We start from the raw sequence: 111,872 nt of genomic DNA, 5'->3' as shown, positions 1-111,872 counted from the left end.
CCAACGTGGGGGTGCCGATGGTGCTCGGCGGAGTGCCGGTGTTGAGGCGCCGCAGCCGCGCCAAGGAGCTGTTGGAGTCGGTGGGGCTGGGGCACCGCCTGCACTCGCAGCCGCACCAGCTCTCCGGCGGTGAGCAGCAGCGTGTGGCCCTGGCGCGGGCGCTGAGCCGTGAACCCGCGCTGATCCTCGCCGACGAGCCCACGGGCGCCCTGGACGCCGCGAGCAGCACCATGATCATGGACCAGCTGATCGACCAGGCCCGTGTGCGTGACGCGGCGGTGGTCGTGGTGACGCACGACCCGAAGGTGGCCGAGCGGGCCGACCGCGTGGTGGAGCTGGTGGAGGGCCGCACCCGCTGAACCGGGCCCCGGTGCCGTCTCTTCCCCAGTCGGCACCGGGGCCGTCCGCGGTCCCGCCCCTCGGGGACGTCGCGGGATCACGCGCGTACACGAAGAAGCGCCGGGTGGATTTCTCCACCCGGCGCTTTTCCTTGGTAGCGGGGACAGGATTTGAACCTGCGACCTCTGGGTTATGAGCCCAGCGAGCTACCGAACTGCTCCACCCCGCGTCGTTGTGATCTCTACTTTAGGGCCTTTCGCCCCGGGTGGCAAATCGGCTTTTCGTGACACTCAACCGATCGGAGATCCACCCCGTGTCCGCCCTGATCGGTTTCCCGAACCAGACGTGGTCTACTCTACCAGGCGTTCCTCGCGGTCCGCACCGGCATTTCCACCGTGCGCGCACTCGACCGTGAATTCACCGCCGAAATACGCATCCGTTTCCCCCGAACGGGCCGAAGGAGCCGGAAAAGCGCCGGACCCGGGATTTCTCCCGGGTCCGGCCCTGGTAGCGGGGACAGGATTTGAACCTGCGACCTCTGGGTTATGAGCCCAGCGAGCTACCGAACTGCTCCACCCCGCGTCGTTGTGTCTTCAGATTAGCGCGCCCCGGCGCCAAAGCCAAATCGGCCCGCGCGGGGCCCCGTCCGTCCCTCCCCGCCCGGCCCGGGCACGCGGACGGGGCGGGACCCGGCGGGTCCCGCCCCGTGGCACGCGTCGGCCCGAGGGCCTTCCCGGTGGGGTCGCCGGCTAGTTGCCCGCGGCCTCCTCGACGGCCTCCAGAGCCTCACGCAGGCGCTCGTTGGCCTCCTCGTTCGCCTCCTGGGCCTCCTCCCAGGCCTCGACGGCCTCGTTGAGAGCCTCGGTGAGGTCGCTCGGCTCGCTGTCCCCGGAGCCTGCCTCGGAGGTCTCCTCCTCGGAGCCCTCCTCGGCGCCCGGCTCGGGCAGCGGGGTCTCGCCGCTCTCGCCCTCGAACAGGTTGTTCAGGGCGTCCTGGAGGTTGCTGCCGATCGCGACCTCCTCACCGAAGCCGACCATGACCTGCTGGAGCAGCGGGAAGGACGCCGCTCCGCCGCCACCGGCCTGCACGTAGAGGGGCTCCACGTACAGCAGACCGCCCGCGAAGGGCAGGGTCAGCAGGTTGCCCCGGGTCACCTCGGCGTTCGACTGCTCCAGCGGGAGCAGCACCTCACGCACGTCGGCGTCCGAGTCGAACGCGTTCTGCACCTGGCCGGGACCGAAGATCACCGTGCTCCTGGGCAGCTCCAGCAGCTTCAGCCTGCCGTAGTCGTCGGACTCCGGGTTGCTGTCCACCGCCATGAACGCGGCCAGGTTCTCACGGTTGTTCGGCACGAACGTGGTGGTCAGCGAGAAGCTGGGCTCGTCCGAACCGGGGTAGTTGATGGTCTGGCGGTACGGCGGCTCGGAGGTCTCGCCCTCCCGGGTCGGGTCGTTGGGGACCTCCCAGAAGTCCTGACCACCGTAGTAGGACGAGGCGTCCGTCACGTGGTACTCGCGCATGATCTCGCGCTGCACCTTGAACAGGTCGTCCGGGTAGCGCAGGTGCTGGACGAGCTCGTCGCTCATCTCGTCCTTGCTCACCACGGTGCCGGGGAAGGCGCCCTCCCAGGTCTTGAGGACGGGGTCCTCGTCGTCCCAGCCGTACAGGGTGACGCTGCCGTCGTAGGCGTCGACGGTGGCCTTCACCGAGTTGCGGATGTAGTTGACCTCGTTGCCGGGCAGCGCGCCGACCTGCTGCACCGAACCGTCGGTGAAGGTGTCGGACACCGCCTGGGTGAAGTCGATCCGCTTGGCGTACGGGTAACCGTCCGACGTGGTGTACGCGTCGACGATCCAGACCACCTTGCCCTCGACGACCGCCGGGTAGGGGCGGCTGTCGACGGTGAGGAAGGGGGCGACCTTCTCGACGCGGTCCAGCGGGTCGCGCTCGTAGAGAATCCTCGAGTCGCTGGTGATCGCGCTGTTGAGCAGGATGCTCGTTTCCTGGTACTTGATCGCGTACAGGATGCGGTCGAAGAAGTTGTTCAGCGGCACGCCGCCGTCGCCGTCATAGCGGTTGTAGGCCTGCGAACCACCGGCCGGGGTGTCCTCGCCCCCCTCCTCGGTGGCCTCGGCGCCCTCAGCACCCTCGGTGTCCTCGGCAGCCGGGGACTCCTCCGCGCCGTCGCTGGGCGCGCGGGCCTCGTCCGGGCTCGGGCTGGCCTCGACCGCGTCCTCCAGGGTGGGGACGTCCGGCTCCTCCGCGGCCGGGTCGAGGGGGTGGTCGTACTCCTCCTCGGCCTGGACGATGACGTAGTCCGCGCCCTCGCGGCCGTAGTAGATCCGCGGCTCGTACTCGCCGACGACGTCGCTCAGCTCGCCGCGCGGCGGGATGTTGTACTCGGTGAAGACCGGGCGGCCCTCGTCGTCGATCAGGTTGCCCGCGGCGGCGACCATGCCGAAGCCGTGGGTGTAGATCAGGTGGCGGTTGAGCCAGTTGTTCTGGTCGGCGGGCGGGCCGTCCAGCTCGCGCACGGCGACGATCGTGTCGATCAGGTTGCCGTCGGAGTCCGGGTAGCGGTCCACCTCCAGCACGTCCGGGAACTGGTAGAAGCCTCGGACCTGCTGCATCTGCTGGAAGGTCTGCGAGACCACGGCCGGGTCGGCCAGGCGGACGCTGGGAATGGTGTCGGCCTCGGCCGCCAGCTCCTGCGGGGTCAGCTCGGTGGTGGCGTCGTAGGTCTCCACCTCGGCGTCCGCGATCCCGTACGCCTCGCGCGTGCTCTCGATGTTGCGCTCGATGTAGGGGCTCTCCAGGCGCTGCTCGTTCGGGCTGACCTGGAAGCGCTGGACGATCTCGGGGTAGGCCACGCCGACGACCACGCCGGACAGCACCAGCAGCCCGAGGGAGGCCACCGGGATCATCGTGTTCTTGAAGACGATGTTGGCGAAGAACAGGACCGCGCAGATCACCGAGATGACCGTGAGGATGGTCAGGGCGGTCTTGACCGCGTTCACGTCCGTGTACGAGGCGCCGAAGGTGTAGCCGCGGTCGGAGAAGACCAGCCCATAGCGGTCGAGCCAGTAGGAGCCCGCGCGCAGCAGCACGAACAGGCCCAGCAGGACCGACAGGTGCACGCGGGCGGCGGGGGTGGCGCGCTGCCCGGAGTCGTTCTGGAGGCGGACCCCGCCGTACAGGTAGTGCACGATCACGGCGGCGATGAACGCCAGGATCACCGCGGCGTAGAGGTAGCCGAGCAGGATGCGCAGGAACGGGTAGGTGAACGCGAAGAACGCGATGTCCATGCCGAACTCGGGGTCGTTCACCCCGAAGTCGACACCGTTGACGAACTGGAGGTAGGAGCGCCAGTCGCCGCTGGCGGCCGCGCCCGCGAGGAGCGCCAGGGCGCCGACCGCGATCCAGAAGAAGAGCTTGCGGTGCGGGTCGATGGACTGCCGGTAGCGGTCCAGGCCCTGCTGCTCCAGACTCATCGGTCTGTTGCGGGGCCTGGCCCGGTAGGCGAAGAAGATGCTCGCGCCGACGATGATCGCCATCACGAGCGCCGCTACGGCGAAGAGCAGGACCCGGGTCCACAGTTCGGTCAGGAAGACCGACGTGTAACCGATGGAGTTGAACCACTTGTAGTCGGTCCAGAAGTTCGCGGCGAACATCAACACCGCGATGATGACGACCACGGTCGCCGCGACTGGCGCGAGCAACCTTGATCGGCGAGGCATACGCGCAGGTGGTGCGCCGGGCGATCGGAAGCTCACGCCTCCCCCTCGTTCTGGCTTGGTAGGTGCGTTGGGTGCGCGTGTGGCGCCTTCATTACTGAAAACTTAATCGGTGGCCGTCGGGTTCCCGAAATCACCCTCCACCCGGTGACAAGGCTGCATCGTTGGTGTATCGGAGTCGCAACCGGAAGGCACCTTGCGACCCTACTGCCGCCGAACGGGCCCGGCGAGGTTCCCACATCGGCGACCATGGAAACGTGTCGAACATTCGCGAAGCAGTCATGGACCTGGAACGCCACGCCGCCGAGCAGGGGTGGGACCGCCCGTTGGGGCTGTACGCCCTGGTCCCCACCTCGGAGCTGCTGGCGGCGGAGCCCGCTCTGGCGAGCCTGCTGGGGATCGGCTCCCCGGCCGACCCCGACGAGCTGACCCCGGTCGAGCAGGAGGCGCTGTCCCCGGACGTGCCGTTGGAGCAGGCGTTGGGACGCATCCTGTGGCCCGAGGGCGTGGCCGGGTGCGCGCTGGTCATGGAGCGCCTGGTGGTGAAGGGTTCGGACGAGACCCTGGCCGCCGGGGAGGACCCCTCCGCCTCCGGCAAGGAGACCGAGGAGATCCGCATGGTCGCGGGTGTGCTGCGCGACGGTTCGCGCCACTGCGCGATGCGGATGCGCAGTCACGACAGCGAGTCCGAGGTGCTCAACGGTCCGGACCTGATCCCGGCGCTGACCTCCGCGCTCGCCCTCACCCTCGACCTGGACGAGGAGCTCCCCCCGAAGCAGGGCTGACCCCGAACGCACAGACCCCCGGACCACACGGTCCGGGGGTCCTCTCATGCCCAGTCCCTCAACAGGGTGCGAGAACTCCTCGACCCCAGCCATGTGACCCGCCTTGCGACCCCGACAACAGCCGTGTGACCCGCCTGAGTCCCGTCACCACAAGGGGGTGCCCGTTCGAGCGCCGGAGAGGGTTCTGCAAGACGAGTCAAGCCGCCAGCGAGGAACGAGCGTCAGGCGCAGACGAGGATGCTGTGCCTGCCTCAACCCGAATCCCTCTGCAAAGGCGCCGAACACGCACCGAAGCGAAGCGGAGGTGCAAAGAAACACACAACACTCCTACTCACACCGCGGCAGGTCCCCCTCGCCCTCCCGGATGACCTCCAGGGCGTCCATGGCGTCGGTGAGGGTCTCGATCCGTACGACCTCCAGCTGGCCGTAGGCGGCGGACTGGGCGACCTGCGAGCAGCTTTCGGCGGCCACGAAGAAGTACTCCGCGCCGTCGCGCTTGGCGCTGACCATCTTCTGCGGGATACCGCTGATGCCGCCGACCTGGCCGTCGGAGGTGATGGTGCCCGAACCCGCGATCCTGGCGCCGCCGGTGATGCTGTCCTCGCTGAGCCGGTCGATGATCCCGAGGGCGAACATCATTCCGGCGCTGGGGCCGCCGATCTCGCCCACGGAGATGGAGACGTCGACGGGGAAGTCCATGTCGTCGGCGATGAGCACGCCCACGGCGGCGTTGCCCTGGTCGCCCTCCACGGTGTCCATCTCGACCTCCACCTCGTCGCCGTCGCGGTCGAGGACGAGCGCGACCGTGTCGCCGGGGGCACGCTCACCGACCCGCTCGACCACGAAGGAGCTGCCGACGAGCTCCTCGGTGTCGGCTCCCGTGGTGTGGGTGGGTACCTTCTCGTCGTCCACCCGGATGATGCGGTCGCCCGGTTCCACGACCCCGTCCGCGGGCATGTCCGGGACGGTGTCGGCGACCAGCGGGATCGCCTCGTAGTCGATGTTGAGCTGGTTGAGGGCGGCGGCGGTGGCGTCGGTCTGCGAGTCGTTCATCTGGAGGGTCTGCCGTTCGGTGACCTCCTCCTGGGAGCGCCCGGCCGGGAACAGCAGTTCCTCGGGCAGGACCGCCTGGCTCGGCGAGAGCCACGCGGTCACGAGGGTGAAGAGGTTGAGCCTGTGGTCGGGGCCGCCCGCGTACTGGACGGTCACCATCGACAGCGACCCGTCGTGCTCGTAGTCGTCGGCCCCCTCGATACCGATGACGGGCTGGCCGTCCTCCTGCTGCGCCAGGGTGTCGACCGTGACCCCCGGGGCCGCGACGAGGTAGGGCATGGGCAGGTGGAGACTGCCGTACCCGAGCCCGGCAAGCAGGACGAGGGCGGCGACAAGGGTCATGACACGACGAACCATGCTGACACCTTAGGGCCCCCGGCCGACCGGCGGGGATTCGGTCAGGGCGAGCCGACCCACTCCGTGGCGCCGTCCTCGAACGACTGGTTCTTCCAGATGGGCACCTGGGCCTTGAGGTCGTCGATCAGCCTGCGGCAGGCGGCGAAGGCCTCTTCACGGTGGGCGGCGGAGGCGGCGACGACCACGGCGAGATCGCCGATCTCCAGGTCGCCGACGCGGTGTGCGGCGGCCATGCGTACGACGGGGCGCCCCGGGGCGGTGGTGTCGCCGAGGACCTTCTCCATGACGGCCCGCAGCTGGGCCTCCACGCTCGGGTGGGCCGAGTAGGAGAGGGCGGCGACGTCGCGTCCGTGGTCGTGGTCGCGCACGGTGCCGATGAAGACGGCGGTGCCGCCCGCGCGGGGGTCGGCCACGGCGGTGAGGACCTCGTCGACGGACAGGGGCGTGTCGCGTACGGCCGCGAGAGTGATCTGTTCCACGTGGGGAACCGTATCAAGCGCCCGGATCAGGACTTCCCGCGCTTGCGCAGATGGCGGATGGCGGCGGCGGTGCCGATGGCCGCGGCGGCCGCTCCGGCGGCGCCCGCCGCGGTGATGGTGACCTCCTTGCGGCCGAGGCTGCGACCGGCGATGGCGTGCTTGCCGCTCTTGGACTCCAGCAGGGTGGCGAGCGCCGACACGTTGTCGTGCGCGGGCTTCCATCCGGAGTCGCGCAGGGCCGCGCAGTCCACCACGCAGGGGTAGACGAGGAACTTGATCTCCCCGGCGGCGGCCGGAGTGATCCGGGCCTGGTGCAGGCGCCGCACGGCGCCGAAGGCGAGGTTGGCGGGGACCTCGAAGTGCTTCATCCCGGCGATCTCCTCGACCTCCCCCTGGGTGAGCGATCCCTCGCTGGCCACGGCGACCACGCCGTCGGTGCCCGTCACCTCGCGCAGGGCGCAGTGGGCGAGGGCGGAGGCCAGGTCGTCCTCGTGGCAGAACTGCCAGTGCTGTTCGTGGCCCTTCACCGTGAGGAGCCGGGGCGCGGAGAAGTGGCGGCTGAGCAGGGTGTCGAGTTCGGGTCCCACGAGCGGGGCCGGGCGGACCACGGTGACGCTCAGGCCCGGGTGGGCCCTGCGGGCGCGTTCGGCCAGTTCCTCCACCTCGGCGAAGTCGCCCATGAGCCCCTCGCTGTTGTCCGAGACGCGGGTGGAGTTCTCCGGCAGTGGGACCGGGTTGTCGGGGGCGGCGCCGTAGACCATGGTGCTGGTGACGAGCAGGACGCGCGGCACCCCTGCCGCGGCGGCGGCGGTCAGGACGGTCTGGGCGGCGCGGATGTTGTGCGCCCGGCGTTCCGAGGGGCGCGTCTCCAGGGAGCGGTCGTCGGCGGTGTGCACGAGTACGTCGATCCCGTGCAGGCGGGAGACCAGGCCGGGGTCGCGGACGTCGGCGATACGCCACGTCACCCCCCGCAGGTCGGCGAACTCGTCGTCGATCGCCACGACCTCGCGCGCGCGGACGGAACCTTCTGGCGTGGCCAGGCGTTGCACGAGGAGTCGGCCCGTTCCGGAGGCGGCACCGGTGACCGCCACCACCATGCCCGCCCGATCCGGGGGGCTGTGCTGTGGGCGAACCTGGCTGCTTTCGGTATTCACTCCGGGCGACTCCCAGCTAACGTGACAGTGGAGACCAAACCTAATCCTGCCTGAGGTCTGATTGTGAGCGACCTGCCTTTCGGTTTCAGCATGCCGAACGATCCCGATGACGAGTCCGGACGCCGTTCAGGCGACTCCGGCTCGGGTGCCGGCAGCGGCGGCCCGGGCGGGGGGAACTCCGGAATGCCGGACGGCTTCCCGTTCGGCGACCCGCAACAGATGGCCAACATGCTCCGCCAGTTCGCGGACATGATGTCGTCCCAGCCCGCCCCCGGTGCGCCGGAGGCCGGTCGGACGTCCCCGACGTCCGGCATCAACTGGGAGATGGCCAAGAACATCGCGCGGCACACGGTGTCCGAGAAGGGCGACCCGAGTGTGCCGCCCGCCGACTACGCACGGATCGAGGAGGCCCTTCGCCTCGCCGACCTGTGGCTCGACCAGGCTACCGACCTGCCCTCGGGGGTCCAGACCGCCCAGGCCTGGAGCCGGTCGGAGTGGATCGAGAAGACCATGGACTCGTGGGCGCAGCTGTGCGACCCGCTGACCGCCAAGACGGTCCAGGCCATGGGCCAGAACCTCCCTGAGGAGATGGCTTCCATGGCCGGTCCGCTGCTGGGCATGATCCAGCAGATGGGCGGCATGATGGTCGGCCAGCAGGCCGGTCAGGCCGTCGGCGAGCTGGCCCAGGAAGTGATCGGAACCACCGACATCGGTCTTCCGCTCGCGGGTGAGGGCAATGCCGCCCTGCTGCCCTCGGGGGTGGCCCGCTTCAGTGAGGGCCTGGAGATCCCCGACGACGAGGTGCGGCTCTACCTCGCCGCCCGTGAGGCGGCGGTGCACCGGCTGTACGCGCACGTGCCGTGGCTGCGTTCCCACGTGTCCCGGCTCGTCGAGGAGTACGCGGCCGGGATGTCGTTCGACGTCAGCGGTCTGGAGGACCGGCTCGGCGGCATCGACCTGTCCAACCCGGAGGCGCTCCAGGAGGCCATGTCCGGCGGCCTGGGCGGCGAGGGCCTGCTCCAGCCGGAGGACACCCCGCAGCAGAAGGCGGCGCTGGCGCGACTGGAGACCACCCTCGCGCTGATCGAGGGCTGGGTGGCGACCGTGGTGTCGTCGGCCGTGTCCGAGCGGCTGCCGCAGGCCGGGGCCCTGGCCGAGACCACCCGGCGCCGACGCGCCACCGGTGGCCCCGCCGAGCACACCTTCGCGGCGCTGGTCGGCCTCGAGCTGCGGCCCCGCCGCCTGCGCGAGGCCGGGGCCCTGTGGGCGGCGCTGGAGGAGGCCCGGGGCGTGGAGGGGCGGGACGCCGTGTGGCAGCACCCGGACCTGATGCCCACCGGCGCCGACCTGGACGACCCGGACGCCTTCGTGAACGGGCGGAGCGAGTTCGAGGGGACGGACTTCGACATCTCGTCGCTGACCGACCCGGACGGCTCGGAGCGGCCCAGGCCCGGCGACGACCAGGACGAGGACGGCAAGTAGGTGGTCCTGCACGCGAACGCCCGGGCGGTCCTGGGCGCGTGGATCGCGCCCGACGCCGGGCAGGAGGAGCTGCGCCGCTCCTACGTCGACCATCTGGACGCGCACGCCGACGCCATGTGGCGTTCGTGCCTGCCCGGGCACCTGACCGCGAGTTCGGCGATCGTGTCCGCGGACGGTTCCCGGGTGGCGCTGGTGCTGCACCGGGTCCACCGGATGTGGTTGCAGACCGGCGGGCACTGTGAGCCGGAGGACACCACGCTGGGCGGCGCCGCCCTGAGGGAGGCCGCCGAGGAGTCGGGGATCAGGGGGCTGACCCTGCTGCCCGACCCGGTGCGGCTGGACCGGCACGCGGTGCCGTGCGGCGGGGGGAGCTTCCACCTGGACGTGCAGTACGCGGCGCTGGCCCCGGCCGACGCGGTGCTGGTGCGCGACCCGGACGAGTCGGCCGGGCTGGACTGGTTCCCGGCGGGGTCGCTGCCCGAACCCACCGACGACTCGGTGCGGTCGCTGGTGGGGGCCGCCGTGCGTGCGGTCCGCGAGCACCAGGGAAACGCCGCCGCCCGCTGACGCGCGTCGAGGGGGCCCGGTCGGGGAACTCCGGCCGGGCCCCTCGCGTGGAGTGCCAGACTGGGGCGGCGACCGCTGCGAGACGACGGAACGGAACAGGCCATGCACCCACCTCCAGACGTACCGGGGCCCGCGTCATGGGTCTGATCACCGTGGTCGGCATGCTGGGCGGGCTGGTCCTGGTCCTGCTGGCCCGACGGGTCCGCGCCGCCGCCGAGCGGCTCCTGGCCGACGAGCGCTCGGGAGTGGCCGGTCCGCGCGAGGCCGCCCGCGCCCGGGTGGAGCAGAGGCGGCGCTCCCTGCGGTTGTGCCAGGCGGTCTGCGGTTTCATGGGTGTGCTGCTGGTGGCGGTCCTGGGCCGGTCGGCGGTCTCCGGTGAGTGGGGCGGGACCAGCGCCTACTACGCGGCGGTGTTCGGTGTGCTGCTCGTGGTCAGCGCGGTCGTGCTGGTGCGCCTCACCGCCGATCTGAGGGCCTCCGAGCGGGAGCTCGACGCGTCGGGTGAGTAAGCGATCGGGCCCCGCCCACCAGGCCGCCCGGCGAGACGTACAATATCCTGTACAACTCACAGGCGAGATCTTCGCTCTGGCACCCAGGAGGAACCGAGACCAAGTAGCCCTACTCCTCGAAGGCGACCTCGTCGTGTTCGAGAGCCTCGGCGGGGTCCCCGTGGCCGCACTCGGAGCGGGTGCCCGCGCTGAACCCCTCCAGGTAGCCGCGCGCCCGGTCGGCCTTGGGAAAGCGCCGGACCAGTTCCCAGAAGTCCCGGCCGTGGTGCGGGATGCGCAGGTGGGCGAGTTCGTGGACCAGGACGTAGTCCACCACCCAGGAGGGCATCCCGGCTACGCGGCGGGAGATCCGGATGGTGCGGGTGTCCGGCGTGCACGAGCCCCAGCGCGAGTTCTGGTTGTCGACCCAGCGGACGCTGTCGGGCAGGTGCGTGCCGTCCAGGTAGCGTTCGGCGAGTTCCACCGCGCGTTCGTGGAGTTCGCGGTCTCCGGGGTGTCTGCGCTCCTCGCGGGCCTGGAGCTTTCGCAGCATCTGATCCACCCAGCGCCTTTCCTCGGCGCGGGAGAACGTCGCGGGCACGAGGACGACCGTGGTATCCCCGTCCCTGTAGGCCGACACGGTGCGGCGGCGACGAGGACTGCGTCGTACCTCGACTTTGGTGTTCGAGAGCACGAACTTTACGTTATCCGAGGGAAGCCCCCGCGAACAGGTGTGAGTTGTCCGGATATGTGATTTCTTTCGTGCCGTGTCCGCCCAGGGTCTGTGGAGCGGACAACGGGACCGCGTCACGGAATCACCCTGACCAGGGGGCTTCTGGCCTGCGAGGACGGCCCACAACGGGACTCGGTTCGGGCCTCCCCGGCACTTTTGGTTACACAAACGAGACCGGACGGCGCGCCTTCCACGCCCTCCGGTCCCGTCCGTTCACTCACTGGTCAGTCCGCGTCAACACAGCCTCGACCACGCGATTTCCATGATCGCCCGCTCCGCACGGCGCTCCTCGCGCTGCCGGGCCCGCAGCTGCCGGGCACTGAGCCGTCTGACCTGCCGCTCGCGGGGCTCCTCCTCGGTACGCTCCACCATCCGCATGAGTTCCTGCATCATCGTCTTCGTCCTTCGGTGTCGTGGGTGCTTCGGGGTGTCGGGGGGTGATTCAGGCCGCGACGGGCGCGGGGTTCTTGCGGGGACGGCCACGCGGGCGCTTGCGCGCGACGACCTGACCGGAGACGAGCAGCTGCCCGCCCCAGACGCCCCACGGCTCACGCCGTTCGAGCGCGTCCGCCAGGCACTGCTCCCGGATGGGGCAGGCTCCGCAGATCGCCTTGGCCGCCTCGACCTCCGCGGGGGACTCCGCGAAGAACAGGTCCGGCTCCGTACGGCAGGGAATGTCGACCTCGCCCAGCTGGGGCGCTTCCAGGACCGACGCGAGCATCGGTGCCCTCCAAAGATCTTTGATCGTGTACAACGCGGTCGGTGTTCAGTCACCGGAACAGGTCCGGTGTGGGACCTGACTTGCGATGCCGCCGTCTTCTCCCACGTCCCTGGGGGACGGGGAGCCTGCGGAGATACAAAGAAAGCCGCGGCCCCTGATTCGGGGTCCGCGGCCACGGTCGAGGATCTCGGCCTGTGTGCTGCTCTAGGCCGGAATCTTCCGTGGACACTCCCCCGATGCGCCATAGCGCGGGGTTTCCTGCGATGCCTTGTTGATGCCACCGGTGAACCAGCCGCGATCAAGGGCGGGCTCGGACGCGTGGCGCGGGTTGCCGATCACGCCGGTTTCGGACACACCGGTCCCCTGGGACACGGAGCCAGATCCGATGAGCTGGACCATGCCAAGGGCCTGGAGGCCGTTCTCGGCGCTCAGACCGCCGCCGACGGTGCTACCGCTCAGGCCGATGCCCGACACGATTCCGCGCGGGAACAGTCGCAGAGCAGCTTCGAAACCGAGGGTCAACGTGGTCATCTGCTTCGTTTCCGTGGTGGTCATGAGATCGGGCACCTCCTTCGATGTCGGGTACAGGGTCTCGCACCTGTACCGAGAGCGGTTGGTTCGACGAGTACACACTACGGGCCGCCCACAAAGATCGGCAACCCATTTTTGACCTGGGAAAACGTCCGCATCCGGCCAGAACTTCCCGGGAATGCGCGAGGGCCCGGGAGCGTTGCCGCGCACGCTCCCGGGCCCTGTGCCGAGGATCTCTCCGGCCCCGGGAGGAACCCCCCGGTCCGCGTCCCCGACCTCTCAGGTCACCTAGGTCCAGCCCTCCGCGTCCACGACGCGGATCATCCCCTCCTGCACCACGGAGCAGACGAGCTTGCCGTCCCTCGTGTAGACCAGGCCGCGCGCCAGGCCGCGGGCGCCCTGGGCCGTGGGCGACTCCTGCGCGTACAGCAGCCACTCGTCGGCGCGGAACGGGCGGTGGAACCACATGGCGTGGTCGAGGCTGGCCATCGCGATGCCCGCGAACGAGCGGCCGTGCCGGAGCAGCACGGTGTCCAGCAGGGTCATGTCGGAGGCGTAGGTCATCAGGCACACCTGGGTGAGGCGGTCGTCGGGAAGACGGCCGTCGACCTTGAACCACACGGGGTTGGTCGCCGTGCGCAGTTCGGGGTCGCGCTCGGCCTCGAACGACATCGCCCCGACCGGACGCATCTCGATCGGGTGCCACTGCACGAAGTTGGGCACCTTTCCGAACGCCTCGCGCAGACGTTCCCGGGTGCTGAGCAGGTCCTCGGGCGGCGGGACGTCCGGCATGGGGATCTGGTGGTCCAGCCCCGGCTCCTCCTTGTGGAAGGAGGCGGAGAGCGTGAAGATCGGCTTGCCGTGCTGGACGGCCACCACCCGGCGGGTGGTGAACGAGCGCCCGTCCCTGACCCGGTCGACCTCGTAGACGATCGGGACGGTGGGGTCGCCGGGCCGTATGAAGTAGGCGTGCAACGAGTGCACGTACCGTTCGGCGGGCACGGTGCGCCCCGCCGCCACGAGCGCCTGGCCGGCGACCAGCCCGCCGAAGACCCGCTGCGGCCCCTCCGCCGGGCTGCTGCCCCGGAAGATGTTGACCTCGATGCGTTCCAGGTCCAGGACCCTCAGCAGGTCGGCCAGCGACTGGCCCCGGCGTTCGGCGTCGTGTTCACTCATCCTCGTCCTCTCCCTCACCGGTCTCCCCCGCCGGCTCCCTCCCCGCGACCAGTGCGAGCACCGCCTCACCGTAACGGTCGAGCTTGGCCGGTCCGACGCCGGACACCGCCGTGAGCTGGGAGACGCTGGAGGGCTCCTGCTCGGCGATGGCCTGGAGGGTGGCGTCGGTGAAGATGACGTAGGCGGGCACCTTCTGTTCCTGGGAGGTGCTCCTGCGCCAGTCGCGCAGGCGTTCCAGCAGGGCCTCGTCGTAGGTGGAAGGGCAGTCCAGGCAGCGGCCGAGCTTGCGCTCGGTGGTGTCGGAGAGCACGTCGGAGCAGACCCGGCAGCGCACCACCCCTCCCTTGCGGCGGTCGCGGCGGTTGGCGGTGGACGGTGAGGCCGGGCGCAGGCCGTCGAGGAAACGGGAGGGTTTGCGGGTCCTGCGGCCGCCGGGCGAGCGTGCGAGGGACCACGACATGGCCAGGTGCTCTCGGGCGCGGGTGACCCCCACGTAGAAGAGCCGCCGCTCCTCCTCGACCTCGTCGTCGGTCTCCGCGTAAATGATCGGGATCATGCCCTCGGTGAGACCCACGAGGAACACCGCGTCCCACTCCAGGCCCTTGGCGGCGTGCAGGGACGCGATGGTGACGCCCTCGAAACCGGGCGCGTGCTCGGTGGCCATGCGTGTCTCCAGCTCCTCGACGAACGCGCCCATGGTGGCGGGCCCGCCGTCCGGTCCGGGACGGGCCGCCATGTCCTCGGCGAGCTGCGCGAGCGCCGACAGCGACTCCCAACGCTCCCGGGCCTGGCGGCCCTCGGGGGCCGTGTCGGTGAGTCCCATCTGGGCCAGCAGGCTCCGCACGGTGGCGACGAGGGGTTCGGGCGCCTCGTCGGCGGCCCCGTGCCGGGCCCCGCGCAGGGTGTGCACGGCCTGTCTGATCTCGGGCCGCTCGAAGAAGCGGGTGGTACCGCGCACGGTGAAGGGCACGCCCTGGTCGGCCAGCGCCTGTTCGTAGGAGGCCGACTGGGAGTTGGTGCGCACGAGCACGGCGATCTGGCTGGCCGGGGTGCCGTCCTCCAGCAGCACGCTGATCTTGCGGGCGACCCCGGTGGCCTCGGCGGGCTCGTCGTCGTACTCCTGGTACAGGGGGTCCGGACCGTCGGGCCGCTGCGCCCGGAGGGTGAGGTGGTTGGCGGAGGTGGTGTCCCGCGCCTGCGCGATGACGTGGTTGGCCACCCGCACCACCTGGGGCGTGGAGCGGTAGTCGCGCACCAGCCGGACCACGGTGGCGTGCGGGTACCGGGCGCCGAACCCGGTGAGGTAGCTGGGGGTGGCCCCGGCGAAGGAGTAGATGGTCTGGCTGGGGTCGCCCACCACGCACAGGTCGTCGCGGTCGCCGAGCCAGGCGTCGAGGAGGAGCTTCTGGAGCGGGTTGACGTCCTGGAACTCGTCGACGACGAAGTAGCGGTACTGGTCGCGGACCCGTTGGGCGATGGCGGGGTACTCGGTGATCATCCCGGCGGTGAGTTCGAGCATCGACTCGAAGTCGAGGAGGTTGTGCTCGCGGCACAGCTCCTCGTAGGCCTCGAACACCCGGGCGACCTCACCGGCGTTCATCGGTGCCTGCCGCCCGGCCTTGGCCACCGCCTTGTCGTAGTCGCTGGGACGCACCTGGGTGACCTTGGCCCACTCGATCTCGCTGGCGAGGTCGCGGAGCCCGAGCCGGTCCGGCTGCTGGCCCACCGAGTTGGCCGCGCGGGCCACCACCGAGAGCTTGCTCTCGATGAGTGTGGGCTTCTCCCCGCCGATCACCTGTGGCCAGAAGAACCCGAGCTGGCGCAGGGCGGCCGCGTGGAAGGTGCGGGCCTGCACGCGGGGGGCGCCGAGGGAGCGGAGCCGACCGCGCATCTCCCCCGCCGCGCGGGCGGTGAAGGTGACCGCGAGGATCTGTTGTTCGGAGACGACCCCGCTGGCCACGGCGTGCGCGATCCGGTGCGTGATGGCCCTGGTCTTCCCCGTTCCGGCACCGGCCAGGATGCACACGGGGCCGCGCAGGGCGCGCGCCGCCTCGGTCTGTTCCGGGTCCAGTCCCTCCAGGACGCGGTCGGGGTCCATGGTGCTCCTGCATCTGGTCGGGGCGGCTGACTCGCCGTGGGCGCACAGTCTCTCAAGTATCGGTCGTCGCCGGGAGCGGATGGGCCCGCGAGGGCGGTGTCCGTGGCGCGGGTCGCGCGAGCTGCGCGAACGACCCGGCCGACACATTCCAGAACCAGGAGGCCGTGTGAGGCGTCCCACGTTGTGTCGAACGGTCATGGGAAGCGGCGGGACCCCCTTGGTGTTGGAATGGGCGTACTGATCCCCGAACATGACCGTCGACCAGGAAGACGTGAGCGAGATGACGAGTACGGGCACCGAACGATTCACGATGTACAGCACCCCCTGGTGCGGGTACTGCAAGCGCCTCAAGAGCCAGCTCTCCCGTGAGGGGATCGCGGTCCGCGAGGTGAACATCGAGGAGAATCCGGAGGCCGCGGAGTACGTCATGAAGGTCAACAACGGGAATCAGACGGTCCCCACGGTGGTCTTCAGCGACGAGACCGCGATGACCAACCCGTCGCTCGCTCAGGTGAAGAAGAAGCTGGCCGAACTGTCCTGAGGACGTACGGCGCGGGCCGCCCGGTGCGGCCCGCGCGGCGGGACCCCCTCCCCCCAGGGGGCGGACACCCCCGCGTCCCCACGGCTGGGCGGCCGGCTCCATAGCCCGGACGATGACGGGAAGTGTTGAGTTGGGGGACGATATGAGGCCTCATGACGTGGCGGTCAGCGACACGGTGACCGTCGAGGTGGTGCGGCGCACCCCGAACGGGTGGCGCGTGGGCGGCGACCAGCACGGACACGAGGCGCCGGACCTGGTCAGCGCCATGGTGCTGGCGGACCTGCTCACCTCCGAGGCGGGGAGCGCGCGTCCCCGCACACAGGCGCCCGGCCGTGCCCCGGAGGGGGCCACCGAGGTGGAGCGCCTGCGGCACACGATCACGCAGCTGGAGCACGCGCTGCACTCGCGGGTCGTGGTGGAGCAGGCGATCGGTGTCCTGGCGGAGCGGCACACGATGCCGCCGCGCGAGGCGTTCGAGAGACTGCGTTCGTCGGCGAGGTCGCGGGGCCGCAAGGTCGCCGAGCTGGCGCAGGACGTGGTGGACAGCAGCACGAGTCCACTGACCGTCCTGCCGGACGAGCTGACGGGAACCGCCTGAACAACCCTGAGAGCGCCTGACGAGTCGGGCCGCGAGCGTCCCGGTGGAGGGGCGGCGGTCCGTGGTGGCGGTCCGCCCGGGAGAGGCGCCAGCGGTACGGCCGGGCGCGGGCGGACGCCTTGAGGGAGGCGGTGGCGGTTCTGTCCCCGCCGTTCACCAGCCTCCGGGCAGTTCCGCGCCGTACCAGTGTTCGATGAGCGTGCGGGCGATGGACACCCGGCCGGGGAGGACGACCTCCTCGGCGTGCACGGCCTCGGCCAGGGCCGCCCTGGTGAACCAGCGGGTCTCGGCGATCTCGTCGTCGGTGCGTTCGGTCTCGCCCACCGCGCGGGCGGTGTAGCCCATCATGAGGCTGCGCGGGAAGGGCCAGGGCTGCGAGGTCAGGTAGCGGGGCGACTCCACGACCACGCCCGCCTCCTCGGCCACCTCACGGATGACCGCCGCTTCGAGCGACTCCCCCGCGTCGACGAACCCGGCGAGTACGGAGAAGCGGCGCGCGTCCCAGTGGGGGTTGTTGCCGAGCAGGCACTCCTCGCGGCCGTCGCGTTCGCGGTGCACGAGCATGATGACGGCGGGGTCCATCCGCGGGTACTGTTCGGTCCCCTCCTCCTCGCACACCCTGACGTGCCCGGCCTTCTCGATGCGTGTGCGGGAACCGCAGCGGGGGCAGAACCCGTGGCTGGCGTTCCAGTTGGCGAGGGCGATGGCCCGGGTGAACAGACCGGTGTCGTGGTCGCTGAGGATCGCGCCGACCTCGCGCAGGGACGCGGGTTCGGCGACGGGGTTGGCGGCCAGCTCCTGGTGGGAGCGGACCGCGAAGTAGGCGCGTTCGCCGTCGCTGCCGAGGAGGTAGCGCTCTCCCGGGGGCGCGTGGTGGGGGTCGACCAGGACGAGTTCCCGTGTCTGTCCGGTGGTGACCAGCGCGCGTGACTGCTTGGCCATGAGCGCCTGCCAGCCGTAGCTGCCGGGTTCGCCGCCCTCCAGGACGAGGACCCTGGTGGCGGGGTCGGCCCAGGCGGCCGCCAGCCAGTCGTCGTCACCGCGCCGGTGCCCGACGGGGTCGACGGTCGAGCGGGCGAGCAGGGGTGTGGCTTCGGTTTCCATGACACCTTCCGACGTGGTGGTCCTTCCCCAGGTGTAACGCCTTACGGGGCCTGGCGCACTCCCGTTGGGCAAACCCGTGGGGAGGCCGCGCGGCCGCCGCCCGGCGGGGGCGGCCGCGATCGGTACCGTCGGGGTGCCTGCGGGGCCGGGCTCAGCCGTCCTTGGCCGCGCCCAGCTCCTCCCACAGGTAGGCGACGCTCTCCGCGCCCTTGAGCAGGAGCGGGGTCTCCACCTTCTCGTTGGGAGCGTGGATGCGGTCCTCGTTGAGGCCCACGGCGACGAACACCAGCGGCGCGTCGAGGATGTCGGCGATGTCGGCCTCGGGGCCGCTGCCGCCCTCACGGGTGAAGAGGACCTCGGTGCCGAACGCGCGTCCCATGGCGGAGCGCGCGGCCCTGAGCGCGGTGGAGGACAGGTCGGAGGCGCACGCGCGAACGCCGGGGCCGCCGAACTCCAGTTCGGCGGTGACGCCGTCGGGGGTGTTGGCCTCCACGTAGGCGCGGACCCGGTCCTGGATGTCCAGGGGTTCCTGGCCGGGCACGAGGCGGAAGCTGATCTTGGCGTGCGCCGAGCGGGGGACGATGGTCTTGCCGCCCGCGCCGGTGTGGCCGCCCCACATGCCGTTGATCTCGGCGGTGGGCCGCAGCCAGACGCGCTCCAGGGTGCTGTACCCCTTCTCGCCGCGCGCGGCGGTGGAGGCGGCGGTGGCGAGCCACTCCTCCTCGTCGAAGGGCAGGCGGGCGATGAGTTCGCGCTCCTCGGCGCTGGCCTCGACGACGCCGTCGTAGAAGCCGGGGATGGCGACCCGGTCGTCCGCGTCGTGCAGGCCGGAGAGGAGGTCGCTCATGACCTTGAGGGGGTTGGGGACGGCGCCGCCGAAGGAACCGCTGTGCAGGTCGCGCCCGGGACCGCGCAGGCTGATCTCGACGTCGGTGACGCCGCGCATGCCCACGCACATCGAGGGGGTGTCCGCCGCCCACATGGTGGTGTCGGAGATGACGGCGACGTCGCAGTCCAGGCGGTCGCGGTTGGCCTTCATGAGCTCGGCGAAGTGGACGGAGCCGGACTCCTCCTCGCCCTCGACGAGGAGCTTGACGGTGACCGGCGGGGCCTGCTCGCCGGAGGCGGCCAGGGCGGCGCGGACGCCGAGGGCGTGGAAGAGGACCTGTCCCTTGTCGTCGGAGGCGCCCCGGGCGTAGAGGGAGGTGCCGCGCTCGGTGGGCACGAAGGGTTCGGTCTCCCACTCGTCGAGGGGGTCGACGGGCTGGACGTCGTGGTGGCCGTAGACGAGCACGGTGGGCGCGGCCGGGTCGGCGGCGGGCCACTCGGCGTACACGGCGGGCAGGCCCGGGGTCTCCCAGACCTCCACGGTGGGGAACCCGGTCGCGGTGAGGTGGTCGGCGAGCCAGCGGGCCGACCGGCGCACGTCGTCGTGGTGCTCGGGGTCGGCGGAGATCGAGGGGATCGCCAGCCACTCCTTGAGGGAGGCGAGGAACTCGTCCCGGTGGGCCTCGATGTAGGCGCGCGCGTCCATCTGTCGTCCTTGTCGTCCTAGACGTCCTTGTCAGGATCGACCTTAGAACCCGGACAAACCGTCCGTGACCTCGACGGGCCCTTGTCACGGTGTGCGAAACGCGCTAACGTACAACCAAATGGTTGTTCATGATGCGCCCCACGAGGACGAGAGCGTGGACCGGGTGTTCCACGCCCTCTCCGACGCCACCCGTCGCGACATCCTCCACCGCTCGGTGGAGGGCGAACTGTCCGTCTCGCGGTTGGCCGAGGACTACCCGATGAGTTTCGCGGCGGTACAGAAGCACGTCGCCGTGCTGGAACGGGCCGGGCTGGTCAGCAAGGAACGGCGGGGACGGGAGCAGCTGGTGCGCACCGAACCCGCCGCCCTGCGCCGGGCCCGGGCGGCCCTCGACCGGATCGAGGAGCTGTGGATCGGCCGGATGGGCCGCATGGCCCTGCTGGTCGCCGAGGAGCCCGAGACGGACCGCCGCGCGCGGGACGGGGCCCAGGCGCCGGGAGCCTGACCGGCGCCGACGCGGAGCGCACACGGCGGCCGAGGCCGCCGGGCCCGCGCGCATCGGCGCGAGCACCACCGAAAGGATCGACCCGATGACTGTCACCAGCGTCGACAAGGACTTCGAGAACCTGACTCTCACCATCACCTGTGACCTCCCGGCCACGGTCGGACGGGCCTGGGAGCTGTGGTCGGACCCGCGCCAGCTGGAGCGCTGGTGGGGTCCGCCGACCTACCCGGCCACCGTCGTCCGGCACGAGCTCGCTCCGGGCGGCGCCGTCACCTACTACATGACCGGCCCCGAGGGCGACCGTCACCACGGCTGGTGGCAGGTGGAGGGGGTGGACGCGCCGCGCTCACTGGAGTTCACGGACGGTTTCGGCGAGACGCCGGGTGAGGCGGGCGACCTACCGGTCGCCGCCGTCCGTGTGGAGATCGGCGAACGCGGCGACGGCTCCCGCATGGTCACGCGCACCACCTTCGCGTCCACGGAGGCGATGGAGAGGATGTTGGACATGGGCATGGCCGACGGTATGCGGGAGGCCATGGGCCAGATCGAGGCGGTCCTCGCCTCCTGACCCGGCCGACCCGCCCCGACGCGGACGCCCCCGCACCACCAGGAGGTGCGGGGGCGTCCGACGTCCGAAAAGGCAAGGGGGTGTCAGACCCGGACGGACTCGCGCTCGGCGAGCAGCGCGGGCAGGTCGGCGACCGCGCCCGGCACGCGCGTGGCCCCGGAACCGCGCAGGGTGTCGGCGTCGTGAGCGCCGCTCAGGACCCCGGTGACCGCACCGACCCCGGCGGAGCCGCCTCCGACACCAGGTCGCGCAGGGCCCGGCGCACGGTCTCGCGGTCCGTACCGAATCACTCGGAAAGCTCACGCTCGGTGGGCATCGCGCTACCCTCGGACATGCCGTCCGCCAGTTCGGTCAGGCGCAACCGCACCGCGTAGTACTGGGGCACGCGTCCGTGCTCGGGCACGCCCCCGCGTACGGGCGCCCTGCCGTGCTGGGGGGTTCCGGCCGTCGACACGCGCGCCATGGTCCCCCACCCGTGTGAACAGGGAACCTTTCGTACCTCCCGGGACTCTGACGTCACGGGGCGGGACAGGCCGCCCCCACTCTCACAGGAGGCCCGCATGAGCAACCAACCCCAGATCACCGCGAGGTTCGGCGATCTCTTCGACGCCCTCGACACCGATGGCGACCAGACCCTGACCTGGGCGGACTACCAGAGGCTCGTCGACCGGTACGTGTCCGGCTACGGCCTGGACGCGTCGGCGCCCCGGGCCCTGGCCGTCCAGGAGGCGTACGAGTCCCTGTGGGAGATGCTGGTACGCGCCTCCGACGAGGGGCGCCTGGACCGTGAGCGGTTCGTGGGCGCCATGCAGGAGGCCTCGGAGGACCGGAGCCGGTCGAACACGGCCGAGGCCGTCGCGGAGGCCGTCTTCGACCTGTTGGACGGCGACGGCGACGGCACCATCAGCCAGGAGGAGTTCCTGGTGTACGCCAAGGCCCTCGGCGCCGACGAGGACGACGCCCGCACGCGGTTCGCGCACGTGGACACTGACGGCGACGGCATCATGAGCCGCGAGGAGTTCGTGCTGTCCGCCCGCCGGTTCCTGTTCGGGGACGACCTCGACTCCCCCGGCGGCTTCGTCTTCGGCATGGTCTGAGGCGGTCCGGGCGACACCGACGCGTTCCCCGGTCGGACCCGCGTGGGTCCGACCGGGGAACGGGCACCCGGCCGTCAGCCGGGCTCGGGGATGTCGGTGATCAGCGCCGCCAGCCCGTCCGCGTCCAGGAGGTCGGTGGGCCGCACCGTCTCCCCCGCCCGCACGTAGTGGAAAGCTGCGCGCACCTCGCCCAACTCCACACCGGCCAGGTCGGCCCAGGCCAGCCGGTAGGCGGCCAGCTGCACCCCGACGGCCCGGCGCTCCACGTCGTTGCCGGGCGGCCGACCGGTCTTCCAGTCCACGACGTCGTACCGACCGGTGTCGGCGTCGTGGAACACGGCGTCCATCCGCCCCCGGATCAGCCGGTCACCGATGACCGTCTCGAACGGCACCTCCACCTCGACGGGGACACGCGGCCCCCACTCGCTCTCCTCGAACCTGCGCTGGAGCTCGGCGAGGTCCTCGTCCTCCCCCGCCGTCTCGTCGGCCGCCCCGGGAAGCTCGTCCAGCAGGGTCGCGTGCTGCCCGAACCGCTGTTCCAGCCACGTGTGGAAGGCCGTTCCCCGCCGGGTGTGCGGTGCGGGCGGCCTGGGCAGCGGCCGCCGGATCTGCCGGGCCAGCGCCGCTGGGTCGCGCGCCAGCCAGACCATCGACGACACCGACAGGTGGTCGGGCAACTCGACCTGCACCGGACCCTCCCTCGGCCCCGTGACAGCGCGGTCGCGGTGGGCGAGGAGCAGCTCGGTGTCCCGCTCCCAGCCCTGGAGTCTGCGCCGCAGCCCCTCGGGCGGCCTCCTCGGTCCGGCCGGTCTCCCGGCCCGCAGCTCGGCGCGGGCCCGTTCCACCAGCGCGGCCCCGGCCAGGATCTGGGCGCGCCGGGAGTCCGGTGCGGGCCGCTCACGGGCTCCCCCCGCCCCGGGCCCGGGCTCCGGTTCGGGCGGAGGCTCGTACCCGGGCTCCGGTTCGTACGCGTACTCCGGATCACCGTCGAGACCCGGTTCCGGCCCGAACTCGGGGTCGTGTTCCGGCTCGTACTCGAAGTCGGGTTCGGGACCGAACTCGAAGTCCGGTACGGGTTCCGGCACGACCGGCGCCGGAACGGCCTCGGCGGCACCGGCGGCGACCGGGATCTCCTCCGGCGGCCACACCGCCGACGACTCCTCCTCGTCGTGCGGGTTGGTGTCCTCGGGGTCCGGCGGAGGGTCCCAGCGCTCCACGTTCCCGGCCCCCCGCTCACAGGCCTCCCGGATCTCCTCCAGGAACTCCGAGGGCCCGCGCGGCGTGCTGCCCGTGCGCCCCCACCAGTGGCCGGTGCACACCAGCTCGTAGGAGGCACGGGTGACCGCCACGTACGCCAGCCGCCGCTCCTCCATGAGGTGGCGGGCCTCCTCCGCCTCCTTGAAGGCGGTGATGTCCTCCTTCTCCACTCCGCGCAGCGCGGGCAGGCTGGAGCGGTCGCCCCGCAGCGGGTACGGCAGCTGGTGATCGGCCTTCACCCAGGCGTGCGAGTCGCGCGCCTTGGCCGGGAAGAGCGGTGCGCGTGCGCCCGCGCTCACCCCGGGCACGATCACCACGGGCCACTCCAGGCCCTTGGCACCGTGCATGGTCATGAGCTTCACGCTGTCGGAGCCGCCCACGCGCTCCCCCGGGCTGAGGGCGCTCTCGTTCTCCTCGGCCGCGTTGAGGTAGCCGAGGAAGCTCCCGAGGGTGGGGTCCTCGGAGTTGCCGACGAAGCGCACCGCGTGGTCCACGAAGGCGTCCAGGTCGGCGCGGGCCGAGAGGGGGTCGCGGTGCGTGCGCGCGCCCACCTCGATGTCCAGGCCCAGCACGCGCTCGACCTCGGTGACCAGGTCCGGCAGCGGCTGGCCCACGAGCTTACGCAGGGCGCGCAGCTCCTCGGCGAGGCGCCCGAGGCGCTCGTAGGCCGCCTCGGAGTAGTTCTCGGCGTCACCGGGGTCGTCGACGGCGTCCACGAGGCTGCCGCTCTCGGCGGTCAGGTCCAGGACCGTACGGCGCAGCAGGTCGTCAGGCTCCCGCGACTCCCCCTCCTCGGCCGCCGCTCCGGTGAGGTCGCGGCGGGTGTCGCGGGCCAGTTCTGCGGCGCGGGCGCCGAGGGCGGCGAGGTCCCGCGGGCCCATCCGCCAGCGCGGGCCCGTGAGCAGGCGGGCCAGTTCGTTCCCGGCGGAGGCGTCGTGCACCACGCGCAGGGTGGCGATGATGTCGCGGACCTCGGGCACGAGCATGAGCCCGCCCAGGCCGACGACCTCCACCGGGATTCCGTGCGCCTCCAGGGCCTCGCGGAGCGGCGGGAACTGGGAGCGCTTGCGGCACAGGACCGCGACGTCGCCGGGGCTGATCCCGCCGTCCGGCCCACCTCCGGTCTCACCCTCCGGCCAGACCAGCCCGTCCGGGGCGAACACCTGGCCGCCCGGACTCCCGGCGTCCGCCCTGAGCAGGTCCCGCACGTGGTCGGCGATCCACGCGGCCTCCTCCGTCTCCGTAGTGAACAGGCCCGCCCGCGCCGTGCCGCGCCCCTGCCGCACCGGGGCCGGGTGCAGCACGGGGACATCCGCCGCCTCGGCCCGCAGCGGCTCCGAGACGCGCTCGGCCACCCGCAGGACCCGTTCCCCGTTGCGGAAGCTCAACGTGAGGCGGCGCACCGGGGCGGGCCGCCCGGGGGCGACCGGGAAGTCGGTGGGGAAGCTGGTGAGGTTGGCGGCGATCGCCCCGCGCCACCCGTAGATGGACTGGCAGGGGTCGCCCACCGCGGTCACCGCGTGCCCCTCGCCGAACAGCGCGCGCAACAGCACGAGCTGGGCGTGGCTGGTGTCCTGGTACTCGTCGAGGAGCACCACGCGGAACCGGCCGCGCTCGATCAGCCCGACCTCGGCGTGGTTCTGGGCGATGCGGGCCGCCAGCGCCATCTGGTCGCCGAAGTCCATCGCCTCCCGGGTGTGCTTGGCGTGGTTGTAGCGGTCCACCAGGGGCAGCAACTGCTCGCGGCGGCGCTGGGTGTCGACCAGGTCCCTGGTGGGTTGCGTGGGCCTGCGCGTCATCGCGTCCAACCCGGCCTGAATCCAGCGGCCGACGCCCCGCACCTGGTCGGTGGTGGTGAGGTGGTCGGAGATCTGCCCGGACAGGTCCAGGACGCGGCGGGTGACGGTGTCCGCCCCGACGTTCACGCGGTCCATGGGACCGTCGTACTCGCCGACGATCCGGGCGGCCAGCTGCCAGGCCTGACCCTCGCTGAGCAGGCGGGACGTGGGTTCGACCGCCTCCCTCAGCGCGTGGTCGGCGACGATCCGCCCCGCGTAGGAGTTGTACGTGGAAATGGTGGGTTCGCCGTCCAGGAGCTCGTCCGGCAGCTGCTCGGTGGCGCGCAGCTGCTCCAACCGTTTGCGCACGCGCTCGGCCAGCTCGGCGGTGGCCTTGCGGGTGAACGTCAGTCCGAGCACCTGCTCGGGGCGCACGTGGCCGTTGGCGACCAGCCACACCACGCGCGCCGCCATCGTCTCGCTCTTGCCCGACCCGGCACCGGCGATCACCACCCCCGGCTCCAGCGGTGCCGCGATGACCCGGGCCTGCTCGGCCGTGGGTTCGGGGCGCTTGAGCAGCCGGGCCAGTTCGGCCGGGCCGAACCGGGGTCTGTGGACGTCGGAGGTCCCGGAGGCGGCGGTCGCCCCGGGGAAGGGTTCAGACATGTCGGCCCTCGTCCTGGACCGGGCAGCAGGCGCGCACGGCGCACGCGTTGCACCCGGTGTTGCGGGTGGCGGCGAACCGGGACCCGCCCATACCGGTGGCGACCTCGCGCACGAGAGCGTGCGCCCACCCGGGGTCGGGGTCCTCGCCCAGCGGGGGCTGGACCTGTTCGCGGTAGCTCTTGATCTTCTCTCCGACCTGGACGAGGGCGGCGCCGCCGGGCTCGGCCAGGCCGAGCTTGGCGAAGGCGCCCCGGAGCACGGCCATCTGGTAGACCCCGAGCTGCGGGTGGCGGGCCAGGTCGTCGGCCTTGCTGCCGCCGGTCTTGATGTCCACGACCACGGCGCGGCCCTCGCCGTCGCGTTCGAGGCGGTCGACCCGGCCGGTGATCTCGATCCCGCCCACGTCCACCTTGAAGCCCTCCTCCGTGACGACCAGTTCGCGGTCGTTGGCCGCGTCCCAGGAGACGAACTTGCGGACCATCTCGTCGGCGCGCTCGCGCTGTTTGTCGGCCTGCCAGGGGCCGCCGAAGTCGAGGTCCGACCAGATCTCGTCCATGCGCGCGCCCACCTCCTCGGCGCTGCCGCCCTCGGCGACCAGCACGGCGACGGCGTGCACGACGGTGCCGAGCGCGGAGGCGGAGCCGCCGGAGGAGGCCCCCGCGGCGCGTTCCAGCAGCCACCGCAGTTGGCAGTTGGTGAAGCTCTCCACCTGGGAGGGCGACACCCGCACGGTGTCCTCGGGGTCGGCCAGGGGCCGGTCGTCGGTGAAGGGCGTGAGGGCGTACCACTCCGCCGGGTCGGCGCCCCGCACGCCCTCCTCGGCCAGGCGTGCCAGGTGGGCGGCGGCCGCGGTGCGCAGCGGGTCGGGAGCCTCGGGGTCGGTGACCACCGAGCGCAGGTCGGCGACGAGCGCGGGCAGGGAGAGCCAGCGCCGTCCGGTGCTGACCGGTTCCGGGTCGCCCAGGCCCATCTCGTTGAGGAAGCGGGAGGGGCGTTCGTCGGAGTCCTCGCCGCCCACGCAGGTGACGTACAGGGACCGGCGGGCCCGGGTGAGGGCGACGTAGAACAGACGGCGTTCCTCGTCGAGGAGTTTGGAGGCCAGGGCCGCGCCGAAGGAGTCGGCGGCGTGGCTGCCCGCGTCCACGAGCTCCTCCACACCGAGCAGGGAGCCGCGCAGGCGCAGGTCCGGCCACTCCCCCTCCTGGGCTCCGGCCACGACGACCAGACCCCACTCCAGGCCCTTGGAGCGGTGGGCGGTGAGGATGCGCACGGCCTCGCCCTCGGGGGCGCGCTCGGCGAGGCTGTCGCCGGGGATCTCCTGGGCGGCGAGGTCCTCGAGGAAGCCGTCCGGGGTGCCGGGCGGGAGGCGGTCGCAGTAGCGGGCGGCGCTCTCGAAGAGGGCCACGACGGCGTCCAGGTCACGGTCGGCGGCGGCGCCCCGTCGGCCTCCGGCCAGGCTGGCGCGCATGAGGCGGTCGGCGAGGCCGCTCTCACGCCAGAGCTCCCAGAGCACCTGTTCCGCGTCGGCTCCCCGGGCGGTCAGCTCCCGGACGGTGCTCAGCGCCTGGGCGACGCGCACGGCCGGTGCGGCCACGGCGGGGTCGACGAGGGTGAGCTCGCCCGGATCGCGCAGGGCGTCCACGAGCAGCCGGGAGGAGGGCCGGTATCCGGTGTCCGCGGCCTCGTCGTCGGAGGCGTCGGAGGCGTCGGAGGCGTCGGATGACGTCGCGCCGTCGCGAACCCGGTCCAGGTCCAGCCGCCGCAGGGCGCGCACCAGCCGCCGCAGCCGCACCGAGTCCGCCTCCCCGAAGGGGCTCATGAGGAGCTCGCGGGCCGCGTCCTCGTCCAACTCCTGCGGCCGCAGCCCGTAACGGATCAGGCCCAGCAGCGGCCGCACGATCGGTTCGGCGGCCACGGGCAGGTCGTCGGAGCCCACGACCACCGGCACCGACGCGGCCGTGAGCGCGCGGCGCAGCACCGGCAGCTGTCGGCTCGACGAGCGCACCAGCACCGCCATGTCCGACCACGGCACGCCGTCCACCAGGTGGGCGCGGCGCAGGGTGTCGGCGACGACCGCCGCCTCCTGGGTGGTGCTGTCCGCCATCAGCACCTGGACCTCACCGTCGGGTACGCCCTCGGCGGGGACCAGGTCCCGGTGCGCGTTGACCCGGCCGTGCGCCGGCGCGACGGCGGGCAGCCTGCGTGTGACACCGCGCGAGGCGGCCAGCAGCACGGCCCCGCTGCGACGACAGGTGCGCAGGGCCACGACCGGTGCGTCGGTACGGCGCGCTGTGGGGAAGCGGCGCGGGAAGTCGAGGATGTTGTCCACCTCGGCACCGCGGAAGGCGTAGATCGACTGGTCCGGATCGCCCACCGCGACGAGGTCGCGGCCGTCGCCCGCCAGGGCGCGCAGCAGCTCCTCCTGGGCCGGGTCGGTGTCCTGGTACTCGTCGACGAAGACCACCTCGTGTGCGGCCCGCTCGCGTGCTTGCACCTCGGGGTCGGAGAGCATGTTGGCGGCGACGCGCACCAGCTCGGCGTAGTTCAGCGTGGGCACGGGCGCGACGTCGAAGCGCCCGTTCATCCGGGACAGGAACCCGGCGGCGGCCGCCCAGTCGTCGCGGTCGCGCTCGGCGGCGACCCGGGCCAGCTCGGCCGGGCCCAGACCGCGCTCCTGGGCGCGCATCAGGAAGTCGCGCAGCTCCTCGGCGAACCCGCGCGTCTCCAGGGCCGGGCGCAGTCGCTCGGGCCACGCCTCGGCGCCGTCCCCGAACTCCCACCTGAGCAGTTCGCGGACCTCCATGAGCTGTTCGGGGCCGGAGAGCAGGCGCGGGGGGAGGTCGCCCATCCGCTGGAACTCGCGCCGGATCAACGCGTAGGCGTAGCTGTGGAACGTCAGCGCCAGCGGCTCACGGGTGGTGCGCCGCAGTCGCGCGGTGATGCGCTCACGCAGTTCCTGGGCGGCCTTACGGCTGAAGGTGAGCACCAGGACGCGGGAGGGGTCAACGCCGCGGTTGTCGATCCGATCCACCACGGCCTCGACGACGGTGGTGGTCTTGCCGGTCCCGGGGCCCGCCAGGACCAGGAGCGGCCCACCGGGGTGGTCGACCACCCGCTGCTGGTTCTCGTCCAGCACCGGAGGCGGCAGCACCTGGTGGGCGCGCCGCACAAGACGGTACGGGGATGTCTTCACGCCTCCAGTTCACCAGAGGTCGACGACCATCGTGGACGCGACGGCGGCGCTCCGGAGCCCCGTCAGTCCCCGCTCGCCCCGTCCCATCGGGCTTGTCGCATGTCGACGCGATCCGAGCCGGGACGCATCGGGGTGGCCTCCTCGGCGTAGTGCGACCGGGCCCGTACGAGGTGACCCTCGGCGGGTCTGCCGTCCGAGCGCACGACGCGCCACCAGGGCACTCCCCCGCCCCAGCGGGACATCACCGCCCCCACCTGGCGGGGCCCGCCCCTGCCGACGTACTCGGCGACGTCCCCGTAGCTCATCACCCGGCCGGGCGGGATGCGCTCGACCACCGAGAGGACCTCCTCGGTGTACTCGTCGACCGGGTCGTCGTCGACTCGCGGGGCAGGGGGCTCGACCATGCGCCGAGCCTATCCGCCCCCGCCGACACTCGCGCGGTGTCCGGCGCGGGACGGCCTACTCGGACACCACGTTCATGTGCTGCCCCCAGGCCAGCTCGGGGTCGCGCCTGCGCGCCGCCCGGGCCTGGACCAGACCGTTCACGCCCAGGGCGGCGATCACCACGCCACCGACCCACGCCGTCACCGCGGCGGGCAGGACATGGACGTAGTCCAGCACCCAGGGCAGGACGAACAGCAGCACCCCGGCGGCCGTCACGGCGAGCTCGGTCACCAGCGCGCCGGGCCGAGTCAGGGACATCACGCCCATGACGATGACCGCCAGCCCCACCAGGAGGAACGTCGCTCCGGAAAAGCCGTACATCCCGTGCCCGATCCAGCTCAGCCCCACGGCCAGTCCGACGACGACCGTGGCCACGTCCGCCCAGCGTCCCTTCTCACGCATCACGCCACCTCCTCGCGGCGGGGGCCCGCACCGGAGGTCGGTACCGCGCCCCGTGGGTGATGGGTACCCACTGGTCCGCTTCGGTAGGGGTGCGGAACTCGGAAAAACTCCACCACGAGACGCGAGGGGGCGGCGCCGGGTCCGTCCCGGCGCCGCCCCCTCGCGGTAGGCGTAGGCCCTAGTACTCGGGCAGGCTCGGGTCGACCTGGTTGATCCAGGCCAGCACTCCGCCGCCCACGTGCACGGCGTCGGCGAACCCGGCGGCCTTGACCGCGGCCAGGGCCTCCGCCGAGCGCACGCCGGACTTGCAGTGCAGGACCACGCGCCGGTCCTGCGGCAGCTGCTCGAACGCCTTGCCGTTCAGGAACTCGCCCTTGGGGATCAGCGTGGAACCCGGGATGCGGACGATCTCGAACTCGTTCTTCTCGCGCACGTCCACGAGGAAGATCTCGTCGGGCTTGTTGTCCAGCAGGTCCTTGAGCTCCGGCGCGGTGATGGTGGAACCCGCGGCGGCCTCGGTGGCCTCGTCCGACACCACGCCGCAGAAGGCCTCGTAGTCGATGAGCTCCGTGACGGGCTCGGTGTCGGGGTCCTTGCGGACCTTCACCTCGCGCCAGGTCATCTCCAGGGCGTCGAAGATGAGCAGGCGGCCGACCAGCGGGTCACCGATCCCGGTGATCAGCTTGATCGCCTCGTTGACCATCACCGAGCCGATGGACGCGCACAGCACGCCGAGGACGCCGCCCTCGGCGCAGGAGGGCACCATGCCGGGCGGCGGGGGCTCGGGGTAGAGGTCGCGGTACTGCGGCCCGTACTCGTTCCAGAAGACGCTGACCTGGCCGTCGAACCGGTAGATGGAACCCCACACGTAGGGCTTGTTCAGGATGACGGCGGCGTCGTTGACCAGGTACCGGGTGGCGAAGTTGTCGGTGCCGTCCAGGATCAGGTCGTACGGGGCGAAGATCTCCAGCGCGTTGTCGGAGTCCAGCCGGTCCTGGTGCAGGACGACCTCGACGTTGGGGTTCACCTCCTTGATGCTGTCCCGGGCGGACTCGGCCTTGGGGCGGCCGACGTCGCTCTGCCCGTGGATGACCTGGCGCTGGAGGTTGGACTCGTCGACGACGTCGAAGTCGATGATGCCGAGCGTGCCCACACCGGCGGCGGCCAGGTACAGCAGCGCCGGGGAGCCGAGGCCGCCCGCGCCAACGACCAGCACCTTGGCGTTCTTCAGGCGCTTCTGGCCGTCCATACCCACGTCGGGGATGATCAGGTGGCGCGAGTAGCGGCGCACCTCGTCCACGGTCAGCTCGGCGGCTGGTTCGACCAGCGGCGGCAGCGACACGGTGACTCCTCATGACTGTTCGGGTCGCTTCGCATCCACCCGTGCCGAGGGGCCCACGGGACGGGGAGCGGTGCGCGAAGCTGCTTGCACTTATACCCAACCTAACGGGTGGGGTATTGCATTCCCACCCCGGGGAGACGTGGTGCTCGTCGCTCCCCGGCACCGTCCGGCTCTCCCCTGACCTCCCTCAACCGCCGCGCGGCTCGCGCTGTTCCGACGGGCGGCGCGGGTAGTGTCACTCGTACGTTCCGCGACGATGTTGGGAGGACCCGGTGACAACGTCCGACGACAGTGGGAACCGGCGGCGCACCGCCCCCGTGGACGAGGACCCCGCGACGGCCGTGCCGGAGGCGGACGCCGCCGAGCAGCGCGCGCGGGCCGACGGCGACGCCGACGGCCGTGACGACTGGACCGAGGGAGCCGCCCGGGAGAGCTTTGACCAGGCCGACGAGGCGGACGTGATCGAGCAGGCCCGGGAGGTCGGGCAGGACGAGGACGAACGCCGCTGATACGGCGTGACCGGGCACGACGCCGCCCGGCCCGGTGCGAGGGGGCGTCCGCACCGCCCACACCGAACCTACGCCGGAGTAGGATGGGCGAAAAGCTGCGGGCCGCGTCACGGAGCCGAGACCGCGCCCGGCAGCACAAGCCACGCAGATGTCCGGTGAACGGCGCTCATCTGCCATGCCGAGTTCGGAGGGTGTGGGTGTGACAGCTCCATCAGACGCCCGCGCCCGGGGCACTCGTCTGCCCCGGGTCCGGCGCCGCCGCCAACTCCTGGCAGCGGCTCAGGAGGTCTTCGTCGCCCGCGGTTACCACGCCGCGGCGATGGACGAGATCGCGGACCGCGCGGGAGTCAGCAAGCCGGTCCTGTACCAGCACTTCCCCGGGAAGCTGGAGCTCTACCTGGCCCTCCTGGAGGAACACTCCGAGGCGCTGGTCGAGAAGCAGCGGGAGGCCCTGGAGAGCACCGACGACAACCGTCAACGCGTCACCGCGAGCTTCCAGGCCTACTTCGACTTCGTCGCGGGCGACGGCGAGGCGTTCCGTCTGGTCTTCGAGTCCGACCTGCGCAACCTCCCGGCCGTACGGGAGAAGAGCGAGCAGACGTTCCAGCGCTGCGCGGAGCTGATCGGCGAGGTCATCCGCCAGGACACCAGCATCTCCGACGACGAGGCGCACCTGCTGAGCATCGCGCTGGTCGGCATGGCCGAGACCAGCGCCCGGTACTGGTTGAACAACCACGGCGCGATCCCCAAGGACGCCGCCGAACAACTGGTGGCGCGACTGGCCTGGCGCGGGATCAGCGGTTGGGACCTGACCCGGTCCGGCGAAGAGGCGGAGTCCGGCTCGGGGGGCTGACCCCCGCGGCACCTACGAGGGAGGGCTCCGGAACACCGTGGTGTTCCGGAGCCCTCCCTTTTCGCGCGCGATTTGCGGCGGCGTATTGTCGCCTCCTTTCCAATGAAAGAAAACCATAGAACGGCCATTTCTCCCACAAGGCGGGGCAATCAACTCGACACCGGCATTCGGAACGGTTCAATTATCCTGCGCCGGGTATCGCGGAACTGAGAAGTAACGCGCTTCTCTTCGCCGTATCCGTCCGGAACCGACCTCCGGCACCCCGGACGGAACCAGCGATTCGGGGGTGAGGACGTATGGACATCGGTCAGGGCCTGACCAGCGCCTGGCAGGCGATCGCGGGCTTCGTGCCGCTGCTGCTGGGCTTCCTGGTGATCCTGGTGGTGGGCTGGATCATCGCCTGGCTCGTGGGCAAGGGAGTGGCCAAGGGCCTGCACGGCGTCGGCCTGGACCGCGCCCTCCACCGGGGCGGCGTGGGCGAGTACTTCGAGCGCAGCCGCTGGACCGCCAGCGAGCTGTGCGGGAAGATCATCTACTACGTCGCCCTGCTGTTCGTGCTGACGCTCGCGTTCAACGTCTTCGGACCGAACCCGATCAGCACACTGCTCAACGACGTCATCGCCTGGATTCCGCGGGGCATCGTCGCGCTGGTGATCGTCGTGGTCGCGGGCATGATCGCCAAGGCCGTCCGCGACCTCATCACCGGGGCCCTGGGCGGGCTGTCGTACGGCCGCTTCCTGGCCAATGTGGCGGCCGTGGCCGTGATGGCCCTGGGAATCATCGCCGCGCTCAACCAGATCGGCGTGGCCACGACCGTCACCCTGCCGGTGCTGGTCGCCGTGCTCGCCACCGTCGGCGGCATCCTGGTCGTCGGTGTCGGCGGCGGGCTCATCGGGCCGATGCAGTCCCGGTGGGCGCGCTGGCTGGACGTGGCCGAGCGGGAGACCGCGCGCCTGGGCGGAGGCGAGAGCAGCTACCAGGCCGGCCACGAGGCGGCCATGAGCCGCCCGGGTGCCAGGGCCACCGAGGGCGGGGCCGCCAGGGAGGAGGCCTCCAGCCTGCCGGGACAGCGCGGGAGGGGGGAGGAGACCTCCTCGTGACGGAGGGACCGCACGCCCGGGGTGATTCCGGGGACGGGATCACCCGGTAGACACAGGTGAGGGCGGGGCCGGTGGCCTCGCCCTCGTCGTGTGCGCCGTCCGCGCGGCGCCCCCGTCACAGGAACTCGGAGTCCCGCAGTTCCTGCCGGGAGAGGTTCTCGATACGCCGCCACGCCAGGACGCCCGTGGCGATCAACGGCAGGAACGCCAGCCAGAAGACGACGCTTCCGGGCCCGGAGAACACCATCGACGCGAGCGCGACGACGAAGATCAGTGCGAAAAGCGCGAAGTCGACGCGATCCTGCTGGATCAGGACGCCGACCGGTGGGCGCGCCGCCCCATGCCGACCGCTCCTCATTCGCTTTCCTTTCTCGCGGCTGTTTCGGGCCGCTCCGCCGGTCACGGTGCCCGGGAACCGCCTCGACCCTGGAACACCGTGAATACCACGTTGCATTCCGCAGGTCACTGGTTCCGGCTCGGTGAACCGAACCGTGTCGGACCGCCGTGGCCCCACCGGTGTCTTTTCAGCGTACGCGCAGGAGGCGCGTTACGCGGAAGAACCGGCAAGGGCGACGACCGCGAGAGGAATCGCGTCGCAGATCACATCCGCCTGCGGACGTCACCAACCTAGCGGACGAAACCACGGTCCTTCGCCAGTCGGCAGATCGCGAGAATGCGCAGCGTCTCCCAGTCGTAGCTGGAGTCCTCGGAGTCCCAGCCCCGTTCGAGGCAGCCGTCGAGGAACCCGTGGAGGTACGTTCCGAGCGTGCCGGCGGTGAGCTCGGCGCCGCCGGCGCCGATGCCTTCGCACACCTGTGCGGCGTGCTGGTCCAGCTCAGCGCTCATCCAGGGCGGCACAGGACCGTCAAGGGGGCCGATCTTGTGGAAGTCACGGGTGAGTCCGGCCAGCGGATGGCGCACGGAGGTCCCACGGGGCATGGAAGTACCTACTCGCGTGGTCAGGAGACGGGAAACTCCATCGACTCTATGTGCGCCGCGCCAATGGATCGTCACGAATGTGGTGGAAATTACCCGCCCTTGACCAAGAGGGGTCAAGCATCGGCAAACACCCTCGAAGGCCGAAAACGGTACGAGAAGGGCGGGCCGGACTCCTAGTCCGCCAGGCCCATGGCGGAGAGTCGAGCGGCGTGACCCTCGGTGAGGGAGGCGAACATTCGACTGACGGCGGCGAGGTCGCCCAGGCCGGAGTCCCCGGCCCGCTCGGCGTCCGCGTCCCGACCCGGCCGACCGGCGACCCTGGGGTCGCGCGCCAGCAGCGCGGCCAGTTCCGGGCGGTCCACCGCCACCGCCTGCGCCTGGCTCAGCGCCTCGCCCACCAGGCGACGGGCCCACAGGGACAGGCGACCGGCCAGCTTGGGGTCGTCCTCCAGAGCGGCGCGGACCTGGCCGGCCACGAACTCCCCCCGCTCGGTCTCGGCGAGCACGTCCTCCACGAGGGCGCGGGTGTCGCCATCGGCCAGCTCGGCGACCCTGCGGTAGAAGTCACCGGCGATGCCGTCGCCGACGTAGGTCTTGACCAGGCTCTCCAGCCAGCTCTGCGGTTCGGTGCGCGCGTGCCAGCCGTCCAGGGGGCCCACGAACGGGGCCATGGCCTCCTCGGGGTCCGCCCCGAGCTCCGTCAGACGGCGGTGCAGCGCCTGGTAGTGCTGCTGCTCCGTGGCCGCCAGACCGGCGAGCTGCCCCTTGGTCCGCAGCGAGGGCGCCAGACCGGCGTCGTCGGCGAGGCGGAAGAAGGAACCGAGCTCGGCGTAGGCGAGGAGGCCGAGCAGATCGATCACGCCGGGGTCGGCAGAGGAGCCTTGGGTCATGACCGTCAGGGTATCGTCCGGCCGGCCCGGCACCCAATCGGGGACTTTTCGGGGACTAAACGGCCCCGGGGAACGGTTGCACCGGCTGGGAGCGGGTACGGTCTCGGCCGTCGGAGCCCCGTGCCCAGCGGGGTCCACAGGACAGTGACCAGCTATGTGCACCGGGCTCACCAGCGGCTAGACTCAGCGTGATGACCGGCGCGCACATCGCGGCGCCGCGTCCCGCACCCCCGCGACGCGGGCCCTCCCGCGCGCCCTTCCGGCGCCGCGGACGCGGGCGCCCAGCGACGTGCGGACCGGACACCGCGACGTGTCCTCACGAGCAGTGCGGCGTGAGGGAGCGACGGCCCACGCGCCCAGCTACGCACCGCACACGACAACCCAGCGGATGGAACCGAGAACATCGCGACCAGGGAACCCCCCGGCCGCGCGGGTCCAGTCGGCAGCGCCACCGGAGCTCCCTCGCCTCAGCGGGAACCGGTGAGCCGCGCCCTCCGCGGCGGCCCGAAGCCGCCCGCGACCGCACCCCGCCGCGGCCACGAACAACGCTGCGGCCCGCCTAGATGGAGGCTTGAGCCCTGAGCAGCACAGAAGAAGCAACGACAGAAGCAACGACACCCGCGACGACCTTCCGCGACCTGGGCGTCAGCCCGGAGATCGCCGACGCCCTGGAGGCGGAGGGGATCGTCTCCCCGTTCCCGATCCAGGAACTGGCCCTGCCCATCGCGCTCAACGGCAGCGACATCATCGGCCAGGCGCGCACCGGAACCGGCAAGACCCTCGCCTTCGGTCTGCCGCTCCTCCAGCGCGCGCAGGACCAGCCGGGCACGCCCAAGCGACCGCGCGCCCTGGTGGTCGTGCCCACCCGCGAGCTGGCCATCCAGGTGGCCGCCGACCTCACCACCGCCAGCAAGCGCAGTGGCGGCCGTATCCTCACCGTCTACGGCGGGCGCTCCTACGAGCCGCAGATCAACGGGCTCAAGGAGGGCGTCGACGTCGTCGTCGGCACCCCGGGCCGCCTGCTGGACCTGGAGAACCAGAAGCACCTTCGGCTGGACCAGGTCGCCGCCGTGGTCCTGGACGAGGCCGACAAGATGCTCGACCTCGGCTTCCTTCCGGACATCGAGCGCATCCTCAAGAAGATCCCGGCCGAGCGCCAGGTGATGCTCTTCTCGGCCACCATGCCGAGCGAGATCGTCACGCTCTCCCGGAACTACCTGCGCCAGCCCACCCACGTGCGGGCGGGCGACGACAACGAGATCGACGGCTCCGCCATCACCAAGCGGATCGCGCAGCACGCCTTCCGCACGCACCAGATGGACAAGCCCGAGATGCTGGCCCGCCTCCTCCAGTCCGAGGAGCACGGCCAGAGCATGGTGTTCTGCCAGACCAAGCGGGCCTGTGACCGGGTCGCCGGCGAGCTCAAGGACCGGGGCTTCGCGGCCGCGGCGGTCCACGGAGACCTCGGCCAGAGCCAGCGCGAGCGCGCCCTTCGGGCCTTCCGCAACGGCAAGATCAACATCCTGGTCGCCACCGACGTGGCCGCGCGCGGTCTGGACGTCGACGACGTGACCCACGTGGTCAACTACGAGACGCCCGAGGACGAGAAGACCTACACGCACCGCATCGGCCGTACCGGCCGCGCGGGGCGCACAGGCACCGCCGTCACGTTCGTGGACTGGCAGGAGATGCCGCGCTGGAAGCTGATCAACGGCGCGCTCGACCTGGACTTCCACGAGCCGGTGGAGACCTACTCCACCTCGCCGCACTTCTTCGAGGCGCTGCGCATCCCCAAGGGCACCAAGGGCAAGCTGGCCCTGGACAAGCGCGGGGAGCACGCGGGCCTGGAGGCCGAGGAGGTCGAGGACATCGGCGACACCGGGCAGCCGCGCGGCGGTGACCGGGGTGGCCGGGGAGGCGGCCGGGGCGCCCGCAAGGGCCGCGGCGAGCGGAGCGAGGGCGGCGAGCAGGGCGGCCGCAAGAGCTCCGGCGGCCGCAACCGTTCGCGTCGGCGCACGCGCGGCGGGGAGACCTCCGTCCGGGCCGAGGGCGCCGCCGACCAGGGCGCGGTGAAGGCCACCGTCCGGGCCGACGCTCCCACGGGCGGCCCCGAGCGGTCGGCCGAGGGAGACGGGGCCCGCACGGTCCGCCGTCGCCGCCGTACCCGGGGTGCGGTCCGCCGCGACCCCGAGAACACCTGAATCACCTGAGAAGCACCTGATCGAAGAGGACTCGATTCCGCGTCGGGTGCCCCCGGACCGGTGGTCCCATCGTCTAGGGTGGCCCGACGTGAGTACACCTGAGTTCCTCGATCCGCCGCCGGGTGTGCGGCGCACGGACCTGCGTCTTTCGTACGGTCCAGTGGCCGCACTCCGGGCACGGCCCACCTCCGGCGCCACCGTCCTGGCCCCCGCTGTCCTGGTGCACGGATTCACCGGCAGCAAGGAGGACTTCATCGCCCTCCTCCAGAGCCTGGCCCGGCCCGGCCGGGAGGTGGTCGCGATTGACCTGCCCGGCACCCACGGGTCACCGGGCCCCGAGACCCTCACCCCGCCGCCCGGGGTCGAGCTGCCCGACTACCGCCTGTCCTCGTTGGGCGCGGTGGTCGGCGAGGTGCTCGACCTGGTCGGCGACGGCGGCCCCGTGCACCTGGTGGGGCACTCCTTCGGCGGGTTGGTCTCCCAGGAGGCGGCCCTGGCCGAACACACCCCCGTGGCCTCCCTCACCCTGATGTGCTCCGGTCCCGGCGCCCTGAGCGGCCCCGGCGCGGACCGGGCCCGCAACCTCATCGCCGCGCTGTCGATGGACCCCTCCCCGGAGCGGCTGCGGGTGCTGTGGGACGAGCGCTTCGCCGCCGAGGCCCGCGCCCGCACCGCCAAGCCGGAGGTCGTGGACTTCCTGCGGGAGCGGTTCCTGAACACCAGTGCGCTGGCGCTGATCCGGATGGCCGAGGACCTGCTGGGTGCCCGCGACCGGATCGACGAGCTGGCGGAGGTGGACGTCCCCTCCCTGGTCCTGTACGGCGAGAACGACGACGCCTGGCCGCTGGCCGAGCAGGACGCGATGGCCGAGCGTCTGGGCGCGCGCCGACTGGTGGTTCCCGGCGCGGGCCACTCCCCCAACGTGGAGGCCCCGGAGACCACGTCGAGCGCCCTCACCGACTTCTGGAACGAGACCGAGTCCGTGGGGCGCCGCTGAGGCTCCCCCGACGGAGAACGGCCGCGCCCCCGCTCCCATGAGGGGCGGCGGCGCGGCCGTCGTGGGTGTGGGGGTCAGACCCAGGAGTCGAAGTTGCGGCCCTCGGCCTCGACCGTCGTGGACGGTCCGCGGTCCGGGAGGATGCGGGTGTCCGGCGGCAGGGAGAGCAGGTTCTCGCCGATCGAGGCGAGCTGGGTGGTGTAGTCGATGTAGGTGTTGCCGACCATGCCCGGCTCGCCCTTGCGGAGGGTGTCACCGCTGAACACGGCGCCGAGTTCGCTCACGTAGAAGCCCACGGTGCCGTTGGTGGTGCCGGGGAGTGCCAGGACGTCGATGTGGAGGTCGCCGATGTCCAGGGCGCCCTCGCCCTCGACGTCGATCTCGGGGCGGCGCTCCGCCCCGTGCAGGCGGCGCCAGGCCCGCATCTCACGGGGGTGCAGGGCGATGTCGGCCTCGGTCTCCTCGGCGATCTTGAGGGCCGACTCGATGTGGGGGCTGTAGCCGTTGGTGCAGGCCACCAGGTAGACCTCTCGGTCGCCGACGGCCTCCAGGATCGCCTCGGCGTCGTGGGCGGGGTCGATGACGACGACACCGTCCTTGTCGGCCTCGATGATCCAGGTGTTGCTGATGATCTCGTACTTCTCACCGTCGAACTCGAAGGTCCCGGCGGTGCGGACGCGGGTGATGCCATCGGAGTCGGGGCCGGTGACGCCGACCTCCTCCACCTCGTCGTCCTCGTCGGACGTCGCGGCGGGCTCCTCGGCCTTCTCCTCCGCGTCCTTGGCGGTCTCGGCGTCGTCGGCGTCGTCGGAGGTGTCGGAGGTGTCGGTCTCAGCGGCGTCGTCCGGCTCGTCGGACGTCGCGGCGTCGGTCCCGTCGGAGTCGTTCCCGGCCTCGGCGTCGTCCTTCGCCTCCGCCTTCTCACCGGAACCGGCCGCGCCCTCGGTCTCCTCGGTGGTGTCCTCCGCGACCTCCGCAGCGGAATCGGTGGCCTCCTGGCCGTCCTGCTTCTTCGGCTTCCGCTTCCAGAACACGGCTACTGACCTCTCGTCCAGGGGTGGGTACTACAACGCTGCGACCATTGTCGCGTCCCCGCGCAGTGGTCCGTACCGTACCGAACCGCCGCTCGCGGCGACGGGTCACCCCACGATCAGCGGCGCTCCGGTCGCGGGGGCCGTGAGCTCCTCGAAAGCCTCCGGTGCGGTCGTGCGGCAGCCCAGACGGTGGCCGGTGAGCGCGCCGTGGTCGTCACTGGAACCGGTGACCACCACGCCCAGGTCCGCGGCCACGCCCCGCCAGAACTTGCGCTGGGTCCGGTTGTGCGAGGGGTGGTCGGCCTCGATGCCGCCGAGCCCGGCCGCCGCCATGCGCTCGGCGAGCTCCACCGGGACCGACCCGTTGGTGGCTCCCTCCGCCCGCCCGGGGTGCGCCAGCGAGCACACCCCGCCCGCCTGGCGCACCAGCTCGACGGCGCGCACGGGGTCGATCGCGTAGCGGGAGGCGTAGGCCGGGCCGCCCGAGCCGATCCACCGGTCGAAGGCGTCCTGCACGTCGCGGGCCGCCCCCGCCTCCACGATCGCCCGCGCCAGGTGGGGTCGGCCGATGGTGTTGGCGTCGGCGTACTCCGGCTCCCCGGCCCCCGCGATCTCCAGGACCCGCTCCCAGGTCACGTCGACCCCGTGCGCCTGGAGTCTGCCGACCATCTCCTCCGCACGGGACGCCCGGTCCGAGCGGACCCGGCGCAACTCGGCGTCCAGACCCGGGGAGGCCGGATCGAACAGGTAGGAGACCAGGTGGACGCTGGAACCCTGGTAGGCGCAGGACAGTTCCATGCCGGGTACGAGGGTGAACCCGGGGGGCAGGTGCGCCGCCGCCTCCTCGATCCCGCCCACCGTGTCGTGGTCGGTGAGGGCCAGGACGTCGAGCTTCGCGGCGACCGCGTACCCGATGACCTCGGCCGGGGTGTCGGTCCCGTCGGAGACCGAGCTGTGGGAGTGCAGGTCGATTCGTGTCACCGGGCGATTGTACGTAACCGGGTGGGTCCCCGCTCGGGACGCCGGGATCAGTCCTGGTCGGGCCGGGGCGCCAGGACACGCGCCAGGAAGGGGCTGGGCGCCCCGAACGGCGGCGCGAGGGCGACGCCGCCGTCACGGAGGTCGCGCAGGTCCCGGAGGGAGGCGACCTCGCACATCAGTAGACCGGTGTCGGCGGTGGCGAAGGCCAGCCACAGCCAGTGGGAGAGCGCCTCGCCCGCGTAGGCCGCGCGCTCGCGGCCCAGGTCGAGGTTCCACAGCGCGATCTCGTGCCCGTCGAAGCGGACCTTGGCGTCGGGCGCCCCCGTGTCGAACCCCTGACCGGGATCGGGGCCCTTCAGACCGGCGACCCGCGCGCCCAGGCCGATCCCCGGGTCCTCCGCGACGATGACGGCCTCGCCGACGCCGCCGAGTGGGCCGGGACCGGACAGGGCCACGGCCACCGCGAGCGCGCCGCTGCGTTCGTCGCCCACCTCGGCGAACCCGGTGACCACCCAGCCGGTCGGTAGCGGCCACGGTACCCACACGGGTACCTGAGCGCGCGGAAGGAGGGTGTCGAGTGCCGAGGTGCCGGGCGCCCGTACCTCCTGGAGGGGGGCCACCGCCCCGTGGGCGTCACATCGCCACGCGCTGGTCCACAACCCCGGGGGCTGTACCGCGCGCCCGCACCGTGGACACGTGGGCTGGGCTTTCATGTCCTACCGGTGTACCCGAGTGGTGACCTGTGAAAACGCGGAGCGGGCGGGGTGCCCTCGCACTCCGCCCGCTCTTGGTCCGACGGGGCGCGGGGCCCCGTGGGACCTCTACTGCTGCTGGCGCTTACGGTTCGCGGTGATCCGGCCGCGCTCCTTCTGGTCGAGGATGACCTTGCGGATGCGGACGTTCTCCGGCGTCACCTCGACGCACTCGTCCTCACGGCAGAACTCCAGGGCCTGCTCCAGGGAGAGCTTGCGCGGCGGCACCAGGCGGACGAGCTCGTCGCCGGTGGCCGAACGCATGTTGGTGAGCTTCTTCTCCTTGGTGATGTTGACGTCCATGTCGTCGGAGCGCGAGTTCTCGCCGACGATCATGCCCTCGTACACCTCGGTGGTCGGCTCGACGAACAGCGTGCCGCGCTCCTGGAGGTTGAACATCGCGAACGCGACGGCCACGCCGGCGCGGTCCGCGACCAGGGAGCCGTTGGGCCGGGAGCGGATGTCGCCGAACCAGGGCTCGAACTTCTCGAAGACGTGGTTGGCGATACCGGTGCCGCGCGTCTCGGTGAGGAACTCGGTACGGAAGCCGATCAGACCACGGGACGGGACCAGCCAGTCCATGCGCACCCAGCCGGTGCCGTGGTTGACCATGTTCTCCATGCGGCCCTTGCGGACGCTCAGGAGCTGGGTGATGGCGCCCATGTACTCCTCGGGCGCGTCCACGGTGAGGCGCTCGACCGGCTCGTGCACCTTGCCGTCGATGTTCTTGGTGACCACCTGCGGCTTGCCGACGGTCAGCTCGTAGCCCTCACGGCGCATCTGCTCGACCAGGATGGCCAGCGCCAGCTCGCCTCGGCCCTGCACCTCCCAGGCGTCGGGGCGCTCGGTCGGGAGCACCCGCAGGGAGACGTTGCCGACGAGCTCCTTCTCCAGACGGTCCTTGACCAGGCGGGCCGTGACCTTGGCGCCCTTGACCCGGCCGACCAGCGGCGAGGTGTTGGTGCCGATGGTCATGGAGATGGCGGGCTCGTCGACCTTGATGAGCGGCAGCGCCACCGGGTTCTCGGGATCGGCGAGGGTCTCGCCGATCATGATCTCCTCGATACCGGCGATGGCCGCGATGTCACCGGGGCCGGCCTTCTCGGCGGGCTTGCGCTCCAGGCCGTCGGTCATGAGCAGCTCGGTGATCTTGACCTGCTGGGTGGTGCCGTCGGTGCGAATCCACGCGACCTGCTGGCCCTTGCGGAGCTCGCCCTGCTGGACGCGGACCAGGGCCAGGCGGCCGAGGAAGGGGGAGGCGTCCAGGTTGGTGACGTGGGCCTGGAGGGGGGCGTCGGGGACGTACTCGGGGGCCGGGATGGTGTCCAGGATGGTGGAGAACAGCGGGACGAGGTTGTCGTTCTCGGGCACGGTGCCGTTGTCCGGGCGCTCCAGGGAGGCCTTGCCGTCGCGGGCGCACGTGTAGACGATCGGGAACTCGATCTGCGACTCGTCCGCGTCCAGGTCCATGAACAGCTCGTAGGTGTCGTCGACGACCTCGGAGATCCGGCTGTCGGGCCGGTCGACCTTGTTTATCACCAGGATGACGGGGAGCTTGGCCTGGAGGGCCTTGCGGAGCACGAAGCGGGTCTGCGGGAGCGGGCCCTCACTGGCGTCGACGAGCAGGACGACGCCGTCCACCATCGACAGGCCGCGCTCGACCTCACCGCCGAAGTCGGCGTGACCGGGGGTGTCGATGATGTTGATGACCACGTCCTCGCCCTCGGGCGTGGTGTAGTGCACCGCGGTGTTCTTCGCGAGAATGGTGATGCCCTTCTCGCGCTCCAGGTCGTTGGAGTCCATCACGCGGTCGTCGACATCCTGGTTCTCCCGGAAGACTCCGGACTGCCAGAGCATGGCGTCAACGAGGGTCGTCTTGCCGTGGTCGACGTGAGCCACGATGGCGACGTTGCGCAGGTCACTGCGGCGGGCGGAGCCCTCGACGGGCGTAGCGCTGGACATGCTTAAGTCTCGATCTCCTGTACTGGGTAGAGACCGCAGAGTGCCACGGCCCGTCACCAGTTTATGCGGTCACGACGAACTGGTTGGGAATCACCGGGGACGCCCCGGTTAGTTTCGTCACCCGGGGGACCGCCCTCGACCTGGGCCGGAGAGGGCCCGGAATTCCTGGCGGCACGGGCTTTCGCGCGTTCACAGGAGAGGCGTGAGAGCGGCCAGGAAGGGGATGTCGGCGGGCATCCAATCGAGTTCCGCGAGGCCCTCGGCGGCCACCCAGCGGACCTCGGCGTGCTCCAGCGCGCGCGGCTCCCCGTCGAGGAGTTCGGCCCGCAGCAGGCGCAGGACGGCGGGGCGCGTGCGGCCCGCGGAAGGGGCGGGGAAGGGCACGTCGGAGCCGATCTGGGCCCCCGCGCGCACGGTGACGCCCAGTTCCTCCCGGCACTCGCGGACCAGCGCCCGGCCCGGGGTCTCCCCCGGTTCGACCTTGCCTCCGGGGAACTCCCACAGCCCGCGCAGGGATGCGGGTTCGGCGCGTTGGGCGGCCAGGACGCGTCCGTCGCGAATGATGGCCGCGCCCACCACGATCAGTGTCTCTCGCACGGTGCACCAGCCTAGAGCCCGCGCAGCCGGTGGGCGAGTGAGGTGTGCCTGCGACCGGAGGAGGCGTTGGCGACGGCCCGGGCCAGGGCCCGGCGCGAACCCACCAGCACCACCAGTCTCTTGGCGCGGGTGATCCCGGTGTAGAGCAGGTTGCGTTGGAGCATCATCCACGCCGAGGTGGTGACGGGGACGACCACCGCCGGGTACTCGCTGCCCTGGGAGCGGTGCACGGTGACGGCGTAGGCGTGGGCGAGCTCGTCGAGTTCGGTGAAGTCGTAGGCGACCTCCTCGTCCTCGTCCGTGCGCACGGTGAGTTCCTGGGCCACCGGGTCGACCCCGGTGACCACCCCCATCGTTCCGTTGAAGACCCCGTTGGCCCCCTTGTCGTAGTTGTTGCGCACCTGGGTGACCTTGTCCCCCACCCGGTACACCCGGCCGCCCAGTCGGCGTTCGGGGACGTGGTCCGCGGGCGGGGTGAGTTCGGCCTGGAGCGCGGCGTTGAGGTTGACCGCACCGGCCGGGCCGCCCTTCATGGGTGCCAGGACCTGCACGTCGCGACGGGGGTCCAGGCCGAAGCGGCGCGGGATGCGCCGGGCGACCACGTCGACCACCGTCTCCGCGGCCTCCTCCGCCTCCTCGCAGGGGAACAGGAAGAAGTCGGACATGCCCTGGAACTCGGGGGTCTCCCCCCGGTTGATCCGGTGCGCGTTGGTCACCACTCCGGACTGCTGGGCCTGGCGGAACACGTGGGTCAGGCGCACGCTGGGAACGGGTGAGCCCTCCTCCAGCAGGTCGCGTAGGACCTGCCCGGCGCCCACGGACGGCAGCTGGTCCACGTCGCCGACGAACACCAGGTGCGCTCCGGGCGGGACCGCCTTGACCAGCTTGTTGGCCAGCACGAGGTCGAGCATCGAGGCCTCGTCCACCACGACCAGGTCGGCGTCCAGCGGATGGTCGCGGTCGTGCGCGGCCTCGCCGCCGGGGCGGAGTTCGAGGAGCCGGTGGACCGTGGAGGCCTCGTGCCCGGTGAGTTCCGTGAGCCGCTTGGCCGCGCGCCCGGTGGGGGCGGCCAGGACGATCTTCGCGCCCTTGACCGACGCCATCGTGACGATGGCCGACACCGTGTACGACTTGCCGCAGCCCGGGCCGCCGGTGAGGACGCACACCTTCCGGGTGAGGGCCTCCCTGACCGCGTCGCGCTGGGCGTCGGCGAGGGCGGACGCGGAGCGGCGGTCGAGCCAGGCGAAGGCCCGGTCCCAGTCCACACCGACGAAGCCGGGCAGGCGTTCGAGCGGCGACTCCAACAGGGTGCGCAGCCCGGAGGCGAGACCGATCTCGGCCCGGTGGAAGGGCAGCAGGTAGACCGCCCGCACCGGTTCGCCCTCGGGCCCGGGCACGGTCTCGCGGGCCACCCCCTCGGCGGCGACCAGTTCGGCCAGGCATTCGATGACCAGGCCCGTCTCCACCTGGAGGATCTTCACGGCGGCGGAGATGAGCCGTTCCTCGGGCAGGTAGCAGTGGCCGTCGCCGCTGGACTCCGAGAGGGTGAACTGGAGGCCCGCCATCACCCGCTGCGGGCTGTCGTGCGGGATGCCCACCGCCTGGGCGATGGTGTCGGCGGTGCGGAACCCGATCCCCCACACGTCGGCCGCCAGCCGGTAGGGCTCCTCCTGGACCACCCGGATGGAGTCGTCCCCGTACCTCTTGTACACGCGGACCGCCAGTGAGGTGCTCACCTGGACGCCCTGGAGGAAGACCATGACCTCCTTGATGGCCTTCTGCTCCTCCCAGGCGTCGGTGATGAGTCCGGTGCGCTTGGGGCCCAGGCCGGGTACCTCGACGAGCCGGGCGGGGGTCTGTTCGATGACGTCGAGGGCGTCGGTGCCGAAGTGGTCGACGATGCGTTCGGCCATGCGGGGTCCGATGCCCTTGATCAGCCCGGAGCCCAGGTAGCGGCGGATGCCCTGCACCGTGGCGGGGAGCACGGTGGTGACGTCGTCCACGTGGAACTGGCGACCGTACTGCGGGTGCGACCCCCAGCGGCCGTACATGCGCAGTGACTCGCCGGGCTGCACGCCCGGCAGGTTGCCCACCACGGTGAGCAGGTCGTGACCGCCCCGTCCGGTGTCGACCTTGGCGACGGTGTATCCGTTCTCCTCGTTAGCGAAGGTGATCCGTTCCAGGACCCCCTGGACCATCGCGCGTGCGGGTGCTGACACGGCGTTCCTCCGCTCCTCTCAGCTGCCGTCGGTGCCCGGGAGCGGCGGCGCGTCGTCGCCCAGGACGGCGAGCACGCGGTCCCGGTCCGCCCGGCGCAGGCCCTCGGCCACCCGGGTGTAGGAGTGCGTCAGCATCTCCACCAGCTCGTCGTCGGGGACGGTGCCGTCCAGGAGCACCGAGTTCCAGTGCCGCTTGTCCATGTGCCAGCCGGGAGTGACCGCCGGGAACCTCTGGCGCAGCCCCAGGGCGAGCTCGGGGTCGCACTTGAGGTTGACCGTGGCGGGCGCACCGCCGCCGCCCCCGGTGAGCAGCGCGAACATCTTCCGTCCGGCCACCTTGTACACGAGCGCCCCCGGCCCGAAGGGCTCGCTCTCCCCGGCCTCGGGAAACCACAGGGCGGCGTCGATGAACTGCTCCGGTGTCATGCTCTCTCCCCCGTACCGGTCGACCCGGTGTCCGTTCCGAGCCTGCCAGAGGGAAGCGACCTTCGGCAGCCCCTCCCCCCGGCCTGTGGACGACGTGTGGTGGCTCCGGCCGGGACCGCGCGGGGAACCGTACGCGTCGGGGGCCCGCGGGTAAGATCCGCCTCGAAGCTGCCCACGGCCGGTTGGAGTGCCCATGAAGGCGCGCGGTGTACGCAGGCTCGCCCCGCTCGAACCCGGGGACCCCTCCGAGGTGGGCGGACACCGGGTGCGGGGGCGGGTCGGCGCGGGCGGCATGGGCACCGTGTACGCCGTCGACTCCCCCGGCGGCCGCGGGTACCTGGCCGTCAAGGTGGCCCACCCCGGGCTCGTTCGCGACCACCGTGTCCGCGAACGGTTCGCCCACGAGGCCCGCCTGCTGGCCCGGGTCGACAGCCACTGCGTGGCGCGGTTCGTCAGCGCGGACGTGGAGGCCGACCCCCCGTGGCTGATCACCGAGTACGCTCCCGGACCGACCCTGCGGCACCAGGTGGAGCGGTTCGGCCGACTGCGCGGCGGGATGCTGCTGGGTCTGGCCGCGGGGGTGGCCGAGGCGCTGCGCGCGGTGCACGCGGCGGGGGTGGTGCACCGCGACCTCAAACCCGGCAACGTGGTGGTGTCGGTGGCGGGGCCCAAGCTCCTGGACTTCGGGATCGCGCACGCGGCCGAGGAACCCGACCCCACCAAGTGGCGGCGGCTGCGCCGGATGCGGCGGGCCTTCCGAACGCTCGGACTGCCCTCTCCGGAGGCCCTGGCCGACGCGCGGGTGGCCCGTTCACTCGACCGGCGGGGCACCCCGGGATGGATCAGCCCGGAGCAGTACCGCCGCCAGCCCACCACGCACGCGTCGGACGTGTTCCTGTGGGGTGCGACCGTGGCCTTCGCGGCGGCGGGGCACGACCCGTTCGGGACGGCGCCGCCCCGGGAGATGGCCCGACGCGTCACCTCCGAGGAGCCGGACCTGCGGTACCTGCCGCCGGGGTTGGAGAAGCTCGTGGTGGCCGCGATGAGCGTCGAGCCCGCCGACCGGCCCGGCTCCGGCGAACTGCTGCGCGCCGTGCTGGCGCTGGAGGGGCCGGAGGGCGGGGTGCGTACCCCGCCGGAGGCGGGCGAAGGGGGCGTGCGCGGGCTGCTGGAGCGGCACTGGACCAGGGTGGCCGTCCGGCCTCCGCTGCCGCCGCGCGAGGGCGGCGGCCTCCTGGGCCGGCTGCCCTCCCCCCGGCTCCCTCAGGGAGGGGCCGGGGTGGGCGGGGTCCCCGCTCAGAGGAGACCGAAGTAGGCCCGGCTCTCCTTGGACCAGAGGAAGGCGAGCATGGCCGCGGCGAACCCCAGCGGGACGGCGGCGAGGAGCCCGCCGGACAGGAGCGACCACAGCAGGATGCCCCCGGCGGCGCCCTGGAACAGCAGGGCGCTCCAGAAGACGCCCACGGTCCGGCGGCGCAGTCGGCTCGCGATGAGGACCGACAGCGTTCCGTAGACGCCCGTGACCAGGGCCATGAGGCCCATGTAGGAGCGCATGGCCTCGACGTCGATGGACAGCGCCACGCCCTGTTCGGCGGCGATCGCGGCCTGTTCGTCCAGGGCTTCCCGCATCACCGCGTCGGGGGCGGAGAGCCCCATGAGGAAGAGTGTGAGGAGCAGGAGGCCGCTGACACCGCCGACGAACATCAGCGTCCGGACGGTCACCACCTTGCGGGGCATCGGGGCGTCGGGGCGCAGGGCCTCCAGGTGGGGGGCGTCGAAGTCGGGCAGCCCCCGTTGCGAGGGCACGCCACCGCGTCCGGTGTCGGGGTCGTACGGGTCCTGGCCAGAGGGAAACACGGACGTCCTCCGAGGGGTCGAGTCGACTTTCCCCACCATGGTAGGCGGGTACCCCCACGAGGGCGCGGACGGAGCCTCCCCCAGCACCACGAGCTGGGCCGAAACCGGCCACGGAACGCGACCGCAATCGTCCCGAAACGACGGTGAGCGATCGCATAGAGTCGAGAACCCGCACGCACACGGGAGATTCTGCAAATCGTAACCCCCCGGCCCGTGCCCGAACACCCGTCCCCATCTAGGGTGAAAAAACTCCGACCCCTCCCGCCCCCGGGGCGGTACCCCCGCACAGTCCCCCAAAGGAGTCACAGCAGACATGTCCAGACTCGTGCGCGCGACCGGCGCACTGATCCTGACCGGTGCCCTGGTGGTGCCCCTGGCCCCCGCGGCCAGCGCGTACGCGCCCATGGACACCCCCGACGGCGATCCCGCCTTCACCCTCACCCTCCTGCACGGCAACGACCCCGAGTCGGCCCTCCTGCACGCGTCGGGCGAGGCCGGGTACGGCGGAGCCGCGCGCTACGCGACCCTGCTCGACCAGCTGCGCGCGGACGAGAACGCGGGCACCGGCGCCGACGAGGGCGAGGCCGAGCTCCGGGGCGTCGTGGCCGTCAACTCCGGCGACCTGTACCTGCCCGGGCCGGAGTTCGCCGCCTCCCGGGTGGAGGGCGCGCCCTTCTACGACGCGGTCGCCACGTCGATCATCGACTACGACGCGATCTCCATGGGCAACCACGAGTTCGACTTCGGGCCCGACGTGTACGCCGAGTTCATCGGCGCCCTCGAGGACACCCCGGTGGTCGCCGCCAACGTCGACGTGTCCGGTGAGGCCGCCCTGGCCGCGCTGGAGGCACAGGGCCGCATCGCCCCCAGCACGGTCGCGGAGGTCCAGGGCGAGAAGGTCGGCATCGTCGGCGCGCTCTACCCGCCGCTGGCCTCCATCTCCAGCCCGCGCGACGTCGTGGTCGACGAGGTCGTCGGCCCGGTCCAGGCCGAGGTCGACCGCCTCACCGGTGAGGGCGTCGACAAAATCATCCTCATCTCGCACCTCCAGAACATCACCTACGAGGAGCGGGTCGCCAAGGAGCTCACCGGCGTGGACGCCATGGTGGCCGGAGGAGGCCACGAGGTCATGGCCAACCCCGGCGACGCCCTGGTCCCCGGTGACTCCGTCACCGACCACCCGGGCACCGGCGAACCCCTCTCCTACCCCCTGCTGGTGAACAACGCCGACGGCGTCGAGGTACCCATCGTCACCGCGGGCTCCAACTACAAGTACGTGGGCCGCCTGGTCCTCAACTTCGACGCCGACGGCGGTCTCCACTCGGTGGGCGAGCGCTCCGGCCCGGTCCGGGTCTCCGGCACCGGCGCCGACGCCGTGGAGCCCCACCCCGAGGTCGAGGCCCAGGTGACCAAGCCGGTCGCCGACCACGTGGCCGAACTCGCCGAGACCGACGTGGCCAGCAGTGAGGTAGCACTGGACGGCACGCAGAACCCGGGCGTGCGCACCCAGGAGACCAACCTGGGCAGCCTCATGGCCGACGCCCTGCTGGACACCGGCAAGCGCAACGCCGAGGAGTACGGCGTTCCCCAGCCGCAGATCGGCATCCAGAACGGCGGCGGCATCCGCAACGCCTCGGTGATCCCGGCCGGACCGCTGACCGTACTGGACACGTACTCGATCGCGCCCTTCGCCAACCAGGTGGCCGTGGTCCCGGAGATCCCGCGCGCCCAGGTCAAGGAGCTCCTGGAGCGCGGCGTGGCCTCCGCCCCCGCCGCCGACGGCGGGTTCATGCAGGTCGCCGGGGTCAACTTCGCCTACGACCCGGACCGCACCGCCCAGGTCGTGAACGAGGACGGCGACGTACTCACCCCGGGTGAGCGCGTGCGCAACGCGATCCTGCACGACGGCACGGTGATCGTGGAGGACGGCGAGGTCGTGGAGGGCGACGCCATCACGGTCGTCACCAACGACTTCTCCGCCGGCGGCGGCGACATGTACCCGTTCCGGGGCGCCGACTACACCGTGGTGGGTTCCACCTACCAGGCCGCTCTGGAGCGCCACCTCACCGACACCCTCGAGGGTGAGGTGACGGCCGCCGACTACCCCGAGGGCGGCGCCGGTCGCATCGTGGTCGGTGACAAGGCCACCGTTCCTCCCGGCGGCGGTGACGACGACGGCGACGGGAAGCCCCACCCCACGGAGCCGCCCGCGTCGCCGAGCCCCAGCCCGAGCCCCAGCCCGAGCCCGTCGCCGAGCGGCGCTCCCTCGGACGTTCCCGGCACGCCCAAGCCGGGTGCTCCCGACGACAAGAAGGGCGGCTCCCTGCCGGTCACCGGCGGGGCCCTGACCGGCCTGGTCATCGCGGCGCTGGTTGCCGTGGGCGCCGGTGGCGCCGCGATGTACCTGAGCCGCAGGCGCCGACCGGCGGCGGGCACCGGGGAGATCGAGGGCTGATCCCACCCCGGCCGCGCCCCGCGGGGGCGTCCGCGCCGTGAACGCGGGCCCGTCCGAGTACCTACTCGGGCGGGCCCGCGTCGTCGTGGACGGCCGGTCCGCCGGTTCAGCAGCGCGGTAGTCCCTCGATCGGCTGCCAGGGCTGGCTGCCCCGAAGGGCGGTGGCGCTGACGAAGACGTCGCGGTTGCCGGTGTCGTCGTCGGTCAGGACCCACCAGGTGGAGTAGCCGTCCTCCCCGTCGGAGTGCGGTTCGCCCTCCGCCTGGCAGAAGAAGTAGTGGCGTCCGGACCAGAGCCAGCCGCCCGTGGGGTAGCGGCTGTCCTGAGACCAGTAGGTGCGGGCGTCGCGCCAGGTCGTGTAGTAGTGCCGGTGGGAGAAGGCGCTGGCGGCGGTGCCCGTCGACGCCTCCGCCGGTTCGTCGGCCAGGGCCGGGGCCGCCAGCGCGACCGGTAGGGCGACCGCGACGGCCAGGGCCGCCGTCAGCGCCGCCGGTGCGCCCCGGGCCCCCCCGCGTCGTCTCCACTGTCTGGGCCGGGTCGGGCCCTTGGGGCCGCCGGGTCGGGTCCCCGCGCTGTCGTCGCGCCGCACCATCCACACTCCTCGCGTGTCCCGGACCGGGGTCCGGGAGGGGTGAGGGGTCCCGGTGGGGACGCGGGCCCGCCAGGGGCCGTCAATCACCACCAACACCACCATTGCCACCCCTATCATCACTCAGAGTGTCCAAAGGGACGCGTTACGACGCGGCGAAGGCCCGAGGACGACCGCCCCCGGCCACACCTTCCCCTTTTCACCAAGAAAGCACAAAGAAAGCGCTCCAGGCAGCCATTCGCACTATTTGACCGGTATGTGAATAGCGTATTTTCGGCCAACCTTGGGCCATCCGGCGCGCATAATAGGGAAATGCGCCACCCTGGACCTACGATCGGCTCCATGACCTGCGTTTTGCTGGCCGAAGACGATGTCTCGATCTCCGAGCCTCTCGCGCGCGCACTCCGACGCGAGGGTTACACGGTAGACGTGACCGTCAACGGCATTGAGACACTCGACCGCGCCCGTGCGGGAGACATCGACCTCATGGTCCTGGATCTCGGGCTCCCCGAAATGGACGGCCTTGAGGTGGCACGTCGGCTCCGCGCCGAGGGTCACGGAACGCCGATCCTCATCCTGACCGCCCGCGCGGACGAGGTCGACACCGTCGTCGGCCTCGACGCCGGGGCCGACGACTACGTGACCAAGCCGTTCCGGCTCGCCGAACTCCTCGCCCGCGTCCGAGCCCTGCTGCGGCGCGGCGGGGCCGAGGTCCCGGTCGTCCACGGCGTCCGCATCGACAACGACTCGCGCCGCGCCTGGCTCGGCGACCGCGAACTCCAGCTCACCACCAAGGAGTTCGACCTGCTGCGCGTCCTCGTACGCGACGCCGGAAAGGTCGTCACCCGCGAACAGATCATGCGGGAGGTGTGGGACACCAACTGGTGGGGGTCGACCAAGACCCTCGACATGCACATCTCCTGGCTGCGCCGCAAACTCGGCGACGACGCCAACCAGCCTTCCTACATCACGACCGTCCGCGGCGTCGGGTTCCGGTTCGAACGAGACTGACACGGCCCTGGGAACGACGCGCTTGCCCGTCGACCGCCCAGGGGGTCGGACGGACGTGAGGTGACATGCGCAGGCGGATGGTTTTCTCCACCCTGGTGGTGACCGTCATCGCCGTCATGCTGCTCGGACTGCCCCTGGGGGCGCTCACCTACAAACTGGTGCACGACGAGGCCAGCCGGCAGCTTGAGGGCGAGGCCGAACTCATCGGCGTCGAGAGCGACAACATGCTGGAGCTCCACGGCGAACTGGACCTGGCGGAGTTCGATCGGGAACACCCGAACCGGTTCGTCCGCATCACGCCCGCGGACGGACCGACCGCCGTGACCGCGGGAGACCCCGCGCTCAATCCCGACGCCGCGGACTCCCCACGCCTGCTCAAAGCCACCGTCACCACCAACCGCGGCACCAGGGTCGACGTGTGGAGCGACGGCGAGGACGTCCAGGAGAGCGTGGTCCGGGCCTGGCTCGGCATCGCCTCGCTCTCGCTCCTCGCCATCGGCGTCGCGGTCGGCCTGTCCATGTTCCAGGCCCGCCGCCTCACCCTGCCGCTGGTCGACCTCGCCGCCACCGCCGAACGGCTCGGCTCCGGCGTCACCACACCGTGGGGGCACCGCTACGGCATCCCCGAAGCCGACCGCGTCGCCGAGGTACTCGACCGCAGCGCCGAACGCATCGCCGGGCTCATCGCCACCGAACGCCACTTCGCGACCGACGCCTCACACCAGCTCCGCACACCACTGACCGCGCTCACCATGCGGCTCGAGGAGATCATCGCCGAATCCGGCAACCCGCAGGTCGTCCGCGAGGAGGGCGAAGCCGCCCTCGCCCAGACCGAACGCCTCGTCGAGACCGTCGAAAGCCTCCTCGGCCGCGCCCGCAAGAGCCAGAACCCCGAAGTCGAGGCCGTCGAACTCGACCCCGTCCTCAACCACCTCCAAGCCGAGTGGTCGCCCGTCTTCCAGCAGGAGAAACGCCGACTCCTCGTCACCGGCGACCCCGGACTGACCGCCATGACGGTTCCCACCGACCTCGCCCAGATCCTCGCGACCCTGGTGGAGAACGCCTACAAACACGGCGCGGGGACGGTGACCATCCGCCGCCTCGACACCGGCCAGTCCGTCCGCGTCGAGGTCAGCGACGAAGGCGAAGGCGTCCCCGAACACCTCTCCAGCCGCATCTTCGAACGCGAGGTCAGCGGAGGCGGAGGCACCGGTCTCGGACTCGCCCTCGCCCGTCACATCGCCGAATCCGAAGGCGCCAGGGTCGAACTCGTCCAGACCCGACCCACCACCTTCGCGCTCTTCCTCCCCGCGGGGGCCGGAGGGCTGTCGAAGATGTCGGGGCCCTTCTGACCGGGCCGAAGCGAAGCGCAGGCCCCAAAAAGAACACACCCACCCACCTCAGCCACCAGGGGGGTGCTGTCCGTTCGAGCGCCGGAGAGGGTTCTGCAAGACGAGTCAAGCCGCCAGCGAGGAACGAGCGTCAGGCGCAGACGAGGATGAAGAATCCCTCTGCAAAGGCGCCGAACCCGGGCCGAAGCGAAGCGGAGGCCCCAAAAAGAACAGGCCCCAGGACGGGGGTCCTGGGGCCGCGCGGCTACTGGGCGCTGACCTGGGGAGCGGACCCCTGACCGGCGGGGACCTCGCCCCGGACCACCAGGTCGCTCCACAGGGCGCGCACCCGCTCCAGGCCGTAGACCCCGACCACCTCGGCGCGGGCCCGCTCGCTCTCCTCGCCGAACCGGCCCTCGGAGACGGTGGCGTGGATGGACTCGGCCATCGCCACCGGGTCGTCGTGAATCCAGTGCGGGTCGTAGATGGTGTCCGAGCCGGGCCAGGCCAGGAGCGCCGGGACACCGCCGGAGGCCGCGCACTCGGCGGGCGCCAGGTGGAACGACTCGTCGTCGCTGGTGGACAGCACGAACCCCACCCGGCGCAGCCAGGTCGCCACGTCCGGGCCGAAGCCGTCGAAGACCACCCCGGCCGCCAGGCCCTCGTCACGCTGGATACGCCGGTACACCCGCTCGAAGTAGGCGCGTTCCTCCGGCCGGTTCCAGATCCACCAGTACTCCCACGGCTGCTTCGTCTTCACCGACAGCGTGTACCGGGGGTCCATCCTGCGCAGCTCCGAGAGGACGTCCAGCCCCCGGTCCAGGCGCTTGCGGGACGGCGCGATGCCGATCATGCCCAACGAGTACCGCGCTCCCGCCAGCTTGGGGCGGTCCAGCTGGCGGTCGTCCACCCAGTTGGGCAGCACCACGACCTTCTCTGCGGGCCACCCCGTGATCTCCCTGGTGAGGTCGGCGTAGTGCGGGCTCACGCAGACCACCGCGTCGACCTTGGAGACGTCCAGGCGGCGCGGCCACTCCGCGTACAGCTCGAACCGGTGCAGGCGCACGATCAGCCGCTGACCCGGGCGCTTCCACTTGGCGTAGAAGAGCGCGTTGGGGCCGCACCACTCGCAGATCACCACGTCGGCCCAGGCGGCGAGCTCCCGCGACCGGTACTGGTCGTGGGTGCTCAGCCCCTCCCACTCGTCGATGCGCACGTCGAGGCCGGGCAGCGAGTCCAGGTACTCGGCCAGTCGCGTGAAGAACTTGAGGTCGTGCCCGGCGATGACCACCTTGAGCGGACGCTCCGGGTCGGCCCCCTCGGGCGCGGCCGGGATCGCCTCCGCGAGGTAGCCGCGCAGGCGTTCGGCGGCCCGCTCCAGGGTGTGGTCGGCGGCGGCCGCGCGGCAGCGTTCGGCGGCCTCGGCGTACACGGCCCGGTCGTGGTAGGCGCGGGCGATCACCGCGGCCACCGAGGCGGTGTCCTCCCCCGCGAACAGCGGGTAGTCCGCGCCGAGCAGGGCCTCGTGCATGGGGGTGCGGTTGAGGACCACCGGCAGCCCCAGCGCCCCCAGCTCCAGGACCTTGGTCGAGAGCTCCAGGCTGGCGTCCATGTCGGGGTCGCGCCAGGACAGGCCGAAGTCGCACTCGGCGGACTGGCGCAGGGCGTCGGCCCGCGCCATGCCGCCGCGCCAGTCCACGTTCGGGGTGCTCTCCAGGGCCCTGCGCATGCGCTTGGCCCAGTCGGCGGGTTCGGCGTGGACCTTGTCGCCGATCATCACGAGTTCGGAGTCCACCCCGAGGCGCGCCAGCTCCTCGGGGAGCTCGGTCATCTCCAGGGTGTTCCAGCGGGGCGCGAACTTGCCGGTGTAGGCCAGGCGGGTGCGCGCGTGCGTCTGGCCGGTCGCCGCGACCCCCTCGGGGACCGCGGCGACCGGCGGGAACAGGACGGAGCGACCGCAGGCGGCGGGCACCGTGGACTCCAGGAACGCCCGCAGCTCCTCGGTCTGGCAGAGCACGAACCGGGAGGCCAGCGCGATGTCGGTGAGTTCGGCGATCGCGGACGCGGTGAGTTCGGCGACGCCGTGCGGGAAGTCCGTGAGGTAGGTCCACAGCTTCCCGGCCAGGCTCTCCTCCTGGGCGGCCAGCCCGGCGAGTCGGCGCCCCCGGACGACGACCAGGTCGAAGGGCCTGCGGGCGTGCAGACCGCCCATGAGTTCCACGGCCTGCTCGGGCGTGAGGCCGCGCGGCCCGAGGTCGGGCAGCGAGCGGTCCTCGTAGGGGCGGACCAGTCGTACGGCGGGGTTCTCGGTGAGCGGCGCCGTGAGCCGGTCAGTGCGGATCTGGGCCTTGAGCAGCAGGGTGACCTCGCAGCCGGCCGCCGCCAGGGCCTGCGCCATCGACTGCGCCCAGATCGCCGAGCCGTCGATGATGTTCAGGTCCACGTCCCCGTACAAGAGTGCGCGCGGAGGAGCTGTGCTCACGTTCTTCCCTTCGAAAGCTGGTGGGTGGCGGTCTCGCGGACCGCCGCGCCGTGGACGTCCTTCGGGGGCCGAACGGACGGCGGGTGGTCGGGCGGGGCGGCGGTGGTCAACCGACCGCACCCGTCGAGGCGTCGGCGTGGGTGGGGCCCTCATTGTCCCCGTCCGCGCCGGAACCGTGGTCCGGGCCCAGGGCCAGGAGGCGGGTCCCGCGCCGGTTCCACTCCGCCGGGAGCCAGCCCCGGCGCAGGAGGTCGGTCCGGGCCAGTTCCGGGGCGACCGAGGTGACGAACACGTACTGGCGGCCGCCGGTGTCGCGGTCGAAGTAGCCGCGTTCTCCCAGCCCCCGGGTGTGCGGTTCGCCGCTGTCGGGCGTGTCGGGGGTGCCCACGGCGTCGGCTCCCGAGCATTCGGCGGCGCCGACAAGGTCGGCGAGCCGGTGTCGGCCGACCGGGCCGGTCCACAGGTGCGCCCACGGGGCCGTGGCGCGTTCGGCCAGGGCCGCCCAGTGCTCGGGTTCGAACCCGCCGCCCCGGGCGCGGTCGCCCTGGCGGGTGAGTTCCTCCGGTGTGTCGGGGGCGGTGGCCCGGGCGGTGCGGACAGTCACGCCCTCGGCGCGCAGGGTCTGGACTCCGGGCATCCGGGCGGCGGTGTCGGGAACGACCACCTCGGCCGGGCGCAGCCGGGACCCGAGGAGGTCGTCGGCCAGGCGGGCGGCGTCGGCCTCGGTGGCCGGGTCGGCCAGGACCGCGACCCCCCGCCCGCTGAGCGGAAGCTCGGTCGCGGGGGTGCCCGACGCGAAGTCGAGGCCCTCCAGGAGCGCGGCCAGGCGGACCGGGGCCGCCTCGTCGAGGAACACCTGCCGCAGCATGGCCCGTACCTCGCGTGGCGTCGGCGTCTCGGCGCGCAGCCGTGGCACGGTGACGGCGAGGTCCTCGGCGTCCGGTGCGGGTACGGCCGGGTGGCTGATCACGCGAGTGCCGCAGGCCCAGGCCCGGCGGCGCAGGCGCAGGTCGCCGGGGCCGGACTCCGGGATGACGGCGACGTTGGCGGCGCGCAGGGCGTCGGCCAGGCGCGGGGAGTCGGCGTCCACCACTCCCACGCCGAGGTCCACCAGGACGTCGGGGACCTGTTGGTCCGGGCCGGTCCGGACGAAGACCGCCTCGGGGCCGTCGACGAGTTCGGCGGCCACCGGGTTGAACCGGTGCAGCGGCACCCCGGCGTCACCTCTGTGCACGCGGTCGAAGCCGAGCTGGCGCAGGGCGGGCGGGGCGGGCGCGTCGTCGAGCAGGACGGTGGGGATGCCGCGCGCCGACGCGGACTCCAGTACCCAGTGCAGGGCACGGGTACGGTCGACGGCGGCGGGGTCTCCCACGTGCGCCCACGGGGACCCGGGGGCGGCCGCCGAGGCCGACACCAGGAGCAGGTCGACGTCGACGGCGTCCATGACGATCTGGGCGTCGTGCGGGCGCAACGGCACCGAACGCAGGTAGGGGTCGACCGCCTTCTGGACGTCCGGTCCGAGAACGGTGGCGACCACCAGCAGGTCCTCGCGCCCGCCGCTCAGACCGGTGAGGAGGCGGGCCTCCTGGCGGTCGGCGTCGAAGGAGCGGACCGGTTCGACCCGGCGCCGTTCGGCGTGGTTGGTGCTGCCGCTGCGCCGCCACAACCGGTACAGGTCGCGCGGGAGTCTGACCAGGGACCGGCCCGGGCGTTTGGCGGCGGCCGTGAGCGCCCGGCCCACCTGGAGGGAGGTCGAACCCTCCAGCGAGGCCAGGCGGGCCTGCGCCTCCTGAAGCTGGGCCTCGCGCTCGGCCAGGGCTTGCCGAAGCTGTTCGGTCTGGCTCTGTTCACGCCGTTTCACGGTCTGCCACCTTGTGCTCGGTTCGGGAAGCCTCGGGTCGGGACACCGGTGTGCCCGTGGTGCGGTCCGGGTGCCGTGCGCCGCCCGGACGGATGGGGATCACGGCCGTTCACCGCGACCACTGGGTGAGGACAGAGGCGATGCGCTCGCCCGCGTGGCCGTCCCACAGCGGCGGGACGTCGCCGATGCGCTCGACCGCGTGTCCGTCCAGGACCTTGCCGAGCGCCTGGAGCAGGTCGGCCTCGGTGACGAGCTGGTTGGTGCCGTGGGTGAGGGTGATCGGGCGCTCGGTGTTGGGGCGCAGGGTGAGGCAGGGGACGCCGAGGATGGTGGTCTCCTCCTGCACGCCCCCGGAGTCGGTGACGACGGCGTCGGCACCCCGGGTGAGGGCGACGAAGTCGAGGTAGCCGAGGGGTTCGAGCAGGCGCACGCGCGGGTGGTCGCCCAGCCCGGCGCGGTCGAAGGCGGCCTTGCCGCGCGGGTGCACCGGCATGACGACGTCGGTGAGGTCGGCGATCTCGTGGAGCCGCTCGGTGAGGAGCGCGACGTTGGCCGGGTCGTCGACGTTGGCGGGCCGGTGCAGGGTGGCGGCCACGTAGCGTTCGGGAAGGTCGAGACGGGCGCGCAGGGCGTCCGCGTCGAACCGGTCGAGGTTGCCCAGGAGCGTGTCGATCATCGGGTTGCCGACGAGGTGGACGCGGTCCGGGAAGATCCCCTCGGCGGCCAGGTGGCCCACGGCCTCGGGGCTGGTCGCGAAGAGGAGGTCGCTGAGCTGGTCGGTGACCCGCCGGTTGACCTCCTCCGGCATGGTGTTGTCGAAGGAGCGCAGGCCCGCCTCGACGTGCGCGACGGGGATGCCGAGTTTGGCGGCGACCAGCGCGGCGGCGATCGTGGAGTTCACGTCTCCGTACACGACGACCATGCCGGGCGTGTTCGCGGTGAACTCGCGCTCCAGGCCCACCATGAGCGCGGCGGTCTGCGCGGCGTGCGAGCCGGAGCCGACCCCGAGGTCGACGTCGGGTGTGGGCAGGCCGAGGTCGCGGAAGAAGACGGCGGACATGCGGTCGTCGTAGTGCTGACCGGTGTGCAGGACCGTCTGGTGCGCGCCCCGCCCGCGCAGGGCGGAGACGACCGGAGCGGCCTTGACGAAGTTGGGGCGCGCCCCTACCACGTGGACGATCCCGGTGTCCTGGCTGCCAAGAGGGGCACTCGTTGCCACGGCTGTTTCCTTCTGCTTCTGGTGGGGGTGACTGCTGTGCTGGTGTGGGCCGGGGTCCGGCCGGGCCGGACGGTCGGTCCGGTCACGGTCCGGGTGACGGAGTTCTTTGCCCCAGCCGTCCCGTCCGTGTCGCCGTGTTGTCACCATCCGGCCACGTCCACGTGGTTGTGTGACTGACCGTGCATGACTCCCAGATTCCCGAACCCCGTGTTCCGCGTTCGCGCGTCCTCTGGCCGCGGGCGGTGACCTTCACCGCGACGTTGGCGTGGCGGCACCTGCGCTCCGATCCGGCGCGTCTGCCGCTGCTGGCGCTGCGGCTGATGCCCGGCCCGGTGCGGACCTCGGCGCGTGCCGTGTCGGCCCGATCGGGCGCCCTGCCGCGCGCCTACTCCCTGTGGGACCAGGGTCGGCGCGGCGAGGCGCGCGAGGTGGTGTTGGCAGCCGCCACGGACGCCCCGCCCCGCAGGGTGGGCCGCCTGGTCGCGGCCGCGCTGGCCGCCGGGGACGCCGACACCGCTCGTGAGCTGGTCGCACGCATTCCTCCGGGGCCGCATCGGACCTCGGCGGAGTACCGGACGGCGCTGGCCACGGGGCGTGCCGTCCCCGCGTCCCCGTCCGTTTCGCCTGACCGTCACGGGTTCACGTTAACCCGCGGTGCGCCAACGCGGCCCGACGACACGGTGAACGCTCAGCGACCGGACCCCGGCGCGGATGGCCGCGGTTCCTGGCGGGTCGCGGCGGACCCGGGCCGTCCGGGAGCGGGGGTGCGGGTGCTGCACCTGGTCACCAACGCGCTTCCGCACACCAACGCGGGCTACACCCAGCGAACGCACCGGATCGCGGTGGCGCAGCGTGAGGCGGGGATGGACGTGCACGTGGCCACCCGTGCGGGTTACCCGCTGACGAAGGGGGTGCCGGACCCGCGCACGCTGGTCCGCGTGGACGGGGTCGCCTACCACCGTCTGCTTCCGTGGACCGCTCCGCGTGACCACGCCGAGGAGCTGGAGTCCGGGTTGCGTCTGGCCTCCGACCTGGTGGAGGCGGTGCGGCCGGACGTGCTGCACGCGGCCAGCAACCACCACAACGCGCGGTTGGCGTTGGAGCTGGGCCGCCGGTTCGGGCTTCCGGTGGTCTACGAGGTGCGGGGGTTCCTGGAGGAGTCGTGGCTCTCGCGCGACCCCTCTCGCAGCGTGGACGACGCGTTCTACCGGGCGGAGCGGGCGAGTGAGACCGAGTGCATGCTCGCCGCCGACCTGGTGGTGACGCTGGGCGAGGCCATGCGCGCCGACATCGAGGCGCGCGGGGTGCCCCGGGAGCGGCTGTTGGTGGTGCCCAACGCGGTGGACGCGTCGTTCCTGGAGCCGCTGCCGTCGGGGGACGAGGTCCGCCGGCGGTTGGGGATCGGACCGGACGAGTTCGTGGTGGGCACCACGACGAGCTGCTTCGGCTACGAGGGGCTCGACGTGTTGCTGGACGCGGTGGCGTCCATGCGGGAGAGGGGTGAGCGGGCGCACGCCCTGGTGGTCGGGGACGGCCCGGAGTTGGCCACGTTGCGTGACCGTGCGGGGAGGCTGGGGTTGGAGGGGGCCGCGCACTTCCCGGGCCGGGTGCCCGCCGACCGGGTCCGTCACCACCACGCCGCACTGGACGTGTTCGCCGTGCCACGACTTGATGAACGGGTGTGCCGCTTGGTGACACCGTTGAAGCCGGTGGAGGCGATGGCCGGCGGGCTGCCAGTTGTCGCGAGTGATCTTCCCGCGTTGCGAGAGATCGTGGAACCGGGGGTGTCCGGCGAGTTAATTCCGGCGGGCGAATCGGCACGTCTAGCTGATGTCCTCACAAATCTCGCCTACAGTCATCAAAAGCGGACGACCTACGGTCGAGCTGGTCAGGAGCGTGTCGGAGCCAACCGAACGTGGACCGAGGCCGCATACCGCTATAACCAGGCGTATCGGGTTCTTTTGCGGAAAATGTCCGGACCAGGCCAGAACCCGTAACCGAGGACCGCGTCTGCCTACACTCGGACGTCCCGCACTCCGAATGGTGTACCCAGGGCAGTTCTCGACTCTTTGCGCCCGTTCACGAAATGAATGCGAGTGTGACCGCGAAGTGGATGCCGCAGCCTCCAACCCAGCCCATGTCCCCGAGCAGAGCTCCGGTTCGGCCAGCGACCTCGTCGTCCTCGGCCTCGGTTACGTCGGTCTCCCGCTGGCGGCGGAAGCCGTCTCGGCGGGACTGAGAGTGACCGGATTCGACGTCAGCACGCGCGTGGTCGACGGTCTCAACAGATCCGAGTCGCACGTCGACGACCTGTCGGCGGACGACGTCGCCGCGATGCTGTCCCAGGGGTTCCACGCGACCAGCGACCCGGCGTGCCTCTCGGCGGCGCGCACGATCGTCATCTGCGTGCCCACGCCGCTCTCCCCTGAGGGCGGCCCGGATCTGGGCGCGGTCACCTCCGCTTCCAGGGCCATCGCCGAGCACCTGACTCCGGGCACCCTGGTGATCCTGGAGTCCACCACGTACCCGGGGACGACCGAGGAGGTCGTCCGGCCGCTGCTGGAGGAGTCCGGCCTGGTCGCCGGGGCCGACTTCCACCTGGCCTTCTCGCCCGAGCGCATCGACCCCGGCAACCCGGTCTTCGGCGTCGCCAACACCCCGAAGGTCGTCGGCGGCCTCACGGAGGAGTGCGGCGAGGCGGCCGCGGCCTTCTACGGGAACTTCGTGAACACCGTGGTGCGGGCACGGGGTACCCGTGAGGCCGAGATGGCCAAGCTGCTGGAGAACACCTACCGGCACGTGAACATCGCCCTGGTGAACGAGATGGCCGTCTTCTGCCAGGAGCTGGGCATCGACCTGTGGGACTCGATCTCGGCGGCCGCCACCAAGCCCTTCGGCTTCCAGGCGTTCTACCCGGGTCCGGGGGTGGGCGGCCACTGCATCCCGATCGACCCGAACTACCTTTCCTACAAGGTCAAGACCCTCGGCTACCCGTTCCGGTTCGTCGAGCTGGCCCAGGAGATCAACGGCCGGATGCCCGCGTACGTGGCCCAGCGCGCCCAGGAGCTGCTCAACGAGTCCGGGCTCGCGCTGTCCCGGTCCAAGGTGCTCCTGCTCGGCGTCACCTACAAGGCCGACATCGCCGACCAGCGGGAGTCGCCCGCCCGTCCGGTGGCCCGCAAGTTGGCCGCCAAGGGCGCCACACTGACCTACCACGACCCGCACGTGGACTCCTGGCAGGTGGACGGCGTGGACGTCCCGCGCTCCACCGACCTGGAGCGGGCGATGGCCGAGGCCGACCTGACCGTTCTGCTCACCGACCACGCCGCCTACCGGCCCAAGCTGCTCACCGAGTACGCACGGCTGCTGCTGGACACCCGCGGCGTCCTGCGCCGTTCGGAGAACGAGGCCGAGGCGGAGGCCGTGGGCGAGGTCCCCTCGCAGGTGCGCCGCCGCGTGCAGCGCGAGGGAGTCCAGGTCCTCTGAGACCGGCCCGCACGGGACTCACGGGGGCACGTCGTCCCGGACGCCACTCGGCGTTCGACGGCGTGCCCTCGCGCGTTCACGGTGACCCCACCAAGGGTTCACCGGATGCACCCCACGTGTCCACTCGGCTTTCCACAGTGTGTTTCCGCAGGTGACTACCGTGTCGCACAGCTGATACCGCACCTTCACAGCGGATCATCGAACACGGAGCAGTCATACCAAACGGTGACATACGTAGGTGATCTCGATGCACGCGCTTGTGGCCACGATTGTGCACCACCCCGAGGACGCCCGGATTCTGCACCGGCAGATCCGCGCCCTCGTGGACGCCGGACACACCGTGACGTACGTGGCTCCGTTCCGGGAGTGCGGGGTGACACCGTGGGACCGGGTCCGTTCGGTGGACGTCCCCCGCGCCTCGGGCCGCGACCGGCTGCCCTCCCTGAGGGCGGCGCGGTCCGCGCTGGCACGGCTGGCTCCGGAGGCCGACCTCCTCCTCATCCACGACCCCGAGCTGCTGCTGGTCCTGCCGTCCAGGCGCCCGGTGACGGTGTGGGACGTCCACGAGGACACCCCCGCCGCGCTCCTCACCAAGCCGTGGATTCCGGAGCCGCTGCGCCGCCCGCTGGGTGCGGTGGTGCGCGGGTTCGAGCGCCGCGCCGAACGCCGGATGCGGCTGCTGCTGGCCGAGGAGGGGTACCGCCCGCGGTTCAGGGGCGCCCACCCGGTCGTCCCCAACACCACCGAGGTCCCCGACGTCCCGCTGCGTCCGCCCGGTGACGACCGCGTCGTCTACCTGGGGCAGCTCTCCCGGGCCCGGGGCGCCCACGACCTGATCGAGATGGGGCGCCAGCTCCGGGACCACGGCGTGCGCCTGGAGGTCATCGGGGGCGCCGACCACGTGGTGCGGCCACTGCTGCGCGACGCCCACCAGGAGAACGCCCTGCACTGGTACGGGTTCGTGCCCAACGACCGGGCGCTGCGCATGGCGGCCGGGGCGCTGGCCGGGATCAGCCTGCTGCACGACACCGACAACTACCGCCACTCCCTGCCCACCAAGGTCGTGGAGTACATGGCCCACGGGCTCCCGGTGATCACCTCGCCGAACCCGATGGCCGAGGCCCTGGTCACCGGGCGACCGGAGGGCGAGGCGGGCCTCGTCGTGCCGTTCCAGGACCCGACCGCCGCCGCCCGTGCCGTACTCGAGCTCCGCGACGACCGGGCCCTGCGCGAGGAGTACGCGCGCACCGGGCACCGGATCGCCCGGACCTCGTTCCACTGGCCGGTCCAGGCGCGCCTGTTCGTGAAGCAGTTGGAGGAGTGGGTGGCCGAGGCGAACGGACCGCGCCCGTCGATACCCCGCCCGCGCCTGCCCCGCCAGGGCAACCGCCGCCCCGCGCCGCTCCGGGAGTGAGCTCGGCAACAGTTCGCCAGCGAAATATCTTCCCGGCAAGCGATGTTGTGCTCGTTGGTCGCCCCCAGCCGACCAGCCCTGCACTCGCACTAGCCAGCTGAGGTATCGCATGAGTGACGCTCTCGCCCTGACCAAGGACGCACAGGACCTGCTGTTCCGCGCCGCCCGCACCGCCAACTCGTTCACTGACGAGCCGGTGACCGACGAGCAGCTGCGCGCCGTCTACGACCTGGTCAAGTTCGGTCCCACAGCGATGAACAACCAGCCGCTCAGGGTGACCGCGGTCCGCTCCCCCGAGGCCCGTGAGCGCCTGGTCCGGCACATGGCCGGCAACAACGCCCCCAAGACCGCCAAGGCCCCCCTGGCCCTGGTGCTGTCGGCCGACAGCTCCTTCCACGAGCACTTCCCCACGACCTTCCCGGTGCTGCCCACCGCCCGCGAGGACTTCTCCGGGATGCCGGTCGAGGCCCGTGAGGACATGGCGCTGCGCAACGCGTTCCTCCAGGTCGCCTACCTCATCGTGGGCGTGCGCGCCGCCGGTCTGGCCGCTGGTCCGATGACCGGTTTCGACGCCGAGGGCCTGCGCAAGGAGCTCTTCGGTGAGGACTCCACCCAGACCCCGCTCGTCGTGATGAACATCGGCCGTCCGGGCCCCGACGCCTGGTTCGACCGCCTCCCCCGCCTCGACTACGAGTCGGTCGTCACCGAGATCTGATCCCGGACCCGACACGGAAGGGGGCGGGGCGCCAGTACGGCGCCCCGCCCCCTTCGTTCGCCCGCCTCAGGGCCAGGTGAGCCGGGTCCGGTCGCGGCTGGGATCAGTCCCGTTCCCGCCGCAGGGCGGCTTCCAACCGCAGGACGGCTCTGCGCCGCTCCAACGCGACGACGTCCGCCGCCACCACGGCGAAGAACACCACGAACCCGATGATCAGCAAGGCGATGCCCATGGGGGGCCTCCTCGGCGTCAGATGACCGGTGGCCGACCGGCACGCGTCATCCGCCAGGCGGTCCGCCAGCTGATCGGCGTGCGGCGGCCCGCGTCCTCCCGCCATCCCTCACGGAAACCGGAGAACCACGAGCGCAGGGCCTCGCGGTTCCGCTCCCGCAGGACGGTGAGCCCCACCCAGGTGCCCAGGTAGGCGAAGGCCAGGGGCCAGGGCAGGTTGCGTCGGGCCAGCCACACCCGGTTACGGGCGTTGAGCCGGTAGAAGTTCTCGTGCCGGGTCGGAGCCACGGCCGGGTGGTACATCACGGCGTCGGCATCGTACTCGATGGAGTAACCGGCGTCCATGATCCGCCAGGCGAGGTCGGTCTCCTCGTGGGCGTAGAAGAACTCGCCCGGCAGGCCGCCGCCCTCGTCGAAGGCGGTGCGGCGCACGGCGCTGGCCCCGCCCAGGAACGTGGTGACCACGCTCGACCTGCGGGAGTCGCCCACTCTCAGCCGGGGCACGTGGCGGCGCTGGTCGGGGCCGCCGTCCGGGTCGGCGATCCGGAAGGAGAGCGCGCCCAGCGTGGGGTCGGCGGCGAAGCGGTCGCGCACGTGGCGGGCCAGGTCCATGGACCGGTACCAGCCGTCGTCGTCGAGGAACAGCACCACGTCGCCGCTGGTGGCCCGCACGCCCTCGTTGCGTCCGGCGGGGATGCCCACGTTCTCGGGCAGGCGCACCGTGGTGACGCCCTCGGGCAGCTCGGGCAGGTCCGCGCCGTTGCCGACCACGACCACCTCGACGTCGGCGCCCTCCTGCTCGAACACGCTCGTGATCGCACGCCGCAGCTCGGCCGGGCGGTTGCCCATGGTGAGCAGCACGCAGGACAGTGTGGGCTTTCCGGTTGCGGGCACCTGGGAACTGCTCCGTTCCGCTCGGGGCGCACGGTGGTCGTGCGCCGTGGGCGCCTCGGAGCCTGACGAGGGAGGGATCACGGGTGTGGCCATGGTTGCGACCGTTCAGTGGACGACGTGCGGCTGACAGGTGGACACATGTCAACGTTCGCAGAAACAGACTAACGAAAGAATAAAAGCGACGTGTACGGAGCCGTGGACGGGGTAGCGTCCACGGCTCCGCTCGTCGTGTCGGAGCGCCGTCGCCTCGCTACTCCAGGCGACGGGAGGCGAGCACGCTCACGAAGTGCGCGAAGCTCATCAGCACCGCGACCGCGGCGCAGGCCACGACCAGCACCCGGGTGGCCAGCAGGTCCCCGAGGAAGAGGTCGGCCACGGCCGCCACCACCACGATCAGGGACAGCTCGACCGCCTGGATGAGGCGGTGCACCTTCAGCGCCGAGGCCAGACGGCGGGCCAGGCTCAGCCCCGAGGACTTCGGCCGCATGGCCTCCTCGGTGATCTTCTCCGGCAGGCCCGCCTTGGCCCGGGCGACCACCACGTTGTCGGTCTCGGCCTTGATCAGGACGACACCGAGCGCGGCGGCCATGCCCAGGATCACCCAGCCACCCGCCTCGAACTCGCCCTGGGCGCGGATGCCCAGGCCGACGAGCAGGGCCACCTCGGACACGTAGTGCCCGATGCGGTCCAGGTAGATCCCGGCCACGCTGGTGCGGCCGGTGTACCGGGCCACCTCACCGTCGGAGCAGTCCAACAGCAGGTAGACCTGCACGAAGACGGCCGCGAGGATCGCCGACCACAGGCCGCCGAAGGCCACGATCACCCCGGCGAGCACGCCGAACACCATCATCAGGTACGTGATGGGGTTCGGCGGCACGCGGAGCCGCACGAAGACGGTCGACAGGTACGGGGAGAGGTCCCTCATGTAGAGGCGGCCCGCCCAGTGCTCCTCGTTGACGCGCTCCTTGATCCCCGCGGGCTGGCCGCCCGCGCGGACCTCAGCGACCGACGGCTTCGACATAGTCCGCGACACTCCGCCCGATCTCGTCCTCGGAGAGGTTCAGGTGTTCAAGGATGGTGAACCGGCCCGGGCGCGTGCCCGGGGCGTGGGCCACCGCGCGCGCGAACGAGGCCTGGTCGAGACCGACGTCCGCGGGGACGATCGGCAGGTCGTGGCGGAGCAGGCAGGACCGGATCTCCTCCAGGCGCGCCTGCGGCCAGTCCAGGTGCCGCACCCGCAGGAAGGACGCGTACAGCGCGCCCAGACCGGCCAGCTCGCCGTGGTTGCTGGTCCCCGGGTAGAGCTGCGTGACCGCGTGCAGGATCTCGTGGCAGGCACCGCTGGCCGGACGGCTGGAACCGGCGACCACCATGGCCATGCCGGAGAGCACCAGGCCCTCCGCCAGGACCTTGAGGAACCCGTCGGACTCGATCGAGTCGGGGCGGTGCAGGACCGCCTCGGCCGCGACGCGCGCGAAGGTGACGGCCATGCTGTCGACCGGCTCGTCGTTCAGCTTCCCGGCCAGCTCCCAGTCCTCGATGGCCGAGATGTTGCTGACCACGTCGCCGATGCCCGACCGGACCAGGTGCGAGGGCGCCGCCTGGACGTAGTCGACGTCGATCACCACGGCGATGGGCATGGTGACGCCGATCGACGGCTTGCCGCCCTCGTGCTCCAGGGAACTGACGGGGGAGGCGATGCCGTCGTGCGCCAGGTTGGTGGCCACGGCCACCATGGGGATGCCCGCCATGGTCGCGGCGAACTTGGTGACGTCGATGGTCTTGCCACCGCCGATCCCGGCCACGGCCTCGTAGGCGCCGGACCGGAGCTTCTTGCCCAGCTCGGTGGCGGCGTCGACGGTGCCTTCCTCGACCTGGAAGACCTCGCACTGCGGCAGGTCCAGGTCAGCGGCGATCTGCGCGCCCTGACCGGGGCCCACGGCGACGGCGATGCGGCCCTCGGTGGCGATGCGGCGGTCGGCCAGCACCGACCCCAGAGAGGCGATGGCTCCCCGGCGGACGTCGATCGCCAGCGGGGAGGGAAGCATTCGGGCTAGTAGTGGCACGCGATCTCCCTCGCCTTGGCCAGGTCGTCGTGGTTGTCGACCTCGACCCAGTCGACCTTGCCGATGGGGGCGACGGAGATCTTCTCGCCACGGCGGACGAGCTCCTGGTAGCCGTCCTCGTAGTACAGCTGGGGGTCGCGCTCCCAGGTGGCCTTGAGGGCGTCGGCCAGACGCGGGGCCAGCGAACCCTCGATGAGGGTGGCACCGATGTACTCGCCGGCGGCGGTGGCCGGGTCCATGAGCTTGGTGATGGTGCTGAGGTGACCGTCGTCGTCGAGGGTCACCTTCATCTCCTCGTCGGCCAGGTTTTTCACGTTGTCCACCGCGAGGAGCAGTTCCGGACCCCTGGCGGCGAGTAGCGTTTCCTCGACACTGACGGGGTGGACGGTGTCGCCGTTCACGAGGAGGACGCCCTCGGAGAAGAACTCACGCGCGGTCCACAGGGAGTAGGCGTTGTTCCACTCCTCGGCCTTGTCGTTGTAGCTGAGGGTGAGCTTGACGCCGTGGCGCTCCTCCAGCGCCTCCTTGCGCCGCTCCACGGCCTCCGCGCGGTAGCCGACCACGACGACCACGTCGGTGAGCCCGGCGGCGGCCAGGTTGCGCAGCGAGATGTCCATGATGGTCGTCTCGCCGTCGACGGGCACCAGGGCCTTGGGCAGGGTGTCGGTGTAGGGGCGCAGACGGCGCCCCGCGCCTGCGGCGAGAACCATTCCGAGCATGAGGGCGTGTTCCTCCTTGTAGCGAGGAGGCGCTCACGCCTCCCCGTTCGTTCCGGCGGCCGGTTGGCCCCCGTCTCCCTGGCGGGTGATCGGGTGATCCCCCAGGACGTCGGCGCCGTCGCCGTCTTCCGTCTCGGTGCCGACACGCACGTCGGACACCGGTGTGCCGCTCCAGGTGCGCGTGGCCTCGCGGACGAGCAGGACCGCCAGGTATCCGGCGAGTATGCCGTAGGCGGCGGTGGGGGCGGACAACGCGCCCCCCGCGGCGACGACGAGCATCCGTCCGTCCCAGCCGAGCGCGGCGCGCCGTACCCACACCGGTCGGCTCACACCGACCGAGGGACGTGCGACGTCGTCGCGGTGGTGACAGACGACCGTCACCAAGAGTACGAACACCAGGAGACCGGGCACACCGGACGCGAGCCCGACGACCGCCAGGAAGCTGTACTCGGTGACGCGCAGGAGCGGAGGTACGAGCCAGTCGTACCGTCCGTCGTGGGGGTGGCCCGAGGCCAGACCGGACAGTAGCAGGGCAGCGACCGGTGCGAACAGGGTAATGCCTGTGGGCCGTCCCCCGTCCGCCGCGATGAGCACCAGGACGACGACGGCCCCGGCGAACGCCGTGAGCAGCGGCGGGGCCAGTCCCGGCACCAGCCGTCCGAGCAGCAGGCCCATGTGACTGTCATCACGGAGGCGGCGCAGGTCGGGGACGGCGGGGCGGAACCTCGCGCGGGCCTCCCCGGCCCCCGTGCGGGGCGTCTCGTGTTCGGCCCCGCTCATGGACGAGTCTCCCGCGCGGAGGGGTCGACGAGCTCGCCGGTGATCGCCACCGCGCATCCCACAACGAGGCTGAGGAAGGCGATCCGGGCGTCGACGGCGATGGTGGCGACGGCGATCACGAGGAAGCGCGTGGGCTGGCCGAACACCATGACCCTGCGGGCCAGGTGGGCCAGGGACGGGGCGGGGGCGGGTCCGCCGTCGGGCGCCCCGGGGCGCGTGCCCCCGGTCTCGGGGCGCGTCCGCGTGACGGTCTCGGCGGGCGCACCGGCCTCACCCCTCGGCCGCGGCACCCGGGGTTCGGGGAGCCGGAGGCCCTCAGGGCGCCGCTGGGAGGGCGGGGCGGGGCGTTTCGGGTGTGCGGGCGCGACGGGGGCCGAGCGGGCCACCAGGAGCGCGTCACGCAGGGCCAGGGCGATCAGGGCCCCGGCGGCCCACCCCCACGCGCTGGCGAACCCGGCGGCGGCCGCTCCGAAGGCGAGGCCCACGTAGACCACGTACTCGCGGAGCTGCGCCACCATGGACAGGGTCCAGACGGTGAGGGCGTCCCTGCGGTGGGCGCGCATCCGGGAGCGCACGGCGTCGCAGCACAGGGCCAGCCCGAGCAGGGCCGACCCGGCCACCGCGCCGACGAGGTCGGCCCGGCTGAACCAGACCGCCGCGCCGACCGTCACCACGAGGCTGATCCGGGTCACCCCCGATCGGGTGACGTGCCTGCGCTCCAACATGCGCGCGGTTCCCCGCGCCACCGTGCCAGTCATGTCCGTGCCCTCCCAGTTTCAACTGAGAGTCACCGTCACCCACGCTCTGTGCGCAATCAACCACTGACACGCGTATGACGGCGGTCGTCCCTTCTTCGCCCCCGTGGGGGCTTTACGGACAGTTACGGACACGAAAGAGCGCACCACCGGAACAGTCCGAGATGCGCCTTTCGCGGGTGTGCGACCTGGTTCAGGCGGCCTGTCCGCCGTCCTTGCCCTCGCCGCCCTCGGGCTGGTCCGGAGCGGGGTCGGCGGCCTTCTCCTCCGCCTCCACCTTCTTCTCCGCGGCCTCCGCGCGCTTCTTCTTCGCGGCGTCCTTCTTCTTGCGCTCCTCGATCTCCGCCTTGGTGTCCTCGTTGTAGGCGGCCAGCGCGGCGTCGATGTCGGTGTCCAGGGCGAGCGCGCCGCCCTTGATGTACAGGCCCCGGTTGCAGAACCGGCGCAGGTCCTTCTCGTTGTGCGAGACCAGGACCATGGTGCGCTCGTTGGCGAGCATGCGGTCGATGGCCTCGTAGCACTTGCGCTTGAAGGCCTTGTCGCCCACCGCGAGCACCTCGTCCACCAGCATGATGGGGTGCTCCAGCTGCGAGATGAGCGCGAAGCCGAGCCGCACCTTCATGCCGCTGGAGTAGTGGCGCACCGGGGTGTCGATGAACTTGGGCTTGACCTCGGCGAAGTCGACGATGTCGTCGAAACGCTCGTCGATCTCCTTCTCGCTCATGCCGTGCAGGGAACCGACCAGGTACACGTTCTCGCGTCCGGTCAGGTTGTCGTTGAACCCGGCGCGCAGCTCCAGCAGGGGTGCCACCTTGCCGTGCACGCTGACCTTGCCCTCGTCGGGCAGGAGCACCCCGGCGATCATCTTGAGCAGGGTTGACTTGCCGGTGCCGTTCTTGCCGACGATCCCCACGCAGTCGCCCTTGGCGATCTCGAAGGACACCCCGCGCAGCGGCCAGAACTCGTTGCCCTCGGCGTTGGGGTCGCGCTTGTTGCCGTGGATGAACATCTCACGGAGGCTGCGCTTGCGGCGGCGGTTCACGGCGAACTTCACACCGAGGCCCTCGGCCTCGATGACCGGACCGCTCGCGACCGCGGCCTCGTAGGTGGACGCCATCACAACTCCTTCAGTACGGACATCTCCAGGCGCCGGAACGTCCAGTACCCGATGACGAGCATCAGGATCGAACCGACCACCGCGGAGGTCAACGCGAGAGGACTGGGCGTGAGTTCCTCGAATCCGGCGAACCACACCGTACGGTGCATTTGGAAGATACCCATCAGCGGGTTGAGCTGGTAGAGCGTCTTCGCCCATTCGGGGGCGCCCGAGCTCAGGACCATCGTGGCCGGGAACAGGATCGCCGACCCGTAGAACAGAATCCGGGTCAGGATACGCGTGAGTCGTTCCACGTCACGGAGCAACACGTTGACCGCGGACAGGAACAGGGTCACGCCCAGGCCGAACATGAAGGTCAGCACGATGGCGAGGGGCAGCCAGAGGAACATGCCCTCCCAGCTGAAACGCCCGCCCAGGGCGAAGACGAAGACCAGCAGGACCGGCCAGGTCAGCAGGTACTCGACGAACTTGGTGCCCACCGTGGCCATGGGGAAGATCTCACGGGGGACCTTCATCGTGGTGATCAGCTTCGAGTGCGTGATCATCGCGCGGGGGGCCTCGCTGAGGATCGCCCCGAAGGTGGTCCAGGGGAGGATGCCCGCGACCAGGAAGAGGATGTAGCCGCCCTGGCTCTTGGCGTCCTCCGGGATACCGCGGTCGGCCTGGAGCACGTAACCGAAGATGAAGAAGTACACCAACGTCAGTGCGAGGGGTTCCAACATCGTCCAGGCGTATCCCAGCACGGACTGCTGGTACTTGACCTTCAGGTCGCGCCGGACCAGGAGGCCGACGACCTTCCGGTTCTCCCAGACGGCCAGCGTCCTTGACGCCACCGCCACCTCCAAGGTTTGAGATCGTCCGGTCACGATGTGCCGGACTGTCGCGTCTACGAACTCGCCTGCGCGCACCGACCGTCGACACGGCCGGTTCCTCACCGGGCCGGAAGAGGGGGCATCCGGGCGACCGGGGGACGTCGCGCGCCTTGCCCGTCTCCACGACCGAATCAGAGGAGGTATGGACCGGGCACGCCCGACAGGCGTCCATAGGTTACCGCTGCATGGGACAGACCGTGCCAACCACGTGCCGCGTCCGGCCGATCCGGCCACCGGTCGAGTCACCCGCCCGCCTCGGGCACCATGGGTGGGCCTGCCCGCCACCGCGACGAACGCGGGTCGGCGGGCGCGGACGAGGAACCCTCCGTGAGGGCACCGCCCCCGGGCCGCGTCACACCGCGGGCCCGCAGGAACACAGATTGGCATCCATGGACGAGAAGCGCAGGCCCAGAGTGATCGCCGCGGTCCTGGCCGGAGGGGTCGGTTCCCGCATGGGCGCCTCCTCCCCCAAGCAGCTGCTGGAGCTGGAGGGGAGGCCCATCATCGAGCGTTCGATCGCGGCCTTCGACTCCTGTCCCGCCGTGGACGAGGTGGTGGTGCTGATGGTGGAGGAGTACGTGCCCAGGGTCGAGCGGATCGTGGCCGACGCGGGGTTCGCGAAGGTGTCCCGCGTGCTGCCGGGCGGGGCCACGCGGACCGACACCTCGTTCGTGGCGCTCTCCGCGCTGGCGGACGCGGACGACGCGGACCTGGTCCTGCTGCACGACGCCGCCCGCCCCCTGGTGCGCCCGGAGACGATCACGGCCTGCGTGGAGGCGCTCGGTGCGGCCGGTGCCGTGGGGGTGGCCGTCCCGAGCGCCGACACGGTGGTCGAGGTGGCGTCCGGAGACGACGGGAGCGAGGTGGTCCTGCGGACCCCGGACCGTTCCCGGCTGCGCCGGATGCAGACGCCGCAGGGGTTCCGGCTGGGTGTGGCCCGACGCGCCTACGAACGGGCGATGGCCGACCCGGAGCTGGTCGCCACGGACGACTGCGGGGTGGTGTTGCGCTACCTGCCCGAGGTGGGGGTGCGGATCGTGCCCGGCGACGCGTCGAACGTCAAGGTCACCAACCCGGGAGACGTGGAGGTCGCCGAGGCCCTGCTGCGTCGGTCCCGCGCCACCGGGACGGAGGGGGCCGCGTGAGCCGGGTGTTCGAGGCGACCGCGGTGATCGGTCACCGGGGCGCGGGCCGGGGCGTCGTGGAGGGGGCCGTGGAGAACACGCCCGCCTCGTTCGAGCTGGCGGCCCGGACCGGCGCGGACTGGATCGAGATCGACGTGCGCCGCACGGCCGACGACCGGTTGGTGCTGTTCCACAACGCCGCGCTGGACGACGGTCGGGCGGTCGTGGACCTCACAGAGGCGCAGTGCCGGGCGCAGGGCCTGGCCGGTCTCGAGGAGGGGCTGGCCGCCATCCCGTCCGACCTGGGGCTGGACGTGGACGTGAAGACGGTGATGGAGGACGGGGTGGACGCGCCCTCGCGGCGGACGCTCTCCCTGGTGCTGCCGTTCCTGCGCCGGGAGGCCGCGCGTCGCAGGGTGTTCGTGTGCTCGTTCGACCCCGGGCTACTGGCGGGGGTGCGTGAGGGCGCTCCGGGGGTGGCGACGGCGTGGATGCCGTTCGTGCGCAACCCGGCGGACACCGCGATCCCGGGCGCCGTGGGCCTGGGCTGCCCGATCGTCGCGCTGGACGCCCGCGCCCTGGGCGTGGCGGACGACGCGGCTCCGCGTGCGGGGCGACGCCCGTTGGAGTACACGGTGGAGACGGCGCACCGGGCCGGGCTGGAGATGATCTCCTGGTGCCCGGACCCGGCGGACGCGGCGCGGTTCGCGGCCGCCGGGATGGACGCGGTGGTGGTGGACGACGTCCCCGGGGCGGTGGCCGCGCTGCGCCCGTCCGCGGACGGGCCGTCCGGGGGATAGCGCCCGGTACCGGCGCCACCGCCCCGGCCGCCCCGCTGCCACCCGGAGTACTCAGATGCGGCCGAGGAGTTCGGCCTTCTTCTCGCTGAACTCCTCGTCGGTGAGCAGGCCCTTGGCGTGCAGGTCTCCCAGGCGTTCGATCTGCTCGAAGATCCAGGTGGTGTCGGTGCCCCCCGGCTCCCGCGCGTCTCCCCCGGCGCTCGTCGGGGCGGGGGCCCCGGTCTCCGGCGTCGGGGCCGCCCCGGTCGGGAACGGCGGCCCGGCGCCCTCCCCCGGGGCCGCCTCCTGGTCCGTGCCGCCCCAGGGGTTGGCGACCCCGGGGAGGTTCACCGTGAGGTTCGGGCCGCGCACGGCCTCCATGGCGCTGCGGGCGGCGTTCTTCCACCATTCGGGGTCGTCGAATCCGGGTTCGGCGTCCTCCGGTCCGGCCTCCGGGTCGACCTCCGGCGCGGTCTCCCCCGAGCCCAGCGCGCGCCGCCCGGCCCCGCCCCGGGCCCAACGGTGGGCGGTGACGGCGGCGGCGAGCAGGAAGACCTGGTGGATCTCGTTGCCCTCCTCGCCGGCGCGCAGCAGGTTGAGGTCGTTCTTGGGCTTGGCCGACGCCTCCTTGGAGCTTCGATTGGTGACGAACCGGACGAACCCCCAGCCCCAGTCGTCGAGGGGCGCCCACTCCACGCCGGTGATGTCCTTGATGTCGTACTCGCGGCGCTGCTTCTTCTTCTTGTAGCTGCTCGCGTAGGTGCCCGACCAGACCAGGGTGAGACGGCCGTCCTCCAGGCGCGCGGTGCCCTCGCAGGTCATGATGTGCAGGGGAAGGGTGGGGACCAGCCGGGTGGGGGTCGCGGGGTCGGGTGCCCCGGCCTGGCTCGCGGCGAAGCGCATCTGATCGGCCAGGTACTCGGCGACCAGCTCGGTCTTGGCGGGACCGGTGAGCCGGAAGGGCTGGGCCTTCTCGTCGAGCATCGCGCCGACCGCCTGGTAGGGGTCCATGCGCTCGCGCAGTCTCAGCTGCATCACCCAGCTGTTCTTGCGTCCGGCTCCGGGACGGAACTCGACGTCCTGGATCGCCGACACCGGTACCTCCAGGCTCCCGAGGAGCTTGAGCAGAGGGCTCTTGAACCAGCCCTTCGTCTCGTACCGGATGGAGACCGACTCACCGTCGAACACCCAGGCCGCCTGGTCTCCACGCAACTCGTCCATTGCCACCTTCTCCACTTCGCTGCCGCCCTGCTGACCCCTGCCTAGCAGAACGTCCGCCCCCGATCGAGGGCGGACGTCGTCCACTTGTGGCCGTAGGGGCCGGGCCGTGGGGGGTGGGGGCGGTCCGCCCCACGGCCGCTGGCGGCGGTCTGACGGGTCAGGCGCCCCCGGTGCCGCTCGCGGTACCGCTGTTGGCGCGGGCGGTGCGGGAGTCCGCGCCGAGCCCGGGCGGGCTCGTGATGAAGCCGGTGCCCCACGACATGTGCATGGTGGCGAGCGCGACCGGGATGAGCGGCCACGAGGACGCGGGCAGGCCCCGGGTGAGGGGCGCCGACGCGGCGGTGATGAGGGCGAGGTAGGCGGCGGGCACCAGCCACAGCGGCCAGAGGAACACGCCACCGACCAGACCGGCGGCGACTCCGGCCACGGCCACCGGCGGGGCCAGGTAGCGGAGGTTGATGGTGCCCCGGTGCTGGCGGGCGACCACGCGCCGCCAGCGGCCGTAGTGGAAGTACTGCTTGGCGAGCAGCCGGACGTTGCGGCGCGGACGGTAGGACACCCGCATACGGGGCTGGAACCAGACGGTCCCGCCGGTGGTGCGGATGCGGTGGTTCATCTCCCAGTCCTGCGCGCGCAGGAAGGCCTCGTCGTACCCGCCGACCCGTTCCAGCGCCGAGCGGCGGAAGACACCGAGGTAGACGGTGTCGGCGGGGCCGCCCTCGCCGCCGGTGTGGAAGCGCGCGTTGCCCACGCCCACCTTGGAGGTCATCGCGGCCGCCACGGCGCGCTCCCAGGGGGTGGTGCCCTCGGCGGCCATGATGCCGCCGACGTTGTCGGCGCCGGTCTCCTGGAGGGTCTCCACCGCCACCCGGAGGTAGTCGGAGGGCATCATGGCGTGGCCGTCGATCCGGGCCACGACGTCGTGGGTGGAGGCGCCGATGGCGGCGTTGAGCGCGGCGGGCGTCTTCCCCGTGGGGTTGTCCACCACCTTCACGCGCGGGTCGGCCGCGGCGAGGCCGTCGGCGACCTCGCGGGTGCGGTCCGAGGACGGCCCCACTCCCAGAACGACCTCCAGCTCGCCCGGGTACTCCTGGGCGAGGACGTGCTCCACCGCTGCGGCGAGGTGGCGCTCTTCGTTCAGTACGGGCATGACGACGGAGACAGGCGGCCAGGACACGGGCACTTCCCAAGGTCAAGACTGTCGGGACTGCGTGGCACCGTGAGGGCGGGGCGCGGGCCCCGGGCGCGCTCGACGGTGACGCGCGCTCAACGGTACTGCACACCGGCCCGCCGAACATCCGGGCCGATCGGGTGTGCGCGCGCCGACCGGGGGAAGGGGTGACGCGACGTGCGGGCGCCGGGGAACCCGGCCGCCGATCTCGGCGTCCCACCCAAAGGGGCGAACAACACGCCGAGGGCTGACATCCCGCGCCCTTCGGCCGATCGGGTGACAACCTAGATACCCGGGTACCGGATACCAGGGCACCGTGGAACGGGTGGGACGGGGACGTCGATGAGCGACGAGGACGCCGGACGGCGGAGGGCGACGGGCGAGTTCCGACGGGAGCGTTCACAGCCCCAGCCGCCCGCCGGGCGACGTTCTGCCAGGTCGGGACGGTTCACTGTGCCGCACCCGCGTGTGCGGCGCCACCGCAACGGCCTGGTGCTGATGAGTGTGCTCTCGGTGCTGGTGCTGTTGGCCTCCGGCACCTCGTGGGCGATCACCGGCTGGATGTCGGGAGCGCTGAACCGGTTCGACGTGTTCGGCGGGCTCGCCGAGGGCGACCGCCCGGAGGAGACCGGCGGCCTCACCTTCCTCGTCATCGGTTCCGACAGCCGGGACGAGATGAGCCGGGAGGACCAGAACGCGCTCAGTGTGGGGTCCACCCCCGGGCAGCGTTCGGACAGCATGATGCTGGTCCGGCTCAACCACGAACGCGACCACCTCACCGTGGTGGGCCTGCCCCGCGACCTGTGGGTGGACATCCCCGGCGAGGGCGACGACAAGATCAACGCGGCCTACGCCTACGGGGGGCCGCAACTGGCGGTCCAGACCGTGGAGTCGGTCACGGACGTGCGCATCGACCACTACGTCGAGGTGGACTTCACCGGGTTCGTGGACGTGGTCGACGCCCTGGACGGCATCGACGTGTGCCTGCCCGAGGCGATCAACGACCCCAAGGCGCACCTGGACATGCAGGCCGGGACGCACCGGGTGGACGGCACCGAGGCGCTGGCGTTCGCCCGCACCCGCGCCACCGCGCGCGGCGACCTCGACCGCATCGACCGCCAGCAGCAGGTGCTGTCGGCCATGCTCGACCGGGCCATGAGCACCGAGACCCTCTCCGACCCGCGCAAGCTCACCGCGTTCCTGGACAGCGCGCTGTCGTCGGTGACGGTGGACGAGGGGCTGGACACCAGCACCATCAACGACCTCGCGTACCAGATGCGCGACGTCGACATGGAGAACGTCACCTTCGCCCAGGTGCCCATCGCCGACATGGACCACTGGACCCCGCGCGGCGACGTCGCCCTGCTGTGGGACGAGGCCGCCGCCCGCGAGATGTTCGCGGCGATCAACGCCGACCGCCCGCTCACGGAACCCGAGGAGAAGCCCGAGGAGGAGTCCGGTGACGACGCGGAGCCGACGCCCTCCGAGGTCAGCCTGCGGGTGTTCAACGGCACCGCCACCCCGGGGCTGGGCGCGCAGCTGGACTCCCAGCTGGAGACGGCCGGCTTCGACGTCACGGACGTGGCCGAGAACTGGAGCAGCCGCGACGTGCCCACCACGGAGGTCCGCTTCGGTCCCGGCCGGGAGCGCGACGCCGAGTACCTGGCGACGACCCTGCCCGGTGCGCGCACGGTGGAGGACCCCACCCTGGACGACGACCTCCAGGTCGTGATCGGATTCGACTACACGACGTTCGAGGCCCCCCGGGTCGAGGCGACCGCGACGGAACCGGAGGAGTCGCCCTCCACCGGCGCCGAACCGGCCACCACGACCGCGAAGGACAACATCTGCGGGTAGACCCCGCGAAGGAAGGGACACGTGCTCCGCCACCTGCTCGGACTGCTCGCCGGAATCGCCCTCGCCCCCGTCCTCTGGGTGGCGGTGGCGTGGTCGGCCCAGACCCTGCCCGAGCTGATCCGTGGAGACGTGGGCTTCGCCACCGTCTGTTCCGTGGTGGTGCTGTGCGCGGTGGGGGTCGTCGGCGCGTACCTGGTGGCCTCACGGCTCTCGCCGCTCGCCGCCGGGTCCAGCGGTCTCCTCCTGGCGTCGCTGTGCCTGTGGCCGGTGGTCGCCCCCGCCACGGTGGGCCCCGTCCTGTACTGGCTCAACGAGGAGAGCTTCCTCTACCCCAACGGCGCGGGGCTCGGTGTGGGACTGCCCCTGGGGGTGCTGCTGCTGGTCTCCTCGACCCTGCCGACCCGGTGGCGCGCCGCCCACGACCTCGGCCCGACGGGCGGCCTCCCCTCCCGCGAGCGTGTGGTGGCCAGCCACAGCAGGGAGGACTTCCGGCGCGGCGGCGCCGCGCCGGACCCCGCGTTCGACGGCGGGTCGGTGACGCTGGTCGACCCGGACCGCGTCTGGAACGACGGCGGGCCGGTGGGCGACACCGTGCCGGACGTGCCGCCGCCCTCCTCGCCCGTGCGCGGACGTGACGATCCGAACAAGACCACGACACCGTTCCGTCGCGGTGAGACCGGCGCGGTGTGGACCCCGGTGGACGACGAACCCGGTCACGGGCACTCGTTCGACGACGGACGCTACTAGCCCGCCCGACCCGTGCGGGTTCGCGCGTTTGCGCACACTCCTCCCCCGGTGCGAACGCCCTCCCACGCGCCGGTAACCTGACCGCCTGACTGTTCACGTGTTGTTCGGTCACGCGCCAGACCCCGACGCGTAGGGTGATGCACCGTCCCCCCACGGACTACCCGTCGGCCGAACCATGTCCGTTTTCTGCCCTCATGCGGGATGTGGGCCGCCACGAGCGGGCACAACCAGCAGACGAGGCGCGTGCGGAAGCGAGGAAGGAACACCAGTGGTCGAAGCGGAACGTATGCGGGTCTCCGTCATCGGAACCGGCTACCTGGGCGCCACCACGGCCGCCTGTCTGGCCGAGATGGGCTTCGAGGTCATCGGCCTCGACGTCGACGAGGCCAAGATCAGCACGCTCCGCTCCGGCAGGGTGCCCTTCTTCGAGCCCGGTCTCGACGAGCTGCTGACCGCCAACCTCGAGACGGGGCGGCTGCGGTTCACCACTGACGTCGCCGAGGTCGCCGAGTTCGCCGACCTGCACCTGATCTGCGTGGGCACCCCGCAGCGCGACGACTCCGGCGCCGCCGACCTGCGCTACGTGAACTCGGCCGTGGACCAGCTGGCCCCGCACCTGACCCGGCCGACCGTGGTCGTGGGCCGCTCCACCGTGCCGGTGGGCACCGCCGCCACCCTGGCCGCCCGGCTGTCCGCGCTCGCGCCGGTCGGCGCCGAGGCGGAGCTGGGCTGGAGCCCGGAGTTCCTGCGTGAGGGCTTCGGCGTGGAGGACACGCTGCGCCCCAACCGGATCGTGATCGGCACCGACTCCCCGCGCGTGGAGAAGGCGGTGCGCGCGCTCTGGCAGCGGCAGGTGGACGACGGCACCCCGTTCCTGGTGACCGACCTCCAGACCGCCGAGCTGGTCAAGGTGTCGGCCAACGCGTTCCTGGCCACCAAGATCTCCTTCATCAACGCGATGGCGGAGGTGTCGGAGGTCGCGGGCGCCGACGTCATCCAGCTGGCCGAGGCCCTGTCCTACGACGACCGGATCGGCGGCAAGTTCCTCGGGCCCGGTCTGGGCTTCGGCGGCGGTTGCCTGCCCAAGGACATCCGCGCGTTCATGGCCCGCGCCGACGAGCTGGGTGTGGAGCCCGCGCTGTCGTTCCTGCGCGAGGTGGACGCGATCAACCAGCGCCGCCGGGCGCGCACGATCGACATCGCCCGCCAGCTGATCGGCGGGAACTTCGCCGGTCGCACCGTGACGGTGCTGGGTGCGGCGTTCAAGCCGAACTCGGACGACATCCGCGACTCCCCCGCGCTGGACGTGGCCTCCACGATCGCGTCCCTGGGGGCGCGCGTGACGGTGTACGACCCGGCCGCCCTGGAGCGGGCGCGTGAGGCGCACCCGCAGCTGAACTACGCGGACTCGATGCTGGAGGCCGCGCAGGGCGCCGACGTGGTGCTGCTGCTCACCGAGTGGTCGGAGTTCCGGGAGGCCAACCCGGAGGAGCTGGCCTCGGTGGTGGCGCAGAAGCGGATCGTGGACGGGCGCAACGCCCTGGACCCGACCTACTGGCGCGCCTCCGGCTGGACCTACCGGGCGCTGGGCCGCCAGTAACCCCCTGCTTCTCGTCGTCGAACGGCCGCTCCCTCCGGGGTGCGGCCGTTCGTCGTGTGGGGGCCGCCCATGGTTGACTTCGGTCCGTAGTTATCCAGTGACCCTTGGTGTCGCCCGGGGGTCCGGTCGAACGGAGTCCGATGTCGAAGTTCCCCCTGCTGGTCGGTGCGGCCCTCGCCCTGGCCATGACCGCCGCCTCGCCCGCCGCCGCCGAGGTGTCGGGGTGTCCGGTGCTGTCACCGCCGCCCAGCGCCGACGACCTGGACCGCTACCTGTGCGGCGACAGCCGCCTGGGCCCGTCCGAGCTGCCCGAGGACGGCCCCGCGGGAGAACTGGTGGAGGAGTACGACCGGCTCGGGGGGCTGTCGCCGGTCGAGTTCCTGGACCGCTGGTGGACGGTCGACGGCAGCTGGGACTACCCCGAGCACGACGGGTTCGTGGTCGTCGACGGCCAGCCGTTGAAGGAGCTCCAGGAGCTGCCCTCCGGGTGGATGCTGGACCGGTTCGGCTCCCCGTGGGGGTCGTTCCTCGCCCCGGCGGGCGCGCCCTACTCCCAGCGGGCGCTGCCGCCGAACTCGCTCAACACCTGGCCGGACGGGCCCGAGCACAACTACAACTGCTACGAGGTGACCGAGCCGGTCCACGCCTGGGTGGGTCCGATCGCCCCGCACTTCGAGCAGCCCGGCGGCGGCGAGCAACTGTTGGTGCCCGCCGAGGAGGTGCCGGAGGCCGAGGGAGATGGGAACGTGCCCGTCAACGACCTGCTGGAGTGGGGCTACCTGGAGCAGCGCCCCGCCGAGGAGTGCGTCCCCGCCGAGGGGTACGAGCTGAACGCCTAGGACCTATCCACACTGAACGACCCGTCGACGGTGGCTGATCGGTCACCGTCGACGCTGATCCGGTTCGCCAGTCACCTGGTCTCTGTTCTTGACCTCCCTGAACTTGGCGAAGAGCCAGGAGGGAATGTGTTCCCTCTCCCTGGGGAACCGGAAATAGTCATTCGCGAAGCGTTCGGGGTCCAGAGGGTAGGGGAAGGGGGGCTCGTCGTCATAGTTGAAATCGACGTGAAAGCTTCCCGGTCGAGTGATGGTGTAGTGCAACGAGAACCAGGTTCCCCTTGTGGGTTCGTGCATGAGATCTCTGAGATCGCGAAGCTCCCCACTCGCCTGGAGGGACAGTTCACCCGTTGTCCTCTCGCCGTCTTCGGTCACGATCACCACGGAGGCGGCCGACAGCTCGGAGAGGCAGGAGAAGATCACCTCGATTCGCTTCCACCCCTCTGGCGCCTCCGCCAGGACGAGCCTTCCGATATCCACGAGTTTCCGCTGTTGCTCTGAGGATTCCACCCGAGCACCCTACTGCTCGATGCGCCGACATCCGCCGGGGGCATTGGCCGTCGGACAGGGGTCCCACCGGATTTCCTGGGCCTGCCACTGTCGGTTCCGGTCCGACGGGTCGGAACCGGCGTGATCGACGACCAGGAGCCGGACCACGCGCCCACGTCCTCCTGGCACATCTCCACGCGAAGGTCCACGAGCAGGCGTTCGACGCCACACCCCACGATCGCCCTGACTCTCAGCGGGAAGGATTCCAGGTGTCGCTCAGCATCCCGTCAGGAAGCAGCGGCGAACGCACAGAGAACGTGAAGTCCTCGTCCCACTGATCCATGTCCCGGGCCCGACAGGCAAGAGCCATCAACTCCAACGGGAACTCGGGAACACGCGCACCGGGGTCGCCCGCGCGGCGCTTCTCCCGGAAGTCCGTGAATTCGGTCAGCGCCCGCACCAGGTGCTCTTCCACACCTTCGGGGTCGTAGCACTCCAACTCGAACAGCAGGCGCATGACCGAGAGCAGGTTGCCCGCATGGTCGTGCCGCCTCAGCAGGGGGTCGTCTCCCCAAGGGGTCCCGATGAGGAACTCCAGGGATTGGACGAGACCGGGCAGGTCGAGGACGTAGGACTGGAGGGAGTCGATCCAGTTCCGGGTGCGTACGCTGCCGCGTGGGGTGCCGTCCCGGGCCACGTGCGCGACGATTCCGGGGGGGATGTCGCACAGGTCCCGGCACCGGGCTCGGTCCCGCAGGACCATGGTGAGGTAGAAGGCCCTCGACCAGTCCTCGGGAAGGGTTTCGGAGCCGTCGGGTGCGGGGCCCCTCAACCTCACCCGGGCGTCCGGCAGGACGTCGTAGTCCGAACCGATCGCGTCGGCCACACGGCGCACCCCGGCGTAGGAGGCCAGCATCGCCCGCTCCCAGGCCCGCCGTGTCTCCGGCAGGGCCGCTTCCCGGTCCAGGGCCAGCTGTTCCTGTGCTCTCTGGTAGTAGTGTTCGGCCTCGATAGCGCGTACCTCCTGATTCTCCGCGCACCGCGCTCCCGCGAAGGCGGTGCTCCCCCCGACCGGGTCCGGTCGACGGTCTTCGCACGGGCGTCCCATGAGTCACGACGGGGGCGCGACCCGATCCGGCTCGACCCCGGGGAGAGGTCTCGAGCGGGCCACCGCATCGCCTAGAGGGGAAACGCACCGACCCAGTCACGCTCCAGGATGTGTTTCGGCAGGTACCCGGACTCCACCTCGAACCGGAAGTCGGGATCGACGAGAGCGGAGTCGTATCCCCAGCACGCGAGAGCGAAAAGGCTCAGTGGGCCCCCTCCTTCGGTCTTCTCCGACCGTTCGGGAGTCGCGGTGTGGAATGAGCGGAAGAGTTCCAGACCCGAGGCCAGCGACGCGTTGAACCTGTCGCTGTCCCCGCGAACCAGGTGCGCGAAGGTGTCCATCGCGATACACACCTTGGTTTGGAATTTCACACCGGCGAGGGGTCCTCCCGCGTCAAAGGGCGAGTCGACCAGCCATTGGACGAAGAACCTCCGCTCCTCGAGAACCTCGGCGATGAAGTTCACGTAATGTGGATGACCGATATCGTGACGCGCCACCGTGTACGTCAATTCCAGCCCCGCTACGTTGTCGATTCTGTAACCATATTCGGCCCGGATCGACCCCCGATCCGTGTTGCCGGAGACCGTATCGGCCTCATTCCTCAGACGGGTTCGGGCCCCGGATCACCGCAAGTCGAGCCTTTCCCAGGTGCGCGCCAGAATGTGGTCGGGAAGGTAGTCGGAGCGGAATTGCGGCTTGAAGCCGGAGTGCTCGCCACCGAGGTCGAAGGCCATGCACGAGACCGCCAGGAGGCCGAGGGGAAGGACTCCGTCGAGATCCTTGGCGCGCTCCGGAGATTGCGTGTAGTAGGAACGAAAGCCGCGCAGCCCCTTTTCCAGCCCCCGGTTGAACTCCTCCGTGTCCAACTGGGCCGCCCTGAGGAAGACGTTCAGCTGCGGGAACACGATATCGCGCAGGTAGTCGCCGTCCGTGTCGGGGTTCTCGCTGGGGTCCGACAGCTCGAAGGCCCTGAGGAGGTTCTGGGACAAGGTCGAACGATCGAGTGTGTGGTCCTGGAGTGCGTGAATCCAGCTGTAGACGTACTCGTCGAACACGAACCCCCCTACGGACTCCGCGCGCCTGATGCGGTCCACCGGAATCCGGCAGAGGAACTCCAGCCTCTCCGCGTCACGGCGTGTTCGTGCCAGGAAGAACGCGGTCAACCAGTTCTCGGCGTCAGCGAAACTCGCCCCCTCGGCCCCGGGGAGCGATCGTGCTCTTCCACCGATGACGCGCTCGACCGTTTCCCGTACCGGGGTCTCGCTCATGGCGAACAGGGATTCGGCGACTTCCGCGCACACCGACCACGCATCACGGGTACGGGGGTCCCCGGCGCTGGGATCGACGGCGAGATGCGTCAGGAATGCCACCCTGGCCCAGGCCAGGACCGGCCTCGCCAGGGATGACTTCGTCTCCAGCAAGGGAACGACCTGCTCTCGTTCCTCCTCGCTCTCCAGTGCCCGGGAGCGGAAGAACTCCGGGCTCACGTAGTGGCGTTCTACATGTTCGCTCACGATGCCTCTCGGGTTCTGCGGACGCGATGGTGACCGTCGCGTCTCCAGATCGTAGCCCCCGCCTTCGGGCGGAGAATCCGCACCCGGCCGTTCGAGGGAAGGGCACGACCTTCTGGAGTGGGGCTGTCTGGAGCGGCGTCCCGCCGGGGGGGTGCGTCCCCGCCGAGGGGTACGGGCTGAACGCCTGGCGCCCGCCTTTTGGATCATTCCGCCCGCCCGTCGCCCTCCGGGTCCCGGGGCGTCGTGGCACCGAGAACGCCCCCGGGGCTGCGAGGCTGGCTTCGACCGATCGACCGACACACACGAGGAGCATGCTCATGGCGACCACACGCAACGCGACCGCGCACTGGGAGGGGGCACTCCTGGACGGGGCGGGACAGGTGTCCCTGGACTCCTCCGGGCTCGGCACCTTCGACGTCACGTGGGCGTCCCGGGCCAACGACCCCGAGGGGCGCACCAGCCCGGAGGAACTCATCGGCGCCGCGCACGCCACCTGCTACTCGATGGCGTTCTCCCACGCCCTCGCCGGTGAGGACACCCCGCCGCGCAGCGTGGACACCAAGGCGTCGGTGACCTTCCAGCCGGGTGAGGGGATCACCGGCATCCACCTCGACGTGGAGGCCGACATCCCGGGGATCTCCGAGGCGGACTTCCAGCGGATCGCCGAGGACGCCAAGGCCAACTGCCCGGTCAGCCAGGCGCTCAAGGGCACGACCATCACGCTCACCGCCACCCTGCGCTGAGGCCTCGCCGTCCCGGGGTTCGGGGGGCGTACGCGGGAGCCCCGCGGCGACGGCGGATCGTCGCCGCGGGGCTTCGGCGTGTCGGAGGGTGCTGCGGCCCGCTACCGGAGGGCGGTGGTGAGGAAGGACGTCCACTCGGCCTGGGGGAAGGGCAGGTGACCGGCGTCCGGGTGCTTGGAGTCCCGCATCGCCGCACCACACGGCAACGACCCCACCTCCACACAGTCCTGGCCCCGGCCGCTGTGCGTGCTCTTCCGGAAGTCAGAGGGCAAGTGCGCGACCTCCACACAGTTCTGGGCGTGTCCGCTGTAGCTACTCTTACGGAAGGTCATGGGGATGTAAGCGACCTCCACGCAGTTCTGGCCCTGCGCGCTGTAGGTGCTCTTGCGGAACTCCAGGATCATCAGCTACCGCCTTCTGCCGACAGTTCGACTTGCAGGGAGGGCTTCCGGACCCGCTACCCGAGAGCGGTCGAGAGGAACGAGGTCCACTCAGCCCTGGGAAAGGGCAGGTGACCAGCATCGGGGTGCTTGGAGTCCCGCATCGCCGCACCACACGGCAACGACCCCACCTCCACACAATTCTGGTCCTGGGCACTGTGCGTGCTCTTCCGGAAGTCAGAGGGCAAGTGCGCGACCTCGACACAATCCTGGTCCCGGCCGCTGTAGCTACTCTTACGGAACTCAAGCCGGTGACTCATGTCTGCTTCTCCAGTGCTGTGACGGCTTCGTCGAGGAACGTAGCGGACAGGGAGGCGGAAAGCGCCACTCCCTGGATGTTGCTGAAGGCCACGTTATACGAGTCGAGCTCTTCGCTACTTTCCAGGACCAATCCCGTCGTGGCTGTGCCGACGTACACGATGGGAGTGTCCCGAGGCTCGGAGAACTCCAGAATGGTGAAGGCTCCTTCCATCCCCAGGTGCTCACCAGCCGCATAGGGGAGAACCTGGACGTCGATGTTGTGCCGAACTGCGAGATGGCTCAGGTGCACCAGCTGTTCCTTCATCACTTCCCGGCCGCCGACGAGGCGATGGAGCGCTGCTTCGTCGATGACCGCCGTCATACGGGGTGGGTGAATGCGGTTGAGGATCTGCTGGCGGTTCACCCTAGCCTCGACCAGGCGCTCGATGTTCTCGTCCGCCGTGGCCCGCCCACCACGGAAGATCGCCGCCGCGTAGCGCGGAGTCTGGAAGAGCCCCGGGATGAGCTGCGGCTGAAAGGTTCTGATGGCCGAGGCCTCGGCCTCCCATCAGGGAGGGCGCGCTCACCGAAGACATCCTTGTACTTGGACCACCAGCCGCGTTCCTTCGCCTCACGGGCCAGGCCGTGCATTCCCTCACGTGTCTCCGAGCTGACCTGGTAGAAGTCCGCGAGAGCGTTCAGGTCCGAGTTGCGCAGACGACGAGCCTCAGCGGTCTCCATGCGCCCCAGTGTGGAGCGGGGGACCCCGGCCCCCTTGGCCGCCGCGTCGAGTGTGAGCCCGGCTTCTTCCCGCAGGCCACGCAATACGTGACCGAGTCGGCGTCGACGGATGTTCGGGCTCTTCTGTGTCATTTGGGACTCCTCATCGGACATAACGGGAGTCTTGCAAGAACCGCTTGACTCACGGGAATCTCATTCTTAGATGGAATCTAACTGGAGGCTCACTTCCTGATCCACGAGCCGAAGGCTATGTCGAGCCCGTTCCGCGCGTCATGCATTCATGAAACTTCCAACGGGCGACCTTCCCCAACCCCTGTACGTGCTTCGCCATGCCAAGGAGTGTGTTCGTCATGCCCGTGCTCGCCCCCGTACCCCCGATGGCCCAGGTGACCATCGCCCTCAACGAACTGGTCCCGCCCGCCTACCGGCACTACTTCAACGGCCAGGCCGAGTGCTCCTACAAGGTCCGCCGGTACGACTTCGGCCCCTCCGGCGTCTTCCTCCCCCTGGTCCGGGCGTTCCTGGACACCTGCGCGGCGGAGCGGAGCGCCGACTACCGCTACCTCTTCACCCTGATGGGCGGCGAACTGGCCAGCAACGCCCTCAAGCACAGCCGCTCCGGCCTGCCCGGCAACTCCTACTCGCTGCTCTGTGAACGCCGCCGCGACGGACTGCGCCTCCTCTGCCGCGATGACGGCGTGCGCGACCGCCCCTTCAGTTCGCGTGAGCGCGAGTACCTCGCGGCGGACCCGGGCGGGCTGGACCCCAACGCCGAGGCCGGGCGCGGACTGGCCATGATCGACGCCCTGTCCACCCGGTGGGGCGACAACGGCCGCCCGCACTACCGGGGCGTCTGGTTCTTCCTCGCCTACGACCTGAGCGAAAGCCGCTGGAACTCGCTCTAGCGAACCCCGTGCACGCGAAAGGGCTCAGAAGGCGCGCCAACGCCCTCTGAGCCCCCAACACGATCCCTGAATTCCAGACTCGCGAAAGCAAGAAAGCAGGATCAACGATGAATCCTATCTCCATCACCCCGGCCGTACGGGGAAACCGGGTCTCCGGTGCCGCCTGCCCCTCCTGCGAGCACCGTTCCTGCCGCTCCTGCCGGGCGCAGCACCTGCCACGTCTGGGCGGCCACCGGGCGGAGTTCACCGCCGAGCACGCCCGCGCCGCGCTCCTCCAGCAGCGGCACCGGGACCTGGTCATCTACTTCGGTGAGTCCACCCAGTCGTACTGGGTCGCCTCCGCCACCGGCCTGCACGAGGCTGGCGACTGGGACCACCTCCTCGCCCACCTGTGGGGCCGCGACCGGCTCCGCCGCTCCATGAGCTGACCGACGGCCGGGGCTCTCGGGACGGGCCCGCCCCGCACCCCGTGCCGAGCGCCCCGGCCTCCTACTCCTCGTAGGCCCGGGCGAGTTCCTCCCGAAGCCAGGCGGGGACGTGTTCCGGGGTCCGGGGAAACGTCCTGAGATCCTCCGCGAACTCCTGCGGGCCCGGTGGGAGGGTACCGCCGGGCCTCCGGTCGTAGTCGAAGTCGATCCTGAACCTGCCGGGAGGGAGGACGTGCAGGCGCAGGGAGAACCAGGTACCGACCCCCTCCCGGTACATTCCCCGGCGCAGACGGATCACGTCACCGTTCACGCTGTGGGGAAAGGTCTCCCTGGCCGGAGGGGCCCCGTCCCGGGTGACCCGGTTGCCGATCGTCGTGAGCCGGGCCAGGGAGGTCACCTCGAACGTGATCTCGGACCACCCCGGAGGGCACGCGCCGACCAGCGCGCGCACGACGCCGTCGACGAGTTCGCGCTGTTGTACGGGGTCGAGGGTGTCGTCAGGGTCGACGGGGGAGCTGTTCACGGCTGTGACCTTCCGTTGGGTCTGCAAGGGAAACGTCGACGATGACGACACGGGCGGCCGACCCGGGCCGGTTCGGCGACCGTTCCGGGCCGGGTATCTCGGTGCGGGGGCCGGAGCACCCGGAGGGGTCACGCCTCCCCCGCTTCGTAGCGGCGCAGCTTCTCCCGAAGCCACTCGGGAACCCGCTCCGGGTTCCGGGGGAACCGTTCCGCGTCCCTCCAGTAGTCACCGAGGGCGAGCTCGAACCCGAAGTCAGGCTCGGCGTCGTACGCGTAGTCCACGTGGAATCGACGGTCGTGGGTGATCACGTACCGGAGGCCGAACCAGGTTCCGGTCCCCTCCCGGTACATCCCCTCCCGCAGTTCACGCAGGGACGAGACCGCGGAGCCCGGGAGGTCTGGGTACGTGACCGCCCCATCCCCACCCGTCACGACGACGGTGGACACGCTCACCCGGTGACAGGCGTGGAAGTCGACGACGATCTCGTGCCAACCGTGGGGGAGGCGGTCCACCACGGCGCGACCGGTCTCCCGAAGCACGACGTCCTGTTTCTCCGGTTCCATGCGCATAGGTGAGCCGCCCGTGTTCGGTCTTGGCATCGTGTGGGGGGCCGGAGTGCGCCTGGCACGGCCGTGCCGACCGACTCTCTCCGACTCCCGGACATCCTTCCACACGGGTACGACGCCTCCGGAGGCCACCGACGGGCCCACGAGGCCCGGACCGGTCCTCCTACCCGCTCCGAACGAGCTCTCCCCGATCCGGGCGGCGGTCGGTTCAGGTCCGGGCGGCGTCGTGCCCGGTCGCCTCGGTTCCTGCGGGCAGACGCCGGAGCGCGACCAGCGTCAGGAGCGTCACCGCCGCCATCACGGCGGCCCCGGTGAGAGCGGCGGCGGTGACGCCCGAGGAGAAGGCGTCGAAGGCGGCGCCGAGGAGTGCCCCGGCCTCGTCGTCGGGCAGCGCTCCGGCGACCTCCGCCGCGCCCGCGACGGTCTCCCCGGCGGCACCGTCCGCCCCGGGGACCCCGCCCATCCCGGCCTGGTAGACCGATGTGGCGATCGTGCCCAGGGTGGCGATGCCCAGCGCCGCGCCCAGTTCCGTGCTGGTCTCGGACACGCCCGCCGCCGATCCGGCCCGCTCGGGCGGGGCGGTGGCCATGACCAGCGTGTTCGCCAGAGTGCCCACCATCCCCACCCCGAGGGTCACCACGACGTACCCGGCGAGGAAGGCGACGACGCCGTCGCTGAGCCCGACGATGGTGAAGCCGCCCGCGCCGACGGCCAGCCCCGCGCCCATGAGCACGGCGGGGCGCACCCGCTCAGCGAGCAGCCCGGCGGCGGTGGCCCCCGCCACGGCGCCGAGGATGGTCGGCAGGGCGTACAGGGCCGCCATCAGGGGGCTGAGCCCGTGCACGACCTGGAGGTAGGTGAAGGTCAGCACGCCGAGCCCGGCCGCGGCGAAGGAGACCACCGCGTTACCGGTCACCGAGGCGGTGAAGGCGGGACGGGCGAACAGGGAGAGGTCGACGAGTGGGTCGAGGGCCCGGCGCTGACGGGTGACGAAGGCCGCCAGGGCCAGCAGTCCGACGACGAGCGCGACCAGGACGGTGAGGTCGGGTCCGTGGGCGACCACGCGCTTGGCCGCGTGCACCAGGACGAGGATCGCGATCAGGGAGGTGGCCGCCCCGGCCAGGTCGAACGCGGTGCGCGAGGGCTCGCGCGACTCCGGGAGCAGGAACGGCGCGGCCGCGAGCAGCAGTGCCATGAACGGCAGGTTGATCAGGAAGACCGACCCCCAGGGGAAGAACTCCAGCAGCACCCCGCCGATGATCGGGCCGACGACGGCGCCCCCGGTGAACGCGACGGTCCACAGTCCGATGGCGGCCCGGCGCTGCGCGGGGTCGGCGAACATGGCGCGGATCAGCGAGAACGTGGACGGGGCGAGGGTGGCGCCGCCGACGCCGAGCAGGGCGCGCCCGAGGACGAACAGTTCGGGGGTGGGTGCCAGGGCCAGGAGGGCCGAGGCCGCGCCGAAGGCGACGGCCCCGCAGAGCAGGAGCCGCCTGCGGCCGATCCGGTCACCGAGCGCCCCCATCGTGATGAGCAGCCCGGCCAGGACGAACCCGTAGACGTCCATCATCCACAGCCACTGGGTTCCGGTGGGGTCGAGGTCGCGGGCGATGGCGGGTGCGGCGACGAAGAGCACCGAGAGGTCCATGGAGACCAGGAGCGCGGGGACGAGGAGCAGCGCGAGCCCGGCCCAGGTGCGGCGGGTGGCGCGTGTGTTGGTGGGAAGGGTGGTCATGGCGACTGATCGTACGTGCGTTCAAATCGGCCGTCAATATGTACGTACGTCAAAAGTGCTAGGGTCGGGGCATGAGCCAACGTGAGGACCTGCTGGCGGGCGCGAAGAAGTGCCTGGCGGAGAAGGGCTACGCCAAGACCACCGCCCGCGACATCGCCGCCGCCTCCGGTGCGCACCTGGCGTCCATCGGATACCACTTCGGGTCCAAGGACCAGCTCATGAACACCGCCGTCCTCGAAGCCACCGGCGAGTGGGGCGACGTCTTCGAGGCCGCCATCACGAGGGCGCGGCCGGAGACCGCCAAGGACCGGGCCCGCCTGATCGTCAGCACGCTGTTCGAGACCCTCCCCGCCCACCGCGACCTCATGGTCTCCAGCGTGCAGGTCTTCGGACAGGCCCAGTTCGACGCCACCATGCGGGCCCAGCTCGCCGAGGGCGTGGCCGAGGCCCGCCGGGAGTTCAGCGCCCTCGTCCTGGGTGTGCCCCCCGAGGAGGTCGACCCCGGCACCGTCGCGGGCCTGGGGTCGATGGTCTACAACACGGTCACCGGGTACGTGCTCCAGTACCTGGTCGACCCCGAGTCGCTGCCCACGGTCGACCAGGCGATGGCCGGGCTGCGCGCCCTCCTGCCCGAGGAGTGAGGCCGGGCCCCGCGCCACCAGGGCCCGCGCCCCGGGGCCCCACGGGACGGCGGGACCTTCGGGGCCCACTGCTCCGGGGAACGGGGGACCGGGCCCCGGGGCCCCTACAGGCCGAAGCCCATCGTCCGGCCGCCGTCGGCCACCTCGCGGCGCAGCCGCTCCCCCTTGGCGTGCGCCTGCTCCTTCAGCTGCTCCTGGAACGTCGCCATGCGCTCGGCCAGCTCCGGGTCGTGCGCGGCCAGCTGCCGCACGGCCAGCAGACCGGCGTTGCGCGCCGCTCCCACCGCCACCGTCGCCACCGGCACCCCGGCGGGCATCTGCACGATGGACAGCAGCGAGTCCATGCCGTCCAGGTACTTGAGCGGCACCGGGACGCCGATCACCGGCAGCGTGGTCACCGAGGCCAACATGCCCGGCAGGTGGGCGGCGCCACCCGCACCGGCGATGATCGCCTTCAACCCGCGACCGGCCGCCTCCGCCCCGTAGGAGATCATCTCGTGCGGCATCCGGTGCGCCGAGACCACGTCGGCCTCGAAGGGCACGCCGAACTCCGAGAGCGCCTCGGCGGCCTCGCGCATCACCGGCCAGTCGGAGTCGGAGCCCATCACGATGCCCACCACGGGCTTGCTGTCGGTCACTTCTGGTCTCCTCGCAGGTAGGAAGCGGCGTCGCGGGCGCGCTCCAGCAGGTCCTCGTAGTCGTCGCCCATCACGGTGACGTGCCCGATCTTGCGGCCCGGACGCACGTCCTTGCCGTAGAAGTGCACCTTCACCTCGGGGTCCTTGGCCATCACGTGCAGGTAGCGGCGGTACACCTCCGGGTCCTCGCCACCCAGCAGGTTGGCCATGACGGTGTAGGGGGCGTTGGTGCGCGGCGAACCCAGGGGCAGGTTCAGGACCGCGCGCAGGTGCTGCTCGAACTGGGAGGTGCGGGCGCCCTCGATGCTCCAGTGCCCGGAGTTGTGCGGGCGCATGGCCAGCTCGTTGACGACCACGTCGTCAGCGGTCTCGAACAGCTCCACCGCGAGCACCCCGGTGACGTCTAGGGCGTGCGCGATCTCGATCGCCAGCTTCTGGGCGCGCAGGGCCCGGTCCTCGTCGAGCCCCGGAGCGGGAGCGATCACCTCGTGGCAGATACCGCCGCGCTGGACGGTCTCCACGACCGGGTAGACGGCGACCTGCCCGTGCGGGGAGCGGGCCACCTGCACGGCCAGCTCGCGGGAGAAGTCCACCTTCTCCTCCACGAGCAGGGGGACGTCCTCGGCGGCGGCGCGGTCGACGACCTCCCGGGCCTCCTCGGGGCCGTCCACGACCCACACGCCCTTGCCGTCGTAGCCGCCGCGCGCGGCCTTCAACACGACCGGCCAGCCGGTGCCACCGTCCCCGGTGCCCTCGGCGAACCCGGTGACGTGCTCCAGGGTGGTCACCGCCCGCCAGCGCGGGCAGGGCGCGTCCAGCTCCGCCATGCGGGTGCGCATTCGCAGCTTGTCCTGCGCGAACCGGAGGGCGTCGCGGCCGGGCCGCAGCAGCCCGCCCGCCTCCTCCACGGCCCGCAGGACCGGCTCGGGCACGTGCTCGTGGTCGAAGGTGACGACGTCGTGGGCCTTGGCGAAGGCCAGGACGTCGTCCAGACCCTTGTCGTCGCCCAGGGTGACGTCGCCGCAGACCAGGGCCGCGCTGTCGGCGGGGTCGGCGGCCAGGACCGAGAAGTCCACCCCGAGTCCGATGCCCGCCTGGTGGGTCATCCGGGACAGTTGGCCTCCGCCCACCATTCCCACACGGGGGACGATGCGGTTACGCTCGCTCACAGTTCCTCAACTCAATGCTCGTCAACCGCGGATGCGGGGCGGCCCCGCGCACGGCGGAACCTGGCCGATCGGCTCGGAACCCGCGGCCGGGGTGTCTGTCGAAGGCCCCGGATAGAGTCTAGGGCGTGCGGGTACGCCGCCCCAGGGCCCACTCCCCCGCCACCGTGACCCCCACCAGGAGCCGGAGGCAGCTGGCCATGCGCGCGTTCCTCTCCCGCCATCCCCGACTGGCCCGGCTCGCCTCCGAGGTCGGCAAGTTCGGCTCTGTGGGCGCGCTCGCCTACGTCGTCCAGCTGGCCGCCACCAATCTGCTGTGGGCCGCCGGGATGGGCCCGATGACCGGCCAGGTCGCGGGCACCTCGTGCGCCATCGCGGTGGCCTTCGTGGGCAACCGGTACTGGACCTTCGGCGACCGGGCCCGCACCGGCCTGGGCCGGGAGACCCTCCTGTTCCTGGCGATGAACGGCGTGGGCATGCTCATCCAGGTGGGCTGCCAGGCCTTCTCGCTGTACGTACTGGGCCTGGACAGCACCCTGGCGCAGAACGTCTCCGGCAACGTGGTGGGCGTGGGGCTGGGCACGCTGTTCCGCTTCTTCGCCTACCGCACCTGGGTGTTCCCGCCCGTCCCGGAGCCGGAGGCCTCACGGGTGGGTCCCGAAGGGGAACACCGGCCTCACGGAGACGACGCCCCGGGGAGCCCGGCGGGGCGGGGGCACCCAGAGGAGACCGCCGAGGTCGCGCAGGAGCGCTCCACGGAGACGTCCGGGGGCCGCTCCGCCGAGGACGACGGGGCGACGCGGACCCGCCCCTGAACCGCGCCCCGCACCGACCTCAGGCCGGGACGGGAGCGCTGCGGCGCGCCACCCCGTGGCGGCGGGCCAGCGCGCTCACCAGCAGCAGGTACAGACCCACCTGCACCACCGCCAGGACCAGCGTCATCGGGGTGTTGGTGCCCAGGGGAAGACCCCCGCCGAGCACCACACCGCTGCCCACCTCGTCCAGGCGGCCCTCCACGGCGCACACGCCGAACTGGATCAGGCTGTTGACCACGTGCAGACCGATCGCGGCCTCCAGGCCACCGGTGCGCCAGGTCGCCCAGGCCATACCCAGGCCGAGCACGGCCAGCGCCGCTGTGTTCCACGCGTCGCCGGGGTGGGTGGCCGCGTACAGGGCGGCGAACAGGGTGCCACCCGCCAGGATCGCGGGCCACGGCGAGCGCAGCACCCGGGAGAACGCGCTCCTCCCGGTGGGCGACCCCAGCGAACCGACGAGCTGCATGACCATCCCGCGCAGCGTCATCTCCTCGGCCACGGACTGGAGCGGCACCAGCAGCGCGATCACGAGCAGCGCCGCGGCGAGGACCTCCACGCTCCCGTAGCCGACGGTGACCGGCAGGTCCGACGGCCCCTCCCCGGACACCACCAGTACCAGCGCCGCCACGGCAGTGGCCGGGATCGCCCCCGCGCACACGCAGCGGGCCAACCAGCCCCAGCGCACGCGCCCGGTGACCGACAACAGCGAGCCCGGTCTGCGCCACTGCACCACCCGGGCGACGAAGAGTGTGACGGGTGCGAGCAGGGCGATCGCCGCCAGCCCGAAGGCCAGCCCCGCGATCTCCCCCACCCGGACCGAGTCGGGCGCCAGACCGCTGCCGCCGAGGATCGCGACGATCGTCATCACGACCAGCACGCCGACCCACAGGAAGAACAGCAGGACGGCGAAGACCAGGAGCGCCAGCGGCGGGACCCACCAGCGGAACCTCGGGGTTCGGGCGAGTCTGTGATACGACTCACCCCCGGGGATCTCCGCGCACGCGAAGAGACTGGTCCGCACCGGACGCGGGGGCGGCCACGCCCACACCGCCGGGTCGGGTGTCAGGGCGGGGTGCCCGCCGGGCGGGGTCTGCCTCGCGCCACCCGGCGGCCAGGCCCAGGTCTGCTCCTGGGTGTGGCCACCGGAAGCCTGGCCCTCCGGCCCCTCAGGCGCGGCGGGCCAGGACGAACCAGGCGGTGGCGGCACATTTCCCATCGTGCGCTGAGACTACTATCCGGGCATGTATCGCCTGCGTTAAGGCCACGCCGTTATGGCCTGGTCACAGTGCGGAACACCAGCCCCCACCGCCCCTCCCGACGGAATAGCGGACCGCCCCTCCCCTGTTGCACGGGATGGTCCTGCGGACGGTCACGCGAGCGACGCCACAGGCCAACCACCCCGTCCCGCTGACCTACGATTGAGTACATGTCCTCCACAGCAACCACCGAGCAGGTCCACGCAGCCCTGGCCACGGTGCAAGACCCGGAGATCCGCCGCCCCATCACCGACCTCGGCATGGTCAAGAGCGTCGAGATCGGCGACGACGGCGCCGTGCACGTCGGCATCTACCTCACGGTGGCCGGCTGCCCGATGAAGGGTCGCATCGAGAAGGACGTGACCGAAGCGGTGACCAAGGTCGCCGGGGTCACGAAGGTCACGGTCGAGCTCGACGTCATGAACGAGGAGCAGCGCAAGGAGCTCCAGACCAAGCTCCGCGGCGGCCAGGCGGAGAAGGAGATCCCCTTCGCCAAGCCGAACTCCCTCACCAAGGTCTACGCGGTCGCCTCCGGCAAGGGCGGTGTCGGCAAGTCGTCCGTCACCGTGAACCTGGCCGCCGCGCTCGCGGCCCAGGGCCACAAGGTCGGCGTCGTCGACGCCGACATCTACGGCCACTCGGTGCCGCGCATGCTCGGCGCGTCGGGCTTCCCGACCAAGGTCGAGGACATGATCCTCCCGCCGACCGCGCACGACATCAAGGTCATCTCGGTGGGCATGTTCACCGAGGGCAACACCCCGGTGGTGTGGCGCGGACCCATGCTGCACCGCGCCCTCCAGCAGTTCCTCTCCGACGTGTTCTGGGGCGACCTGGACGTCCTGCTGATGGACCTGCCCCCGGGCACCGGCGACATCGCGATCTCCGTCGCCCAGCTCCTCCCGGCCGCCGAGCTGATCGTGGTCACCACGCCGCAGCAGGCCGCCGCCGAGGTCGCCGAGCGCGCGGGCGCGATCACCGCCCAGACGCACCAGCGCATCGCGGGCGTCATCGAGAACATGTCCTACTACCAGCCGGAGGACGGCGGCGAGCCGGTCCACCTCTTCGGCCAGGGCGGCGGCCAGACGGTCGCCGACGCGCTGACCAAGACCCTCGGCGCCGAGATCCCGCTCATGGGCCAGGTGCCGCTCGACACCCGCCTGCGCGAGGGCGGCGACGAGGGCCAGCCGCTCGTGCTGACCCACCCCGACGTCGAGGCCAGCAAGGTGATCACCTCGATCGCCGAGAAGCTGGTGGGCAAGCCGCGCGGCCTGGCCGGGATGCAGCTGGGCATCTCGCCCGCCGGTCGCTGACCTCGGGCCGACGGTTCGGCCGGAGGACACGCGTACGGCCCCCGGGTCCCGCTGGGACCCGGGGGCCGTCGTGTGCCCGGGGGCGGGACGGTCAGTCGCTGGCGCCGAGGGTGACGGTGACGGCCTCGCGGTCGCCGTCGCGCTCGTACTCCAGCTCGACCTCCTCGCCCGGGGAGCGGTCGCGCACCATCGCCTGGAGTTCCCCTGCGGAGTTGACCCTGCGGCCGTCGAAGGAGACGATCACGTCGCCCGGCTCCAGCCCGGCCTCGTCGGCGGGCCCGCCCCGCTCGACCGCCTGGGGGTCGTCGTCGATGGCCGCGCCGATCACCGGGTTCCGGGAGTCGAAGACGACGCCGAGGTCGGCGTAGCTGGTCTCACCGTGGTCGATCATCCGGTTGACGACCTCCTCCGCCTCCGTGGACGGGATGGCGAAGCCCAGGCCGATGCTGCCGCCCGGCTGTTCGCCCATGAAACCGCCGCCCATGGTGACGATCATGGAGTTGACGCCGATGACCCGGCCCTGGACGTCGACGAGCGGGCCGCCCGAGTTGCCGGGGTTGATCGCCGCGTCGGTCTGGAGGGCGAAGAACTGGCTCTCACCCTCGTCGGAGCTGACCGGCCGGTCCTTGGCGCTGATGATGCCCTGGGTGACCGTGCCGTCCAGGCCCAGCGGCGCGCCGATCGCGATGACCTCGTCTCCCACGACCGCCTCGTCGGAGTCACCGAACTCCAGCGGCTCGACCTCGTTGGGGTCCTCCAGTTCGAGGACGGCCAGGTCGGAGCTGGGGTCCGAGCCCACGACGGTGGCCAGGCTGTTGCTGCCGTCGCTGTACTCGATCACGATGCCGTCCTCCTCCAGGGGGGCGGAGACGTGGTCGTTGGTGACGACGTAGTCGTCGGCGATGACGAAGCCGGAGCCGGTCGCTCCGACCCGTCCGCCCGCGCTGCGCAGCGAGACGACGCTCGGGCTGACCCTCTGCGCCACTCCCGCGATGGTGTCGGCCGCGCGTTCGGGCGCCTCGGGCGGGGGCTCGTTGATGGTGGGCCCCGTCTTGTTCTCGGGGGCCGCCTGCTGGTCGGGGCCGAGGAGCCCTCCGGCGAGCCCGCCCGCGCCACCCGCGATGAGGCCGATCACCAGCATGCCGCTCAGGGCCGCCCAGAGGGGGACTCCGCGCTTGCCGCGACGCGGCGGCTGCTCGGGAGCGGTCGGGGGGTGGGAGGCCGTGGCTCCGGGCGGGGCGGCGAAATGCCCGTGCGTGGCCGCGCCCTGGGAGGACTGCGCGAAGGGGTTCTGCTGCGTCTGGCGGGCGTAGGCCTGCTGGGCGGTGTACGCCTGCTGCGTGGCCTGGGCCTGCTGGGACGCGTTGGGCTGGAGCCACTGAGCGTTGTGCGCCTGCTGGGACGCGTGCGCCTGCTGGGCGGCCAGGGACTGCTGGGACGTCTGTGCCTGCTGCGCCGCGTGTGACTGGGGTTGCTGCGCGCCGTGCGCCTGCTGGGCCCCCGTGGACTGCTGATTCTGCTGCGCACCGAAGGATGCCGGAGTCTGCTGCCCCGCCTGCCCCTGTTGGGCCGCCCGGGCCTGCTGGGCGGCGCGCTCCTGCTGGCCTTCGTGAGGCTGCTGGGCGCCCTGAGACTGCTGTGACACCGGGGCCTGCGGGTACTCGTGCGACTGCGGCTGCCCGAGAGCCTGACCATCATGGGGCCGCTGTGCTCCCGAGGCCTGCTGGGGCTGGAGCGGCTGCTGCGGGTCCTCGGTCCCTCCCGCCTGGGGGCGGTCTCCGTGAGGGGGCTGGTGGGGGTGCATGGGGCCTCCGCCGCCGGGAGTCGGCGAGGTCGGGGGAGGCTGGGCTCCCTGCGGATGGGGCGGGGCGGTCCACGCACCGGCGGACCCCTGCCCCGGGTCTGGCGCGTCCGACGCTCCCGGATGTGGCGCGCCGCCGTTCGGCGAGGGCCGGGTACGCCCCTCGACGGGTTCCGAACGGTCGTTGTCCTGGCTCAAGACCTGCTCCGTTGCTCGCTCGGCTTCGGTCCCGGCACGCGCCCCGTGCCGGGCGGCGGGGCCCTAGAGCAGGCCCAGCCGGGACAGACCTCGCAGCACCCTGGCCCAGAAGCCGGAGTCCTCGGGTCCTGGCAACGCGGCCACCGCCGAGGAGGCCAGGTCCGCGGGGGCGTCGGCCAGCACCGTGTAGACGAATCCGTTCGCCTGCCACACGCTCTGGTACTGACCCACGTCCCCGCCGAAGATCGTGTCGTTTCCTGGTGTGACGCCACCACCCCCCGTCCCGGTTCCGGCGTATCCGTTACCAAGTGTGGAGGGATGTTCCGTTCCCAGCTTCCCGCGCTGGGCGAAGACCGACACCTGGGAGAGTCCGTCCGAGTAGACGGCGTGCACGACCCGTTCCCCCGCGTAGCGCTTGGAGCGGGTGTCGACCAACCGCAGGTCCCAGGTCAGGTGCTCGGGCAGCACCCAGCCCGCCTCGCGTAGCCGCTGCCGTTCCCCGTGGCCGAGGGCGTCGCCCCAGGGGGAGTCGCCCGGGACCCCGTCCGGCCAGGCGCCCTCCCCCGGGCTGAGGTCGGTGAGGTGGCTGCTGAACGCCTCTGCGCCCGAGCGGTCGTAGACGGTGTGGCCCAGCAGGAGGTGGGTCTCGGTGTCCACCCAGAACCGCCCCGCCACCGTGGAGTCCGCCCGCAGCGCCTCCACCAGCCGCGCGGACCTCCCGTCGAGGGTGTCCGGGCCCGCGTCCACCACCCGGTAGGTCTCCTCCAGCACCACCAGCAGACGCTCGTCGAGGGACTCCAGGGCCGAGGAGGCCAGCACGACGAAGGCCGACTGCGCGTCCTCCTCCCCCAGCGGCGACATGGCCAGCCCCGAACCGGGCCGGTGGACCACACGCACGTCGACCCCGTCCCGTGGGGTTCCCTCGGGTCCGCGCACCTCGCGCACGGCCGTGTAGGGCACGCGGCCGTGGGCCTCCGAGGCGCGTTCCAGTACGGCCATGCCGTGGTCCTCCCCCTCGGCCGGGACCGCTGTCGCGTCCGGATGCACCGCACCGGTGAGCACCAGGGCGCACAGGAGCGCGGCGGCCACCACTGGGCCGGGGGCGGGGTTCGGGCCGGAAGAGGGTCTGCCAGACCTCACCGGGTCGTTTCGGTCGAGCCCGAGGGGGCGCCCTCCGCCGCGACGGGCAGCGGCTCGAACGGCGGCTGGTCGGCGGGCAGCGGCTCCACCACCGGGATCTGGCGGCTCGTCACCGCGTGCTCGACCGCGAAGTCGGCGAGGCGGGGCTCGACCACTGGCGCGTCGTCACCCTCACCACCCGCCACGAACGCGCTCCCCAGCAGGGCCGTCGCCACCGCCAGACCGGCGACGGCGTAGCGTCCGCCGGAGAAGTGCGGCAGCAGGTGGGAGAACCGGTCTCCGCCACCCCGGGGTTCGGGGCTCGGCGGCACGTACCGCTCCGGCCGGGTCCGCGGCTGCTTCCGCCGGTCCTCGGACGTCGCGGTGCCCGGGCGGGTGCGCGCGGACTCGGGCACCGGTTCGCTCGGGTACGACGGCCGGTCCGCCCCCGACATGAGGGGGCCGCCGGTGGGGAAGCCCCCCAGCGGGCGGGTGTGACCCAGCGGAGGGCTGGAGCCGAAAGGGCCGGTCGGCGGTGGGTCCGAGGGACCGCGATCACCCCGATCACGTGTCCCGGGGACCGGCCCTCCCAGGCCCGGCTGGGACATCAGGCGCCCCATGAAGTCCATGCTGGGTTCGGGCTCGCCGAGCCCGGTGAGCCTGCGCTTGAGTCTGCGCATCATGTCGGCCTCGAAGCGGCACGACTCGCACTTGGCCAGGTGGATGAGGGCGCGCTCGTGCTCGGCCGCCCCCAGCTCTCCGTCGATGAGCGCCGAGAGGCGCTCCCCGAGGTGGTCCTTGCTCACTCCGCCTCCCCGAGCTTGACGTTGGCGGTGCCGCCGTCGGCCCCCTCGGCGCCGGCCGCGGCCGCCAGGGACCTGCGGTGCTCCAGGGCGCGGCGCAGCTGGGCGCGCCCCCGGTGGATACGGCTGCGTACGGTGCCCAGCTTGACGCCGAGCGTCGCCGCGATCTCCTCGTAGGAGAGGCCCTCGATGTCGCACAGCACGACGGGGGCGCGGAACTCGGCGGGCAGGGCGTCCAGCGCGCTCTGGACGTCGGCGTCGAAGTGCCGGTCGTCGTAGCGCTGGGCCGGTGAGGGCTCGCGGCCCTCCAGCCGTTCGTCGGCGTTGTCGGCCAGCCCCTCGAAGCGGATGCGGGCCTTACGCCGGGCCATGTCGAGGAAGAGGTTGGTGGTGATGCGGTGCAGCCACCCCTCGAAGGTGCCGGGGGTGTAGTTGGCGAGGGAGCGGAACACACGAATGAAGACCTCCTGGGTGAGGTCCTCGGCGTCGTGCTTGTTCCCGGTGAGGCGATAGGCCAGTCGGTAGACGCGCGGCGAGTGGACGCGCACGACCTCTTCCCAGCTCGGGGGTTCCCATGCCTCGAACTCGACGGCAGGGCCGGTCTCTGGCACCGCTGCTCCCTTCATCCCGCTGATGTGCCACGCGAGGGCTGGGTCGGGGGGCGTTCACTTCGTGGCGATCAACGTGCGTTCATCCCGATTCAACGTCGGAGGGGTCGATGAAGTTCCCGCCGCCACACTCGGAGTTGCGGCCTGATCAGGCTAGTCTTCTGCACAGGGACATACCTGGCCGCTACCACCATTCTACGGTGGGTGACGATCCCCCGGTCAGAGCGCCTGGCCATGACATTCAGCAGTGCTTGGGAGGCCGTCATCAGCGCAGAAGAGAGCGTGGCCCGGACCGCGTGGGTCCGGACCGAGCAGGCTCGGTTCGAGGAGTCCGCCATGGGGGACGGGCCGCTGGCGGACGCCTACGACGCCGGGGTGCGCGCCGCCGCCTCGCCCGTGGACGCCGCCACCGGGGCCGCGCTGCGGTTCCTCACCGCGGCCATCGGGGCGCGAGCGGTGGTGGAGATCGGCACCGGGTGCGGCACGTCGGGCCTGTGGCTGCTCAGGGGGATGATCCCCGAGGGCATCCTGACGACCGTCGACGTCAACGCCGCCTACCTGGACTACGCGCGTTCGGCGTTCTCCCGGGCGGGGTTCGGAGCGGGCCGGGCCCGGTTGATCCGAGGAGCGGCGCTGGAGGTGCTGCCCCGGCTGACGGACGGCGGGTACGACATGGTGTCGGTCGACGCCGACCCGGAGTCGTACCCGGCCTACCTGGAGGAGGCGCTGCGGCTGCTGCGCCCGGGCGGGGTAGTGGTGTTCAACGCCGTGCTGGCCACGCCCCCCGAACCGGACAGCCCGCTGCGGGTTCCGGGCGCGGCGGAGGTCGCGGTACGCGAGGTGATGCAGCGCATGCGGGAGGACGAGGCGTTCATCCCGCTGCTGGTACCGGTCGGCGAGGGCCTGCTCGCCGCCATCCGCCCGTAGGGGCCGCGCAGCGCGGGGCCCGGGGCCCGCCTCCCGGAACGGGCCCGGCGCGGCCCCTCATGCGGCGGGCCCGTGCGGAGGGGGGTCCACACGGGCCCGCGGCCGGGTCGTCGCCGACCGGAGGCGCTACCGCTGGGCGAGCCAGCGCAGCAGGGTGCGGGTGGCGAAGGCCGTACCGCCCTTGGTGAGCAGCCCGCTCTCCTGCATGGACCGGCCCGGACCGGCGATGTCCAGGTGGGCCCAGGGCAGGCCGCCGGTGAACTCACGCAGGAACAGGGCCGCGTCGGTGGCCCCGGCCGGACCGAAGTCGCCGCCGCGCGTGCCGATGTTGGCCAGGTCGGCCACCCGTGACCGGGTGGTCGGGAGGTACTCCTCAGTGAGCGGCATGCGCCACAGCGGCTCGCCCGCCTCGGCCCCGGCCGCCTCGATCTGGGCGGCGACCGCGTCGTCGGTGCTGTACAGCGCGCCCGTGCCGGTGCCCAGGGCGAGCTTGGCCGCGCCGGTCAGGGTGGCCACGTCCACCAGGACGTCCGGGACGAGTCGGGTGCTGGCGTAGCCCATGGCGTCGGCCAGGACCAGGCGCCCCTCGGCGTCGGAGTTGAGCACTTCCACGGTGCGGCCGGTGTAGGTGGTCAGCACGTCGCCGATGCGGGTGGCGTCACCCGACAGGGCGTTCTCGGCCAGTGCCAGCAGACCGGTGACCCGGACCCCCGCGCCCACCGAGGACAGCGCCGACAGGACGGCCAGCACGATCGCCGCACCGCTCATGTCGGTCTTCATGAGCTTCATGTTGTCGTTGGGCTTGAGCGAGAGCCCGCCGGTGTCGAAGGTGATGCCCTTGCCGACCAGCACCACGTGCGCGGTGGGGTTCTCCGGCGTGTAGGACAGCTCCACCAGCCGGGGCGGCCGCGACGAGCCCTGGCCGACGCCGAGGATGGCGCCGAAGCCCTCCTCCTCCAGCTCCCGCTCGTCCCACACCCGCACGCCGAGCCCGGACCCGTCGGCGGTCTCACGCGCGCGGGCGGCCATCCACTCGGGGTCCTTGGTCAACGAGGGGGTGTTGATCAGGTCCCGTGCCAGGGCGGTCGCCGCGGCCAGGGTGGTGCCCAGACCCAGCGGCCCGGAGAGGGCGGAGACGTCGCCGACCACGTCGATCGCGGGTGCGGGGCGCTGCGACCTCGGGGGCGCCGTGGTCTTGTACGTGAAGGTGTAGGAGGCGAGCAGGGCGCCCTCGGCGAACGCCGTGGCGGCCGCGTCGTCCGCGCCGGGCCAGGCCACGGCGACGCGCTCGTTGCCCCGTGCGGCCCGGGAGAGGGCGGCACCGGCCTTCCGGAGGTCGTCGGGGGCACCCGATCCGACTCCGAGAAGGGCCAGGCGCACCAGGCCCCCGTCCCGGGACACCGGGAACTGGCAGAGCTCACCGGGTTTGCCGGTGAGTGCGTAGTGCGTGAACAGGTCCGCGAGCGAGGACGGAAGGACCTGTGTCAGTCCGCCGTCGGTGACCCCGTCGACCGCCTCGGGGCCTTCCTCGCCCGCGCGTACGGGGAGGACCAGCAGGTCCGCGGTGGAATCGGCGAGGGTCCCCGGTACGGGGTGGATCTCCGTGGCGAATGGCACAGGCCGCTCACAATCGTTCACTCGGGGAGGTTCACGCGGGTGGGAGGTGTGGAACCTCGGGGGTCGTCAGGGCGTTCCGGCCCAGGTGGGGGACGAGTGGTACCGGACTAACCGACGACACCCTGGAGCGCGTCCCGGAGCTCGGTCGCCTCGTCCGGCGTGAGCTCCACGACCAGACGGCCGCCGCCCTCGAGCGGGACCCGCATGATGATGCCGCGACCCTCCTTGGTGACCTCCATCGGCCCGTCGCTGGTCCTCGGCTTCATCGCCGCCATGCCATTCCCCTTTCTAGGTGTTCCTCGCAGGTGGCCGGAGCCGACCCACAGCACCGACGCCGATCCGCGGGTACGTCTCGGCTCCGGAACCGTCCGCCGGTTCCGTGTGACTCGCGCCCGCGTGGCTCGGGGGTCGGGAATCACTCCTGGACCATTATCTCGGAGGTTGACCCCTGGGTGTGCGCCAGGCGACAGCCCGGCGCTCTCGTGCGCGCCCACCGGCGTGGAATCTTTGGTCAGTAAGGTTATATCGGTCTTGACCGAAACCCGCGCGGTGCGCGCGCGTCCGTGCGGTCCCGTCGCCCCGAGAAGGGGGCGCTCCGGGGCCGCCCCGCGCCTTCACGGCGACCGGGTCAGTCCAGGATTCCCGTGGAGACCATCCGGGTCCCCTCACGGGTGACGGAGGACCACTCCGCGTTGATCCGCCCGTCCGGGCCGGGCCACAGGGTCAGTTCCGACTCGTCGACGCACCGGTCCTGCGGGTCGGCGGTCTCGGTGTAGGAGTACACCAGGCGGTCGCCGTCGCGCGCCGACAGGTCCAGGGTCCCGGAGCAAGAGAAGGTGGTCCAGGCGGTGCTGCCGCGCTGGGCCCCGTCCTCGATCCGCACCTCGGCGTCCCACTCGGCGACCGGTGTGCCGTCCGTGTCGACCTGGCTCATCCGCCCGGACCAGGCGCCCACGAACGCCTCGGGGTCGGACATGGTGGTGACGGTGTCCTCGCGGGCGCCGTCCAGGTGGGACCAGGCCGCGTAACCGCCGCCGCCGAGCAGCACCAGCGCGGCCAGGGCCACGGCGGTCCGCGCGACCTGGCGGCGGCGCCTGCCGGTGTGCCGGTTCGAGCGGGGCGGCGGCCACAGGGACATCTGGCGCACCGGGGTGGAGGGGTTCCCCGGGGCGGGGTCGTCCCCCGGGTCGCCCGCGGAGCCCGCCCGGAGTTCGGGTGCTGAGTCCATCCTCGCCATCCTCACGACGGTCCACCCGCTCCGGCGGAGCAGGGGGTACGCATGTACAGCGACCGAGAATAGAACACCCGAACGCACCACATCCGACCAAGAAGGGCGAGACGGATGTGATGCACGGCATAGCCGGCCCGGGCGCGCCGGGACGCCACGGGGTCCTCGTAGGGGGTCAGGGGCGGTCGTCGCCGCGCCCGCCCACCGGGGTGTCACCCGCCTCCGGAGCGGCCCCGGCGACCGACTCCGCGGCGGACTCCCACCCCGCCTCGGGGGTGGTTTCGGACAGATATTCGGGGGAGGTTTCGGCGGTCGCCACGCGGTGGTCGGCGGCACCGGCCTCCTCCGGGGCGTGATCCGGCGCGTAGTCCGACGCGCGGTGCGCCATGGGGGCCGGGACCAGCCTCACACCCTCCGCCACCTCCCCCTCCGGAGAGCCGTCGAGCTCGTCCTGGCCGGGCAGGTACGCGCCCGGACGCGGTCCCGTGCCCCGGGGCACGTAGGACGGGTCCAGCCGGGCCAGCCGCCACTCCAGGTCCTCGATCCGCTCCTCGCGTTCGCGCAGGGTCGCGGTGAGCCGCACCAGCAGTTCGTCGACCGCCCGCACGTGGTACCCCCACATCGACAGGGGGACCAGGAGACCGGCCAGGTCGCGGGAGCCCACCGGGCGCCCCTCGGGCAGGTCGAGCGGGGGGAAGTCGGCCTCGAACCGGGCGAGCTGACCGCCCTTGCCGAGCACGACGAAGACCACTCCGACGAGGACGGCGAGAGCGGCTGCGGCGACCAGGATCATGATGAAGAAAGGCACGGGACCGATCGTGCCACACCGCCGCGCTCCCGAGGGAGCGCCGGGCGTGGGAGACTCTGCGGGTGTCGAACGCACCCTTCCGAGTCCTGACGCCCCCGGAGGCGCCCGCCGCAGGGGACGCCCCCTGCGCTCCCCCCGCCGGAGACGGCGCGCCCGCGACACCGTGGACGGTCGACGCCGGTCACCGTCCGCCCGTCGCCCGGGTCGAGGAGCTGGCGGCCGAGGGCCACTCCGTCCTGGTCCGCTGCACGCCGCCGGAGGGCGAGGAGCCGCGAACGGACCTGCCCCCGGCCCCGCCGGGCATCGCGGGCGCGGTCCCGGTCGCGGCGGCCGAGGAGGTGGCCCTGGCGAGCCTGTACGCCTGGGCGGGAGCGCGCGTGTTCGTCACCGCCCACCCCGAGCGGGTCGGGCGGGCCCTGGACATGGTCGCGTCGGTGCGCGGCGAACGTCCGCCCGCCGCCGCGCGCAGGGGGTTGGCCTGAGGCGCGCCGGGGGCCGGGGCGCAGCGGCGCGGGTTCCGGACCGCCCTCCGGTCCGGGGGGGCCGGACCCACGGGACCGGTCCGGGCCCCGTTCGGGTCTAGCTGGCCGGTCCGGGCTCGTCGCGCTCGAACCGGTTCTCCAGGTGCAGGTGCGCCTGCTTCACGATGTGCACCGCCTCGTCGGGATCGTCGGTCACGTACAACAGCTCCATGTCGTGGTCCGCGATCAGGCCGTGCTTGAGCAGGCTGTCCTCCACCCAGCTCCGCATACCGCCCCAGAACTCGGTACCGATCAGCACCACCGGGAACCGGGTGATCTTCTTGGTCTGCACGAGCGTGATCGCCTCGAACAGCTCGTCGAGGGTGCCGAACCCGCCCGGCAGCACCACGAAGGCCTGCGAGTACTTCACGAACATCGTCTTGCGGACGAAGAAGTACCGGAAGGTCATCCCCATGTCGATGTAGGGGTTGAGCGACTGCTCGAAGGGGAGCTCGATGCCCAGGCCCACCGAGAGCCCGCCGCCCTGCTGGGCGCCCTTGTTGGCCGCCTCCATCATCCCGGGGCCGCCGCCGGTGATCGTCGCGTACCCGGCCTCGGCCAGCTTGGCACCCACCCGCACGCCCAGCTCGTAGAACTCGGTGCCCGGCCTGATCCGCGCCGAACCGAACACGCTCACGGCGGAGGGGAGCTCGGACAACAGGCCGAAGCCCTCGACGAACTCCGACTGGATGCGCAGCACGCGCCAGGGGTCGGTGTGCACCCAGTCGGCGGGGCCGCGCCGGTCGAGGAGCCGTTGGTCCGTGGTGGTGTCGGGGATCGCGCGGCCGCGGTAGGTGAGCGGTCCGGCACGCCTCACGTTCTCTTCTTCCGTCATGTCGTAAAGCTATCCACCCGTGGCCGCCCCACACCCGAACGACGCGTGTCGGCCCGGTGACCGGTAGCGGACACGGAACCGCCCACCAGGGCGGAAACTCCTGGTGGGCGGTGCGCGGTGCGCGGCGTCACCCCTTCGGGCCCCCTCGGTCAGCGTCGACCGGTGAGCCAGGCCACCATGCGCTCCTCGGCCTCGCGGATCTGCGCGATGCTCGCGTACTCGTCGCGCGTGTGGGCCAGCATGGGGTCGCCGGGCCCGTAGTTCACGGCGGGCACGCCCAGCTCCGAGAAGCGGGACACGTCGGTCCAGCCCAGCTTGGCGCGCGCCCGCCCCTCCCCCACCGCGGTGACGAACGCCGCCGCCGAGGGGTCGTCCAGGCCGGGGCGGGCCGGGGCGGAGGAGTCGGTGACCGTCACCTCGAAGCCCGCGAACACCTCGCGCAGGTGCGCCTCGGCGTCGGCCGGGGACCGGTCCGGCGCGTACCGGTAGTTCACCCGCACCACGCACTCGTCCGGAATGACGTTTCCGGCCACGCCGCCCTCGACGTACACGGCGTTGAGCCCCTCGTGGAAGGTCAGACCCTCGACCTCGGGCTGGCGGGGGGTGTAGGCGCGCAGCACGTCCAGGATCGCGCCCGCCTTGTGGATGGCGTTCTCGCCCTTCCACGACCGCGCGCTGTGGGCCCGCTTGCCGTAGGCGGTGACGTCCACGCGCATGGTGCCCTGGCAGCCGCCCTCGATGACGCCGTCGGTGGGCTCCATGAGGATCGCGAAGTCCCCGGCCAGCCACTCCGGGTGGTTCCGGCTCAGGCGCAGGAGGCCGTTGCGGACCGCGTCGACCTCCTCGTTGTCGTAGAAGACGTACGTGACGTCGTGGACCGGCTCGGTGACCAGCGCGGCCAGCTTGAGCTGGACGGCCACACCCGACTTCATGTCGGTGGTGCCGCAGCCGTACAGGCGATCGCCGTCCACGTGGGAGGGGACGTTGTCCACGATCGGGACGGTGTCGAGGTGTCCGGCGACCACGACGCGGCGGCCTCGGCCCAGGTCCGTGCGGGCCACGACGGCGTCGCCGTCCCGGGTCACGGTCAGGTGGGTCAGGGCGGACAGGGCGTTCTCGACCGCGTCGGCGAGGGCCGTCTCGTCCCCGCTCTCGGAACGGATGTCCACGAGGGCGGCGGTCAGGTCCGCCACGTCCGAGGTCAGGTCCAGCATGGTGTCGCCCCGTTTCGGTGAGGTGGGTGGGTGGTCTCGCGCATGGCCACCCTAGAACAACGGCGGGGCGCCCTCCCGGACGGGAGGACGCCCCGCCCGCGTCGGTGCGCGGGCGCGCGCGCCGTCGCCGGTGCGCGCTCGGGTACGGAGCCTAGGCGTTGACGCCGTGCTCGCGCAGGAGGTCGTTCAGGGCGAGCTTGTCGTGCTCCTGCCCCTCCTCCAGACGCTTGAGCACCAGCAGGACGGGCATGCCGAAGTCGCCGCCGGGGAAGCTCTTGGTGCGGTTGGCGGTCACGCACACCGACCACGCCGGGGCCTCGCCGCGTGCCAGTTCCTCGCCCGTCTCGGCGTCGAAGACGCGCGTGGACGAGGTGAGGATGGTGCCGGCGCCGAGCTTGGCGCCCTTGCGCACGCGGGCGCCCTCGACGACCATGCTGCGCGAGCCCAGGAAGGCGTCGTCCTCGATGATCACCGGGGAGGCCTGCGGGGGCTCCAGGACGCCGCCGACACCCACGCCGCCGGACAGGTGGACGTTCTCGCCGATCTGCGCGCAGGAGCCGACCGTGGCCCAGGTGTCGACCATGGTGCCGGAACCGACGTAGGCGCCGATGTTGGTGAAGGACGGCATGAGCACGACGCCCGGGGCCAGGAACGAGCCCCAGCGGGCGATGGCGCCCGCGACGACGCGGACCCCGTCGAAACGGGTCTTCAGCGGCATGCGGTCGTGGTGGTAGAAGTCGCCGACGTGCGACTCCTTCATGTCCAGGACCTTGAAGCCGAGGAGGATGGAGCGCTTGGCGCGCTCGTCGACCACCACGTCGTCGGTGGCCGGGTCGACGAAGGCCACGCGGGCCTTGCCCTCGTCGATCTGGTCGATGGCGCCGGTGATGACGGCGCGCGCCTCGGAGTGGTCGGGGGTCAGTTCGGAGCGCCGCTCCCAGAGTTCGTCGATCTGGTCGGGCAGCGGGCTGGTGTACGAGCTGGTCATGTGAACCCACGTTAGCCGCTCGCCCGGGGTGGGTCGTCTGCGCCCCGCCCGCTCCGCGTGAGCCGTTGGCCACTCGTGCCGACCACGCGCAGCGGCCCCGAACAGCCCTGGAACACACGCCCCGGGCGGCGTTCCCAGGAGTGATCGCGGCGCAGACTACACTTTCGCCGAGGCCCGTCCGGGGACCGCCTCCGCAAGGGGCCCGGCGCGCCCAGCACACCGCCTCGGACCTCCCCTCGAGTCCGCGACCGGTGCGCTCCACCCGTCGCCGACCCTTGGTTCGCCCGTGCCCAGTAAACGCAGGACGTTCTCCGCGTTCGCCAAGATCCTCCTCATCCTCACCTTCGTCTGCGGACTGTTCGTGGCCGGGGGCTACTACGTGATGACCACGTTCGAGCCGCTGGACACACGCGAGCGGCCCGACCCGGGCTGCCGCCTCCAGCTGGCCGAGGGCCGCTACGACATGGAGATCACCCAGGCGGCGAACGCGGCCACCGTGGGCGGTGTCGCCTTCAGCCGCGATCTGCCCGAGGAGGCGGTGACGGTGGCGTTCGCGACGGTGTGGCAGGAGTCCACGTTCTACAACGTGGAGTACGGCGACCGCGACTCCCTCGGCCTGTTCCAGCAGCGCCCCTCGCAGGAGTGGGGTGAGCCGGAGGAGATCCTGGACCCCGTCTACTCCAGCCGTTCGTTCTACGACGAGCTGGTGGAGGTCGGAGGGTGGGAGGACCTGCCCGTCTACGAGGCGGCCCAGAGCGTCCAGCGCAGCGCCCACGGATTCGCCTACGACCAGCACGAGGACCTGTCCGCCGACATGGCCGAGGCCTTCGGCGGTCGCGGCGGGGGCATGGTGACCTGCTGGTTCGACGAGGAGACCGTGGAGGCGCTGCGTACCGGGGAGGCCGACGTCGCCGGGGCCCAGGAGGAGATGGCCCGGGTCTTCGGCACCGACCCGGCGGAGCTGCCCGTCCCCGAGGGGGAGCAACCCCGGACCGGCGACCTCGGCTGGGCGATGGCCCAGTGGGCGGTCGTGCACGCCGAGGGGTACGGGATCACGTCGGTGACGTACGGGGACCAGCGGTGGCGCGCCTCGGACGGGATGGACGGGGCCCAGGCGTGGACCGAGATCGGGGACCGCGACCAGGACACCGGCGGCCGCGTCGTCCTGAGGTAGGTGGCGGCCCGGGCGTGCTCGTCCGGGACGCGTCACGGCGTGGAGCGCGCCCCTCGGGGACGCGCTCCCCCGCACCAGGGGGTGCGGCCGACCGGCCGCCCCCCTTTCCGTCACTCGGCCAGGCGGGCGACCGCGGCGCCGACCCGTTCGTCGGTGGCGGTGAAGGCCACCCGGACGTGGCGCTCACCGGTCGGACCGTAGAAGGCTCCGGGAGCCACCAGCACACCGCGCTCGGCCAGCGCCGCGACCGCGCCCCACGCGTCGTGGTCGGGGTGGCTGGCCCACAGGTACAGACCCGCGTCGGAGTGCTCCACGCTCCAGCCCGCGCCCTCGAACGCCGCGCGCAGCCGCGTGCGGCGGGCCCGGTAGCGCTCCTTCTGCTCCGCGGCGTGGGCGTCGTCGTCCAACGCCGCCCGCATGGCCGCCTGCACGGGAGCGGGGACGATCATGCCCGCGTGCTTGCGCACCGCGAGCAGCTCGGCCACCAGGTCGGGGTCGCCCGCGACGAAGGCGCCCCGGTACCCGGCCAGGTTCGAGCGCTTGGACAGCGAGTGCAGGGCGAGCAGGTTCGCGTGGGACCCGCCGCACACGTCCGGGTGCAGGATCGAGACGGGCTCGGCGTCCTCCCAGCCCAGGTCCAGGTAGCACTCGTCGGACGCCACGATCGTGCCGCGCTCGCGCGCCCACTCGACCACCTTGCGCAGGTGGTCCCTGCCGAGAACCCGGCCGGTGGGGTTGGCGGGCGAGTTGACCCACAGGAGCTTGACGTCGGCCGGGCCGAGAGCGGTGAGGCTGTCCGAGGCCACCGGGGTGGCGCCCGCGACGCGCGCGCCCGCGTCGTAGGTCGGGTACGCGAGCTCGGGGTGCACGACGGTGTCGCCGGGGCCCAGACCCAACAGGGTCGGCAGCCACGCCACCAGTTCCTTGGAGCCGACCGTGGGCAGCACCGCTCCGTCCGCGACCCGCACGTCGTGTCGGCGCTCCAACCAGTCCTGGATGGACGCGCGCAGTTCGGGCGTGCCCCAGGTCAGCGGATAGCCGGGCGAGTCGGAGGCGTCGGCCAGAGCCGCGCGCAGGTTCGGGGGCACCGGGTCGACGGGGGTACCGACCGACAGGTCGACGATCCCGTCCGGATGGGCGGCGGCCGTTCTCTTGTAGGGCGCCAGTCGGTCCCACGGGAAGGTCGGAAGCCGATCGGTCACCGGTCGACGTTCACCCATCGGTGCACTCTCCATTCGGTTCTCGGGCCGTTCAGGTCTGGGGAGGCCCCGCACGACAGCGTCGCGGGGGGGCCCCGGGGGGGGGGGCCCCCCGGCGGCCCCCCCCCACCCCAACCCCCCCCCCCCCGCCCCCGCGGGGGCCGCCCGCCGACCCCCCGCAGACCCACGCGCTGCCGTG

107 protein-coding genes, 2 tRNA genes and 2 pseudogenes (1 of these 111 cut by a window edge) are annotated in these 111,872 nt (G+C 71.7%); 38 read left to right on the top strand and 73 right to left on the bottom strand.

The features are described from left to right. On the top strand, positions 1-359 hold the end of the coding sequence (locus tag ACFYL4_RS03795) for an ABC transporter ATP-binding protein (protein ID WP_357757541.1). The gene continues 361 nt to the left of window position 1, outside the view; only the last 359 of its 720 coding nucleotides appear in the window; its start codon lies beyond the left edge, outside the window; its stop codon occupies positions 357-359. 132 nt (positions 360-491) lie between these two features. Here the strand turns inward: ACFYL4_RS03795 and ACFYL4_RS03790 are convergent. The 3 genes from ACFYL4_RS03790 to ACFYL4_RS03780 all read right to left on the bottom strand — a co-directional run bounded on the left by ACFYL4_RS03790 (position 492) and on the right by ACFYL4_RS03780 (position 4,034). Next, positions 492-568, bottom strand: a tRNA-Met gene (locus ACFYL4_RS03790). A 276-nt stretch (positions 569-844) separates the two neighbouring features. Further along, positions 845-921 (bottom strand) — tRNA-Met (locus ACFYL4_RS03785). A 167-nt stretch (positions 922-1,088) separates the two neighbouring features. Continuing rightward, positions 1,089-4,034 (bottom strand): UPF0182 family protein, encoded by a 2,946-nt coding sequence (locus tag ACFYL4_RS03780; RefSeq protein WP_387516610.1) that lies wholly within the window; start codon positions 4,032-4,034, stop codon positions 1,089-1,091. 296 nt (positions 4,035-4,330) lie between these two features. Between ACFYL4_RS03780 and ACFYL4_RS03775 the strand changes: the two genes are divergently transcribed. Then, positions 4,331-4,858 (top strand): PPA1309 family protein, encoded by a 528-nt coding sequence (locus ACFYL4_RS03775; protein ID WP_357757548.1) that lies wholly within the window; start codon positions 4,331-4,333, stop codon positions 4,856-4,858. A 327-nt stretch (positions 4,859-5,185) separates the two neighbouring features. On the opposite strand, the gene ACFYL4_RS03770 is transcribed toward ACFYL4_RS03775, so the two are convergent. Genes ACFYL4_RS03770 through ACFYL4_RS03760 form a run of 3 tightly spaced genes read right to left on the bottom strand, consistent with a single transcriptional unit; the run spans position 5,186 to position 7,841 of the window. Further along, positions 5,186-6,253 (bottom strand): S16 family serine protease, encoded by a 1,068-nt coding sequence (locus tag ACFYL4_RS03770; protein WP_357757889.1) that lies wholly within the window; start codon positions 6,251-6,253, stop codon positions 5,186-5,188. Positions 6,254-6,309: 56 nt separating this feature from the next. Beyond that, a complete protein-coding gene (locus ACFYL4_RS03765) occupies positions 6,310-6,747 on the bottom strand; it encodes a molybdenum cofactor biosynthesis protein MoaE (protein WP_357757551.1) in 438 nt (145 codons plus the stop codon). Positions 6,748-6,773: 26 nt separating this feature from the next. Further along, positions 6,774-7,841 carry an NAD-dependent epimerase/dehydratase family protein gene (locus tag ACFYL4_RS03760; protein ID WP_387516608.1) on the bottom strand — a complete coding sequence of 356 codons (1,068 nt, stop codon included), beginning with the start codon at positions 7,839-7,841 and terminating at the stop codon, positions 6,774-6,776. A gap of 123 nt (positions 7,842-7,964) precedes the next feature. Here ACFYL4_RS03760 and ACFYL4_RS03755 point away from each other — a divergent pair, with 123 nt between their 5' ends. From ACFYL4_RS03755 to ACFYL4_RS03745, 3 genes are all read left to right on the top strand, one after another. Beyond that, complete coding sequence (locus ACFYL4_RS03755) at positions 7,965-9,383, top strand: zinc-dependent metalloprotease (RefSeq protein ID WP_387516195.1); 1,419 nt, start codon at positions 7,965-7,967, stop codon at positions 9,381-9,383. After that, positions 9,384-9,950 (top strand): NUDIX hydrolase, encoded by a 567-nt coding sequence (locus ACFYL4_RS03750; RefSeq protein WP_387516193.1) that lies wholly within the window; start codon positions 9,384-9,386, stop codon positions 9,948-9,950. It abuts the gene before it with no gap. Between the two features lie 137 nt (positions 9,951-10,087). Continuing rightward, positions 10,088-10,459, top strand: a complete 372-nt coding sequence (locus ACFYL4_RS03745; RefSeq protein WP_387516191.1) for a hypothetical protein — start codon at positions 10,088-10,090, stop codon at positions 10,457-10,459. Between the two features lie 109 nt (positions 10,460-10,568). On the opposite strand, the gene ACFYL4_RS03740 is transcribed toward ACFYL4_RS03745, so the two are convergent. The 6 genes from ACFYL4_RS03740 to ACFYL4_RS03715 all read right to left on the bottom strand — a co-directional run bounded on the left by ACFYL4_RS03740 (position 10,569) and on the right by ACFYL4_RS03715 (position 15,697). Beyond that, entirely contained in the window at positions 10,569-11,132 is a 564-nt protein-coding gene (locus ACFYL4_RS03740) for a M48 family metallopeptidase (protein WP_357757563.1), read from the bottom strand. A gap of 273 nt (positions 11,133-11,405) precedes the next feature. Further along, the gene (locus ACFYL4_RS03735) at positions 11,406-11,564 is read right to left on the bottom strand and encodes a hypothetical protein (protein ID WP_357757565.1); all 159 of its coding nucleotides are present in this window, start codon (positions 11,562-11,564) and stop codon (positions 11,406-11,408) included. Between the two features lie 49 nt (positions 11,565-11,613). Next, complete coding sequence (locus tag ACFYL4_RS03730) at positions 11,614-11,892, bottom strand: WhiB family transcriptional regulator (protein WP_387516189.1); 279 nt, start codon at positions 11,890-11,892, stop codon at positions 11,614-11,616. A gap of 204 nt (positions 11,893-12,096) precedes the next feature. After that, a complete protein-coding gene (locus ACFYL4_RS03725; RefSeq protein WP_387516187.1) occupies positions 12,097-12,447 on the bottom strand; it encodes a hypothetical protein in 351 nt (116 codons plus the stop codon). A 264-nt stretch (positions 12,448-12,711) separates the two neighbouring features. Continuing rightward, complete coding sequence (gene tesB, locus ACFYL4_RS03720; RefSeq protein ID WP_387516185.1) at positions 12,712-13,599, bottom strand: acyl-CoA thioesterase II; 888 nt, start codon at positions 13,597-13,599, stop codon at positions 12,712-12,714. After that, entirely contained in the window at positions 13,592-15,697 is a 2,106-nt protein-coding gene (locus tag ACFYL4_RS03715) for an ATP-dependent DNA helicase UvrD2 (RefSeq protein WP_387516184.1), read from the bottom strand. The genes tesB and ACFYL4_RS03715 overlap by 8 nt, the downstream gene beginning before the upstream one ends. A gap of 250 nt (positions 15,698-15,947) precedes the next feature. On the opposite strand from ACFYL4_RS03715, the gene ACFYL4_RS03710 reads away from it, so the two are divergent. Further along, entirely contained in the window at positions 15,948-16,238 is a 291-nt protein-coding gene (locus tag ACFYL4_RS03710) for a mycoredoxin (protein ID WP_017542395.1), read from the top strand. Between the two features lie 142 nt (positions 16,239-16,380). Then, on the top strand, positions 16,381-16,836 hold the full coding sequence (locus ACFYL4_RS03705; protein ID WP_357757580.1) for an ANTAR domain-containing protein: 456 nt from the start codon (positions 16,381-16,383) through the stop codon (positions 16,834-16,836). A 153-nt stretch (positions 16,837-16,989) separates the two neighbouring features. Here ACFYL4_RS03705 and nudC read toward each other — a convergent pair whose 3' ends face one another. Beyond that, positions 16,990-17,940, bottom strand: coding sequence for an NAD(+) diphosphatase (nudC, locus tag ACFYL4_RS03700; protein WP_387516181.1), 951 nt, complete (start codon positions 17,938-17,940; stop codon positions 16,990-16,992). A gap of 151 nt (positions 17,941-18,091) precedes the next feature. After that, complete coding sequence (locus ACFYL4_RS03695; RefSeq protein WP_387516179.1) at positions 18,092-19,474, bottom strand: dipeptidase; 1,383 nt, start codon at positions 19,472-19,474, stop codon at positions 18,092-18,094. A gap of 118 nt (positions 19,475-19,592) precedes the next feature. Here ACFYL4_RS03695 and ACFYL4_RS03690 point away from each other — a divergent pair, with 118 nt between their 5' ends. Further along, entirely contained in the window at positions 19,593-19,979 is a 387-nt protein-coding gene (locus tag ACFYL4_RS03690) for a metalloregulator ArsR/SmtB family transcription factor (RefSeq protein WP_357757588.1), read from the top strand. Between the two features lie 85 nt (positions 19,980-20,064). Next, complete coding sequence (locus tag ACFYL4_RS03685; protein ID WP_357757591.1) at positions 20,065-20,547, top strand: SRPBCC domain-containing protein; 483 nt, start codon at positions 20,065-20,067, stop codon at positions 20,545-20,547. Between the two features lie 83 nt (positions 20,548-20,630). On the opposite strand, the gene ACFYL4_RS03680 is transcribed toward ACFYL4_RS03685, so the two are convergent. Beyond that, on the bottom strand, positions 20,631-20,837 hold the full coding sequence (locus tag ACFYL4_RS03680; RefSeq protein ID WP_387516177.1) for a hypothetical protein: 207 nt from the start codon (positions 20,835-20,837) through the stop codon (positions 20,631-20,633). After that, a pseudogene (locus tag ACFYL4_RS03675) lies at positions 20,837-21,010 on the bottom strand (GntR family transcriptional regulator); the annotation flags it as partial. The pseudogene ACFYL4_RS03675 and the gene ACFYL4_RS03680, both read right to left, overlap by 1 nt. A 97-nt stretch (positions 21,011-21,107) precedes the next feature. Here ACFYL4_RS03675 and ACFYL4_RS03670 point away from each other — a divergent pair. Then, positions 21,108-21,644, top strand: coding sequence for an EF-hand domain-containing protein (locus ACFYL4_RS03670; RefSeq protein ID WP_387516175.1), 537 nt, complete (start codon positions 21,108-21,110; stop codon positions 21,642-21,644). A gap of 74 nt (positions 21,645-21,718) precedes the next feature. Here the strand turns inward: ACFYL4_RS03670 and ACFYL4_RS03665 are convergent, their stop codons facing one another. The 5 genes from ACFYL4_RS03665 to moeZ form a co-directional block, all read right to left on the bottom strand. After that, the gene (locus ACFYL4_RS03665) at positions 21,719-25,345 is read right to left on the bottom strand and encodes an ATP-dependent helicase (protein WP_387516173.1); all 3,627 of its coding nucleotides are present in this window, start codon (positions 25,343-25,345) and stop codon (positions 21,719-21,721) included. After that, entirely contained in the window at positions 25,338-28,514 is a 3,177-nt protein-coding gene (locus ACFYL4_RS03660; protein ID WP_387516606.1) for an ATP-dependent helicase, read from the bottom strand. The genes ACFYL4_RS03665 and ACFYL4_RS03660 overlap by 8 nt, the downstream gene beginning before the upstream one ends. Positions 28,515-28,600: 86 nt before the next feature. Then, on the bottom strand, positions 28,601-28,942 hold the full coding sequence (locus ACFYL4_RS03655) for an MGMT family protein (protein WP_387516171.1): 342 nt from the start codon (positions 28,940-28,942) through the stop codon (positions 28,601-28,603). A 55-nt stretch (positions 28,943-28,997) separates the two neighbouring features. Beyond that, entirely contained in the window at positions 28,998-29,384 is a 387-nt protein-coding gene (locus tag ACFYL4_RS03650; RefSeq protein ID WP_357757606.1) for a hypothetical protein, read from the bottom strand. 178 nt (positions 29,385-29,562) lie between these two features. Continuing rightward, positions 29,563-30,726 (bottom strand): adenylyltransferase/sulfurtransferase MoeZ, encoded by a 1,164-nt coding sequence (gene moeZ / locus ACFYL4_RS03645; RefSeq protein WP_357757609.1) that lies wholly within the window; start codon positions 30,724-30,726, stop codon positions 29,563-29,565. Positions 30,727-30,998: 272 nt separating this feature from the next. On the opposite strand from moeZ, the gene ACFYL4_RS03640 reads away from it, so the two are divergent. From ACFYL4_RS03640 to ACFYL4_RS03630, 3 genes are all read left to right on the top strand, one after another. Continuing rightward, positions 30,999-31,235: a hypothetical protein gene (locus ACFYL4_RS03640; RefSeq protein WP_357757612.1), complete on the top strand. Its 237-nt coding sequence runs from the start codon at positions 30,999-31,001 to the stop codon at positions 31,233-31,235. A 199-nt stretch (positions 31,236-31,434) separates the two neighbouring features. After that, the gene (locus ACFYL4_RS03635; protein WP_357757615.1) at positions 31,435-32,088 is read left to right on the top strand and encodes a TetR/AcrR family transcriptional regulator; all 654 of its coding nucleotides are present in this window, start codon (positions 31,435-31,437) and stop codon (positions 32,086-32,088) included. 296 nt (positions 32,089-32,384) lie between these two features. Then, positions 32,385-33,188 (top strand): hypothetical protein, encoded by an 804-nt coding sequence (locus ACFYL4_RS03630; RefSeq protein WP_387516168.1) that lies wholly within the window; start codon positions 32,385-32,387, stop codon positions 33,186-33,188. A 115-nt stretch (positions 33,189-33,303) separates the two neighbouring features. Here ACFYL4_RS03630 and ACFYL4_RS03625 read toward each other — a convergent pair whose 3' ends face one another. From ACFYL4_RS03625 to ACFYL4_RS03615, 3 genes are all read right to left on the bottom strand, one after another. Next, positions 33,304-33,546, bottom strand: a complete 243-nt coding sequence (locus ACFYL4_RS03625; protein ID WP_357757621.1) for a hypothetical protein — start codon at positions 33,544-33,546, stop codon at positions 33,304-33,306. Positions 33,547-33,815: 269 nt separating this feature from the next. Beyond that, positions 33,816-34,127, bottom strand: coding sequence for a DUF6401 family natural product biosynthesis protein (locus tag ACFYL4_RS03620; protein WP_357757624.1), 312 nt, complete (start codon positions 34,125-34,127; stop codon positions 33,816-33,818). A gap of 173 nt (positions 34,128-34,300) precedes the next feature. Beyond that, positions 34,301-35,017, bottom strand: coding sequence for a ferritin-like fold-containing protein (locus ACFYL4_RS03615; RefSeq protein ID WP_357757627.1), 717 nt, complete (start codon positions 35,015-35,017; stop codon positions 34,301-34,303). A gap of 668 nt (positions 35,018-35,685) precedes the next feature. Here ACFYL4_RS03615 and ACFYL4_RS03610 point away from each other — a divergent pair. Then, positions 35,686-37,218, top strand: a complete 1,533-nt coding sequence (locus ACFYL4_RS03610) for a DEAD/DEAH box helicase (RefSeq protein ID WP_357757898.1) — start codon at positions 35,686-35,688, stop codon at positions 37,216-37,218. Positions 37,219-37,306: 88 nt separating this feature from the next. Beyond that, positions 37,307-38,215 carry an alpha/beta fold hydrolase gene (locus ACFYL4_RS03605; protein WP_387516165.1) on the top strand — a complete coding sequence of 303 codons (909 nt, stop codon included), beginning with the start codon at positions 37,307-37,309 and terminating at the stop codon, positions 38,213-38,215. Between the two features lie 74 nt (positions 38,216-38,289). Here ACFYL4_RS03605 and ACFYL4_RS03600 read toward each other — a convergent pair whose 3' ends face one another. The 7 genes from ACFYL4_RS03600 to ACFYL4_RS03570 form a co-directional block, all read right to left on the bottom strand. Continuing rightward, a complete protein-coding gene (locus ACFYL4_RS03600; protein ID WP_387516163.1) occupies positions 38,290-39,249 on the bottom strand; it encodes an MBL fold metallo-hydrolase in 960 nt (319 codons plus the stop codon). 105 nt (positions 39,250-39,354) lie between these two features. Continuing rightward, positions 39,355-40,230: a PHP domain-containing protein gene (locus ACFYL4_RS03595; protein ID WP_387516161.1), complete on the bottom strand. Its 876-nt coding sequence runs from the start codon at positions 40,228-40,230 to the stop codon at positions 39,355-39,357. Between the two features lie 47 nt (positions 40,231-40,277). After that, entirely contained in the window at positions 40,278-40,943 is a 666-nt protein-coding gene (locus tag ACFYL4_RS03590; RefSeq protein ID WP_357757639.1) for a DUF6758 family protein, read from the bottom strand. Positions 40,944-41,051: 108 nt separating this feature from the next. Further along, the gene (gene typA / locus ACFYL4_RS03585; protein ID WP_357757642.1) at positions 41,052-42,944 is read right to left on the bottom strand and encodes a translational GTPase TypA; all 1,893 of its coding nucleotides are present in this window, start codon (positions 42,942-42,944) and stop codon (positions 41,052-41,054) included. A 189-nt stretch (positions 42,945-43,133) separates the two neighbouring features. Further along, positions 43,134-43,541 carry a (deoxy)nucleoside triphosphate pyrophosphohydrolase gene (locus tag ACFYL4_RS03580; RefSeq protein WP_357757645.1) on the bottom strand — a complete coding sequence of 136 codons (408 nt, stop codon included), beginning with the start codon at positions 43,539-43,541 and terminating at the stop codon, positions 43,134-43,136. An 11-nt stretch (positions 43,542-43,552) separates the two neighbouring features. Next, a complete protein-coding gene (locus ACFYL4_RS03575; protein WP_357757901.1) occupies positions 43,553-45,739 on the bottom strand; it encodes an ATP-dependent RecD-like DNA helicase in 2,187 nt (728 codons plus the stop codon). Positions 45,740-45,778: 39 nt separating this feature from the next. Next, positions 45,779-46,186: an MmcQ/YjbR family DNA-binding protein gene (locus ACFYL4_RS03570; RefSeq protein ID WP_387516158.1), complete on the bottom strand. Its 408-nt coding sequence runs from the start codon at positions 46,184-46,186 to the stop codon at positions 45,779-45,781. Positions 46,187-46,379: 193 nt separating this feature from the next. On the opposite strand from ACFYL4_RS03570, the gene ACFYL4_RS03565 reads away from it, so the two are divergent. Next, positions 46,380-47,501: a serine/threonine-protein kinase gene (locus ACFYL4_RS03565; protein ID WP_357757651.1), complete on the top strand. Its 1,122-nt coding sequence runs from the start codon at positions 46,380-46,382 to the stop codon at positions 47,499-47,501. Here ACFYL4_RS03565 and ACFYL4_RS03560 read toward each other — a convergent pair. Next, positions 47,483-48,043, bottom strand: coding sequence for a hypothetical protein (locus ACFYL4_RS03560; RefSeq protein ID WP_357757654.1), 561 nt, complete (start codon positions 48,041-48,043; stop codon positions 47,483-47,485). The two genes, ACFYL4_RS03565 and ACFYL4_RS03560, sit on opposite strands and share 19 nt — an antisense overlap. Before the next feature lie 313 nt (positions 48,044-48,356). On the opposite strand from ACFYL4_RS03560, the gene ACFYL4_RS03555 reads away from it, so the two are divergent. Next, complete coding sequence (locus ACFYL4_RS03555) at positions 48,357-50,498, top strand: bifunctional metallophosphatase/5'-nucleotidase (protein ID WP_387516156.1); 2,142 nt, start codon at positions 48,357-48,359, stop codon at positions 50,496-50,498. A 106-nt stretch (positions 50,499-50,604) separates the two neighbouring features. Here the strand turns inward: ACFYL4_RS03555 and ACFYL4_RS03550 are convergent, their stop codons facing one another. Beyond that, positions 50,605-51,090 carry a hypothetical protein gene (locus tag ACFYL4_RS03550; RefSeq protein WP_387516154.1) on the bottom strand — a complete coding sequence of 162 codons (486 nt, stop codon included), beginning with the start codon at positions 51,088-51,090 and terminating at the stop codon, positions 50,605-50,607. A gap of 339 nt (positions 51,091-51,429) precedes the next feature. Here ACFYL4_RS03550 and ACFYL4_RS03545 point away from each other — a divergent pair, with 339 nt between their 5' ends. After that, the gene (locus ACFYL4_RS03545) at positions 51,430-52,098 is read left to right on the top strand and encodes a response regulator transcription factor (protein WP_026128827.1); all 669 of its coding nucleotides are present in this window, start codon (positions 51,430-51,432) and stop codon (positions 52,096-52,098) included. Between the two features lie 65 nt (positions 52,099-52,163). Then, positions 52,164-53,450, top strand: coding sequence for a sensor histidine kinase (locus tag ACFYL4_RS03540; protein ID WP_387516152.1), 1,287 nt, complete (start codon positions 52,164-52,166; stop codon positions 53,448-53,450). A gap of 244 nt (positions 53,451-53,694) precedes the next feature. Here the strand turns inward: ACFYL4_RS03540 and ACFYL4_RS03535 are convergent, their stop codons facing one another. The 3 genes from ACFYL4_RS03535 to wecB form a co-directional block, all read right to left on the bottom strand. Then, entirely contained in the window at positions 53,695-55,884 is a 2,190-nt protein-coding gene (locus ACFYL4_RS03535) for a glycosyltransferase (protein ID WP_357757903.1), read from the bottom strand. Between the two features lie 133 nt (positions 55,885-56,017). Continuing rightward, positions 56,018-57,772, bottom strand: coding sequence for a hypothetical protein (locus ACFYL4_RS03530; protein WP_387516150.1), 1,755 nt, complete (start codon positions 57,770-57,772; stop codon positions 56,018-56,020). Positions 57,773-57,881: 109 nt separating this feature from the next. Beyond that, complete coding sequence (gene wecB / locus ACFYL4_RS03525; RefSeq protein ID WP_357757669.1) at positions 57,882-58,991, bottom strand: non-hydrolyzing UDP-N-acetylglucosamine 2-epimerase; 1,110 nt, start codon at positions 58,989-58,991, stop codon at positions 57,882-57,884. A 179-nt stretch (positions 58,992-59,170) separates the two neighbouring features. On the opposite strand from wecB, the gene ACFYL4_RS03520 reads away from it, so the two are divergent. The 4 genes from ACFYL4_RS03520 (at position 59,171) to ACFYL4_RS03505 (ending at position 64,606) form a co-directional block, all read left to right on the top strand. After that, positions 59,171-60,988: a glycosyltransferase family 4 protein gene (locus ACFYL4_RS03520; protein WP_387516148.1), complete on the top strand. Its 1,818-nt coding sequence runs from the start codon at positions 59,171-59,173 to the stop codon at positions 60,986-60,988. 112 nt (positions 60,989-61,100) lie between these two features. Continuing rightward, the gene (locus tag ACFYL4_RS03515; RefSeq protein WP_357757675.1) at positions 61,101-62,477 is read left to right on the top strand and encodes a nucleotide sugar dehydrogenase; all 1,377 of its coding nucleotides are present in this window, start codon (positions 61,101-61,103) and stop codon (positions 62,475-62,477) included. Positions 62,478-62,724: 247 nt separating this feature from the next. After that, positions 62,725-63,891 carry a glycosyltransferase gene (locus tag ACFYL4_RS03510; RefSeq protein WP_357757678.1) on the top strand — a complete coding sequence of 389 codons (1,167 nt, stop codon included), beginning with the start codon at positions 62,725-62,727 and terminating at the stop codon, positions 63,889-63,891. 109 nt (positions 63,892-64,000) lie between these two features. Beyond that, complete coding sequence (locus tag ACFYL4_RS03505; protein ID WP_357757681.1) at positions 64,001-64,606, top strand: malonic semialdehyde reductase; 606 nt, start codon at positions 64,001-64,003, stop codon at positions 64,604-64,606. A 103-nt stretch (positions 64,607-64,709) separates the two neighbouring features. Here the strand turns inward: ACFYL4_RS03505 and ACFYL4_RS03500 are convergent, their stop codons facing one another. The 9 genes from ACFYL4_RS03500 to ACFYL4_RS03460 form a co-directional block, all read right to left on the bottom strand. Then, positions 64,710-64,838: a hypothetical protein gene (locus ACFYL4_RS03500; RefSeq protein WP_357757684.1), complete on the bottom strand. Its 129-nt coding sequence runs from the start codon at positions 64,836-64,838 to the stop codon at positions 64,710-64,712. Positions 64,839-64,855: 17 nt separating this feature from the next. Further along, on the bottom strand, positions 64,856-65,686 hold the full coding sequence (locus tag ACFYL4_RS03495) for a glycosyltransferase (protein ID WP_357757906.1): 831 nt from the start codon (positions 65,684-65,686) through the stop codon (positions 64,856-64,858). Positions 65,687-65,981: 295 nt separating this feature from the next. Further along, positions 65,982-66,752: a CDP-alcohol phosphatidyltransferase family protein gene (locus ACFYL4_RS03490; RefSeq protein ID WP_357757686.1), complete on the bottom strand. Its 771-nt coding sequence runs from the start codon at positions 66,750-66,752 to the stop codon at positions 65,982-65,984. Beyond that, positions 66,730-67,779 carry an iron-containing alcohol dehydrogenase family protein gene (locus ACFYL4_RS03485; RefSeq protein ID WP_357757909.1) on the bottom strand — a complete coding sequence of 350 codons (1,050 nt, stop codon included), beginning with the start codon at positions 67,777-67,779 and terminating at the stop codon, positions 66,730-66,732. Before ACFYL4_RS03485 ends, ACFYL4_RS03490 begins: the two co-directional genes overlap by 23 nt. A gap of 5 nt (positions 67,780-67,784) precedes the next feature. Beyond that, positions 67,785-68,516, bottom strand: coding sequence for a phosphocholine cytidylyltransferase family protein (locus ACFYL4_RS03480; RefSeq protein ID WP_357757689.1), 732 nt, complete (start codon positions 68,514-68,516; stop codon positions 67,785-67,787). 33 nt (positions 68,517-68,549) lie between these two features. Beyond that, the gene (locus ACFYL4_RS03475; protein ID WP_357757692.1) at positions 68,550-69,296 is read right to left on the bottom strand and encodes a DUF5941 domain-containing protein; all 747 of its coding nucleotides are present in this window, start codon (positions 69,294-69,296) and stop codon (positions 68,550-68,552) included. Beyond that, positions 69,293-70,054: a hypothetical protein gene (locus ACFYL4_RS03470; RefSeq protein WP_387516143.1), complete on the bottom strand. Its 762-nt coding sequence runs from the start codon at positions 70,052-70,054 to the stop codon at positions 69,293-69,295. Before ACFYL4_RS03470 ends, ACFYL4_RS03475 begins: the two co-directional genes overlap by 4 nt. A 190-nt stretch (positions 70,055-70,244) precedes the next feature. Further along, positions 70,245-71,168, bottom strand: coding sequence for an ABC transporter ATP-binding protein (locus tag ACFYL4_RS03465; RefSeq protein ID WP_357757698.1), 924 nt, complete (start codon positions 71,166-71,168; stop codon positions 70,245-70,247). After that, positions 71,168-72,013, bottom strand: a complete 846-nt coding sequence (locus ACFYL4_RS03460) for an ABC transporter permease (RefSeq protein WP_357757912.1) — start codon at positions 72,011-72,013, stop codon at positions 71,168-71,170. The genes ACFYL4_RS03465 and ACFYL4_RS03460 overlap by 1 nt, the downstream gene beginning before the upstream one ends. Before the next feature lie 416 nt (positions 72,014-72,429). On the opposite strand from ACFYL4_RS03460, the gene ACFYL4_RS03455 reads away from it, so the two are divergent. Beyond that, positions 72,430-73,185 (top strand): IspD/TarI family cytidylyltransferase, encoded by a 756-nt coding sequence (locus tag ACFYL4_RS03455; RefSeq protein ID WP_357757915.1) that lies wholly within the window; start codon positions 72,430-72,432, stop codon positions 73,183-73,185. Continuing rightward, positions 73,182-73,964, top strand: a complete 783-nt coding sequence (locus tag ACFYL4_RS03450; RefSeq protein ID WP_357757701.1) for a glycerophosphodiester phosphodiesterase — start codon at positions 73,182-73,184, stop codon at positions 73,962-73,964. The genes ACFYL4_RS03455 and ACFYL4_RS03450 overlap by 4 nt, the downstream gene beginning before the upstream one ends. Positions 73,965-74,015: 51 nt before the next feature. On the opposite strand, the gene ACFYL4_RS03445 is transcribed toward ACFYL4_RS03450, so the two are convergent. After that, entirely contained in the window at positions 74,016-75,164 is a 1,149-nt protein-coding gene (locus tag ACFYL4_RS03445) for a DUF4429 domain-containing protein (protein ID WP_387516140.1), read from the bottom strand. A 157-nt stretch (positions 75,165-75,321) separates the two neighbouring features. After that, a complete protein-coding gene (locus tag ACFYL4_RS03440; protein ID WP_357757706.1) occupies positions 75,322-76,341 on the bottom strand; it encodes a glycosyltransferase family 2 protein in 1,020 nt (339 codons plus the stop codon). 336 nt (positions 76,342-76,677) lie between these two features. Here ACFYL4_RS03440 and ACFYL4_RS03435 point away from each other — a divergent pair, with 336 nt between their 5' ends. The 4 genes from ACFYL4_RS03435 to ACFYL4_RS03420 all read left to right on the top strand — a co-directional run bounded on the left by ACFYL4_RS03435 (position 76,678) and on the right by ACFYL4_RS03420 (position 81,378). Beyond that, positions 76,678-78,192, top strand: a complete 1,515-nt coding sequence (locus tag ACFYL4_RS03435; RefSeq protein WP_387516138.1) for an LCP family protein — start codon at positions 76,678-76,680, stop codon at positions 78,190-78,192. Between the two features lie 21 nt (positions 78,193-78,213). Then, complete coding sequence (locus ACFYL4_RS03430) at positions 78,214-78,939, top strand: YIP1 family protein (RefSeq protein ID WP_387516136.1); 726 nt, start codon at positions 78,214-78,216, stop codon at positions 78,937-78,939. Between the two features lie 268 nt (positions 78,940-79,207). Beyond that, positions 79,208-80,539 carry a UDP-glucose dehydrogenase family protein gene (locus ACFYL4_RS03425; RefSeq protein WP_387516134.1) on the top strand — a complete coding sequence of 444 codons (1,332 nt, stop codon included), beginning with the start codon at positions 79,208-79,210 and terminating at the stop codon, positions 80,537-80,539. Between the two features lie 140 nt (positions 80,540-80,679). Beyond that, positions 80,680-81,378, top strand: coding sequence for a TNT domain-containing protein (locus ACFYL4_RS03420; RefSeq protein ID WP_387516132.1), 699 nt, complete (start codon positions 80,680-80,682; stop codon positions 81,376-81,378). A gap of 42 nt (positions 81,379-81,420) precedes the next feature. Here ACFYL4_RS03420 and ACFYL4_RS03415 read toward each other — a convergent pair whose 3' ends face one another. The 4 genes from ACFYL4_RS03415 to ACFYL4_RS03400 form a co-directional block, all read right to left on the bottom strand. Next, positions 81,421-81,885, bottom strand: a complete 465-nt coding sequence (locus ACFYL4_RS03415) for a hypothetical protein (RefSeq protein ID WP_357757720.1) — start codon at positions 81,883-81,885, stop codon at positions 81,421-81,423. A gap of 229 nt (positions 81,886-82,114) precedes the next feature. After that, complete coding sequence (locus tag ACFYL4_RS03410; protein WP_357757722.1) at positions 82,115-82,972, bottom strand: immunity 49 family protein; 858 nt, start codon at positions 82,970-82,972, stop codon at positions 82,115-82,117. 71 nt (positions 82,973-83,043) lie between these two features. Continuing rightward, a complete protein-coding gene (locus ACFYL4_RS03405; protein ID WP_387516129.1) occupies positions 83,044-83,436 on the bottom strand; it encodes an immunity 49 family protein in 393 nt (130 codons plus the stop codon). 159 nt (positions 83,437-83,595) lie between these two features. Continuing rightward, positions 83,596-84,486 carry an immunity 49 family protein gene (locus ACFYL4_RS03400; RefSeq protein WP_387516126.1) on the bottom strand — a complete coding sequence of 297 codons (891 nt, stop codon included), beginning with the start codon at positions 84,484-84,486 and terminating at the stop codon, positions 83,596-83,598. A 317-nt stretch (positions 84,487-84,803) separates the two neighbouring features. Between ACFYL4_RS03400 and ACFYL4_RS03395 the strand changes: the two genes are divergently transcribed. Continuing rightward, the gene (locus ACFYL4_RS03395) at positions 84,804-85,229 is read left to right on the top strand and encodes an OsmC family protein (protein ID WP_387516124.1); all 426 of its coding nucleotides are present in this window, start codon (positions 84,804-84,806) and stop codon (positions 85,227-85,229) included. 101 nt (positions 85,230-85,330) lie between these two features. On the opposite strand, the gene ACFYL4_RS03390 is transcribed toward ACFYL4_RS03395, so the two are convergent. The 4 genes from ACFYL4_RS03390 to ACFYL4_RS03375 are packed head-to-tail and all read right to left on the bottom strand — an operon-like array spanning position 85,331 to position 86,782. After that, positions 85,331-85,633: a DUF397 domain-containing protein gene (locus tag ACFYL4_RS03390; protein WP_387516122.1), complete on the bottom strand. Its 303-nt coding sequence runs from the start codon at positions 85,631-85,633 to the stop codon at positions 85,331-85,333. A gap of 53 nt (positions 85,634-85,686) precedes the next feature. Beyond that, positions 85,687-85,929: a DUF397 domain-containing protein gene (locus ACFYL4_RS03385; RefSeq protein WP_387516120.1), complete on the bottom strand. Its 243-nt coding sequence runs from the start codon at positions 85,927-85,929 to the stop codon at positions 85,687-85,689. Continuing rightward, complete coding sequence (locus ACFYL4_RS03380; RefSeq protein WP_387516602.1) at positions 85,926-86,432, bottom strand: DUF5753 domain-containing protein; 507 nt, start codon at positions 86,430-86,432, stop codon at positions 85,926-85,928. The genes ACFYL4_RS03385 and ACFYL4_RS03380 overlap by 4 nt, the downstream gene beginning before the upstream one ends. Next, positions 86,330-86,782, bottom strand: coding sequence for a helix-turn-helix domain-containing protein (locus ACFYL4_RS03375; protein ID WP_387516118.1), 453 nt, complete (start codon positions 86,780-86,782; stop codon positions 86,330-86,332). The genes ACFYL4_RS03380 and ACFYL4_RS03375 overlap by 103 nt, the downstream gene beginning before the upstream one ends. Positions 86,783-87,000: 218 nt before the next feature. Here ACFYL4_RS03375 and ACFYL4_RS03370 point away from each other — a divergent pair, with 218 nt between their 5' ends. Then, positions 87,001-87,555 (top strand): ATP-binding protein, encoded by a 555-nt coding sequence (locus tag ACFYL4_RS03370; protein WP_357757739.1) that lies wholly within the window; start codon positions 87,001-87,003, stop codon positions 87,553-87,555. Between the two features lie 107 nt (positions 87,556-87,662). Further along, on the top strand, positions 87,663-87,983 hold the full coding sequence (locus tag ACFYL4_RS03365) for a hypothetical protein (RefSeq protein ID WP_357757741.1): 321 nt from the start codon (positions 87,663-87,665) through the stop codon (positions 87,981-87,983). Between the two features lie 61 nt (positions 87,984-88,044). On the opposite strand, the gene ACFYL4_RS03360 is transcribed toward ACFYL4_RS03365, so the two are convergent. The 3 genes from ACFYL4_RS03360 to ACFYL4_RS03350 form a co-directional block, all read right to left on the bottom strand. Next, complete coding sequence (locus tag ACFYL4_RS03360) at positions 88,045-88,506, bottom strand: hypothetical protein (protein WP_357757744.1); 462 nt, start codon at positions 88,504-88,506, stop codon at positions 88,045-88,047. Between the two features lie 128 nt (positions 88,507-88,634). Further along, positions 88,635-89,069: a hypothetical protein gene (locus ACFYL4_RS03355; RefSeq protein WP_357757746.1), complete on the bottom strand. Its 435-nt coding sequence runs from the start codon at positions 89,067-89,069 to the stop codon at positions 88,635-88,637. 211 nt (positions 89,070-89,280) lie between these two features. Beyond that, positions 89,281-90,807 (bottom strand): MFS transporter, encoded by a 1,527-nt coding sequence (locus ACFYL4_RS03350; protein WP_357757749.1) that lies wholly within the window; start codon positions 90,805-90,807, stop codon positions 89,281-89,283. Positions 90,808-90,878: 71 nt separating this feature from the next. Here ACFYL4_RS03350 and ACFYL4_RS03345 point away from each other — a divergent pair, with 71 nt between their 5' ends. After that, a complete protein-coding gene (locus ACFYL4_RS03345; RefSeq protein WP_357757752.1) occupies positions 90,879-91,448 on the top strand; it encodes a TetR/AcrR family transcriptional regulator in 570 nt (189 codons plus the stop codon). A 104-nt stretch (positions 91,449-91,552) separates the two neighbouring features. Here ACFYL4_RS03345 and purE read toward each other — a convergent pair whose 3' ends face one another. After that, entirely contained in the window at positions 91,553-92,086 is a 534-nt protein-coding gene (gene purE / locus ACFYL4_RS03340) for a 5-(carboxyamino)imidazole ribonucleotide mutase (RefSeq protein WP_357757755.1), read from the bottom strand. Continuing rightward, a complete protein-coding gene (locus ACFYL4_RS03335) occupies positions 92,083-93,255 on the bottom strand; it encodes a 5-(carboxyamino)imidazole ribonucleotide synthase (protein ID WP_387516114.1) in 1,173 nt (390 codons plus the stop codon). The genes purE and ACFYL4_RS03335 overlap by 4 nt, the downstream gene beginning before the upstream one ends. Before the next feature lie 197 nt (positions 93,256-93,452). On the opposite strand from ACFYL4_RS03335, the pseudogene ACFYL4_RS03330 reads away from it, so the two are divergent. Then, a pseudogene (locus tag ACFYL4_RS03330) lies at positions 93,453-93,923 on the top strand (GtrA family protein); the annotation flags it as partial. 163 nt (positions 93,924-94,086) lie between these two features. Here the strand turns inward: ACFYL4_RS03330 and ACFYL4_RS03325 are convergent. After that, complete coding sequence (locus ACFYL4_RS03325) at positions 94,087-95,088, bottom strand: CPBP family intramembrane glutamic endopeptidase (protein ID WP_387516600.1); 1,002 nt, start codon at positions 95,086-95,088, stop codon at positions 94,087-94,089. 405 nt (positions 95,089-95,493) lie between these two features. Here ACFYL4_RS03325 and ACFYL4_RS03320 point away from each other — a divergent pair, with 405 nt between their 5' ends. After that, positions 95,494-96,633, top strand: a complete 1,140-nt coding sequence (locus ACFYL4_RS03320; RefSeq protein ID WP_357757761.1) for an Mrp/NBP35 family ATP-binding protein — start codon at positions 95,494-95,496, stop codon at positions 96,631-96,633. A 91-nt stretch (positions 96,634-96,724) separates the two neighbouring features. Here ACFYL4_RS03320 and ACFYL4_RS03315 read toward each other — a convergent pair whose 3' ends face one another. The 4 genes from ACFYL4_RS03315 to sigE form a co-directional block, all read right to left on the bottom strand. Continuing rightward, entirely contained in the window at positions 96,725-98,437 is a 1,713-nt protein-coding gene (locus ACFYL4_RS03315) for a S1C family serine protease (RefSeq protein ID WP_387516111.1), read from the bottom strand. A 258-nt stretch (positions 98,438-98,695) separates the two neighbouring features. Further along, positions 98,696-99,721: a transcriptional regulator gene (locus ACFYL4_RS03310; RefSeq protein WP_387516109.1), complete on the bottom strand. Its 1,026-nt coding sequence runs from the start codon at positions 99,719-99,721 to the stop codon at positions 98,696-98,698. Between the two features lie 47 nt (positions 99,722-99,768). Further along, positions 99,769-100,557 carry a zf-HC2 domain-containing protein gene (locus tag ACFYL4_RS03305; RefSeq protein ID WP_387516107.1) on the bottom strand — a complete coding sequence of 263 codons (789 nt, stop codon included), beginning with the start codon at positions 100,555-100,557 and terminating at the stop codon, positions 99,769-99,771. Continuing rightward, complete coding sequence (gene sigE / locus ACFYL4_RS03300) at positions 100,554-101,180, bottom strand: RNA polymerase sigma factor SigE (protein ID WP_357757771.1); 627 nt, start codon at positions 101,178-101,180, stop codon at positions 100,554-100,556. Before sigE ends, ACFYL4_RS03305 begins: the two co-directional genes overlap by 4 nt. 318 nt (positions 101,181-101,498) lie before the next feature. Between sigE and ACFYL4_RS03295 the strand changes: the two genes are divergently transcribed. Next, positions 101,499-102,089 carry an O-methyltransferase gene (locus tag ACFYL4_RS03295; protein ID WP_357757921.1) on the top strand — a complete coding sequence of 197 codons (591 nt, stop codon included), beginning with the start codon at positions 101,499-101,501 and terminating at the stop codon, positions 102,087-102,089. A 126-nt stretch (positions 102,090-102,215) separates the two neighbouring features. Here the strand turns inward: ACFYL4_RS03295 and ACFYL4_RS03290 are convergent, their stop codons facing one another. From ACFYL4_RS03290 to ACFYL4_RS03275, 4 genes are all read right to left on the bottom strand, one after another. Next, positions 102,216-103,706 carry a leucyl aminopeptidase gene (locus ACFYL4_RS03290; RefSeq protein WP_387516104.1) on the bottom strand — a complete coding sequence of 497 codons (1,491 nt, stop codon included), beginning with the start codon at positions 103,704-103,706 and terminating at the stop codon, positions 102,216-102,218. A 107-nt stretch (positions 103,707-103,813) separates the two neighbouring features. After that, the gene (locus ACFYL4_RS03285) at positions 103,814-103,981 is read right to left on the bottom strand and encodes a DUF3117 domain-containing protein (RefSeq protein ID WP_014909697.1); all 168 of its coding nucleotides are present in this window, start codon (positions 103,979-103,981) and stop codon (positions 103,814-103,816) included. Positions 103,982-104,334: 353 nt separating this feature from the next. Further along, entirely contained in the window at positions 104,335-104,934 is a 600-nt protein-coding gene (locus ACFYL4_RS03280) for a hypothetical protein (protein ID WP_387516101.1), read from the bottom strand. A gap of 175 nt (positions 104,935-105,109) precedes the next feature. Continuing rightward, positions 105,110-105,742, bottom strand: coding sequence for a hypothetical protein (locus tag ACFYL4_RS03275; RefSeq protein WP_387516099.1), 633 nt, complete (start codon positions 105,740-105,742; stop codon positions 105,110-105,112). Positions 105,743-105,804: 62 nt separating this feature from the next. On the opposite strand from ACFYL4_RS03275, the gene ACFYL4_RS03270 reads away from it, so the two are divergent. Continuing rightward, positions 105,805-106,224, top strand: a complete 420-nt coding sequence (locus tag ACFYL4_RS03270; protein WP_387516097.1) for a hypothetical protein — start codon at positions 105,805-105,807, stop codon at positions 106,222-106,224. A 97-nt stretch (positions 106,225-106,321) separates the two neighbouring features. Here the strand turns inward: ACFYL4_RS03270 and ACFYL4_RS03265 are convergent, their stop codons facing one another. From ACFYL4_RS03265 to ACFYL4_RS03255, 3 genes are all read right to left on the bottom strand, one after another. Next, a complete protein-coding gene (locus ACFYL4_RS03265; RefSeq protein ID WP_387516095.1) occupies positions 106,322-107,098 on the bottom strand; it encodes a TIGR00730 family Rossman fold protein in 777 nt (258 codons plus the stop codon). 149 nt (positions 107,099-107,247) lie between these two features. Next, the gene (dapE, locus tag ACFYL4_RS03260) at positions 107,248-108,312 is read right to left on the bottom strand and encodes a succinyl-diaminopimelate desuccinylase (RefSeq protein WP_357757787.1); all 1,065 of its coding nucleotides are present in this window, start codon (positions 108,310-108,312) and stop codon (positions 107,248-107,250) included. A 151-nt stretch (positions 108,313-108,463) separates the two neighbouring features. Then, positions 108,464-109,300, bottom strand: a complete 837-nt coding sequence (locus ACFYL4_RS03255) for a 2,3,4,5-tetrahydropyridine-2,6-dicarboxylate N-succinyltransferase (RefSeq protein ID WP_357757789.1) — start codon at positions 109,298-109,300, stop codon at positions 108,464-108,466. Between the two features lie 286 nt (positions 109,301-109,586). On the opposite strand from ACFYL4_RS03255, the gene ACFYL4_RS03250 reads away from it, so the two are divergent. Beyond that, a complete protein-coding gene (locus ACFYL4_RS03250; protein ID WP_387516092.1) occupies positions 109,587-110,474 on the top strand; it encodes a hypothetical protein in 888 nt (295 codons plus the stop codon). 110 nt (positions 110,475-110,584) lie between these two features. On the opposite strand, the gene dapC is transcribed toward ACFYL4_RS03250, so the two are convergent. Then, positions 110,585-111,694 (bottom strand): succinyldiaminopimelate transaminase, encoded by a 1,110-nt coding sequence (gene dapC / locus ACFYL4_RS03245; protein WP_387516090.1) that lies wholly within the window; start codon positions 111,692-111,694, stop codon positions 110,585-110,587. Positions 111,695-111,872: the final 178 nt, after the last annotated feature.

Source organism: Nocardiopsis sp. NPDC006938 (assembly GCF_042869555.1).
GTDB lineage: Bacteria > Actinomycetota > Actinomycetes > Streptosporangiales > Streptosporangiaceae > Nocardiopsis.
Note: the sequence above shows the minus strand (reverse complement) of the source record. Positions and strands in the feature narration are given on the sequence as shown.

Bases quoted from the DNA above. Each gene is read 5' to 3' on its own strand.
- nudC (WP_387516181.1), bottom strand. From the start codon at position 17,940: ATGGAAACCGAAGCCACACCCCTGCTCGCCCGCTCGACCGTCGACCCC.
- tesB (WP_387516185.1), bottom strand. From the start codon at position 13,599: ATGAGTGAACACGACGCCGAACGCCGGGGCCAGTCGCTGGCCGACCTG.
- ACFYL4_RS03545 (WP_026128827.1), top strand. From the start codon at position 51,430: ATGACCTGCGTTTTGCTGGCCGAAGACGATGTCTCGATCTCCGAGCCT.
- ACFYL4_RS03705 (WP_357757580.1), top strand. From the start codon at position 16,381: ATGAGGCCTCATGACGTGGCGGTCAGCGACACGGTGACCGTCGAGGTG.
- ACFYL4_RS03465 (WP_357757698.1), bottom strand. From the start codon at position 71,168: ATGGCGTCCACCTACGAGGCCGCGGTCGCGAGCGGTCCGGTCATCGAG.
- ACFYL4_RS03255 (WP_357757789.1), bottom strand. From the start codon at position 109,300: ATGACCAGCTCGTACACCAGCCCGCTGCCCGACCAGATCGACGAACTC.
- ACFYL4_RS03690 (WP_357757588.1), top strand. From the start codon at position 19,593: ATGGTTGTTCATGATGCGCCCCACGAGGACGAGAGCGTGGACCGGGTG.
- ACFYL4_RS03715 (WP_387516184.1), bottom strand. From the start codon at position 15,697: ATGGACCCCGACCGCGTCCTGGAGGGACTGGACCCGGAACAGACCGAG.
- ACFYL4_RS03540 (WP_387516152.1), top strand. From the start codon at position 52,164: ATGCGCAGGCGGATGGTTTTCTCCACCCTGGTGGTGACCGTCATCGCC.
- sigE (WP_357757771.1), bottom strand. From the start codon at position 101,180: ATGAAGGGAGCAGCGGTGCCAGAGACCGGCCCTGCCGTCGAGTTCGAG.
- ACFYL4_RS03655 (WP_387516171.1), bottom strand. From the start codon at position 28,942: ATGGTCGAGCCCCCTGCCCCGCGAGTCGACGACGACCCGGTCGACGAG.
- ACFYL4_RS03590 (WP_357757639.1), bottom strand. From the start codon at position 40,943: ATGAAAGCCCAGCCCACGTGTCCACGGTGCGGGCGCGCGGTACAGCCC.
- ACFYL4_RS03490 (WP_357757686.1), bottom strand. From the start codon at position 66,752: ATGTCGAAGCCGTCGGTCGCTGAGGTCCGCGCGGGCGGCCAGCCCGCG.
- ACFYL4_RS03510 (WP_357757678.1), top strand. From the start codon at position 62,725: ATGCACGCGCTTGTGGCCACGATTGTGCACCACCCCGAGGACGCCCGG.
- ACFYL4_RS03475 (WP_357757692.1), bottom strand. From the start codon at position 69,296: ATGAGCGGGGCCGAACACGAGACGCCCCGCACGGGGGCCGGGGAGGCC.
- ACFYL4_RS03505 (WP_357757681.1), top strand. From the start codon at position 64,001: ATGAGTGACGCTCTCGCCCTGACCAAGGACGCACAGGACCTGCTGTTC.
- ACFYL4_RS03725 (WP_387516187.1), bottom strand. From the start codon at position 12,447: ATGACCACCACGGAAACGAAGCAGATGACCACGTTGACCCTCGGTTTC.
- ACFYL4_RS03470 (WP_387516143.1), bottom strand. From the start codon at position 70,054: ATGACTGGCACGGTGGCGCGGGGAACCGCGCGCATGTTGGAGCGCAGG.
- ACFYL4_RS03615 (WP_357757627.1), bottom strand. From the start codon at position 35,017: ATGACCCAAGGCTCCTCTGCCGACCCCGGCGTGATCGATCTGCTCGGC.
- ACFYL4_RS03410 (WP_357757722.1), bottom strand. From the start codon at position 82,972: ATGGGACGCCCGTGCGAAGACCGTCGACCGGACCCGGTCGGGGGGAGC.
- ACFYL4_RS03345 (WP_357757752.1), top strand. From the start codon at position 90,879: ATGAGCCAACGTGAGGACCTGCTGGCGGGCGCGAAGAAGTGCCTGGCG.
- ACFYL4_RS03435 (WP_387516138.1), top strand. From the start codon at position 76,678: ATGAGCGACGAGGACGCCGGACGGCGGAGGGCGACGGGCGAGTTCCGA.
- ACFYL4_RS03395 (WP_387516124.1), top strand. From the start codon at position 84,804: ATGGCGACCACACGCAACGCGACCGCGCACTGGGAGGGGGCACTCCTG.
- ACFYL4_RS03495 (WP_357757906.1), bottom strand. From the start codon at position 65,686: ATGGGCAACCGCCCGGCCGAGCTGCGGCGTGCGATCACGAGCGTGTTC.
- ACFYL4_RS03445 (WP_387516140.1), bottom strand. From the start codon at position 75,164: ATGGACGAGTTGCGTGGAGACCAGGCGGCCTGGGTGTTCGACGGTGAG.
- ACFYL4_RS03365 (WP_357757741.1), top strand. From the start codon at position 87,663: ATGAATCCTATCTCCATCACCCCGGCCGTACGGGGAAACCGGGTCTCC.
- ACFYL4_RS03555 (WP_387516156.1), top strand. From the start codon at position 48,357: ATGTCCAGACTCGTGCGCGCGACCGGCGCACTGATCCTGACCGGTGCC.
- ACFYL4_RS03770 (WP_357757889.1), bottom strand. From the start codon at position 6,253: ATGACCCTTGTCGCCGCCCTCGTCCTGCTTGCCGGGCTCGGGTACGGC.
- ACFYL4_RS03735 (WP_357757565.1), bottom strand. From the start codon at position 11,564: ATGATGCAGGAACTCATGCGGATGGTGGAGCGTACCGAGGAGGAGCCC.
- ACFYL4_RS03285 (WP_014909697.1), bottom strand. From the start codon at position 103,981: ATGGCGGCGATGAAGCCGAGGACCAGCGACGGGCCGATGGAGGTCACC.
- ACFYL4_RS03685 (WP_357757591.1), top strand. From the start codon at position 20,065: ATGACTGTCACCAGCGTCGACAAGGACTTCGAGAACCTGACTCTCACC.
- ACFYL4_RS03295 (WP_357757921.1), top strand. From the start codon at position 101,499: ATGGGGGACGGGCCGCTGGCGGACGCCTACGACGCCGGGGTGCGCGCC.
- ACFYL4_RS03575 (WP_357757901.1), bottom strand. From the start codon at position 45,739: ATGGTCCAGGGGGTCCTGGAACGGATCACCTTCGCTAACGAGGAGAAC.
- ACFYL4_RS03665 (WP_387516173.1), bottom strand. From the start codon at position 25,345: ATGTCTGAACCCTTCCCCGGGGCGACCGCCGCCTCCGGGACCTCCGAC.
- ACFYL4_RS03650 (WP_357757606.1), bottom strand. From the start codon at position 29,384: ATGCGTGAGAAGGGACGCTGGGCGGACGTGGCCACGGTCGTCGTCGGA.
- ACFYL4_RS03620 (WP_357757624.1), bottom strand. From the start codon at position 34,127: ATGCCCCGTGGGACCTCCGTGCGCCATCCGCTGGCCGGACTCACCCGT.
- ACFYL4_RS03315 (WP_387516111.1), bottom strand. From the start codon at position 98,437: ATGCACCCCCACCAGCCCCCTCACGGAGACCGCCCCCAGGCGGGAGGG.
- ACFYL4_RS03500 (WP_357757684.1), bottom strand. From the start codon at position 64,838: ATGGGCATCGCCTTGCTGATCATCGGGTTCGTGGTGTTCTTCGCCGTG.
- ACFYL4_RS03710 (WP_017542395.1), top strand. From the start codon at position 15,948: ATGACCGTCGACCAGGAAGACGTGAGCGAGATGACGAGTACGGGCACC.
- ACFYL4_RS03280 (WP_387516101.1), bottom strand. From the start codon at position 104,934: ATGGACTCAGCACCCGAACTCCGGGCGGGCTCCGCGGGCGACCCGGGG.
- ACFYL4_RS03570 (WP_387516158.1), bottom strand. From the start codon at position 46,186: ATGACACCGGAGCAGTTCATCGACGCCGCCCTGTGGTTTCCCGAGGCC.
- ACFYL4_RS03485 (WP_357757909.1), bottom strand. From the start codon at position 67,779: ATGCTTCCCTCCCCGCTGGCGATCGACGTCCGCCGGGGAGCCATCGCC.
- dapE (WP_357757787.1), bottom strand. From the start codon at position 108,312: ATGCTGGACCTGACCTCGGACGTGGCGGACCTGACCGCCGCCCTCGTG.
- typA (WP_357757642.1), bottom strand. From the start codon at position 42,944: ATGTCCAGCGCTACGCCCGTCGAGGGCTCCGCCCGCCGCAGTGACCTG.
- ACFYL4_RS03745 (WP_387516191.1), top strand. From the start codon at position 10,088: ATGGGTCTGATCACCGTGGTCGGCATGCTGGGCGGGCTGGTCCTGGTC.
- dapC (WP_387516090.1), bottom strand. From the start codon at position 111,694: ATGGGTGAACGTCGACCGGTGACCGATCGGCTTCCGACCTTCCCGTGG.
- ACFYL4_RS03695 (WP_387516179.1), bottom strand. From the start codon at position 19,474: ATGGACGCGCGCGCCTACATCGAGGCCCACCGGGACGAGTTCCTCGCC.
- ACFYL4_RS03355 (WP_357757746.1), bottom strand. From the start codon at position 89,069: ATGGAACCGGAGAAACAGGACGTCGTGCTTCGGGAGACCGGTCGCGCC.
- ACFYL4_RS03390 (WP_387516122.1), bottom strand. From the start codon at position 85,633: ATGATCCTGGAGTTCCGCAAGAGCACCTACAGCGCGCAGGGCCAGAAC.
- ACFYL4_RS03375 (WP_387516118.1), bottom strand. From the start codon at position 86,782: ATGACACAGAAGAGCCCGAACATCCGTCGACGCCGACTCGGTCACGTA.
- ACFYL4_RS03420 (WP_387516132.1), top strand. From the start codon at position 80,680: ATGTCGAAGTTCCCCCTGCTGGTCGGTGCGGCCCTCGCCCTGGCCATG.
- ACFYL4_RS03455 (WP_357757915.1), top strand. From the start codon at position 72,430: ATGGACGAGAAGCGCAGGCCCAGAGTGATCGCCGCGGTCCTGGCCGGA.
- ACFYL4_RS03320 (WP_357757761.1), top strand. From the start codon at position 95,494: ATGTCCTCCACAGCAACCACCGAGCAGGTCCACGCAGCCCTGGCCACG.
- ACFYL4_RS03625 (WP_357757621.1), bottom strand. From the start codon at position 33,546: ATGAGGAGCGGTCGGCATGGGGCGGCGCGCCCACCGGTCGGCGTCCTG.
- ACFYL4_RS03385 (WP_387516120.1), bottom strand. From the start codon at position 85,929: ATGAGTCACCGGCTTGAGTTCCGTAAGAGTAGCTACAGCGGCCGGGAC.
- ACFYL4_RS03630 (WP_387516168.1), top strand. From the start codon at position 32,385: ATGGACATCGGTCAGGGCCTGACCAGCGCCTGGCAGGCGATCGCGGGC.
- ACFYL4_RS03550 (WP_387516154.1), bottom strand. From the start codon at position 51,090: ATGGTGCGGCGCGACGACAGCGCGGGGACCCGACCCGGCGGCCCCAAG.
- ACFYL4_RS03730 (WP_387516189.1), bottom strand. From the start codon at position 11,892: ATGCTCGCGTCGGTCCTGGAAGCGCCCCAGCTGGGCGAGGTCGACATT.
- ACFYL4_RS03350 (WP_357757749.1), bottom strand. From the start codon at position 90,807: ATGACCACCCTTCCCACCAACACACGCGCCACCCGCCGCACCTGGGCC.
- ACFYL4_RS03265 (WP_387516095.1), bottom strand. From the start codon at position 107,098: ATGACGGAAGAAGAGAACGTGAGGCGTGCCGGACCGCTCACCTACCGC.
- ACFYL4_RS03670 (WP_387516175.1), top strand. From the start codon at position 21,108: ATGAGCAACCAACCCCAGATCACCGCGAGGTTCGGCGATCTCTTCGAC.
- ACFYL4_RS03565 (WP_357757651.1), top strand. From the start codon at position 46,380: ATGAAGGCGCGCGGTGTACGCAGGCTCGCCCCGCTCGAACCCGGGGAC.
- ACFYL4_RS03480 (WP_357757689.1), bottom strand. From the start codon at position 68,516: ATGCTCGGAATGGTTCTCGCCGCAGGCGCGGGGCGCCGTCTGCGCCCC.
- ACFYL4_RS03370 (WP_357757739.1), top strand. From the start codon at position 87,001: ATGCCCGTGCTCGCCCCCGTACCCCCGATGGCCCAGGTGACCATCGCC.